The following is a 112,703-nucleotide window of genomic DNA, read 5'->3' as shown; positions in this document are numbered from 1 at the left end:
TCACCTAGATCAGCCGCCTGCGGACAACCTCGCGAATGCACGGAAAGCGCTTCTTGTCAAGTCCCGTCGCGGCTCTGACCTGGGGAAACGCCACGGGAGCGGTTGAGAGACCGTGATAAAGTTGAGGCAAGGAAGGGGTACCGTACATATGACTTTCAAGGTCGGCGAGACAGTGGTGTACCCCCATCATGGGGCTGCCGTCATCGATGACATCGAGATCCGAAAAATCAAGGGCGTAGATCGAACGTATCTCGTCCTGAAAATCGTCGCCCAGAGCGATCTCATTGTTCGGGTACCCGCGGACAACGTCGATCTCGTGGGGGTTCGCGACGTCGTAGGCCAGGAGGGCTTGGAAAAGGTCTTCGAGGTGCTACGTGCGCCACACACCGAAGAGCCCACCAACTGGTCGCGCCGCTACAAGGCCAACCTCGAGAAGCTCGCCTCCGGCGACGTGATCAAGGTGGCCGAAGTGGTCCGTGACCTCTGGCGCCGCGAGCGTGACCGAGGCCTGTCCGCTGGAGAGAAGCGGATGTTGGCCAAGGCGCGTCAGATCCTCGTGAGTGAGCTCGCGCTCGCTGAGAACACCAACGAGGACAAGGCGGAGGCCCTGCTCGACGAGGTCCTCGCTTCCTGATCCACCAACTCAATCAGCCCCCGACGTGATCGTCGGGGGCTCATTGGCTCTCTAGGGCGAAGAAGAATGACCACCGCAGCGATCGTCCCTGCCGCAGGCCGCGGCGAACGGATGGGACCCGGCACCCCCAAGGCCCTCCGGCTCCTGGGCGGCGCCCCGGTGCTCGTCCATGCCGTACGAGCCCTTGCCCGCGCCCGCTCCGTCGAGCTGGTCGTCGTCGCCGCGCCGCCGGACGACGTGGCCAGCGTCGAACGGCTGCTGGACGACTTCGAGCTCACCGGCGCCGAGGTCGAGGTGGTGGGAGGCGGAGATCATCGCCAGCGTTCGGTCAGCAGAGCCCTCGCCGCGCTCCCCGACGAGGTCGACATCGTGCTCGTCCACGACGCCGCCCGGCCGCTCGTCCCGCCTGAGCTCGTCGACGCGGTAGCGACCGCCGTCCGGACCGGTGCCGACGCCTGCATCCCGGTGATCCCGGTCGCCGACACGATCAAGGAGGTCGACGGCCAGGTCGTCGCGCGTACGCTCGACCGCTCCCGCCTGCGCGCCGTCCAGACCCCGCAGGGGTTCCGAAGGGAGCTGCTCGCCAAGGCGCACGCCTGGGCCGATGCCGCCACCGCGGAGGAGCTCGCGAGCGTCACCGACGACGCCGGCCTGGTCGAACGTCTCGGCGTCCCCGTCACCTGCGTGCCCGGCTCGGAGGAGGCGTTCAAGGTGACGCGGCCGTTCGACCTCGTGCTCGCCGAGGCGATCCTCGCCCGCCGCCGGGCGGACGGCTTCCGGTGAACGTTCCCCGCGTCGGCATCGGCGTCGACGTGCACCCGTTCGAAGCCGGCCGGGAGCTCTGGCTCGCCGGCCTGCTCTGGGAGGGCGAGCCCGCCGGCCTGAAGGGCCACTCCGACGGCGACGCCGCCGCGCACGCCGCCTGCGACGCGCTACTTTCCGCCGCCGGGCTTGGCGATCTCGGCTCGAACTTCGGCACCTCTCGCCCGGAGTGGCAGGGTGCCAACGGCGTCGCGTTCCTCCGCGAGACTGCCCGCCTGCTCCGCGAGAACGGCTGGCAGCTCGGCAACGTCGCGATCCAGATCGTCGGCGAACGTCCCCGCCTCGGTCCGCGGCGAGCCGAAGCCGAGAAGGTCCTCAGTGAGGCGATCGACGCACCCGTCACGATCGCCGCCACGACCACCGACGGCCTCGGCCTCACCGGCCGCGGCGAAGGCGTCGCCGCCCTAGCAACCGCTCTCATCTTCTCGACCGGCTGAAGGAGGATCGCCGATCATCCGATCGGTTGATGCCACGCCAAGATCGACCACCTAGCGTGATGAGCAAACGTCCTTTCCAGCAAGGGAAATCACATGACTGAGGTGTCTCGTCGCGGCCTGCTCGTCGGTGCGGCAGCGGTAGGTAGCGCGGCCGTCGCGGGCAGTGCCACCCCAGCCGCCGCCAGCCCTGCCTCCTACCGCCCCGAGGCGGAGAAGGTCCTGCCGGGAACCGGGCGCTACGAGGACCTGCTCCTGCGCGGACTCGAGCGGCGCTTCCACGGCAGCCCCGACTACATCCGCGTCCCGTTCACCACCGAGCAGGTCGTCGACGCGGTCCAGGACGCCGTCGACCAGAAGAAGCAGCTCGCCGTGCGCGGTGGCGGGCACTGCTACGAGGACTTCGTCGCGAGCGACGACGTCCGCGTCCTCATCGACATGTCCCACCTCACCGACGTCGAGTACGATCCGCGGCTGCGGGCGTTCAGCATCGGCGCGGGCGCCACGCTGGACAAAGTCTTCAAGGATCTCTACTACGGCTGGGGCGTCACGATCCCCGGCGGCGGCTGCCTGACGGTCGGCGTCGGCGGGCACTTCGCCGGCGGCGGGTACGGTCCGCTGTCGCGGCTGTTCGGCTCGGTCGTCGACCACCTGTACGGCGTCGAGGTCGTCGTGGTCGACAAGCGTGGTCGCGCCCGCGCGGTCCTCGCCACCAGGGAGAACCAACACCGCGACCTGTGGTGGGCGCACACCGGCGGCGGTGGCGGCAACTTCGGCGTGGTCACGCGCTACCTGCTCCGCAGCCACGGCGTCTCCGGCGCCGACCCGACCCGCGCGCTTCCCCGCCCGCCCGAGACGCTGATGTCGGCGGTCGTCGCGTTCGACTGGAACGCGCTGACGAAGGAGTCCTTCACCAGAACGGTGTCGAACTTCTTCGCCTGGTACGAGAAGTACAGCGCGCCGGGCAACCCGTACGCCTCGCTCTACAGCCCGTTCCTCCTTGGTGCCAAGGCGACCGGCGGCCTGCTGCTGTCCAGTCAGCTCGACGGGACGCTGCCGAACGCGGAGAAGATGCTGCGCGACTTCCACGCCGCGGTGCTCGAGGGCGTGGAGCCCAAGCCGTATGTCGAGGACCCGCACCCCGGCCCGTTCCTCGCGACGACGCGGCAGCGCTCGATCGCCGAGGACATGTCCGGCGGTACGCGCGGCAAGCTGAAGGCCGCGTACTTCCGCAAGGGCTGGAACGCCCGGCAGATCGGCGTGCTGTTCGACGCTCTGCAGAAGCCGGAGGCCAACGCGAACACCGTCGCGCTGCTCGTCCCGTACGGCGGCCAGATCAACGCGATCGCCCCGACGGCGACCGCGACCGCTCAGCGCGACTCGATCATGAAGCTCGCGCTCGGCACGAGCTGGACGGACGCCGCGGAGGACGAGAAGCACCTCACCTGGTCCCGCGACGTCTACCAGGAGCTCTACCGCGACACGGGCGGCGTGCCGGTGTCGAACGAGTTCAACGACGGTTCGTACATCAACTACTGCGACGTCGACCTGATGGACCCGAAGCTCAACACGTCGGGCGTTCCCTGGACCACGCTGTACTACAAGCAGAACTACAGGCGACTGCGGCAGCTCAAGGCGAAGTGGGACCCGCGCGACACGTTCCACCACGCGATGTCGATTGAGCTTCCATAACGGATTTGTCGTATTACCCTTCCGGGCCGGGCCCGAACCATTACGATCCCGGACCTGGGAGGGGATATGAAGACTGGTTTGCGCGCGTCGACCGCGATCGCGATGTTGGTCGGCTTCTACGTGTTCGCGCTGGCGGTGGTCGCCGGGCTGGTGGGCCTGTGCTGGCTGATCTTCCTGAAGCTGCCCAGCAACCTCCTTGTGGGCAAGCTCATCTGGGTGATCGGCGGCGCCGGCGTGCTGGTGCTGTGGGGGCTGGTCAAGTCGCTGCGGCTGCCGCCGTTCGAGCCGTTCGGCGTGCGGGTCACGCCGGAGGAGCAGCCGGAACTGTGGGCGTTGGTCCGCGAGCTCGCCGCGCAGGTGCAGACCAAGGCGCCGGACGAGATCTGGCTGGACAGTGACGTCAACGCGGGCGTGACCGAGCAGACCCGGTTGCTCGGGCTGATCGGCGGCCGGCGCTACCTGACGATCGGTACGCCGCTGCTGACAGCGCTCACCGTCGACCAGCTGCGCGCCGTTCTGGCGCACGAGCTCGGGCACTACTCCGAGTCGCACACCAAGCTCCTCGCGCTCAGCTACCGCGGCCGCAGCACGGTGATCAGGACCATCGGCCAGCTGCGGAGCGGCAACATCGTGCGCTGGCTCCTGGTCCAGTACGCGAAGCTCTACTTCCTCGTCGAGAGCGCCGTCAGCCGGCAGCAGGAGCTGGAGGCCGACCAGGCCTCGGCCCGGATCGCCGGGCGTACGGCGGCCCAGACGGCGCTGCGCGAGGTGTCGGTCATCAACGCCGCTTGGAACTTCTACCTCGAGAACTACGTGGGATGGGCCCTCGACTACGGCGTTGCCCCGCGCGGGGTCGTGCGCGGCTTCGTGCCGTTCCTGCAGGGGCGGGCCGACCAGCTCTCCGAGCTCCGGTCCAAGGAGGTCGAGGACCAGGCCTCGCGCTGGGACAGCCACCCGTCTCACGCCGTACGGATCGCCGCCCTGGCGGACGCTCCCGAGCTCGGAGGCGCGTCCGACTCCCGCCCGGCGACGGCGGTCCTGGGCGCTCCGGACGAGCTGTTCGACCGGGTGGAGCAGGTCGCGTTCGACTTCGGCTCCCGGGAGCGGCTGGACTGGGACGGCTACGTCACCCGCGGCGCGCTGGCCAGCGCGCAGACGTTCGCCGACGCCCTCTACCGGGGGCTGACTCGGTTGGGCGGGGAGGCCTCGTTCGACACCGTTCTGTCCTACGCGGCCGAGGGGCGGCTGCCCGAGCTGCGTGAGCAGCTGGCTTCGGTGAACGCGCCGCATGACTTCGGCGCTGTCGTGACCGCCGCCGCGCTGCGGGGAGGGGTCGTGACCGCTAAGCAGCGTTGGGATCAGAGCCTGGAGCTCGTGTACGTGAGCGATGGCTCGGCGTACTCGGCGGACGAGTTCGAGGAACTGCTGGAGGACTGTCAAGCCGGAGTTGACACGTTCGTACGTCGCCTTGCCGAGCGCGGGATCGAGCTGGATGCCGGCGCTGTCGTCAAGGCGAGCGCGGACGCGCAGACGGCGAATGTCCTTGCTGCGTTGGCGAACTTCAAGGTCGACAGGAAGAACATGGACCTGCTCGTCACCGACGAGGGGCTGGTGTTCGTTCCCGCGCCGCGCTCGACGGACAACGGCGACGTACGGTTGCAGAAGCTGCTGGACAGTGCGCCGGTCGCGGAGATCGCCGCCCGGTCGAACAGCCTGTGGATCCCGTACGAGGAGGTCCGCGGGGGCGAGGTCCTGCGCAAGCTGCCGATGAAGGTCCGGCTCGACCGGCACGGCAAGGACCCGGTGGAGCTGCGGCAGGTCCTGACTGGCGACGCGCTCGGGAACTCGCAGGAGACGTTCGTCGGCGTGATGGGCGAGCTCGTCCAGCGCGGGGTCGCTGTCCCCACCACCTGAGCGTGGCGCGTGGCCGGTAGCCGGGTCGGTACCCTGGGTGGGTGAATCTGCGCCTGTACGACACGCACGCGCGTGCTCTTCGTGAATTCGAGCCGTTGGTACCCGGCAAGGTCACGATGTACGTGTGTGGTGCCACCGTGCAGGGGCCGCCGCACGTCGGGCACGTCCGGTTCGCGGTCAACTTCGACCTGCTCTGGCGCTGGTTCGAGCACCTCGGCAACGAGGTGACGCTGGCCCGGAACGTCACCGACATCGACGACAAGATCCTGGTGAAGGCTGCCGCCGCGGGCGAGCCGTGGTGGCAGCTGGCGTACCGGAACGAGCTGGCGTTCTCCGCGGCGTACGACGTTCTGGGCTGCCTCCCGCCGACTGTCGAGCCGCGCGCGACCGGGCACGTGCCGGAGATGATCGCGCTGATCGAGCGGCTGATCGCTGCCGGGCACGCCTACGCGAGCGGTGGCGACGTGCTGTTCGACGTCAGGTCGCACCCGACGTACGGCGAGCTGTCGGGGCAGAAGGTCGACGACCTCGTGACCGCCGGCGACACCGAGAACGCCTCCGCCAAGCGCGACCAGCGTGACTTCGCGCTGTGGAAGGGCGCGAAGCCGGGGGAGCCGTCCTGGTCCACGCCCTGGGGTCCCGGGCGGCCAGGGTGGCACGTGGAGTGCTCGGCGATGGCGACGAAGTACCTCGGCTCGACGTTCGACATCCACGGCGGCGGCATCGACCTGGTGTTCCCGCACCACGAGAACGAGCTCGCGCAGTCGCGCGCCGCCGGTGACGGGTTCGCTCGCTACTGGCTGCACAACGCGTGGGTGACGATGGCGGGCGAGAAGATGAGCAAGTCGCTGGGGAACGACCTGCTGGTCTCCGAGGTGGTGAAACACGTTCGACCGGTGGAGCTGCGCTACTTCCTCGCGGCGCCGCACTACCGGTCGACGGTGGAGTACTCGGCCGAGGCGTTGGCCGACGCTGCGACCGCCTACGGGCGGCTGGAAGGCTTCGTGGACCGGGCTTCGGAGTTCGTCGGGGCTGTGGACGAACTGCCCGCGGTGCCGTCGGCGTTCGCGGCGGCGATGAACGACGACCTGGGCGTGCCACAGGCGCTGGCGGTCGTGCACGCGGCCGTACGCGAGGGCAACACCGCGCTGGCCTCGGACGACAAGGAGACTGTGCGCGCACGGTTGGGCGAGGTACGTTCGATGCTGGCGGTCCTGGGGCTCGACCCGCACGACGCGCGCTGGCATTCGTCCGACGGGTCGTCGGCGGCGCTGCACTCGGCGGTGGACGTACTGGTGCAGACGTTGCTACGGCAGCGGGCGGCGGCGCGGGAGGCGAAGGACTGGGCAGCGGCGGACGCGATCCGCGACCAGCTGCATGAGGCGGGGATCGAGATCACCGATACGGCGCACGGCGCCAAGTGGGGTTTGGCCAATGGCAGGTAACAGCAACCGCAAGGGCGCGGTCCGGCGCCGGACGTCCGGCAACCCGACCGCGGGCTCGGGCGGGCGGGTCCGTCGCGGGCTCGCCGGCAAGGGGCCTAAGCCGCCGGCGGTGGAGCGGCCGAACCACAAGGCGTACAAGCGGGCGCAAGCGGAGAAGCGCGCCGTCGAGCGCGCTCCTTCGCGCGCGCCGTCGCGCGGGCGTGGGGCACCGGACCGGCCGGAGTGGATCGTCGGGCGCAACCCGGTCGTCGAGGCACTGCGTGCTGGCGTACCCGCGTCGGCCCTGCATGTGGCGGACCGGCTGGAGCGCGACGACCGGGTGCGGGAGGCGTTCCGGCTGGCGGCGGAGCTGGGCGTGCCGTTGATGGAGGTGACGCGGAACGAGCTGGACCGGGTCACGTCGGGTGCGGTGCATCAGGGGTTGGCGATCCAGATCCCTGCTTATGAGTACGCCGAGGCTGACGACCTGGTCGCGCGCGCTGCGGAGCTGGGCGAGCCGCCGTTGCTGGTGGTGCTGGACGGGGTGACCGACCCACGCAACCTCGGGGCGGTCGTCCGTTCGGCGGCGGCATTCGGCGCGCACGGCGTGGTGGTGCCCGAGCGACGCTCGGCCTCGATGACCGCCTCGGCCTGGAAGGCGTCGGCTGGGGCGGCGTTGCGGGTGCCGGTGGCGCGCGTGACGAACCTGACCCGAACGCTGAAGTCATACCAGGCCGAGGGCCTCCTGGTCGTCGGCCTGGCCGCGGACGCGTCCGCCGAGGCCGCCAAGCTGGACAGCTTCGCCGAACCCGTGGTGCTGGTCATCGGCTCCGAGGGCAAAGGCCTGTCCCGGCTGGTCAAGGAGACCTGCGACCACCTCGTGTCGATCCCGATGAGATCAGGCACGGAGTCGCTGAACGCCGGCGTCGCCGCCGGCATCGCCCTGTACGAGGTCGCCCGCCACCGCGCATGACCACCGTCACTGGTCAGATCTTCGCCGAGTACAACTCGTTCACCGTCCAGAGCGATCCCGACGTCTTTGGCTCGGACCTCGATGCCATGTTTGCCGGACAGTCCAACGGCATCTGCGCCGCCGTTGTTCCCGGCTATCTGTACTTCTCGATGGGCACGCACTATGGACCGATCGGGGTGACAGTCGAAGTTCACGAGGGCCGACCGGAGATCGACGACTCCTGGGAGGAAATCGTCGAGGTCGCGTTCGCCCCCGCGACCGTCGACGTCCGAGTCTGCTCTCAGATGTACGGGTCGTCGTTTCCTCCGTTTCGACTCGAGCTGACCGACTACCGCCTGCGGGTCGCCATCAGCGGGATGGGCGAGGCTGCCTCCGCGGACTTCGATCCGGATCGAGCCGTCGAGCGATGCCTGCTCCAGTTCTGGCCGGCACCGCTGGGCCCTGACGTCGTAGTCAAGGCGACCTCGGTGGTCGCCGTCAGGAACCACGAGCGCGCCCGGGCGATCCCGCCTCCGCCACCGCCTCCGACCCCGGAGGAGCTCGCGGAGCGCCGACGCCAGAAGGAGCTGGAGGAAGCCGAACAGCACCGCCGCTATCTCATGAGGGAGTGGGGCGGACGGCTGCCGAGCGATCGGCTGCTCGCGGTCGGCGACGTCGCGCGGGGGTTGGTGCACACCGACGCCGAAGTCGTTCATGCTCTGGACGCCGCCGGCCCCGCACTCCAGCGGACGGTCGCGCGGTGGGCGGCGCGCCGGGTCTACGACCGGGCAGGGCTGGCCGAGGTCGAGTGGATCGCGCCCGCGCTCGCCGCGCTGGAGCGAGGGGAACCGCTTCCGCCGCCGTTCGACCAACCCGACAAGGCCTGGGAGCGACTCATCGCGGACCCCGACGCGCCTGACACGACCATGCTCGGGATGGACGGCCGCTCAGGACCCTGCCACCAGCAGGCGTTTGCCCTTCCATCATTGAGACATGCCGCGGACTCGGACCCACTACGAGCAGCCCTGACTGCGACTCTCGACGCCTGCGCCGGCTACGGCATCGACTATCCGGAGTTGCTCGCCGACCTTCGACGGACGTTTCCGCAGCTGTTCACCTAGAGGGCGCGGGCCTTTTGGAGGAGGCCGGCGGCTACTTGGTTGAGGGCTTCGGCGCGGGTGGAGCGGGTGGCGCCGGTGACTTGGATCTCGGCCCAGGTGGTCTCGTCGAGCACCAGGCAGCCGTGGGCGGCGTCTTCTGTCGTCGCTGTCAAGAACGTGTTGCCCTCCACCGCGCTCGTCCGCACCGCGGCGGGGTTGGCCGAGCCTGGCCCAAGCGGGTTGGTCAAGGCCGCGGAGATGAGGCTGCGGCCCACGTGCGGGCGGACCTCGACCAGGGTGCCCAAGGGACCGGTGAATCGGCACGCCTCGCCCGCGGGCATGCCGCCGGAGACCAGGGCGCAAGGCGGGGTTGACGACGTCACCCGTACGTCGCCTCGCCAGCTCACGCCGAGCAGCGACCGCCCGGACGAAGCAGGCGCGAACGGGCGCACCAAAGTGCCCGACGCGACCCGGCCCGCCACCGCTCCGCTCAAGGACAACGCCAGCTGCTCGGAGTAGGACGTCAACGACCCGCGATACCCCACCACGGCCACGCGTACGGTCCGCTGCGGCCCCACGCTCACCAAAGCCTCAGCACCAGGCTGGCTCGCGGGCCGCACCACCGTTCCCACCAGCCGAGGCATCCCGTGCACCTCGTCCACCCGACCGTACAAAGGCTGCTCCAACCCCCGCGACAACCGCCGCGCAGTCTCCCGCACGCCGAACGGGAAGCTCGACACCACGACCCGCATCAGGTTCGGGTACCAAACCCCGGACGACGCGGCAGAAGGCGTGCCCAACCACACCTCGCACACCGAGTCCGCGCCGAACATCGACGACGAATGGCTCGAAGCCACCGGCACACCGAACGGCGACGTGAAGTCCGAAGCCGAGACCACCTGGCACGCGTCGCGCGGCACCATCCCGCGGTCCTTCATCGCCTCCGGCAGCTCCGCAGCTGGCACCCCCACCTGAGGGAACGCCTTCAACGGCACGACCCGCACCGACGACAGGAACGACGACGACGCGGCAGACGGGTACGACGACTTCAACGAAGCGAAGTCCAGCAACACCAGATCGCGCGACGATGACACCCCGCCGAGCACCTCATGTCGCAACACCGACGAGGGATCCGCCTTCGCCACCGGAGCAACCCCAGAAGGGGCGGAAGCAGCAGCGACCACGGGCCGCATCCCCGGCGTCACACAAGGCGACTCGACTGCCTGCGACAACGAGAACGCCCCGAACGCCGGCACCGAGCCGGGTACGTAGCAACCCGACCGCGCGGACCCACCGAGAATCGGCGTCGCCGACTCGGGCCGCAGCGTGCCACGAAGGCGCGACACCGCCACACTGATCCGCGAGCCGGACGCGTCGGCGTACGTCACCTCACCCGGACTCGTCCGCGACACCGAGAATCCGACCGGCAGCGTGAACGAAACCGCGGTGGAGTCGTTCGCCACGACCGCCTCGAGCGGTTGCGGCGCAGATGTCGCAATCGTCAACGGATATGAAGGTTGTGGGCCTTCGTTTTCGCCCGATTGCTCCAGCTCTGGAGCTTCTGGCGAGCATGCGCACAACAGCACCGCTGTCGCGACGAGCGCGGCCCCGGCCCAGCCTCCACTCGATGCCATGGCCGCACAGTAGTCCAACCGTCAGCGATTTGGACGCACATACCTCTTTGTTCAACCTGGCAAGGCGAAATCATCAACGCGCGAGCGGAAGCCGAGACGTCCGACTGCGGTGCAGCGAGGCGACTCCGTTGCGGGCAACTCGAGTACCGATCCGCTCCGGCGCCGGCCGCTTCAGTCGCGACGTGATGGAAGTGACCTTCTCGTCGTCCTCGGCGGTACGAATGAGGCCGGTGCCGATCACCCACACCATGGACAACGCCGCGAACATCGTCCGGTTGTCGTTGAGGTCGCCCGACACCATCGCGTTGATGACGAAGAAGATCGCGAGCCCGGACCAGACCGCGCCGTCAGCGGTGTGCGCGGTACGGCGGATCTGCGCGAGCCCGGCGATGATGAGCACGACGAGCGCGACACCGGCGAGCCAGCCCGCGTCGGTCAGCGCCTCGATCAGGATGTTGTGCGGGTACTGCCGCCAGCCGCTGCTGTCGAGCGCGATGCCGAGCGGCAGGTTGTCGTACAAAGCGCCGAAGCCGATGCCCAACGGGTGTTCACTGATCAGCTGCAACGACGCGAGGATGAGCCGGAGGCGCGCGCCGATCGAGGCGTCCGGACCGCCTTGCAGGGTTGCCGTGATCCGTTCCGCGCCGAAGCCGGCGAACGTCGACGCCATCCACCAGCCCGCCGCCCCGACCACGGCGATCACGAGCATGCGGCGGAGCCTGCTCCGGCGGTCGACGGCACCGAGGATCGCGAGGACGCCCACCGCGGCGGTCGCCGCGACCAGCGGCCCGCGCGAGCCCGACTGCACCATCGCCGCCGCGGCCAAGGCGGCGCCGGCGAACGCGAACCAACGCCGTCGCCCGTGCGCGAACATTCCCCACGCCACCAGCACGAGCGCGGCAGCGCCGGCGATCCGGCCCATCGAGATCGTGTTCGACCCTAGCGCGGACAGCCTGCCGTACTGGGACTCGTCCGGTACGAGGAACGCCAACGCCGCGGACGCCGCACCCATGCCGACCACGGCCCCAGCCGCGATCTGGCGGCGCAGCTTGGTCTGCAGCAGGAACAACGGAGCGACCGCGGCGAGCAAGGTGATGGTCCAGAACTTCGCGACCTTTTCGGAGCCGTATTCGTTACTGGCGACGAAAATGGTCGCGGGGGCGAACATCACCCACGTGGTCACGACAAGCAAAGCTCCGCGCGGAATCCAACCAGGTTTCCGCAGTGCGACCGCGACAATGCCGAGAGTAGTGACCACCCCGGCGGCAAGCGTGAGGTCGATGGGCATCCACGCGAGCGCGGACGTGCCTTTCACATAGCCGGCGAAAAGCAACAACACAAGGGCAATGGGTACGCAGACATCACGCCACGACCATTCCCTGGGACTTCCCCGCTTCACCACCCCTCCCCCCGCCAGAACAGAAGCTAGCCAAGGGGAGGGGTGTTCGCGACGTACTTCAGAAGAAACTCACAACGGACGGTGCCGGTGCATGCGTGCAGCGTGAGAGCGTCGCATATGCGAAACCATCCGTACGCGAACAGTTAATTCAGGGCTGCCCAATCGGGCAATGTCAACGCGAAAGCGAGCGACCGATCACCACACGCTGGATCTGGTTGGTGCCTTCGAAGATCTGCAGCACCTTTGCCTCGCGCATGTACCGCTCCACCGGGTAGTCCCGCGTGTAGCCGTACCCGCCGAGCACCTGCACCGCATCCGTCGTCACCTTCATCGCCGCGTCCGTCGCCACGAGCTTCGCGATCGCCGCCTGGGTGCCGAACGGCAGGCCGGCATCACGCCGGCGGGCGGCGTCGAGGTACGTCGCGCGCGCCGACTGCACCAAAGCCGCCATGTCCGCCAGCAGGAACGACAAGCCCTGGAACTCCACGAGCGCCTTGCCGAACTGCGTCCGCGTCGAAGCGTACGAGACCGCGGTGTCAAGCGCCGCTTGCGCCAGCCCGACCGCACACGCCGAGATGCCGAGACGCCCAGAGTCCAACGCGGCAAGGGCGATCTTCATCCCGACACCCTCGTCGCCGATCAGCCGCGAAGCAGGAACGCGCACGTCGTCGAGATGCACCTGCGTCGTCGACGAGGCTGTCATACCCATCTTGTGCTCCGGCGCCCCGAACGACAGCCCCTCCAATGGCGCGTCCAGCAGGAAACAAGAGATCCCGCTCGACCGGTCCGAAGACGTCCGCGCGAACAGCGTGTAGAAGTCCGCCTCACCGCCATGGGTGATCCACGCCTTGGTGCCATTGAGCACGTACGAGGAGCCGGACAACGCAGCCCGCGTCGTCATCGCGGCTACGTCCGACCCGGCCTGCGGCTCGGACAGGCAGTACGCGCCGAGCAGGTCGCCGGCGAGCAGCCGCGACAGATGCTCCGCCTTCTGCGAGTCAGACCCGTACGTGTGCAGGGGGTAGCAGGACAGCGACTGCACCGACGTACCGACGCCGACGCTGAGCCAGCCGTACGCGATCTCCTCCAACACCTGCAGGTAGACCTCGAACGGCTGCCCGCCCCCGCCGTACTCCTCGGGGTACGGCAGCGACAGCAGCCCGGTCTTGCCGAGCAGGCTGAACACCTCTCGGGGAAAGCGTGACTCGGCTTCGGCCTCGGCGGCTCGCGGGGCGAGCTCAGCCGCGACGATCTCGCGAGTCAGGCCGATCAGCTCGTGTGCTTCGGGGGTGGGAAGCAACCGGTCGACGGGCATCGGTCCTCCGGCGTATGGGGTGGGCGCCTTCGTCAGTACTCTCCCACGCCGCGTGCGGATCCGAGCGGGGAGGATAATGCCCGGGACAGCAGCGTCAGAGGCCAGAGCTGGAGGTTCGTGCGTGTCGGTGGTGACGAACGCGATCTATGCCGATGGGGAGCGCGTCGAGCCCGACTCGCTGGACCAGACGTTCGAGCTCATCCGGGATCGCCGCGGCCTGGGCTGGATCGGGCTGTACCGGCCCGACACCGAGGAGCTGATGCAGGTCGCGAACGAGTTCGGCCTGCACGAGCTGGCGGTCGAGGACGCCGTCCACGCCCACCAGCGGCCGAAGCTCGAACGGTACGGCGACACGCTGTTCGTCGTTCTGCGGCCCGCTCGCTACGTCGACTCCACCGAGATGGTCGAGGTCGGTGAGATCCACGTCTTCCTCGGCAAGGACTTCGTCGTCACGATCCGGCACAGCGAGACACCCGGCCTGGGCCCCGTACGCGAGCGCCTCGAGGCCAACCCCAAGCTGCTCGCCCTCGGCCCCGAAGCCGTCCTGTACGCCGTCCTCGACCAGGTCGTGGACGACTACTTTCCCGTGGTCGAGGGGCTGCGGACCGACCTCGACGAGATCGAGGCGCAGGTCTTCGGGGGCGAACCGGGCGCGGAGAAGCGGATCTACTCGCTGTCCCGCGAGGTGATCGAGTTCTCCCGCGCCTGCCAACCGCTGCGGGACGTCCTCGACGCGCTGGTCGCCGGCTTCGAGAAGTACGGCGTGGAGCTGGAGCTCCAGCGGCTGCTCCGCGACGTCCAGGACCACGCGACGCGGATCGCCGACCAGGTCGCCGGCTTCCGCGAGCTGATCTCCAACGTTCTCACGCTGAACGCCGCGCTCGTCTCACAGCGCCAGAACGAGGAGATCACCGCGCTCACCCAGGCGACGTACCAGCAGACCGAGGCGACGTACGCCCAGAGCGAGGAGGTCAAGAAGATCTCCGCCTGGGCCGCGATCCTGTTCGCGCCCACGCTGATCGGCACGATCTACGGCATGAACTTCACCCACATGCCCGAGCTCAGCTGGCCGATCGGCTATCCGCTGGCGGTCGTGCTCATGCTGGTCGTCGCGGTCATCCTGCACCGGGTGTTCAAGCACCAGAAGTGGATCTGACCCGGTGCGTCGCCCGCGGCAGTAGCGGCCCCTTCGACATCGTGAGCGGGTCGGTCAACGCCTTGGTCGTGGCGACGAGCGCGAAGCTCAGGCAGACGAGCAGCGACCAAGCGCCGAACTTCGCCGGGTGCACCAGCTGCCACACGTTCACCTGGTCGGGGTAGTTCCAGGCGTCCAGGAACGTCGCGCCGTTCTCGGCGAGCCAGAGGAAGAAGCCGATCAGCACGAACGACACCGCGAGCGGCATCTTGTAGCGCCGCGGGCCGACTGTGAAGTGCACCCACGTACGCCGCGTCACGAACAACAGCAGCAGGGCGATCGGGATCCGGAAGTCCGGAAGCCAGTGGTGGGTGAAGAAGTTCGCGTAGATCAGCAGCGCGCACGCCGAGGTGAGGAGCGGACGGTAGCCGGTCACGCCGAGGTCGAACCGCCGCCAGGCTTGACAGATGTAGCTGCCGACCGCCGCGTACATGAAGCCGGCGAACAGCGGGACGCCAGCGAACTTCGTGTACGCGTCGCCCGGGTACGACCACGAGCCCACCTTGACCTTGAACAGTTCCAGGCCGAGCCCGAGCAGGTGGAAGCCCGCGATCACCAGCACCTCGCGCCAGGTTTCCAGCCCGATCAGCCAGAAGAAGAGCGTGAGAACGACGCAGAAGATCAGCAACAGGTCGTACCGCGGCAACGGCAGCGGCACGACCCGCGAGAGGGCGAGCCCGGCGAACAGGGCGGCCGGGAACAGGCAGGACAACGCCTCCATCCACCCGAACCGCAGGAGCTGAACGACACCGAACCGGAGTCCCCCCACGCCGCCACTCCCTTCGTCCACTCGCCGGGCTCTCCAGAGATTAGGACGCAGTCTGCACCCGGTCGGTGGTGAAGAGGTGGATCACTCGAGAACGACGATGGGCGCGTTCTCCCGACTGACGACCTCGATCACCAGGCTCACCGGGGGCGGGACGCGGTCGATCGCGTCTCGCAACGGGCCCGGCGAGGTGGCGGCCGCGCGGAGCCGAAGCCGCGCTTCTTCCATCGTCAGTCCGTCTGCGGGTCCCGCTGTCACCCGGATCTCGCCTCGGTCGGCACCCGGATCGCCCGACAGGCCACGGACCAGCTCATCCGGTATCGCGTAGAACACGCGCTGCATGGCCTCGACGATGTCGGGTTCGCTCCACCCCATCCGGTCCCGGATGTGCACGGGGACGGGCAATCTGGCCGCGGCCATCCTCGTCGCGACGTCCGCTGGAGCGTCGCCCTTGAACGAGATGCGGGCGAGCCCGTCCTGCGATGCCGCTTCGGAATAGGAGCCGGGGTACGCGTAGCTCAGATCGCTGGCGACCTGGCCGAACGCACCGCGCCAGCCCCACTTGGCGACTGCCTCGTCGAGCGACATCCCCCTCGACTCCGCGAGGGTGCCGAGGTCCTGGAGCTCGTCGGCTGAGGGGGTCTGCGGGCTGTCGGTCGTGGCCGGGACGATCGTGGTACGCGGCTCGTACGACTCCGTTGCCCGCTTGACGAAAGCCACCGTCGAAGGCGGAGACGCCGACGCCGCGGTGGCGAGCACCAGCACGCCCGCCACGACTCCCACCGCGGTCCGGATAGTTCGTCGCATCGTCTTCCCCCGAGTCCAGCTCAGCCCTTGCGGCTGCCGGTGAGCTGCCAGCTCACCTTCTGGTTCGCGCCCGCTCCGGCGATCGTGAACGTGCCGTTCGCGAGCTCGTTCTGTACATGCAGGTTCGGTGCCGCGACGCTGAGAGGTGTCAGCTGGTACCGGAAGTTCTCGTTGAGCGCCGGGAACCACTCCGGCACCTCGACGGTCGCCACTCCGGCTGGTGTCGCGGTCGCCACGCCGTCGACCACGCTACGCCGTTCGGTGCCTTCGAGCGAGTGCAGGATGAGGAAACGATTGGGGTCCGTCGGGTCGGTCGTCCGGGTCGTGATGCTCCAGCAGGTGACGTCGCCCTCGAAGATCGCGTGCCCGGTCGCGTCGATCGCGTAGCCGTTGTAGAACGTCGGCTCCTCGGGGTCCTGCACGACCGCGGTCGCGCTCAGCCGCAGCGCGGTCGGGACCTCGGCCGCGTCGAGCGTGAATGCGTTGATCTCGGCGCCGACCGTACGGTCACGCACGTCGATCGACAGCGCAGTCCCCGCACCGCGGGCGCGGATGGTGACCTTGCCGTTCGCGTTCAACGCGGTGGCGAGGCCGTTCTCGGCGTCGACGCGGACGGCCTCGGTGAACGGGCCCAGCTCGCCGGGCCGGGACGAGCGGACGAGCAGCGCGGGCTTGGTGGCGTCGGTGTTGTAGACGTACGCGCCGGTGTTCTTGCGTCCGTTCGCGATCAACGCGGCGCCGGTCCCGACCGCGCCGTTGTGGGTGGCGATCACGCCGGACTTGGCGGGCGCGGAGGTGGCGCCGGAGACGGCGTGGTTGCCGGCCGAGGTCGCGGCCAGGCCGTACCCGTTCCGCGCCGCTATGACCAGCCCGTGCGCGGCGCCGGACGTGGCGTGGGTGCTGCTGACCTGCAGCGATGGCACCGGCGCGGAGTTGGCGAGTGCCGTGGTGTTGGACGCCGCGTTCGCCCGGCCCGCGAGTACCGGGTCGCCGTTCGCCGCCTGCGCCGGGGTGGCGCCGAGCAGTACTGCACCCGTCGCCGAGCCGACCACCGCCGCCCCGCCTGCCAGCAGCTTTCGTCGCGATCTGACCGGTTCAGCACTCATGTGCCCACCCACCCTCGAGCGGTCCGTCCGGCTCAGCTCGCCGGGACGCCTGAGCACAGCGTGCCCGAAACTCCCTCCCAGCGCGGCGAAACCGCCTTGTCACTCGCGGAGCCGGGTGGTAGGCAGCCAGGAGTACGTCGATCGCGCACCTCGCATGACTCCCCTGACGTCCCGAGGAAGGCGAACCACCTCATGAGCCACCCGCAGCACGAAGGTCTGAGTCGGCGTCGCGTCGTCGGCGTGGCGGCTGCCGCCGTCGTCACGGCTGGTCTTCCAACGGGCACAGCCGTCGCCCACACCTCGCCCGACCTGACCCGCTGGCGTGCGCAGGCCAAGCGCGTACGGATCACCCGCGACGACTGGGGAATCGCGCACGTGGTCGGCCGGGCCGACGCCGACGCGGTCTTCGGGATGATCTACGCCCAGGCCGAGGACGACTTCAACCGGATCGAGCGGAACTACCTGATCAGTCTCGGCCGCCTCGCCGAGGCCGAGGGTGAGGCCGAGCTCTGGCGGGACCTGCGGCAGCGGTTGTACGTCGATCCCGAGGTGCTGAGGCGGAACCTCTATCGGCGCAGCCCGGCCTGGCTGCGCAAGCTGATGCAGGCTTGGGCGGACGGGCTGAACTACTTCCTCGCGACGCATCGTGACGTACGTCCGCGCGTCCTCACCCGGTTCGAACCGTGGATGGCGCTCAGCTTCACCGAAGGCAGCATCGGCGGAGACATCGAACGGGTGTCGCTCACCCAGCTCAGGGCGTTCTACGACGACGCCGCCCCGGCTGTGGCGGCCGCTGCCGACGAGCCGGACGAAGAGCCGAGGGGCTCCAACGGTATCGCGATCGCGCCGCACTACACGCGGGACGGCAAGGCGCTGTTGCTGATCAACCCGCACACCAGCTTCTTCTTCCGCTCCGAGCTGCACATGACCAGCGACGAGGGACTCGACGTCTACGGCGCGGCGACCTGGGGACAGTTCTTCATCTACCAGGGCTTCAACGAGAACGCGGGCTGGATGCACACCTCCGCTGGCGTCGACAACGTGGACGAGTTCGCGGAGACGATCGTCATCGGGTCGAACGGCAAGCTGTTCTACCGGTACGGCGACGGGCGGCGGCCGGTGTCGACGAAGACGATCACCCTGTCGTACCGGACGGCCGACGGCGGGCAGGCCAAGCGCAGCTTCACCACGTACGCCACGCACCACGGCCCGATCGTGCGCGAGCTGGACGGCAGGTGGATCGCGTTCGCCCTGATGAACAAGCCGATCGAAGCCCTGCAGCAGAGCTTCCTGCGGACCAAGGCGAAGGACTACCGCTCGTACCTCAAGGTGGCAGGGCTCAAGGCGAACAGCTCCAACAACACGTTGTACGCGGACTCCAGCGGCAACATCGCGTTCCTGATGCCGCAGTTCATGCCGATCCGCGACAACCGCTTCGACTATCTGCAGCCCGTCGACGGCAGCGATCCGGCGACCGACTGGCACGGGCTGCACAGCCTCGCGAGCATGCCGCAGGCCGTGAACCCGGACAGCGGCTGGGCGTTCAACTCCAACAACTGGCCGTGGACCTGCGCCGGCCCGGACAGCCCGGACGCCGCCGACTATCCGCGCTACTTCGACCGCGCCGGTGAGAACGAGCGGGGGCCGCACGTCGTGCAGGTGCTGTCCGCGCGGGACGACTTCACCCCAAAGGCGTTGCGCGACACGGCGTTCGACTCGTTCCTGCCCGCCTTCGCCCGGATGGTGCCGGAGCTCGCCGCCGCGTGGGACCGGCTGCCCGACGGAGACCCGCAGAAGCTGCGGCTTGCCGGGCCGATCGGCCTGCTCCGCGGCTGGGACTTCCGCTGGAGCGCGTCCTCGACGGAGACGTCGCTCGCGATCTTCTGGGGCGCGGGGCCGCATTCCACCGATGCCGAACGGCTCGCCTCTCTCGACGCGGCCGTGCAGCGGCTGACCGACGACTTCGGCAGCTGGCAGGTGCCGTGGGGCGAGATCAACCGCTTCCAGCGCAACGACGGCGCGATCGACCAGGTCTTCGACGACGCGAAGCCGAGCAGCCCGGTGCCGTTCACGTCCGCGTCCTGGGGCTCGATCGCCTCGTTCGGAGCGTCGCGGAAACCGGGAACGAAGCGCTTCTACGGCACCAGCGGCAACACGTTCGTCGCGGTCGTCGAGTTCGGCCGAAGACTGCGCGCCTGGGCCGTCCGCGAAGGCGGCGAGAGCGGGCATCCCGACTCGCCGCACTTCAAGGACCAGGTCGAACGCCACGCCAGCGGCAACCTCCGGCGCGTGTACTTCTACCCCGACGACCTCAGGGGACATGTCGAACGGAGCTACCGGCCGGGCTGGTGACCGCCCAGCGGGGTGGTGTCGAGGTACTTGACCTCGTCGACCCGTTCGCGGAACTTCCAGCCTTCGTCGGTGCGCTGGTAGCGGTCGTAGTAGACGGAGTAGTTCAGGTGCGAGCCGGCTTCGCGTAGCTCGCCGAACGTCAGGACGTACGACCGACCGGTCGCGGTATCGCCGTCGAGCTCGATCACGCCGGGATGCGGGGCTTGCAGGAGGTACGTCCAGACGTTCTCCTTGAGCTGCTCGATCCCGGCGCGGATCTCGTCGCGCCCGGTGAACGCGGCGTCGACCGCGGGCACCCGCCACACGGCGTCGGTCGTGAACAGCGAGGCCATCCGGTCGTAGTCGCCCATCATCCCGGCGTCGGTGAACTCGCTGCGGAGCGCTTCGATCTCGACGCGGTCGGCAAGGTCTTGAAAGGCTTGCATGAACTGTCTCCTCGTCACATCGGACGGAGTTGAGGTGTCATCCGTACGACACGCCACGACGGAGGGATGTGACCGATGACCGAGCCCGACCTGCTGACCGAGGGGTTCGAGGAGAACCGCCAGCGCCTGCGCGCGGTCGCGTACCGGATGCTCGGCTCGTTCGCCGAGGCCGACGACGCCGTGCAGGAGACCTGGATCCGCGCGAGCCGCGCCGGAGCGGACGGCGTCGACTCTCTCGGCGCCTGGCTCACGACGATCGTCGGCCGGGTGTGCCTGAACATGCTGAGGTCCCGCAAGGCGCGGCGCGAGAGCCTGATGGGCGTGCACCTGCCCGACCCGGTGGTCAGCCGCGACGAGGGGACGACGCCGGAGGAGGAGACGCTACTCGCCGACTCGGTCGGACTCGCGTTGCAGGTGGTGCTGGAGACGCTGACGCCGGCGGAGAGGTTGGCGTTCGTTCTGCATGACCTGTTCGACCTGCCGTTCGACGAGATCGCGCCGATGGTGGGGCGGACGCCGGCGACGGCGCGGCAGCTCGCCAGCCGGGCGCGGCGGCGCGTACGGGGCGGGGACGTCCACGTTCCCGAGCCCGATATCGCCCGCCAGCGCGAGGTTGTGACCGCGTTCTTCGACGCGGCGCATCGCGGTGACTTCGAGGGCCTCGTCGCGGCGCTGCACCCGGACGCGGTGCTGCGGGCCGACGGCGGTACGGCGCGACCGGAGGCGACGATGGTCGTCCAGGGCGCGGAGAACGTCGCGGGTCAGGCGCTGCTGTTCCACCGACCGGGTACGGAACTTCAACCGGCGTTGGTGAACGGGGCCGCCGGGGTTGTCGTGACCCAGGAGGAACGGGTGGTCGCGATCATCGGGCTCACCGTCTCCGCCGGTCGGATCGTGGAGCTCAACGTGATGGGCGACCCGGAGCGGCTCGCTCGGATCGACCTGTCCGACCTGGGCTGACGATGTCCGCGCGGAGGCGGTTGAGGGCGTCTCCGCGCGCGCCGTTCAGGGCGGGCTCGTCGGTGACGCTCGCCGCTTGGAGCGGGACGCGGCGCCGGTGGGCGTCGAACGCCTTGCCGATCGCGGGCAGGAGCGCCGGGCCCCAGTCGCCTCCGACGACGACCTTCGCCGGGTCGGCGAGGGCGACGATCGCGGCGAGGACGCCGCTGACGGCCTCGCCGATCGCTCGGTGCCACACCGTCATCCCGATCAGGCGGGCGGGGTCGATGGCCGTGGAGCCCGGCCGGCGGAGACCGAGCTGGCCGAACACCTCGATGAACGGGGTCGCGCTCCCGTCCTCGCCCACGGTGATGACGTGCGCGAGCTCGCCGGCCAGGCCGTTGCCACCCCGGCGTACCTCGCCGTCGTGGACGATCGCGCAGCCGAGTCCCTCGCCGAGGAACAGGTAGGCGAAGTCGTCGCCGGCCTCCTCCGCGCGCGCCGCCCAGTTGACGTCGTTGTCCACGACGACCGGGCCGTCGACGTATGGCGCGAGGACGTCGGCGGGGTCGAGCTCGCCGAGCAGGAACGGGGCGTCGGGCAGCTGGATCAGCCGTCCGGTGGCGCGGTCCACCGGGTCGGCGGCGCTGACGACGGCCAGGCGGGGTTCGGTGGCGACCTCCTCCACGGCAGCCCGCACGGCCGCGGCGATGTCCTCCGGCCTTGCGGGCCTGTCGAGTGCTCGGGTTGCCCGCGCGCGGGTGTCGCCGTACGCGTCCACGCACTCCGCGACCACCCCTTCGGGCGCGATGCTGACGGTCAACGCGGTGCCGGCGTTCTCGGTCAGCGCGTAGTACGAGCCGACCCTGCCGCGGCCGCGCCCGCCCTGCGTCCGTTCGCCGGTGTCGACCACCAGCCCGCGCTCGGCCAGCCGCCGGACGCTCTCGCCTGCCGTCGGCTTGGAGATGCCGATCCGCGCGGCGAGCTCGGCCCTGGTCAGGCGCCGGTGCTCCATCAGCGCGCGCAGGACGTGCTCGTCGGTGAGCGAGCTCACCAGCTCCAGCGACGGCTTCGCATGATCCACGAGATCGATTCTAGACAGGGCTCTTGACTAGGAACGGAGGCGCGCCTACCTTCCTAGTAAGGGAGCCTAACTAGAAGTGGTGATCGCGATGACGTCCGTACTGCCGACCGCCCTCCCGCACTGGGAGCAGACGCCCGACGATCTGCCCGGCGCGATCCGCGAAGTCAAGGCCGCGCTGCGGGCGCGGATCGCCGCGTCCGGCCGCAGTGTCGAGGAGGTGTTCGCGGTCGTCGAGCGCGGCATCCAGGCCGAGGTCGACGAGATCGTCGCGGCTCGTTCGCGCGGCGAGGCGATCTGGCCGGTGCTGGAGTACGCGGACCTCGAGGCGGGCACCGTCCCGGCCTCGACGCTGGCGTTGCTGCGGCGTCGCGGCTGCCTCGTAGTGCGCGGGCACTTCGAGAGCTCGCAGGCGCTGAGGTGGGACCAGGACATCGTCGAGTACGTCGAGAGCAACCAGTTCTTCGAGAACTACCGCGGCCCGGGCGACGACTTCTTCGGCTCGGTCGGGTCGAAGCCGGAGATCTATCCGCTCTACTGGTCGTCGGCGCAGATGGAGGCGCGGCAGAGCGACCGGATGGCTCGGGTGCAGTCTTTCCTCAACGGGCTATGGAAGTCCTCGTCTTCCGACGGGCAGCGGTGGTTCGATCCGGACCGCGACTCGCTGTACCCGGACCGGATCCGCCGCCGGCCTCCGGGCACGAACTCTCAGGGACTGGGGACGCATCTCGACCCGGGCACGCTCGATCTGTGGATGACCTCGGCATACCAGCAGGCGTTCCGGCATCTGTTCGACGGGACGGTCGAGGAGTACGACCCGTGGGACGCGGCGCATCGCACGAGCGGGCCGCAGTACCCGGGCAGCACGATGTGCTCGGTGTTCCGTACATTCCAGGGCTGGACGGCGCTGTCGGACATGGACCACGACCAGGGCGTGCTGCACACCGTCCCGATCGCGGGCGCGATGGCGTACCTGCTGCTGCGGCCGCTGCTGCCCGACGTGCCGGACGACGACATGTGCGGCGTGACGGTGAACCAGGTCTTCCCGGCTTCGTCTCGGTGGCACGGACCTTTGCTCGAGGCCCTGTCCGGCATTCCTTCCGTGCGGGCTGGGGATTCGGTGTGGTGGCACTGCGACATGATCCACAGCGTCGCGCCGGTGACGGACCAGCAGGGCTGGGGCAACGTGATGTACATCCCGGCCGCGCCCTGGTGCCCGCGGAACGAGCGGTACGCGCCGCTGGTGCGGTCGGCGTTCGAGAGCGGGTCGAGCCCTTCGGACTTCCCCGCGGAGCACTACGAACGTTCCTGGGCGAACCGCTTCCAGCCCGCTCGGCTCAACTCCACCGGGCGTCGCGGGCTCGGGCTCGACTAGGTCAGCTTGCTGAGCGCTCGGCTGAGGAACGCGTCGCGCCGGATCGTCAGCTCAGGTTCGTCCAGCTGGGTGCGGGTGTTCAGTGCGGCGGTCGCGTCCCAGTAGGCGACGTCCTCCGCCGGGCGACCGGCCTCGCTTTCCCAGCCCGCTTGAACGTGCGCTGGCGCGTCCGGTCCGTACGTGAGCGCGACCTGCTTGCGAAGCTCGCTGACGTCGACGCCGGGTTGGCCGACGCCGGCGGTCTTCCAGTCGATCAGCGCGACGCAGCGTTCGCCGTCGATCATGACGTTGCCGGGCCAGACGTCGCCGTGCAGGAAGACGGTCTCTCCTGAGGGCGCGGCGATGCCTTGGATGATCTCGTCTGCCTTTTGTAGTAAGGGCGTTGTCGGCATCAGACCTTGTCGCCGGTCTCGGGCGAAGTCGTCGACGGCGATGGGTCGAGGTCTGTACGGAAGCTGCTGCTGCGGCGCTCTCGTATGCGCATGGATGCGGGCCAGCGCGGCGCCCGCGTCGCGGAGCAAGGCAGGCGACGCGTTCTGTGGCCATCGCGTCGAGCCTTCGGCGATGGTCTCGAGCGTCACGTGGAGCTCGTTCAGCTCGCTGGCCAACAGCCTCGGGGCCGGCAACCCGTACTCCTCCGCCGCCAGCAGTGCGGCGGCGCCGGTGGCGACCATCGACACGCCGATGCGGTCGGTCACGGATCGGAGGACGGCGTTCCCTTTGCTCGTCCGGACGAGCCATGGAGCGGCATCGTCATGGAGAGCTTGCACAGATAGCACGTCGCCGAAATCCTCGGCGACCCAGCGCATCATCGGCGCCGTCGGTTTACCCTGCCCGCACTGGAAGAGGATCGCAGCCAACGGGCAGGGAGTCAACCGTTCTGCCGGCGGGTGAGCAGGCCGAGGATCGTGGTCTCGGTCTGGCGGCGCAGGCTCGGTGCGAAGTCGACGACGGCGTGGGCCAGGTGCGGATCGGTGCGGTAGAGCTCGGCCACGGCGGCCGTGGGGTGGCTGATCTGCCACAGGGTTGAGGCGAACGCGTTCGCCGCCGAGATCAGTGCTCTTGCGTCGGCCTTGGTGAGTTTCGGAAGTGCCGTGGTGACGGCGCGTTCGAACCGGTCGATCTGGCGGAACGCGGACGCCTTGAACTCGCGTACGGCCTCGACGGAGACGCCACGCTCGAGGTTCATCGGGGCGTGGGCGAGGAGGTCGCAGAACAGCGGGCGCTTGGCGAGCGTGCCCGCGATCGCCTTTGCCACCTTGGCCGGGTTGCCGTTGGCCTGGTAAATCGCGGGGACGCAGGCGTCCATCCACTCCGTCCAGCCCTCGGTGAGGAGCTCGAGGAAGACGGCCTCGCGGGTCTCGAAGTAGCGGAGGACGCCGGACTTGTGGACGCCGACCTCGTTCGCGATGTCGGTCATCGTGACCGCGCGTACACCGTGCGCCGCCGCGAGGTCGCGCGCGGCAGCAAGCATCTCGTCGCGGCGTTGTTGCTTGTGCTCGACGCTCCGCGCGCGCTGGAAGGCCGGTGTCTGCATGGTCACACTTTACGCAACGCCGTTGCCTTGTGTTGCGCAACTCTGTTGCGTTAACTTGGTTGGCATGTCTATCTGGTTTGTCACTGGAGCATCCCGCGGCCTCGGCCGCGCCCTCACAGCCGCAGCTCTCGAGGCCGGCCACGACGTCGTGGCGACGGCCCGCACGCCGGCGCAGCTGGACTCGCTCGCCGTTCTGTACCCGAACTCCCTGCGCACGTTGGCATTGGACGTCACCGACCCGGCGGCAGTCTCGGCGGCGATCGCCACAACGCTGTCGTGGCACGGGCGCGTGGACGTGGTGGTCAATAACGCGGGCTACGCCAACATCGCGCCGGTCGAGACCATGGACCCGGCCGACTTCCGGGCGCAGCTCGAGGCGAACTTCTTCGGCACAGTGTCGGTAACCCGCGCCGTGCTGCCGACCATGCGAGCCCAGCGCTCGGGCCACGTCCTGCAGATCTCCTCCATCGGCGGCCGCGCCGGTGCGCCGGGAGTTTCGGCTTACCAGGCAGCGAAGTGGGCCGTGGAGGGCTTCTCCGAAGCCCTGGCCGCCGAGGTGGCGCCGTTCGGCGTGAAGCTGACCATCGTCGAGCCGGGCGCGATGCGTACGGACTGGGCCGGCTCCTCGATGCGGATCGACCCGCTGCCGGCGGAGTACGAGGCGACAGTCGGCCAACTCGCCGCCCACCTCCGCCGAGTCAACGGCCGAGAGCCAATCGACCCTCAGCTCGCCGCCCGCGCGATCGTGCACCTGACCACAGCAGACAACCCACCCCTGCGGTTGCTGATCGGCACCGACGCAGCCGACATAGCCGCCGTCGTGGCCACCCGCCGCGCCACCGAAGACGCCGCCTGGGATTCGGTAGCCCGCTCCGTCGACTTCCCCGACGCGTCGCACTCCGACTGGCAACAAGTCGACTCCCTGGCGGAGAACTACCGCCGCTAGGGCTCAGCTCCTACCGCTCCAGGACGTCCATGCCATTGGAGTCCGACGCGCTCGGTACGAGCAGCTGGTGCCGTCTGTTGCGGCGGATGGTCAGCGCCCCGGTGAAGGCGAGGCAGGTGATGACGATTCCGCCACCGGCACCTGCGGCAACGTGGACCGGATCCCATCCGGGCGGTGTCTCGGCAGCGAGGTCGTCGGGCGGGCAGAGCGGCAGATACTCCTGTAGATGGGCGTTGAGGGGCTCGTCGCCGATGCACTTGGTGGAATGGGTGAATCGCGACTCCGGATCGTACGGCCTCGCGGCCGCTGGCGCGGCGAGGGCGATGGTGGTCACGCCGAAGACAGCGAGGCCGCTCGCGATGTTGATGCTGGTAACACGATTCATGACCTTCTCCTGATGTGAGTGGGCCTACACCAGGAGGGTGCGAGCTAAGGGGAAGGCGACGAATCGGGATCTGCCCCTCAGATCTGAGGGTGTTACGCGGGCTCGATAGGGATCTTGATCCGCTGTGCGACGGCGGCGAGTTCGCGGCTGGACGTGGCTCCGGTCTTGCGGAGCAGGTTCGAGACGTGCACGCTGACGGTCTTCTCGCTGATGAACAGCGCACGGGCGATCTCGGCATAGGTCCGATTGACGACCAGGTGGGAAAGAACCTCCCGTTCGCGGTGAGTAAGGGAACGGAATGCTGCCGGGAGATCGATCGCTGCGACGTCAGGCTCGGAGAGGGAGATCCGGGCGAGCGCGGCGAGTTCCTCGACCAGGTGCCTGTGTGGGCCGGCGCCCAGTTCGTCTGTGAGTTTGTAGGCCGTTCGGAGGGGCACGGCAACGGCGGCCTTCCCGGCTCGTTCGTGGAGCAAGGCCTGTGCCCAGCGGTAGCGGGCGATCGCCTCGTCCCATCGCAGTCCGGCGGAGGCGCAGCGGTGAGTGGCTTCCTCCCACAGCTCCGACGTGTTCGGTTGTGCCCAGCACCTTGCTGTCTCGGCGACGTACAGCGTTTTGAACGCTGGTTGGATCAGATTCTCGGCCGTGAGGGTAGCGAACGGAGGAGGCAGCAGCTTCCGTCGCAGTTCGTCGACGCTGTCCAGGAGCTGCCGAGCATGCGACACACGGTGAAGGTCGCGTAGGTCCCGCGCATGCTCGGCCAGGTCGGCAGCCGAACGTGCGCTGAGTACCAGCATTTCGTCGGCAATGCGCGGGTCAACGATCTGGACCTCCATCGTCCGCGCGAGCAGGTCAAGCGCATCGGCCGGGCGACCTTCGGCGATCAGGATCTCTGCCAGCGTGGGCGGTGCCATCTGCGACGGGCGGGTCTCGAGGTCCGGGATCAGCTCGTACGCCCTGCGCCGATGCAGCCGAGCCGCGGCGAGGTCGCCCTGCCGGGTCGCGAGCAGAGCCGCGGCCAGACGGACGTTTGCCGCGGAATACGGAACTCGCGCCAGGGCCAGTCCCTGCCGGATCTCCTGCTCGGCTTCGGCATGCTGGCCGATGACGAGCCGTATCCGGGCGAGATCGCCAAAGTAGAGGGCGGCGACGTTCGTCGCACCTGCGTCGAGCGCTTCGCTCAGCGCCGCCACGTCGTCGGGAATCGCCTCCGAGAGTCGACCGTGCCAGTTGAGCCATACCTTTCGGGCCCACCCAGCGCCCCACACACCTCTCGGATCGCCAAAGAGCCGGGCATGACGCATAGCTTCGACGGAGTCGTGGCCGGCACGATCTTCGAACTGGTACGCGTAGGCCGCAACGGTGTACCCGCGCATCAAGGCCCGATGTGACCCGGCCCGATGGGCGGCTTCGATGGCTTCATCGGCGTACTGTCGCGCGGCTTCCATCTCATCGACCCAGAAGTAGGTCCCGCTGAGGTCGGCGAGGGCTTGCGCATATTGGGGGCTGTCAGGGTATGGCGTGGCGAGCTCGAGGGCACGCCGGACTGCCTCGACGTCTTCGCCTTCGGCACGACGTCCGGTGGTGTACTCAGATTCCGCCACACATCTCAGGATCCAACTCGCGCGTAGCGGATCCCTGTGTTCGTCGACCAGCTCGAGCGATCGGGTCATCGCCGCCAGGGCCTCGTCGCCATCATCGGCCAGCCAATTCACGGTGGCGAGCCGGTCGAGCAGGTCCAGCTCGCCGTCAGTCTCCTCGGCCGGCCACAGGCGGAGGGCGCGACGGAGGTGGACGGCCTCCTCAGACAGCGCCTTGAGTCCCTTGGCCAGGTCGACGGCTCGCAGCGACACCTCCAGACTCGCGGCCGGGTCGTGGGCGCCCTCGTAGTGGCGCGCAAGATCGCCGACGCGACGCAATTCCTCAACCCCCGTGCCCATCCGGTGCTCCAAAGTCGCGGCCCAAGCCGCGTGGACCGGGACTGCCTCGCCGGGCACGAAGGATGCCTCCAGCACCTCCGCCAGCAGCGGATGCCGGAACCAGCACGTCTCGGCGTCGGAAGCCACGCAGATCCCGTTCTGTGTCGACTCGACCAACGCCGCGGTCACGACGTCGAACGCGATGCCTCGTGTCGCGGCGACCTCGACCAGGACGTCTGCTGTCGCGGGACGCCCGCCGATCGCCAGCAGCCGCATCACCTCCCGTGACGGCACCGACAACCGATGCCACGCGGCCAGTAGCGCGTCGGTCAACTCGTCCGGCAGATCGGTGGGAAGCTCTTCGTCGGCCGCCGTCAGGCCATGGACGAGCAGCTCGCTGAGATACGGGTTGCCGTCGGCGAGCCGCGTGACCTCGGCAAGCAGGTGCGGCTCAGATCGACCGCCGAGCAGAAGCGTCACCTGCCCCTCGGTCTCGTTCGGACTCATCCGATCCAGCCGGAGCGTGGAGACAGAGGGTAGACGCACGAGGTCGGCCAGCCAGACGTGCAGCGGATCTCCGGGCGCGAGTTCCTCGTCGCGGTAGGTCGCCAAGATCGCGAGGCGCTGACTGCGGAACCCCGCGACCAGGTAGGTGAGAGCATCGCGCGTGGCCGAGTCCGCCCACTGCACGTCATCGACAACGAGCACCACAGGCCGGAGTGAGGCGATCGCCTGGATCAACCCATCGACCACCGGCATCAGCCGAACCATGCTCCGCTCGGGGTGCCCGCCCAACGATGGCAGGAGCTCGGAGGTGGCCGGAACAGCGGCGAGGACGTCCGCGCGTTCGGAAGGCTCGGCCGCTTCCAGCCAACCCTCGAGGCCGCCGATCAATGCGACGTAAGGGGCGTCCGCCGCGCCGAACCGCATGCACCGCGCCCACAGAATCTCCGCGCCGTTCGACGTCGCTTTGTCGCAAACCACCCGTACCAGGCAGGTCTTGCCGACACCGGCCTCGCCGCGCACAAACACCCCGCCCGGCCGCCCCGCCTCAGCGGCATTGATCACCGCCGCGAGAACCCTGCGTTCCGCCTCGCGCCCGGCGAACTCCGTCTGCCGCGCAGCCACACCAGCAGTCTGCGCCGAAGTTGCCTAACCCGTCGGGCGATCCGCGCTATTCGCAGCGAACGTGCAGATGGCCGTCGAGGGGGTAGGCGGGTGGCATGGCAGGGAGGGTCTTGTCGAACGTGTAGCCGGTCTTCTCGGCGACCCGGCAGGAGGCGACGTTGTCGACCTGGTGCAGGAGTTCCAGCCGTTCCAACCTGAACGTGTCGAACGCCCAGCTGGTGAGTGTCTCCAGAGCGCGGGAGGCGATACCGCGTCCTCGTGCGTGGGGGAGCGTCCAGTATCCGACCGCGGCGGCCGGGGTGTCGGCCGCGAGGTCCTTGACGACGACGTTGCCCACCACCTGTAGGGAGCTCTCGAGCACGGCGAAGGCGAACCGGTGTCCAGCCGCCCAAGCCTGCTGCTGCACGTCGAGCCATCGCATCCAGGCGGCGGGACTGTCCGGCCAGGAACTGGTCCAGCGAACCAGAGCAGGGTCCCGGGGCAGCCCGACCAGCGCCGCAAGGTCATCCGGCCCCCACGGGCGAAGCACGAGCGCGGAACCGCCCCGCGCCGCTGTTGCCTCGAGGATCACGGAGTTCACGGCTCCCATGGTGGACCAGCAAGCACACGGACCGACTGACGCGTCGAACTGACTCCTGAAGCAGCGCCGGAACGTCACCGCGCTGCGGACGATCGGCCGGGAACATCCGCGGTGTGGACCGACTCGAAGGGGTGAGACGACTTCGAGGAGCCGCGCGATGACGCCGATCAGACCCAGCGACCTGATCGAGCAGCTTGCCGATGAGTGTGCCGAGATCGACTTGGTGCCGCTCAGGGATGGCCGGTTGTTCGTGCATTCGGACCAGGCTGTCGCGGGCGAGTTGCGCCGTGTCGCCGGCGAGCTGGCCGAGGTGGTCACCCAGGCGGCGCATCGTTGGGGGATCACGGTGGAGGAGTTCCCGGTAGTGACCTTGCGGTCGCAACCGGCGTGGTTCGACGGCCGACGCGGGCTGGTGCTCCAGATCGCCTCCGCCCTTTATGCGCAAAGCCCATGGGATGCGACGGCGCTGCTCGATTTGCCAGCGGCGATCCGAGTACTGGTTGTGGACCTTCGGATCATCGAGTCGCTTGACGATGGCCAGGGGGACGTCGCGGCGCCGGGTGAGTTCGTGCTCACCGGTCAGCAGGTGTGCACGATGATCGACGTCGTCGGTCGGTTCGCCGCAGCCGCGGCTGTAAACCCGGCCGCGGCCCCGACAGCCGGGGGGCGTTGATGGGCTGGACACTGTCGATCGACTTCGGCACCACGAACACGGCCGCGGCTTACGCCCTGGATGGGCAGCCGCCGCGCCCGGTTCGGCTGTCGAGCGCCGCGGACACGATCCCGTCCGCCGTTCTGGCGGGTCCCACCGGCCTGCTGGTCGGCGTCGAGGCCATCCGGTCGCGCCGGCTGCGACCGGAGTGCTTCGTCGAGTCCCCCAAGTTGGCGGTCGGGCAAGACGCGATGATGCTCGGGGACAACGAGATCCCGGTGACCACGCTGGTCGCGAGAGTGCTCGGCCATGTCGTACGGACGGCCGCCCGCTATGCCGGCAGCGACGTGCCGCAACGGGTCGTGCTCACGCATCCGCAGGACTGGGCGACGCCTCGACGCGAAGCGTTGCTGGCAGCCTGGGCGGCCACCGGAGTCGCGGTCGACGACGTTCGCCTGGTCTCCGAACCGATAGCCGCCGCCAGTTGGCTGGCAACCGAGACCAACCTGGCCGACGGGGCGACGATCGGCGTGCTCGACTACGGCGGCGGAACGTGCGACGTCGCCGTACTTCGCCGTGCCGAGTCGAACGACCAGCCCTGGGCCGTACTCGCGCACGGTGGACGCGGTGATGTCGGTGGTGCGGCCATCGATCTGATCCTGCTGCGTTGGGTCCGCGAGACTTTGGAACGACTGGGCAACAGCGAGGTCGCCGAGGCCCTGGACGCGGATCTCGCTGCCCTGCGCACGGTGCAGGACGAGGTACGGCTGGCCAAAGAGGCCCTCAGCGAGTGGTCGGACGCGGCGATCCCCATCGCGGTCGGACCACACTCCTGCTCACTCTCGATCACTGCCGAGGAGTTCGACCGGCTGATCGAGGACGAGGTGAGCAAGGCGCATCACCTGACCGAACGTGTCCTGCGCGACGCCGGAGTCGCTGCGAACGATTTGGAGGCTCTGTACCTCACGGGCGGGTCCTCACACCTGCGCGCCGTTCATGCCTCGTTGGCCGAGCTCCTAGGGGGACGTCCCGCGACGCTCGGCGATCCGAAACTCGTCGTCGCACTGGGCGCCCACGAAGCCGCGACGGCCGGACTGGTCAGGGCGTTGCCTCCCGGCATCTCCGCTGGCGCCGCCCGGCTCCTGACCGCACAGCCTTCCTTGCTCGCGGCGGTCGAGAGCCTGCCCAACGGCCCTCACCTGCTCGATGATCGCGCCGTGCTCACGGCCGTGCTCGGCGTACCCGGGCTCCTCGAGGAGATCGTCGAACGCCCGGCGAGACTCGCCGAGCTAGGCAGCGGCGCGAACGGTGAGTTGTTCGTCGTACCCGAGGCCGAGGACACCGCCCTGCTGCCCGTCCGAATCTTCTTCGCCGACTCGCTCGCCTGGAGTCAAGCCTTGAACGTCGCCACCTGGCGAAAGTCTTTCGTCGAGTGGGAGACCGGTGGGCTCTTCTGGGCGGCTAACGTCACGGTGGCTTGGGACAAGCTCGCCCAGGACGGCCGTCGTACCGCACTTGCCGACCCGACGTGGACCGCCGGCAACTCCGAGGAATGGCCGGACTGGCTGAACACTGACGTGGACGAGGGCTCGGTCTGGATCGCATCGAGGGAACGCGAAGCACCTGCACAGCCGGCGTCCGTTGAAGCGAACGACCCCCCAGTGGGATTCCCGCGGCCCTTCCACTCGACGCCGCAGCAGGAGGCGGTGCTGTCCTGGCTCGAACAGCTGGACGCCTTCGAGGACGACAGGCGATTCCGGCGCAAGCTCAGCGAGGCAAGAACCTACTTGGCCTCACACGGCACCGTGCTGGTGCGAGTCGTGAACGGAAAGGTCGGCGGCACTTCTGCGGATCTCTTCGGAGAGATCTTCCTGTCAGTCGGCCCGATCGCTCAGTTCGCTCTTGTCCTCGTTGCCTCCAAGAGATTGCTGGTGCTCACTCCGGACGTCGTGACCGCTGTCAGGTCCAAGTTCCGGGTCTACTGGAAGGACCCGGTCGCCTCGTTCCCGCGCCGCGCGATCGTCCAAACCACGCAGAGACCTGGCGCCACGGATCCGCCATCGGCGGCGGAGGTGCACCTGATCATGAGCTCAGAACCCGACCTGGCTGGACTGCTGCGACGCCGCCTCGGTCGTTGACCGGAACAGAGAGGACATCTCATGCGGTTGAACCGCCCGACGCTCGGCGCCTCCGCACCTCCCGAGTGGTTGTTCAAGGAGACCATCACGTTGTCCGCGCCGGAAAATCAGGCCAACGTGATCGTCTCGAGCGAGGCAGTCTCGCCGACCTTCACCACGTCGAGCTACGCCGACGCGCAGGGACGGCTCCTGAGTACCGAGTTCCCTCACTACACAGAGCATCGGTACGAGGGGGTGCTCCTCTTTGGCGAGCACGTCGGGATGCTCCGAGAGTTCTCCTGGACCCCGCCGGACGGGGTCCGCGTGCGGCAGGTCCAGTGGTACTGCGTGATCGAAGGCCGTGGCTACACAGCGACGGCGACGTCCGTGGAGACGGAGTTCGAGCGACGCAGGACGACTCTCGTCGAGGTCCTGCTGAGCGCCGAGGCCCGTCGATGAGCGACGAGGTGCCGCGTCGCCCGAGGCTGACCGCAGCCGACGCGGTTCCCGTGCTCCAGGCGCGGCGGATGCTCAACCAGTACGGGCAGAGCGACGACGTCCAGTTGATCGACCGGAGACTACGGGGTACCTCGGGAGCACCGGCTGTCGTCGTGGTGGGCGAGGTGAAGCGCGGCAAGAGCACGCTCGTCAACGCGCTCACCGGCGCCGACGTGAGCCCGACCGGTGCGGAGGTCGTGACGGCGAGCGTGGTGGCCATCGTTCCCCCCTCGCCTTCCCTGCCTGAAGGTCGTGCCGAGGTCCTCTACGCCGATCACCGCGACGGCGTACCGGTCGAGCAGGCGACCTCGATGCTTGTCCCGGGAGGAGAGCACAGCACACCGCTCGGCGTCCGGTTCGCGGTGACAAGCCTCTGGGTGCCTGGCGTCGCGCTCGTCGACACCCCTGGCGTCGGCGGGCTCTCCTCAGCCCACGGTCGGCAGGCCCGCCGGGCCGCGGCCGACGCGACCGCGCTGCTGTTCGTCATCGACGGTGGACAGACGCTGACCGCACCCGAGCTCGAGTTCCTGCGCGAGGTCACCGACCACACAGAGAACGTCGTCATCGCGATGACCAAGATCGACCGCAACCCCGGTGGCTGGGAGCAGGTACGCGACGAGAACCGCGCCCTGCTGCGAAAGCACGCCCCCCGCTTCGGCGCTGTGCTGATGCATCCGGTCAGCGCGGCGTACGCCGCGCACGCCCGTTCGCAGCCGGCCGACGTGGCGAAGGCACTCAACGAGGCGTCCGGTATTCCCTTGCTCGCCGACACCCTTCGCCGGCTCGTGGGCGACCAACGACACGTCGCAGTCGTCAACGCGCTGCGCGCCGGACACTCCGGGCTCGAACGTCTCGAAGAGCGCGTCTCGTTGGAGATCCGTGCGCTCTCCAGTGGTGAGGTGCGCGCGGGACTGGAGTCCGAGCAGCAGCGGCTCGCAGCCCTCCAACTGCAGCAGCGCCGCGGCAGGCTCGACCTGGAACGAGACCTCGGTCGCGTCCGCCAGTCGGCTCTGGAGTACCTCAACGAGCGGGCCGACGAGCTCACCGCGCGGATGTCGCGACGCATCCAGCAGGAGAAGCGAGGCATGGGCAACGCGGCCAAAGCCCAGTTCGCCGCCGACCTGGCCGCGGAGCTCGCCATCCTGGCCAACGAGGTCCGGGCCGACACCGCTGGGCGGGTCACCGACCTGGTCGGATCGGCGTTCGGCGCGTTGTTCGACGCCGACGCCGACATCCCCGGCGCCGACATCTCCGTAGGGCTGGCGGACATCCGCATGCGGATCCGCCAACGCGAGACCGTCACCATGAATCCCCTGCTGGACCCGTCGGTGGCGGGCACGGCGTTCATGGGCTCGCACCTCGTCGGGCTCCTCGGCGTCGCGGGGCCTGTCGGCCTGCTGCTGGGCGGTGCCGCCATGGTCGCGATCAACCTCGGCTTCCGGAGCATCCGGCAGGGTCAGCAGGAACTCGCCGGCACGCTGTACGACTCGATCGCCGGCGCGCGTCAGGATCTCACCGCCGCGGTCGACTCGTGGCTGCGCGAGCTGCGACCGGAGCTGCACATCGCGCTCGAGGACCACTTGAAGCGTTCTCTTGCCGCCGTACGCGCAGTCCTGGCCGAGGCGGACCGGGCTGCGCGCGAGGACGAGGCCACGCGGGAGTCGACCGGACAGCGTCTCGAACTCCGCATGGAGGCAGTGCAGGCGAGACGTCGCGCGCTCGAGCAGCGACTGGCAAGGCTCGCGCCCGCGGAACATTCGGCCATCGCCGCGCCTCCAACGAGTACCAGACAGAGGAGCAGATCATGACCGAGACCACCGGCTTCGACACAGAGTTGGACCCTGCGGCGCAGGCTCCGGAGTCCGCGACCATAGCCGGCGAGCCCCTGACCGACGGTGGCGTCACCGAGACCTTCGACAACTCCGGCAACGGCGTTCCCGACCTGGTTCTCGAGCGCCTCACCGACGGGTCACTCGTCGCGGTGAGCGACGAGAACGGCGACCGGCTCGCCGACACCATGGGTGTCGACCTCGACGGCAACGGCGTCTTCGAGCTGATGGTCACCCGGACCGCCGACGGTTACCACGTGAGCGTGGACCAGGGCGCCGACGGCGTCTTCGAGTCCGAGCTGGACCTAAACCGCGAGGAGATGCAGCAGATCGACCCGGGAGTAGTCGAGGCCCTCGACCTGCAGTTCGGGGACTCGGCACAGACGGCGACCGATCCCGTGCCCGAGAGCCCCTTCGTCGTCGACGGCCAGCTTGTCGGCGACCCGGTGGGCGACTCCGAGCACTGGTTTGAGCAAGCGGCCAACGGTTTTTGCGTACCGGCGAGCATCGCGCAGATCGTGTCGGAGTACACCGGGGAGCACAATGGCGACGAGCAGCAGTTCGTGGAGCGAGCGAACGAGCTGAAGGTCTTCGAGGTCGGCCCGAACGGCGTGCCCGGCATCGGCGTCGATGGCGCGCTCGCGCTGCTCGAGGACGCCGGCGTTCCCGCATCCATCGAGTTCGGCACCGGCGTCGAGACCCTCGTGGAGTACCTGGACGAAGGTCGCAGCGTGATGCTCGCCGTGGACAGCGGCGAGATCTGGACGGGCGAGACGACCGAGGACAACGCGCCTGACCACGCCATCGTGGTCACCGGAGTCGACGTCGAGCGCGGGGTCGTGGTCGTCAGTGACCCGGGCGACCCCGAGGGCGACGGCAAGGAGTACCCGATCGACGTTCTCGTCGGTGCCTGGGCCGACTCCGGCTACGCCGCTGTGGTGTGCGACGTGACGCCGGAGGAGTTCGCGGCCACCGCGGCCGGCGTCTCCGCGGACATGGAGCCGGTGGTCGAGACCGCGGCTACGTTGAACGGTGCCGTGCCCGGGTTCGAGTCCAGCGGCGAAACCAACCCGTTCGAGTCGGCGGTCGACTGGGCACTCGACAACCCGTGGGTGATCCTCCCGATCCTCCTCGGCGCCCGGCTGGTCGTCGGCGCTCGGAAGAAGTGATCGGGCCATGTGGACCGGGGAGCTCACCGTCGCGTGGTGGCAGGCCGTACTCGCGCTGATAGCCGCTGCCGGCATCACCGCCCTCGCCATGGTGAGCACCCGGCGTTCCCGGCCCGACGAGTCCGGGGCGGCTCCCGCCCAACTGCGGGATCCTGAGGTGCCGGCACCTCAGGCGGCGCCGGACGCGGACGCCACCCTGCTCACCGAGGGCCTGATCGGAGCGTATGACCTGGCGACCTCCTCGCCTGCGGTCCGTGCCCACGTCGAGCAGGTCCTTCGCCGCGCGGGCGTCGTTCCGCTCGACGCCTCGCCGGGTATGCCGTTCGACCCCGCCGAGCATCTCGCTGTGGGCACCGAGCCGGCCGCTCCGGGACACTTGGGGCAGGTGGCGCACCAGGTTCGCACCGGCTGGAGCAGCCACGGGACCGTGGTACGCCCAGCGGAGGTGGTCGTGTGGACGGCGAGCTGAGGCCACTCCTAGGCCCCCCGGTCGAACCGCCCGAGGACGTCTGGGCGGCTGCCCTCGCGGGTGCGCTGGACGATCCGCGTGAGGCGGGGGAGCTCGCCGCGCTCGTACCCGATTCGGAGGCCGCGACCCCCGAGGTGCTGCCAGCCGAGGCCCTCGACGAGGAGCCCGGCGACCTGGTTGCCGATGAGCCGGAGTGGGCCGCCGAAGAGGGTCCTGACCTCGAGCAGCACGTGGATGGTCCGGGAGACGACGACGCCGGCTGGCTGGCATGACGCCTTCCCTTCGGTCCGCCGTGCTGGCACGGTTGCACCGCCTGTACGACGACGTTGTCCCGCTGCTGTCCGGCGACGACCCGAGTGCCACGGAGGATGCCCGGGCATCCTTGGCCGAACCCTTGCGCCTCGCGGTGGTGGGCAGAGTCAGTTCGGGCAAGTCGACGCTCGTCAACGCACTCGTCGGTCGCCGCATCGCGCCCACCAGCGCGGGGGAATGCACCCGCGTGGTCACCTGGTACCGCTTCGGCGCGCCGGATCGCGCCGACCTGGAGCTCGTCGATGGCAGCATGCGTCCCGTCCGCCTCGCCGGCCAGGGCCTCCCCAACGAGCTCGATGTTCCGGCAGAGAAGGTGTCCCGGCTCGTCGTTCACCTCGCCTCGGGTCCGCTGCGCGACCTCACGCTCATCGACACTCCCGGCCTGGACACGCTGACCGCTGCGAACGATGCTGCGACCCGGCGCGCGATCCTCGGTGCGGGGAAGGCGTCCCAACGTGCGGCCGGTGCGGCCGATGCTCTGCTCTTCCTCATCGGCGATGCGGCACGACGCAGCGACGTCGACTTCTTGGCCGACTTCCGGGCCTCCGCGGGACGGCAGTCCGCGACCGCCCTGAACGCTGTCGGCTTGCTGGCTCAGGCCGACCGCTTCGGAAGCGGCCCGTTCGACCCGCGCGACCCCTTCGACGTCGCCCGCGAGGTGGCGCAGGGGCTCGCGACCACCCACCGAGCCGAGCTGGCCGACGTCCTGCCGGTGTCGGGTCTTCTCGCCGAGACGGCACGCACTGGGCGGATCTCGGAGTCACTGGCCCGTCGCGTCGCCGATCTCGCCGGCGAGGAGGTCCTGGCACTGTCGCTCCGCCGGCAGGACCCCGCGTTGCAGGATCTCTACCGGTTCTTCGGCCCGTACGGCGTCGGCGCCGGACGCGACCAGGCTGCCAACGGGGCCGCACGGTTGAAGTCCTGGTGCCAGGAGGTCTCCGGCATCGCGGACCTCGAGAACGTCGTACGTAGTCGGCTGGTACCGCGCGCCGACCTGCTCAAGGCGAACCGTGCCCTCGGGGTGCTCGCGACTGCTGCCGGACGCGCGGACGACGCCGAGAAGGCGCTCGCTCTGGTGGAGACCGCGACGTTCGATCCCGACCTGCATCCGTTGCAGGAGCTGCGTGCCCTGCACGCGTTGACCAGCGAGGTGCCCGGCTCCCCTCTCGTAGCGCAGTTGAGCCGCTTCGTCGACGACCCGGATCCCGTTGCACTGTTGGGCATTGAGGCCGGCGGACCCGACGAGCTCGCGCTCGCGGCGCGGCGCCGATCAGCGGAAGCGACTCGTACGGCCGCACTCGCAGTTTTCCCGGCAGAGGCCGACGCTGGGCGCGTTCTCGCGCGTTCGTACCAACTGCTCGCCCGCCGGCTCCGTTCCGACGCGGGTGGATGACTCTGGACGTCATCCACTTCTATCGACCGACCGACCCGTGGGGCGAGCTGTCGAACTTCGCGCCCTACCCGCTGCTGATCGACGCCGTCGAGTGGCCGACAAGCGAGCACCTCTTCCAGGCAAGCAAGTTCGCCGATACGCCTTATGCCGAGGAGATCCGTCGGGCACCGAACCCGATGGAGGCGGCGCGCCTGGGGCGTGACCACACCCGAGGGATGCGTAGGGACTGGTACGGAGTGCGCGACGCGGTCATGAAGAAGGCGCTGCTCGCGAAGTTCACCCAGCACGGCGACCTTCGTGCTCTGCTGCTGTCTACCGGCGACGCGCTCCTCGTCGAGCACACCAAGAACGACCGCTACTGGGGCGACGGCGGCGATGGATCCGGCCGCAACCGGCTTGGCCTTCTGCTCATGGAGGTTCGCGAGCAACTGCGCGTCGCGGCGAGCTGACTCAGGGCGTTGTCGTCCTTGTCCAACCTCAGGACGCGGTGTTCCTCTGCGTGCTTCACTTCAGGAACCGGCAGTGGGCCGGACGAAAAGGCCAGGAACCCCATGACTTCCACACTGGTCGAGGCCGAGCTCATCGGTCGGGCACAGGCCGGTGACGAGCACGCGTACGCCGAGCTCGTCGGCCGGCATCGCACTCGCCTGTGGTCGGTCTGCCTCCGCATCACCGGCAATGAATACGATGCCGAGGACGCGCTCCAGGAGGCACTGACTGCCGCCTGGCTGCACCTGGGGAAGTTCCGCAGCGATGCCCGTTTCGGCACGTGGGCTTACAGAATCGCCGCCAACGCGGCATTGGCCGTACTGCGCCGCCGCCGTGACGTCCCCACTGATCTGCTCGACGAGCTCGACCAGCCGGACAGGCAGGACTTCACCGACAGAATGGCCGATCGTGATCGCATCGCCACCGCGCTGGCCGGTCTCGGCGAGCAGTTCCGAGAGGCAATCGTCCTGCGCGAGTACGGCGACCTGACCTACGAGGAGATCGCCGCGCACCAGGGCGTTCCGGTCCAGACCGTGAAGAGCCGTCTGAACCGTGCGCGGACCGCTATCCTCGCCGCGCTGACAGAGAAGGAACGCTCGTGACTCGCCTTGCCTAGGGGAACAAAGTCGGGTCCAGGTAGCTCCAACTCACAGGTGCCGCAAGGTGCGGCCGTTCCACCGAGGAGCCATCGTGACCGAGACATTCGACTACAACAACGACGGCATCGTCGACCACCTGCGCGTTGACACCAACAACGACGGCTTCAACGAAGCGCTGGCGTACGACGCCGATCAAGACGGCCGAATCGAGATCATGGACTACGACACCGACCTGTCCGGCGACGCCGAGATTCGCGTGTTCGACTACCACGAGAACGGCCAGATCGACCAGATCAACGTCGACCAGGACAACGACGGCGTACTCGAGACCCTGACAGTCGACACCAACAACGACGGCGTGGTCGACTCCATGAAGATCGACGCCAACGGCAACAGCATGGACGACCGCGAAGAAGCGGCCGCCGACATGCTCATCGGTCCAGTCACCAACCGCGACCCGATCTCCCAGCTCATCCTCGACCTCGCCGAGGAGACCGGCCAGGTCGTGTACGGGACCCCGGACAGCGACCACGACGGCTGGGACGACAACGAAGACCACCGCCCCGGCGACCCGTTCTACCGTTGACCAGGCCTGCCGGGTCGGAGGGGAGCCGGTGGCGGGATTCGAACCCGCGACCTACCGCTTACAAGGCGGTTGCGCTGCCAATTGCGCCACACCGGCTGGGAGGTGCGGGTCCAGGATATCGGTCACGGTCGGCCGAGCCGGCAGGACGGGCAGAGGGATGGTTTGCGGCCGCGGACCACCAGGCGGTCGAACGGGGTCGTGCACTGGGTGCAGGTCAGGGTCTCGAGGGGACGCGAAACGCCGCCGGTGGGGTCGGCCGGCGGTGCGGAGCCGTCGACGGACGGTACGGCGACCAGCGGGGGCCGCGTCGCTGGGCGCTGAGCGGCGGCTGCGGCATCGAGCTTCGCCAGCCCCTGGTGGCGCCGCTTCAGCAAATCCTCGACGGAGTCCGAACGGGCCGCCGCCGCTCCGTACAGCTCCAGGCCGCGGGTCGTCCACCAGACCACGGCCGGCCAGTCCCGCCGCTTCTGCTGCCGGATCGCCATCTGCCGGTACGTCTCGAGCAGCGGCACCTTGCCCCACTTCTCCAGGAACGCGGCGCAGATCGACTCCATCTCCGCGTCGTGCTGCCCACACGTCACGTCGTACGCGTGCAGCGCGCTCGGGTCCCGCTCTCGCCGCCGATACAGCCGCGACCCCAGCTCCGCGAACTGGAAGTGCCGATCGATCGGGTCCGGATCGGAAGCGAGCAGATCGCGCAGCAGAGCGATCGCATCGACATCGTTCTCCGGCAGCGCGTCGTACCAGGACAGGTCGTACGAGTCGTCGTCCACATCGGTCAGCCACGCCTCGCTGAAGCCCGTCCGCAGAGCAGCAGGATCAAACGCACGCCGCCGCACGCCGAAGTCCGAAGGGTTGTGGTCGAGCCAGACGCCGAGCAGACCGAGGCCGTCGGTACGCAGGCCACCGCCGACGATGACGCCGCCGAGCGCGACGTGGTGCCGGGTCGCGCTGACCAGCGCCCGAAGCCCGCCAATGTACGAAGCGGCCGTCGCACGGTCGAGGTAGCCCACGCGGTGCGACTCGATGCGGACCGAGATCGCGTTCTCGTCGTACGGGTTCTCCGGCTCCGGAACGAGCACCGCCACCACCGCGTGCCGCACCCGCTCACCGCCGGGCACACCACCACAGAGCGACCACAACGCATCCTGGTAGTTGCTCTCCCCGACGACCTCGAGCGACTCCTCGCCCCAGTAGAACTTCGCCATGCTCGGCGGAGAGGACTGCTGAGTACGCCAACGCCGCAACCGCTCCAGCAACGCCATACCTGCCCCTCCCCAGGAACCGCGGCCATGCCTCACAGTGACGAAGCAGTGCCTCAAAGCAACGGTAGGCGCTCAACACCCACCCCGGAGGCAGAACCGGGGAGAAAGGTCAGCGCGAAGCAGACCCGGTAGAGCCACGCACGATCAGCTCCGGCCGGAAGACGTACTCGGCGTGCGGCGCGCCCTGCCCGTTGATCTCGTCGATCAACGCCCGCACAGCCGCCATCCCCATCGCGTGCACCGGCTGCCGCACCGTCGTCAACGGGGGATCGGTGAACGCGATCAAAGGCGAGTCGTCGTACCCCACCACCGACACGTCGCCAGGCACCGACAACCCGCGCTGCCGCACAGCCAACACAGCCCCGAGAGCCATCAGGTCCGACCCGCACACGATTCCCGTCACGCCCTTGGACAGCAGTCGAACGGCCGCCGCCTGCCCACCCTCCACGGAGAACAGCGACATCTCCACGAAGTCGTCGGCCCCAGCACCCACAGCGGACCGGAACGCCGCGAGCTTCCGCCGCACCGGCGTGTACCGATCCGGCCCACAGGCGAAGCCGATCCGCCGATGCCCCAACGACGACAGATGTCCGACCGCCAGCTCGATCGCCACCGTGTCGTCGTTCGACACGAACGGCGCCGACACGGCCTCCACGTACCCGTTCACGAAAACGATCGGCAGCCGCCGCCCCGTCAGCTTCTGGTAGCGCGCGACATCGGTGTGAACGTCGGAGTGCAGCCCTGACACGAACACGATCCCCGACACGCCCCGGTCGAGCAGCATCTCGACGTACTCGTCCTCCGACACCCCGCCCGGCGTCTGAGTGCACAGCACCGGCGTGTAGCCGTGCTGCGCGCACGCGGTCTCGATGACCTGCGCGAACGCCGGAAAGATCGGGTTGTCGAGCTCCGGTACGACCAGCCCCACGAGCCCCGCCGAGCGCTGGCGCAACCTCAGCGGACGCTCGTACCCGAGCACGTCCAAAGCCGTCAGCACCGCCTGGCCGGTCGCCGCACTGACGCCGGAACGTCCGTTCAGCACCCGCGAGACCGTGGCCTCCGAGACTCCGGCCTGAGCCGCGATGTCGGCAAGACGCGCCCGCTTCACAACCGCAATCCTGCCGCAAAGTCAGCAAGGTTCGGGCAAAGCACGTCAGAAACACGTCACGACTGAGTCAAAACGTAGCGACCGGGTTCGGCCCCAGCCGTGACATGGGAGCGATCTCACGACACAATGCGTTAACACTGTGGACCCACACGGGTCACGCGGAAACAGAGCCCTTTGCTCGGACCGTCCGGCACGTTCCTGCCGGTGAAGGGATGGCTACAGCATGGCAACAGTCACGTTCGACAAGGCGTCGAGGACCTATCCAGGTTCCGACAAGCCGGCCGTCGACAAGCTCGATCTCGAGATCAACGACGGCGAGTTCATGGTCCTGGTAGGCCCCTCCGGATGTGGCAAGTCCACGTCCCTGCGCATGCTCGCGGGCCTGGAGGAGATCAACGACGGCGCGGTACGGATCGGCGAGCGCGACGTCACGCACCTGCCGCCGAAGGACCGGGACATCGCGATGGTGTTCCAGAACTACGCGCTCTACCCGCACATGAGCGTCGCGGAGAACATGGGCTTCGCGCTCAAGATGCAGGGTGTCGCCAAGGACCAGCGCCTCAAGAAGGTACGTGAGGCCGCCCAGCTGCTCGGCCTGGAAGAGTTCCTCGACCGCAAGCCGAAGGCGCTCTCCGGTGGTCAGCGCCAGCGGGTCGCGATGGGCCGCGCGATCGTCCGGGAGCCGAAGGTCTTCCTCATGGACGAGCCGCTGTCCAACCTGGACGCGAAGCTGCGTGTCTCCACCCGTACGCAGATCGCCGCGCTCCAGCGCCGTCTCGGCATCACCACGGTCTACGTCACGCACGACCAGACCGAGGCCATGACGATGGGCGACCGCGTCGCGGTGCTCAAGGACGGCCTGCTGCAGCAGACCGACACCCCGCTCAACCTGTACGACAAGCCCAACAACGTCTTCGTCGCCGGCTTCATCGGCTCCCCCGCGATGAACCTGCTCGAGGGCAAGGTCACCGACACCGGTGCCGACGTGGGCGGCTACACGATCCCGATCGAGTCCTCGGTCCGCGGCAAGATCGGCGGCGACTCGACCGTGACCGTCGGGATCCGTCCCGAGGCGTTCCGGATCGTCGGCTCCGGCGACAACGGTCTGAAGGTCGAGGTCGCGGTGGTCGAGGAGCTCGGCGCGGACGCGTACCTCTACGGCCTGCTGGACGGCTCCGGCACCGCCGAGGACCAGAAGGAGATCATCGCCCGGATCGACGCGCGTCGTCCTCCGGAGAAGGGCGTCTCGGTCAAGTTGGCCGCCGACGCCGAGCGGATCCACCTGTTCTCCACGTCGACTGGTGAGCGCCTCACGGTGTAAGCCGGTGTAAGCACTGGCACGAACGACAGGGCCCGGAGGCAGCTTGCCTCCGGGCCCTTCGTCTTGGCACACTGCGGAGTGTCGCCGATGGGGCGCAACGGCCAGTTCGGGCCGGAGGGGCCATGCCCACCCACCGTCCGATGTCCGAACGAGAGCGCGCCCCATGATCGAGAACCTCAAGAAGCAGGCCAAGCAGCTGCTGCGCTGGCACCGGCAGGGCTATCACCCGGTGGCGCAGCGCCTCCGGATCGCGCTGCCGCGGTACGCGTCGGTGAGCGACGGGGAGATCCTCGCCGCCCCGTTCACGCTCGCCCAGGCGCAGGAGCTGCTCGCCCGCGAGCACGGGTTCGACAGCTGGGCGGCGCTCGTGGCCGAAGGGAACGCCATGTCCGAGTCCACCACCTCCCAGGCGACGCCAGCACTCGTCGCCGCCTACCCGCAGCTGTTCGTGCGGAACGTCACCGCGTCCTGCGCGTTCTTCGCCGAACGCCTCGGCTTCGAGGTCGCGTACAAGTACGGCGACCCGCCGTTCTACGCCCTCGTCCGCCGCGGCGGCGCCGCGCTCAACCTCCGCTTCACCGATCGACCGGTCTTCGACCGCGAGACGCTCGTGCACGACAGCCTGCTCGCGGCCAACATCCCGGTGACCGGGGTGAAGGAGCTGTTCCTCGAGTACCAGGCGGCCGGCGTCGAGCTGGTTCAACCGCTGCGACCGCAGCCTTGGGGCACGAGCGACTTCATCGTCGCCGATCCCGACGGCAACCTGCTCTGCTTCGCCGAGGTGGCCTAGTCCGAAGGTTGATACGGGATGCGACCTGCGGCGGATTCGGGTCGCGGGCGCATCCTCGTATCGTGCGGACAGTGTTCTACGGGGATGCGATCGCACTGGCGGTGGGCCTGGCGGCGTTCTGGTGGTTCGCCCGCCGGTTTCGGCAACGACAGCGGGAGATCGTGGGGCGGGAACGGGCCCGCATCGCGCAGGACCTGCACGACCAGCTCGGCCACGACCTCAACCTGATCGCGTTGTCCGCTGGCACGTTGAAGCTCACCGTGCCCGACGAGCACCGGTCGGCCGCGCACGAGGTCCGCGCCCGAGCCGCCGCCGCGGTCGAACGGCTCGGCGAGGTGGTCGGCGTTCTGCGTACGGACGACACGGCTGCCCTCGTCGACGGCGCGCGAAGGGCCGGGCTCGACGTCAGCCTCGACGCCGAGCCCGGGGCGGACGGCCCGGTCGCGCGCCGGGTCGTGCAGGAGGCGCTGACGAACGCGGTCAAGCACGCGCCGGGCGCGCCGGTCATCGTACGAGTCCGCCGGAGCGAAGTCAGGGTGACGAACGGCCTTCCAGGGTTGACCGAACGCGTCGAAGCCGCGGGCGGCGAGCTCGCGTACGGAGCCGGCGGCGGCGGCTTCCACCTCACCGCGCGCGTTCCCGCCACCCCGCCGCCGGAGCCGAACGGGCCGCGACTCGGGCGGCTCGCGTGCGCCGCCGTCGCCGTACCCCTCGCCGTCACCGCGCTGATCGGTGTCGGCACCCGAGCCTGGGAAGCCCACCAGCTCAGCGCGACCGTGCTCGATGCCGCCGCGTACGAGGCCCTCACAGTCGGCCAGGCCAGCGCTCACCCAGACGGCTGCGTGCGTCACGCGATCACGGCCAACCCGTTCGCTGACCGCTACGGCGACACCTACCAGCTCTGCTTCGCGGCAGGCCGACTCGTCTCCAAGCAGGTGAGCGCCGCGTGATCCGCGTCCTTGTCGCCGACGACGAGCCGATGGTCCGCCGCGGCGTGCACTCCGTTCTCGCGACGGCGCCCGACCTCGAGGTGGTCGCCGAGGCCGCCGACGGCCGGCAGGCGGTCGACCTCGCCCACCGGCACCGCCCCGACGTCGCCGTCCTCGACATCCGCATGCCCCGCGTCGACGGCCTCCGCGCCGCCGCCGAGATCCGCCGGACCGTCCCGGCGACGGGCGTGGTGATGCTGACGACGTTCGGCGAGGACGACAACATCCTGCGCGCGTTGGGCGACGGCGCCGCGGGCTTCCTGGTCAAGTCGGGCGAGCCGGAGGAGCTCATCGCCGGTGTCCGCGCGGTGGCTGGCGGCGCCGCGTACCTCTCACCGACGGTCGCCGCCCGCGTCGTCCACCACCTCACCGCCGGGGGAGCGGGCGGCGCGACCGCCCGCCGGCGCGTCGCCGCGCTCACGCCGCGGGAGCGCGGGGTGCTCGCGTTCCTCGCCGCCGGCTCGACCAACGGGCAAATCGCCCGCCGCCTCGGGGTGGTCGAGGGAACGGTGAAAGCGCACGTCAGCGCCGTCCTGACCCGGCTCGGCGTCGGCAACCGGGCCGCCGCGGCCGTCGTCGCGTACGAGGCCGGGCTGCTTCCCGAGGAGCAGCAAGCCCGCGGCGACCACGGCGGCGCCGAGGGCCGCGCCCGCGACCACGTCGTGCGGATAGTGGACGCCGGCGACGACGCGGGCGAGCGCCACCAGCAGGCCCAGCGGTAGCGCGACGGCGGCGAGCCGAGGCCGGAGCATGGCCAACCCGACGGCGATCCCCGCTGCCAGCGTGGCGTGGTTGCTCGGAAACGACCAGTCGCCCACGGGTGGGCAGCCGGCGAGCTCGAGGACGGCGCGACACGGCCGTTCCTCGTCGACGACGAGCTTGAGCCCCTCGCTGAGGCCGTACGCGACCGCGGTTCCCGCGCCGACCCACGCGACGCGAACGATCGCGGGCACGTTCCGCCGGACGGACCACCCGGTCCAGGTCAGCAGCAGGCCGAGGAAGACCAGCAGGGCGTCCGCGGCGTGGTCCCAGGCCGTTCCGAGGAGGAGCGCCCGATACAGGTCCACGCTCAGGCCCTCCCTGGCCGGTCCCTGGGCCAGCAGCGCGATGGCCGTCCCGCCACCGGCCAGGACGGCGATGGCGCCAAGCAGTCGTTTCGTCATGGGGTGGGACGCTAGGAACGCCAGCCGCCCCGAACCCGAGCCGAACGACCAAGTTGGCACCTGGACGTTCGTCAGGGTTGACAGGTGTTTGCCATGATGAATCGTGCGCTTCGTTTCCGTACCCGCCGATCCCGGCATCATCCGCCTGCCGTGGAGCACGCCGCTCATGGACTGGCCGGACGAGCATCTGGTCTCGCTGCCCCGGGGCATCTCGCGACACGTCGTCCGGTTCATCCGGCTCGGCGGCCACGTCTACGCGCTCAAGGAGGCGGAGGAGCGGTACGTCCTCCGCGAGCACCGCCTGCTGCGGGACCTCAACCGGCTCGACGTGCCCTCGGTCGAGGCGGTCGGCGTCGTCCTCGACCGGACGACGCCGGACGGCGAGGATCTGCAGCCGATGTTGTTGACGCGTCACCTATCCTTCTCGCTGCCGTACCGCGCCGTCTTCTCCCAACGCCTCCGCGCCGACACCGTCGAACGGCTCATCGACGCGCTCGCCGCCCTGCTCGTCCGGCTCCACCTCGCCGGCTTCTTCTGGGGCGACTGCTCGCTGTCCAACACGCTCTTCCGCCGCGATGCGGGCGCGTTCGCCGCGTACCTCGTCGACGCCGAGACCGGCGAGCTGCACAACGATCTCTCGCCCGGCCAGCGCAGCCACGATCTCGACACCGCGCACACCAACATCTTCGGTGAGCTGCTCGATCTTCAAGCAGGTGGGCTGGTTCCGGAGGATGTCGACCTGCTCGCCCCAGCCGACTCCGTCGTCGAACGGTACGAACGGCTCTGGGCCGAGCTCACCGAGGCGGAGGAGTTCGACACCGGCGAGCTGCATCGCCTGGACTCGCGGATCCGGCGGCTGAACGACCTCGGCTTCGACGTCGCCGAGCTCGACATCAGCACCGACTTCGACGGCCGGCACATCCGCATCCAGCCCAAGGTGGTCGACGCCGGACACCACGCGCGACGGCTGCTTCGCCTTACTGGCTTGGAGGTTGAGGAGAACCAGGCTCGCCGGCTCCTCAACGACCTCGACGCCTACCGCGCCGGGACCGATCAGCAGGGCGAGGACGAGGAGATCGTCGCGCACGAGTGGTTGACCGGCGTCTTCGAGAAGGTCGTCCAGGCCGTTCCGCATGAGCTGCGCGGCAAGCTGGAGCCGGCCGAGCTGTTCCACGAGGTGCTCGAGCACCGCTGGTACCTCTCCGAGGCCGCCGGCACCGAGATCCCGCTGACGCGCGCGACCCAGTCGTACATCCAGACCGTGCTGCGCAACCGCCCGGACGAGAAGACGCGGCTGCCGTCCGAGGACGACCTGCCGTCGCTCGCGGAGATCGACCCCTAGGGCAATCCGAGGTCCGCGTTGCCGGTGTAGCGGGCGACGGCGTCGGGGTCGAGGCGCAGCCCGAGCCCCGGTTCGGCCGGAATCGCCAGCATGCCTTCGCTGTCGAGCTGCCACGGGTCGCTGACCAGGTCGTCGACGTACGCGGAACCGCCGATGTACTCGACCAGGTCCGTCTCGGGGAGCGCGGCCGCGAGGTGTAGGTCGGCGGCGAGCCCGACCGCGGTGTTCCAGCCGTGCGGGATCAGCCGCACGCCGTGGTCCTGCGCGGCCCAGCCGATCCGGCGCGACTCGCTGAGGCCGCCGACCTTTGTCACGTCCGGCTGCACGATGTCGAACGAACCCGCTTGCAGGAAGGGCAGGAACGACTGCCTTCTCGTCAGCACCTCGCCGCCGGAGATCGGCACGGGCGAGGTCGCCCGCAGTGACGCGAAGTCCTCGGCGGCGTCCGGTTCGAGTGCTTCCTCGAACCAGGCGACGTCGTAGCCGGCGAGCATGGTGGCTGTCCGTCTGGCCCAGGCGAGATCGCCTCGCCAGAACGCGTCGCTGCCGCCGGCGTCGACCGCGAGCAGAGCGTCGTCGCCGATCGCTTCTCTGGCGGCCCGTACGACGGACTCGTCGGTCCTGGCGTCGCGGCGGCCGAACGGCCCCCAGCCAATCTTGAACGCGCGAAAGCCCTGCTCCCGTAGGGATATCAGCTGATCGACCATCTCGGCCGGAGGATCGGTCATGAGCAGCGACGCGTACGGGCGGACCCGCTCGCGATGCCTGCCACCCAGCAGCCGGCCGACGGGTTGCCGCGTGGCTTGGCCGAGGAGGTCCCACAGGGCGATGTCGATGCCGCTGATCGTGTGCGTGATCGCGCCGCCGCGTCCCTGCCAGAACGTGTGCTGATGCAGCTTCTCGGACACGCGCTCCGGCTCGAGCGCGGACTCGCCGATCGCCAACGGGGCAAGGACATCCAGCGACGCTCGGACCAGCGCCTCGCTGGTGAACACACTTCCGACGCCGTACAGGTCCTCGGTGGTGTGCACGACGACGAGCGTGTGGACGTTGTCCTCGGGCGTGAGCTCGGTGGCCCAGCCGCCGGCCGGTGTCGCGCCGCGCAGGCCGGCGCAGCGGATCTCGCGAATCCTCACTGGTGGAAGTCTCTCCGCTCGGCGATCGGCCAGGCGCGCCACTCGTCGACGAACTCGACCAGCGCCGCGACCGTGGTCTCGAAGATGCGTTTGCCCTTCTCCGCGGTGGCTTTCGTCGGATCGCCGTGCACGCCGGTGCTCGTCCAGCGGGACCAGTAGTCGGAGAAGCGGACGGGGAAGTCGTACGTACTGTCGGACGTGACGTACTTGCCGCGCACGTCGTCGTCGGCGACGGCCTGGTCCATGCGGACGCGTTCGGGTGCGACGTGGAGATAGAGCGACGTCTCGAACTCGTCGGCATGTGCGACCACCTCGGTCTCCTTGAACTGCTCGAACTCCTTGCGGGCAAGGGCGAAGTAGTTCACCGCCGCGCAGAGCGCGCTCGTCGTCAAGGTGGTCTTGCGGGCGACGAGGTCGACGAGCGGCGTGTTCGACCCGTGTCCGTTGACGATCAGGATCTTGCTGAAGCCGTGGTGGGCGACGCTCCTGGTGATGTCGGTGCAGAACGCGATGAACGTCTCGGGCTCGATGTGGATCGTGCCGGGGAAGTCGATGTGGTGCTGGTTGAGCCCGTACGGGACCGGCGGCAGGACGAGCACCTTGTCGGGCGCCCGCCTGCCGACCTCGAGGCAGACGGTGTGGGCGAGGAACGCGTCGACGTCGAGCGGCAGGTGCGGACCGTGTTGCTCGGTGGCGCCGGTGGGGAGGAGGACGACTCGTTCCTCGGCGACCGCGGCCTTGACGTCCGGCCAGGTGAGGCGGTCGTACCGGTACTCGGTCATGGCTTTCACGGTAGGCGGGTGGCTTCACGATGGTCAATGGTTGACCATATTCCTTGTACGATTCCGGTCATGACGCTCGACTTCCTGCCCCGGATCACGGCCGACTCGCGGCGGCACGTGATCGTCCGGGCGCTGCGGCACGCGATCGAGGTGGGCTCGCTGGCTCCGGGAGATCGGCTGGTCGAGCGGGATCTCGCGGAGCGGATGGGGATCAGCCGCGGGCCGGTGCGGGAGGCGCTGCGGCAGCTGGAGCAGGAGGGGCTGGTCGTGTCGTACCCGTACCGCGGCACGGTGGTGGCGGAGATCTCGGCCGAGGAAGTCGAGCACCTGCTGGTGCCTCTCCGGCTGGTCCTCGCGCGCTTCGCCGTCCGGCACGCGCTGGCCCGGCTGACCCCCGCGGACCTGTCGACGCTGGCCTCGTTGGCGTCGTCGATGCGCGCGGCGGCTCGTGTGGGGGATCGGGCTGTGGTGGTGGAGACGGACGTGGCGTTCCACGAGCTGTTGTTGGAACGGGCTGAGCAGCCGCACGCGCTGCAGGTCTGGCGCACGATCGCTCCTCGGGTCCGGGCGTACTTCCACCGCGACACGGGGCGGTACGAGACGTTGGAGGAGATCGCCGACGGCCACGACGAACTCCTCGCCGCGCTCCGCGGCGGAGACCTGGGAGAGGTGGAAGCGGTACTGGCTCGCCATATCGAGGAGACCCTCGACCTGGGCGGCAGTGGTGCCTCACACGGCCAGTGACCCCTCTACCTGGCGTCTACCCGGCGTAAAGGGGCCAATGATCATGTAAACATGATCATTGGCCGGGGGTGAGGTGGGTGACGACCTTGCGGCTGATCCGTTCCAGTGTCGCCAGCTCTTGCTTGGTCAGCAGGTCGATCAGGTTCGTCCGTACCGACTCCACATGTCCCGGTGCCGCGGCTTCGAGGGCTCGGCGGCCGGCGCGGGTGAGGGTGACGGTCGAGCCGCGGCCGTCGCTCTCGCTGCCCGAACGTTCCACCAGCCCGCGCTGCTCCATCCGCGTCACCTGGTGCGACACCCGGCTCCGCGACCAGAGCAGCCGCTCCGCCAGCCGGTTCACCCGATAGAGCTGCCCGGGCGTCTCCGACAGGGTCGACAGCACGTCGTAATCCGGCTCGGACAGCCCCGAGCCGTCCGCCAGGTCCCGATACACCTGCAGGTTGAGCAGGCCGATCATGCGGCGGAATCCACGCCACGCGCGGTCTTCCGCCTCGTCCAGCCACCGCGGCTCTGTCATGCGACCGAACGATACCAACTTTAGTTGACGTGTCACCTAACCCGAGACAATATAGGTGACGTGTCACCTAAATCGCGTCTCGCGCCCCGGATCGTCGCCCTCGGCGGCGGTCTCCTCCTGTTCGGCGTCTCCATCGGCCTGATGGTGCGCGCCAACCTCGGCCTTGGCCCGTGGGACGTCCTCCACCAGGGCCTCGCCGAGCGCACTGGCGTCTCGATGGGGTGGATCGTGAACGGCACCGCCGTCCTCGTCCTCCTCGCCTGGATTCCCCTCCGCGAACGCCCCGGCATCGGCACGCTCTGCAACGTGCTGCTGATCGGCCCGTTCGTCGACCTCACCCTCGCGGTCCTCCCCGAACAGACCAACCTCCCGCTCCGCATCGCCCTCCTCGTCGCGGGCATCGTCGGCCTCGCCGCGGCCACCGGGCTGTACGTTGGCGCCGGCTTCGGGCCCGGCCCACGCGACGGCTTGATGACCGGCCTCGCCAAGCGCGGCCACTCGATCCGCGTCGTCCGCACAGCTATCGAGATCGCCGTCCTCATCATCGGCTGGCTGCTCGGGGGCACGGTCGGCATCGGCACGCTGCTGTTCGCGCTCACGATCGGTCCACTCGTCCACCACCTCGCGCCGAGACTCGCGATCGTTCCGATCGATTCTCCCAACCCAGTAAGGAAGAAGGCATGATCACGTTCGGCCTTGCCATCCCGCCAGGCGCTGAGCAAGACAGCGATCCCATCGGCCTCGCGCAGCAGGCCGAGGAGCTCGGGTTCGACTTCGTCGGGATGTCCGACCACCCGTGCGGGACCGATCCGACGTACGAGAGCTGGACCGTCCTGTCCTGGATCGCCGCCGCGACGAGCCGGATCCGCGTCGGCCCACGCGTGCTCGGCGTCCCGTACCGGTCGCCCGCGCTGGTCGCGAAGATGGCGGAGACGTTCGACCGACTCTCCGGCGGCCGGCTGATCCTGGGACTCGGCGGCGGCTCGGCAGACTACGAGTTCCGCGCGTTCGGGCTCGGCGTGCCGACGCCGCGCGAGAAGGTCGACGGCATGGAGGACGCGATCCGGATCGCGCACGGCCTCTGGAGCGAGAGCGCGTTCACCTACGAAGGCAACCGCTACCGCACCGAGTTGGCCGACGTCGAGCCCAAGCCTGAACGGAGCATCCCGATCTGGCTCGGTACGTACGGACCTCGCGCGCTCGCGATCACGGGCAAGCTGGCCGACGGCTGGATCCCGTCGTACGGGTCCGCGCCGCCCGACCAGATCCCCGTGCTCCGCGACCGACTCTTCAAGGCCGCGACCGATGCCGGCCGCGACTCCGACGAGCTCACCTGTGCGTACCACGTCCCCGTCGCCGTCAACCCGGCCACGCCACCCGGCGATGGCGTGGTCAGCGGCACGCCGGAGGAGGTCGCCGCCCAGCTCAACGCGTTCACCAAGCTCGGCTTCACCGCCTTCAGCCTGTCCCCGGTCGGCGACGTCGCCGCTCAGGCGGACGTCCTCGCCCGCGAGGTCGTCCCGCTCGTCCAGGGCTCCGGCAGGTTGGTGCCGTAGGCCTGGTGTGACGCCCGCGGCGCCGGGACAATGTGGACACATGGTGACCAGACGGCAAGTTCTCGCGACGGCCGCCGGCGTCGCGGCGGTCTCGGCGTTGCAGCTCCGGCCCGCGTACGCCGACTACACGATGAACGTGAACCCGCAGTCCAACTGGGGCACCTGGGAGGGCTGGGGCACGTCGCTATGCTGGTGGGCCAACGTGTATGGCACGCAGGACCTGCTCGCCGACATCCTGTTCACCCGCGACACCGTGCCGTACGACGGCCAGCAACTGCCCGGGCTCGGCATGAACATCGCGCGTTACAACGCTGGTGGCTGCACGACGGTCCCGATCAACGGCGAGTCGATGGTCGCGTCGCCTAGAATTCCGTCCTGGAAGCAGATTCAGGGCTTCTGGCTCAACTGGTCCAGCGCCGACCCAGCGAGCTCCAGCTGGAACTGGACCGTCGACGCGCCGCAGCGGGCGATGCTCGCGAAGGCGCGCGACCGGGGCGCCAACCTGCTCGAGCTGTTCTCGAACTCGCCGCTGTGGTGGATGTGCATCAACCACAACCCGTCCGGCGCGGCCAACGGTGGCGACAACCTGCAGTCGTGGAACTACCAGCAGCACGCTGTGTATATGGCGACCGTGGCGAAATATGCCCACGACCATTGGGGAATCGCCTTCGACAGCGTCGACGCGTTCAACGAGCCGGCGGCCGACTGGTGGCGAGCGGACGGTACGCAGGAGGGGTGTCACGTCAGCCCGTCGATCCAGGCACAGGTGATCGGACACCTCCGTTCGGAGCTGGACAACCGCGGGTTGACAGGTGTCGCCGTGGCGGCGTCGGACGAGAGCCTGTACGACCAGGCGCGGTCGACCTGGGCGAGTTTCTCCAGTGCCACAAGGGCAAAGGTCGGTCGGGTCAACGTTCACGGCTATCAGTACGAGGGCGGCCGGCGGGACCTGCTGTTCAACGAGGTGTCCGCCGCGGGCAAGCCGTTGTGGCAGTCGGAGTACGGCGACGGCGACGGCATCGGGATGAAGCTGGCGCGCAACCTCACGTACGACCTGCGCTGGCTGCATCCGACCGCGTGGGTGTACTGGCAGGCGCTCGACGGGCTCGAGTGGGGCCTGATCTTCTGCGACGAGAACGCGGGGACGTTGGGGCAGGTCAACCCGAAGTACTTCGTGTTCGCGCAGTACTCCCGGCACATCCGCCCGGGCATGCGGATCCTCGACCCGGGCGACGGCAACACAGTCGCCGCCTACGACGCCACCGCACGCCGGCTGGTGCTGGTGACGGCGAACTTCGACACCGGCCAGTGGATCAACTACGACCTCTCCCGCTTCTCCTCCGTCGGCGGGGGCGTGCGGCGGTGGATGACGACGACGGACGCGGGTGGGGAGCGTTACGTCGCGCATCCGACGGACACGGTGCTGGACGGAAAGCGGTTCTGGTCCTGGTTCCCGGCCCACACGGTGCAGACGTTCGAGATCGACAACGTGTCGTTGTAGCGCTGCCGCAAGATCGGAGATGAACGGGGGACGGCGGCGGCCTAGCATCGGGGCATGAGAGTCAAGCTGGCCGGGATCTTCGTGGACGATCAGGAGCGTGCCCGGGCGTTCTATACAGAGAAGCTGGGCTTCCAGGTGAAGACGGACGCGCCGTACAGCGAGACCGCGCGGTGGCTGACCGTGGTCTCGGCCGACGACCCGGACGGGACCGAGCTCCAGCTGGCGCCGTTGAACGATGCCGCTCGGACGTTCCAACAGGCGCTGTACTCCGCCGGCCAACCGGCGACCGCGCTGGCATCGGAAGACTGCAAGGCGGACTACGACCGCCTCCTGGCAGCCGGCGTGACCTTCACCCTCGAACCCACCACCATGCCCTACGGCGGCACGGATGCCGTCTTCGACGACACCTGTGGCAACCTGATCTGCATCCACCAAGAGTGACCCGTCCCCAGGCCGTCGTCTTCGACCTCTACGAGACCCTCGTCACTGAGTTCGACCCGTCATGGCAGGCCAAACCGACGACGGCAGACCGGCTCGGAGTCGATGCCGACGTCTTCGAGCGGGGTTGGCGCGCCCGGCGAGACGAGCGCATGACCCGCCCGATCGACTTCCGCGAGATCCTGCGCGACCTTTCCCCGGAAGCAGACGACCAGGTGATCGAGGCGCTCTACCAGGAGCGCCTCGCAGCCAAGGCGGCGCCACTGTTGAACGTCGAGCAACTCATCCTTGACACGCTCGGTCGCCTGAAGGCGGACGGACTGGGCATCGGTCTGATCAGCAACTGCTCGACGGAGGAGGTCGCTGCCTGGCATCGGAGTGCACTCGCCCCACTGGTCGACGAGGCGGTGTTCTCCTACCAGGTGGGGTGCGCGAAGCCCGATCCCGCGATCTACGCCCTCGCCTGCCGGCGGCTCGGTGTGGCACCGCGTGACGCGGTGTTCGTGGGTGATGGCGGGAGTGACGAACTCAGCGGGGCCGCGGCCTGCGGGATGCGCGCGTACTGTGCCGGGTGGTTCCTCGACCGTTGGCCGACCAGGCGACCCGTCGACGGCTTCCGGAGGCTGGGGAGTCCGGCGGAGGTGCTCGACGTCCTGCTCTGACGCACTACGATGCCGGCTGACGCGGCGTAGGCGGACGGAGTGGCGGAGATGGCCGAAGGTGCGCGGCGGTGGCGGATGCCGATGGTGGCGCGGGATCGGGACGAGGAGCATCGGGCGGCGACTCCTCTGGAGCTGCTGTTCGACCTCTGCTTCGTGGTCGCGGTCGCCCAGGCCGCGGTCAGTCTCCATCACGCGCTGGCCGAGAACCATGCCGCGGAAGGCGTTCTCGCCTATGCCATGGTGTTCTTCGCCATCTTCTGGGCGTGGATGAACTTCACCTGGTTCGCCTCCGCGTACGACACCGACGACGTCCCCTACCGCATCCTCACCCTCGTGCAGATCGCCGGCGTCCTCGTCCTCGCGGCCGGCGTGCCCGCCACCTTCGAGCACCACAACTACTTGCTCGTCACCATCGGGTACGCGATCATGCGCACCGCCATGATCGCCCAGTGGGTGCGCGCCGCGATCGAGCATCCGGAGGGCCGGCAGACCGCGCTCCGGTACGCCATCGGCATCGGGATCGTCCAAGTGGGCTGGCTGGTTCGGCTCGCGTTGCCCGAATCCATCGGCATAGCTGGTTTCGCCATTCTTGTCGTCCTCGAGCTGCTGGTACCCGTCTGGGCCGAACGAACAGGCGGAAGAACCACGTCCTGGCACCCGGCGCACATCGCCGAACGCTATGGACTGTTCACGATCATCGTGCTGGGTGAGGTCGTTCTCGCCAGCACCATCGCCATCCAGACGGCCGGCACCGACCACGGCGTCTCGTCGTCGTTGCTGATCCTCGCGGGCGGCGGCCTGCTCCTGATCTTCAGCATGTGGTGGGCGTACTTCAAACGCCCGGCCATCGGTGGCCTGCGGCTGTCGGATGGCTCGGCGTTCATCTGGGGGTACGGGCACTACGCGATCTTCGCCGCCGGTGCGGCCCTCGGTGCTGGCATCGAGGTCGCCGCGGAGACCATCGAGCACGCCGTACCGGTGACCGACACCGCGGCGGCGTTCGCTGTCGCCGTTCCGGTCGCGGTGTTCCTCGTCGTGACCGGTTTGCTGCAGACGCGAATGTCGTCGGATCGCCCTGTCCTGTTGAGGTTCTGCGTCACGGCAGTGCTCGTCCTCGCTGCCGCCGCCGTGCCCATGTCGCTGGCGGTCGCCGTTCTGGTCATGGGCATCTTGACGACGGTGTTGATCAGCATCGACGTCATCCAGGCGCACCAGACGCTGCGGCGCGCTAACGCATCGTCGGCCTAGCCTGGGCGAACGTCCACCGGTACCCCTCGCGGTCCTCGGCGACGTACGTACGCGAACCGTGCGAACGGATCTTCGACACGACCCGAGCCCCGCGCGAGACGGCGTGCGCGTAGTGCGCCTCGAGGTCGTCGACGTACACCCACGGCATCGCGACGATCGGCATGTCAACCGGACGTTGCCCCTTGATCGGCAGCAACACCACGCTGCTGTCGCCGATGTGGAACTCGGTCCAGCCGAACGTGTCGTCCTCCGCCGGCGGCTGGTCGACGTCCCACGAACCGAGCTGGAACACGTCCATCAACCAGCGCGCGGTGGCCTTCGGATCCTCGTAGTACAAGACGATCGCGAGCCGTCCGACCTCGCGCGGTCGCCGCGGCGCCTCGTCGCGGCGACGGGTCCACGCCCCGTACGCCTGGGCCTTCCCGACCCAGCCGAAGCCGCCCTTGCGCGGATCAGCGCCGGGCAGCAGGAACTGCGTGACCTGGACGCGGGTGCCGGTCGCGGTCTTCTCGAACCGGACGTCGGTCTCGGTCTCCTGCATCGTGCCGCGCAGAACGAGCCGGCGGCCGGGCTCCCAGATCGTGATCTCGGCCGTGACGAGCACGTCGCCGGCAGCCTCGTCGTAGACCTCGACCACACGGCCGCCGACGCCGGGTTCGATGCGGAGCTCGGTGAGCCGCGAGGCGTCGTGGAAGTTGATCGGACCGCGTACCCACCACAGGTCGATCTCGCCGGTGAAGACGTCGAACGCGGTCTGCGGATCGACACCGACCTCGACGATGGCGGTCGCGGAGTTCTCGGTCACTTCTTGGCTCGGCGTTCGACGTGGCGCTTGAACGAGCCGAGCTGCTCGTTCCAGTGCGCCTGGACTTGGTCGAGCCAGGCCTGGACGGCTTCGACGGGCTGCGGGTTGAGATGGAACACCCGGTGGCGCGCGTCCGCCTCGACGCGCTCGTCGGTGACCAGGCCGGCATTGAGCAGGACCCGGAGGTGCCTGCTCATCGCTGGCGCGGTGGTGCCGGTCGCCTCGGCCAGCTGGCCAGCGCGGTACGGGCGCTCGCCCAGCAGCTGCACGACCCGCCGCCGGGTGGGGTCGGCGAGAGCGGCGAACGCCGTGTCGACCTGCTCCTCGGTCATGCAGGGGATAGTTGCACGCCGCGTTAATAGTTCGCAACCCAGCCCACGCCCCCCGACCCCGCGCCGTGATCATGTACGTGATCATGAAGCCAAACTGGCGCATAGAGCGGCTCAGCCTTCATGATCACGTACATGATCACCGGGTCTAGGCGGCGGCGGAGAGGCGGCGCACCACGTCTTCGTCCAGTTCGACGCCCAGGCCGGGGGCGTCCAGCGCGCGCATGCGGCCCTCAGAGACGAGCACCGGCTCCTTCCAGATCGGGTACTCGTCGCGCAGCGGGTGCGGCTCGATGTTGTACTCCTGCGGATACACGCAGCCCGGCGTAGAGATCCACAGGTGCAGGTGGGCGAGCGTCCCGATCGTGGGCTGGGTGTTGTGCACCGTGATCGGCTTGTTGAACGTCGATGCCAGTGCGGCGATGCGGCGGAACTCGGTGATGCCGCCGCACTTGATCACGTCCGGCTGCAGGATGTCCACCTGCCCCCGCAAGATGAGATCGCGGAACTGCCAGCGCGTGTACTCTTGCTCCCCAGCCGCGATCGGAATGTCCACCGCGGCCGCCAGAGCCGCATACCCGTCGTAGTCGTGCGCCGCCAGCGGCTCCTCGAAGTGGAACACCCCATACGACTCCAGCTGCCGCGCGATCTTCACCGCCGTGTGCGGGAAGTACGCGTTGTTCACATCGACGAGGATGTCGAAGGAATCCCCCACAGCAGCACGCATCTCGCGCACGGTGTCCAACGTCTGGTCGAAGCCAGAGTCGTACATCCACGGCGTCGCCGAGTGGATCTTGTACGCCCGATACCCCTGCTCAGCAAAGGAAACCGCCCGCTTCGCCTCCTCCACCGGTGTCATCCCACGCTGCATCGAGCTTGCGTACACCTCCGGCGCCTCCCGGAAGACCCCACCCAGCAGCGCATACAGCGGCAGTCCCGCGACCTTGCCGGCCAGGTCCCACAGCGCGATGTCCACACCTGCGATCGCTTCGAGCTGCGCGCCCATCGGCCCCAACTTGTAAGGTCCGTGGTACATCCGATGCCACAACCGCTCGATGTCCGCCGGGTTCTCTCCCACCAGCAAAGGAGAAAGCGCCTTCGTCACCAGCGCGTCCGTCACCGCGACGTTCATCGGGCTCACTTCGCCCACACCGGTGACACCCTCGTCGGTGTGGATACGTACGAGTTGGTACTTGCCCAGCAAGACGATCGACTCGACCTGCGTAATCTGCATCCTCAGTCCTCTCAGGAACCGCTCGCCAAAGCGGCCTCGACACGTTCCTTCACCTCGCCGAGCGCGTCCGCCGCGGACTTCTGCCCGGTATAGATGAGATCCAGCTGCGGCCGGTAGATCGCCCGCGCCTGTTGAATGTTCCGGCTGAAGTTCTCGTTCACGCCGTTCTCCGTCGCCGCGACCACCAACCCCTGATGTGCCGGCGACTCGCCCGACGGCTTCTCGAAGACCTCGGCGGCCGAACGGTTCGCCGGGATCAGGTCGCCCTTCGCCAACGTGGCGGCGCCCTCCGCCGACGTGAAGTACTTGAGCAGCTCCCACCCGCGATCGGGATTCTTCGCCTTGGCCGGGATCGCCCACACCGTCAGCGTGCTGATCGTCTTGTGCGTCAGCCGCCCCGGCACCGGCGCGATGTCCCAGGTGAACTTGGCGTTCTGCCGGATGTACGCCGCCGACCCGAAGTTCCGCGTCATCATCGCGAGCTTGCCCGTCGTGAACAGGTTCAGCGCGAAGTTCGGGTTGCCCTCGCCGCCCTGGATCGTCGACCACGGCGGCTGCACCTTGTGCTTCAGCGACAGGTCGGCGATCCACTGGATGCCCTCGACGCTGCCAGGATCGGCCAACGTGAAGCGCTTCCCGTCCTTGGAGTAGATCCCGTCGGTCCCGTTGTTCACCGTGAAGACCGTCTCCGACGAGGTGTCGTCGAACGTGAGAACGCCGAACCGCTCATCGGGAATCGTCAGCTTCTGCGCCGCGGCGAGGAAGTCCTCCCACTTCCAGCCCTCGTCCGTCCACGTCGTCGGCGGCAGCGGGACGCCCGCCTCCTTGAACGCGTCGACGTTGTAGAACACCATGTTGGGTTGGGTTCCCGCCGCCCACGCGGTGTGCTTGCCGTCCTGCTGCACCGGGAAGTTGAACGGGTGGTCGAAGAACGACTCCGGCTTCAGCCCGTCCTTCTCGATGTACGGGTTGAGATCGAGCAACGTGTTCTGTTGGGAGTAGCCGAGCACGAAGTCGTCGTTGATCCGGATCACGTCCGGCACCGAGCCCGACGACATGATCGTGAGCAGCTTGGTGTCGTAGTCCGAAGCCGGCGCGGGCTGCACCTTCAGCGTGGTGTCGCCCGACTTCTGGAAGTCGTCGAGAACGGTCGCCAACGGCGAGCCCTGCTCGATCGGATCCCAGTTGAGGAACGTCAGTTCGTTGCTCGCCGTCTTCCCACCGCTGCCACCGGAGGAGCAGGACGCGAGGCCAAGCCCGGCAGCCGCCGCCACCGAGGCGCGGAGGAGGTCTCGTCGGTTCAGCATAAGAAGCTCCTAGCCTCTGATGCCGGTCATCGTCACACCCTGGACGAAGTACTTCTGTGCCACGACGAACAGCACCAGGGGAGGGATGACCGAGATGGTGGCCGAGGCCATCATCAGGTTGGTCTGGGTGAAGTACTCGCCTTGGAACAAGGCCAGCGCGAGCGGCAACGTCTGCAGCTCTTGGGAGTTGACGAAGATCAACGGGCCGAACAGGTCGTTCCAGGAGTCCATGAACGTCATCACCCCGACCGCTGCCAAGGCGGGCTTGACGTTCGGGAGCATGATCCGCCAGTAGATCGTGAACGCGTTCGCGCCGTCGATCTTGGCGGCCTCCTCGAGCTCGCGCGGGATCGACATGAACGCCTGCCGCAGCAGGAACGTGCCGAACACCGGCGTGAGAACGCGCGGGATCCACAACGGATAGTGGGTGTCGATCCAGCCGATCTCTCGGTAGAGGATGTACTGCGGGATCAGGTAGATGATGCCGGGGATCATCGCGGTCGCGAGCAAGGAGGCGAACGCGATGTTCTTGCCGCGGAACGGCAGCCGCGCGAAGCCGTAGCCCGCGAGCGACGCGAACAGCAACAGGAAGACCACGTTGAGGAACGCGAGCTTCGAGCTGTTCCAGAAGAACGGCAGCACCGTGTGGAACGCCTCGACGTAGTTCGACCACAGCGGAGTCGAGGGGATGAACGTCGGCGGCAGCGACATCACTTCGTTCTCGGGCTTCAACGAAGCGCTGACCATCCAGATCAGCGGAACGGCGAACGCGATCGCCAGCACTGCGAGAACGACGTACAGCAAGGCCGCACGACCCACGCGACGGAGCCGACGCGACCGCCGGGAACGCACGTCGATGCGATTCGACGCGTGGGACCTGGCGCCGCGGGCCAGTGTGCTCGTCGACATGGCCGTCTACTCGCCGTAGAAGACCCAGCGCTTCTCCAACCGCCATTGGAGAAACGTCACGAGTCCGACGATGACGAACAGGATCCAGCCCATGGCGGCCGCGTAGCCGAGTCGTCCGAACGAGAACGCGCTTTGGTAGACCTGGTAGATGTACACGTTCGTCGCGTTCGCCGGCCCGCCGTGGGTCATCACGAAGATGATCCCGAAGATCTGGAACGACGTGATGAATTGCATGATGGTCAGGAAGAACAGGCTGGGTGTGAGCAACGGCAGCGTCACGCGCCAGAACCGCGACCACGCCGAGGCGCCGTCGATGCGCGCCGCCTCGTGCAGCGAGTCCGGGATCGACTGCAGGCCGGCCAGCAGGATCAGCATCGGGTAGCCGACGCCCTGCCACACCGCGACGATGATCACCGCGATCATCGCCCAGCTGTTGCTGGTCAGCCAGGTCGGGCCCTCGATGTTGGCCTGCGCGAGGAAGCCGTTGATCAGCCCGTTCTCCGGCTGATAGAGCCAGAACCAGACGAACCCGACTGCCACCGAGTTCGTCACGACCGGCGCGAAGAACGCCGCCTTGAAGATGCCGATGCCGGGCAGTTTCTCGTTACCCAGCAGGGCGAGGACGAGTCCGAAGCCAACACTCAGCACCACGCTGCCGAGCGTGAAGACCGCCGTGTTCCGCAACGTGAGGTAGAACAGCGGATCCTTGGTGAACAACTCGAGGTAGTTGGCGATGCCGGCGAACCGCGGAGCGCTCAGGCCGCTCCAGTCGGTGAGGGACGCGTACACAGACACGACCACGGGGACGAACTGGAACGCGACGACGCCGGCGATCACCGGCCCGATGAAGAGCCAACCGACGACCGTTCGTCGACTGGCAACCTGAGCTGCCATACCACCATCCGCCCCGTGAGCGCGCCGCAGCGTTCACATATGTGAGTGGCTTTCGTGGAGGTGAGTGATTCTCAATCTAGGTACGTCACCAGGGGCGGTCAAGCAAACCTCGGATACGTGACCGGTTTCGCCCACCGAGAGGCGCGCTCCGCACAGCGAGAGCGACCGGAGCGCTCAGTCCAGGTCCTGCAGGAAGCCCTGCGGTGTGACTGGCCATGGCAGCGAGAGTCGCTCGGACAGCATCGTCTGGCCGCGGCGCAACATGATCGCGAGTTCGGCCACCCGGGCCGGCTTGAGCCGGGCGGTCGGGACGGCGAACGAGATCGCGTCCCGCGGCGGTGAACGGTCGGGTACGTGCACCGCGACGCAGCCGAGGCCCTCGTCGCTCTCCTCGGTCTCGGTCGCGTACCCGAGCTTGCGCGCCTTGGCCAGGTCGGTGAGCAGCGCGCCGACCGACGTCTTGGTCCGCGCGGTCAGCGCGGACAGCTCGGTGCCGAGCACCGAGCGGACGGCGTCGTCGGTGTAGCCGGCGAGGATCGCCTTACCCAGAGCCGCAGCGTGGGCAGGGATCCGCTTGCCGATCGCGGAGTAGATCCGCAACGAGTGCCGCGACTCACGTTTGGCCAGGTAGACGACGTGCGCGCCCTCGAGCCGGCCGTAGTGCACGGTCTCGCCGGTCTCGTCGCTCAGCCAGTCGAGCACGGGCTCGGCACGCGACACGATGTCGTCCGCCCGCGCGTACGCCGACCCGACCCGCAGCGCCTCGACGCCGATGCCGAACCGCGTCCCGGTCTCGTCGACCTCCAGCCAGCCGCGCCGCTGCATCGTGCGCAGGATCGCGTGCAGGCTGCTCACCGGGATCCCGAGCTCGCGCCCGAGGTCGGACAGGCCGCGCCGGGCCGGACTCGCCGCCAGCACCTCGAGGATCGTGAGGACGCGGTCGGCGGACTTCACCGGTCGGTAGCCGTCGTCGGTGAGCTCCTGAACCATCGCGCCCTCCCCTCGGTGTCTGCTGGGCGGTGTCCGCTTCCAGCCCTTGTCGGTCCACTCCGGCACGCCTACGCTGACAAGCGGTTCGCGTATGCGCAAGTCAATCACATATGTGAAGGACTGAGGATGAGCAACGCACAGCTGCAGGGCCTGATCGTGCCGATCGTCCTCCCGATGCGTACCGACGGCCAGCCGGCGCTCGACGAGCTCGCCGCTCTTTGTGACCGGTTCTTCGCCGCGGGCGTGGCCGGGATCTGGGTGAACGGGTCCACCGGCGAGCTGCACGACCTGTCCCCGCCGGAGCGCGCCGCCGTGGTCGAGGCGGTGGCCCTCGCCGCGGACGGTCGCGGTGTCGTCATCGCGCATGTGGGTGACACGTCAACCAAACTCGCGTGTGCACAGGCCGAAGCTGCTGCTGTCGCGGGGGCGACGCATGTCGCCGCGGTCGCGCCCTACTACGCGTCGTTCGCCCCGGCGGAGATCGCCTCCTACTACGAAGCCATCGCCGCGGCGACCGATCGCCCGCTGCTGTTGTACAACCTCCCACAGCTTGTCAAGGTCACGTTGACGCACGAGACCGTGCTGCGGTTGGCAAGCAGGGGAGCGGCAGTTGGGCTCAAGGACACAGCCGGCGACTTCTCCTGGTACCGCGGCCTGCTGCACCGGCTGCGGATGGAGGACCTCCCGTTCCGCTGCCTCATGGGTGTCGAGTCGCTAATCGACGTGAGCATCGTGGCGGGCGGCGACGGTGCCGTGTGTACGTTGGCGAACCTGGCGCCGCGTACGTTCGTCGACCTGGTTGAAGCGGCCAAGGCGGGCGATCTCGCGCTGAGCCGGCAGCACCAGGCGGACGTCGTGTCGCTCGTCCAGTCCCTCGCGCTGCCAGGACGCGCCGAGTGGATCGGCTCGATCGCCGCGCTCAAGTGGGTGATGCACGAGCTCGGCCTGCTTGCCGCACCGACCGCCGCCGCACCCGTCGCGCCACTCACGATCGCGGAGCAGCAGCAGCTCGCCGCAGTCGCCCTACCGCTCGCCGCCCGACTGATCCGGGAGCCCGTCCATGAGCGCTGACGTCCTGCCCTGGTACCGCCGCACGCTGCGCTGGGGCCAGACGAACCTCACCGAGGTCGACCCGACGCGCTACGACTCCGCGTTCTGGCGCGCGCACTGGCGAAAGACTCGCGTCCAAGGCGTGATCGTCAACGCTGGCGGGATCGTCGCCTACTACCCGAGCGCGAACCCACTCCACCACCGTGCCACCGGGCTCGGCGATCGCGACCTGTACGGCGACGTCGTCCGCGACGCGCGCGAGGAAGGGCTCACGGTCGTCGCCCGGATGGACTCCAACCGCGCGACCGAGGACTTCTACCGCGCGCACCCCGACTGGTTCGCGCACGACGCCGACGGACATCCCTACCGCGCCGGCGAACGGTACGTCGCCTGCGTCAACAGCCCGTACTACGACGAGTACCTGCTGGAGATCCTCCGCGAGATCGTCGAACGCAGCCACCCCGACGGGTTCGCCGACAACAGCTGGACCGGCCTCGGCGCGGCGCAGATCTGCTACTGCGCGAACTGCGCCAGCTCGTTCGGTGACCTGCCGCGCGCCGTCGACTACGACGACCCCACATACCGCGCCTGGCTGCGCTGGAACGAGCAGCGCCGTACCGAGGTCTGGCGGCAGAACAATGTCGTCACCACCGAGGCCGGCGGACCACACTGCCTGTGGGTCGGCATGATCAGCGGCGACCAGGCCGCGATGGCTGGTCGCTTCGTCAATGTACGCGAGATCGCCAAGCAGGCAAGGATCTTCTTCGTCGACCACCAGCGGCGCAACGACCGTGACGGGTTCGCGCACAACGCCGACGTCGGCGCGCGGCTGCACGGTCTGGTCGGCTGGGACGTGCTGCTGCCGGAGAGCATGGCGATGTACAGCGGCGGCCACGGCTACTTCCGCGCGACCAGCATGCCCGTCGCGGAGGTGGTCACGTGGGCCGCGTCCGGGTTCGCTGGCGGCATCCAGCCCTGGTGGCATCACATCAGCGCGTTCCACGAGGACCGCCGGCAGTACGCGACTGCCGAGCCGATCTTCCGCTGGCATGAGAAGAACGAGCGCTACCTCGTCGACCGGACTCCGTTGGCGCAGGTCGGCGTCGTATGGTCGGAGCAGAACGTGCGCTTCCACGGTCGTGCGGACGCCGACAACCTCGGGGTCGCGCCCTATCGCGGCGTCGTGGCCGCCCTCCAGCGAGCACGAATCCCTTACCTGCCGGTACATGTCGACGATCTACGGACGGCCGACGTACGGACGATCGTGCTGCCCGACCTCGCCATGCTGAGCGACGAGCAGTGCGCCACGATCGGCGCGCTCGTCGACCGTGGGGTCTCGGTCGTGGCGACCGGCTCGACGAGCTTGAAGGACGAGGACGGCCAGCCGCGCGAGGACTTCGGGCTCGACGACGTCCTGGGCGTCTCGCTCGCCGGCGAGGCGACGGGAAGTGCCGCTCCGTTGGTGTTCCGCATCGACGACTACAGCCGGCACGACTATCTGCGGTTCCAGCCGGGCACGACCTTGGGATTCGATGACACCGCCATCCTGCCGTTGGGTGGGCGGCTCGAGCGGGTCGCCGTACGCGACGCCGAGATCGTCGCGACGTACGTCGAACCGTTCCCCGCGTACCCGCCGGAGCTGGCGTGGTTGCGTCCCGAGCCGACCTCGATCCCGGTGCTGACGACCCGGACCGCGAGCAGCGGCGCGCGGATCGCGTACTCGGCGGCGGACCTCGACCGTACGGCCGGGCGAGACGCGCGAGCCGATCACCTGCGGCTGCTGGGGGAGCTGGTCCGGTGGACGGTCGACGCGCCCGCCCTGCTCGAGGTGGACGGCGAGGGTCGGCTCGACTGTCGGTTGTATGCCCAGGCAGAGGGGCTCGTCCTGAACCTGGTGAGCGTCGGCAGCTACGACCCGATCCCGGGTACGCACGACGAGCTGGTGCCGGTCGGCCCGTTCGATGTACGGATCCGCCACGAGCAGCTGACCGCGGGATCGACCGTCCGTGCACTGGTCAGCGAGCAGGACCTCCCGGCCGAGATCGTGAACGGAGCGCTGACCGTCACGGTGCCGAAGATCATCGGGCACGAGGTGCTGGCGGTCGCGACGGCCTGATGTGGACACGGTTCCAGGTCCGTGGCTCGCGAGCGGCAGAATGACAGTCGTTCAACAGAAGCGACGAGAGGGAGCATCGTGTCCGAGCTGTGGAGCAACCTGAGCTGCGGGGCGCTCGGCCTGAAGGTGGAGTTCGACGAAGCGGTCGAGCTGGCGGCGGAGTTCGGGTTCGCCGCCGTCGAGGCCGACCTCGGGTACCTCGCTGGCCTGCCGCAGGACCAGCTCGCCACCGCCGGCAAGCGGCTGGGGGAGCGCGGCCTGCGCTGGGGCCCGGCCGGCCTTCCCGTCGACCTGACCGCGGACGCCGCGAGGTTCGCCAGCCAGCTGGCCGAGCTGCCCGGCAAGGTCGCGATCCTGCAGGCGGCGGGCGTCGACCGGACGGGCACGTGGATCCGGCCGATGCACAACGAGCTCACGTACCGGCGCAACTTCGCCCGCTACACCGAGCGGATCGCGCTCGTCGACGAGATCCTGCGCGGCGGCAACCTGCGGTTCGGGCTGGAGTACGTCGGGCCGAAGACGTTCTGGTCGACCGAGCTCTACCCGTTCGTGCACACGCTGCGCGAGACCCGCGAGCTGATCGCCGCCACCGGTAGCAAGAACGTCGGCATCGTGCTCGACACGTACCACTGGTACACCTCCGCCGAGACGCCCGACGACCTGCGCTCGCTGCGCGCCGACGAGGTCGTGGCGGTCGACGTGAACGACGCGCATGCCGATCGCGAGCGCGACGAGCAGATGGACCTCGACCGCTGCCTGCCTGGCACGACCGGCACGATCGACGTCGCCGGTTTCCTCGGCGCGTTGCGCGATATCGGCTACGACGGCCCGGTGAAGGTCGAGCCGTTCAGCAAGGAGCTCAAGGGACTTCCGGCTCGGGAGGTCGTCGAGAAGACTGCCGCTTCGCTGAAGGCCGTCCTCTAGGGGACTGTCCATGGTCGTGGGCTCGGATCGACGGGCTGGAACGCGACCCCGTACGCGAGGCGCTGTGGGTGACGCGCGCCACGCTGCAGGTCGTGTCGGCACGGGAGTTGGGCTTGTGGTGTGCCAGCACGCGACTGGATCGGAACGTGCTCAACCACTTCGGCTTAGCGGACGAAACCGAGCTCCGCGCTCTTGTAGGGCTGATCGGAACGGCTCTCGACGGTGCCCAGCTCACCCGCACAGAGCTGGCGTCGTTCACCGGGCACCTCTGCTTCGCGCCGAGCGATGGCCAGCTCGTGCGGTTCACCAACCCTGCGAGCGTCGCCAGGTCGGCGCCGAGGCCGAAGGCCTGGCCGCGTTCCTCGGCGGCGCCCTCGAGCTGCGGTGCGCCTAGGACCTGGTGCGTCACTCGTCGATGCCGGCTGGCGGCGAGCCGTTGGGCACCGGATCGCTTTGCCTGGCGAGTGGGTGCTTTACGCGGGGTGTATTCCACGTAGAGCGGCAAATGATCATGTAAACATGATCATTTGCGGCCACCCGGGACGAGTCGGAGCCGAGGGAGAGCCATCGAGGAGTACCTCGGTGCAGCCGGCCGGTCGGCCATGCCGAGATGCCACTCCGTCGCATCAGCTCTTTCGTACCAGGCGCTAGACAGGTTCGAACGTCGCGGTGAAGTGGCGCAGTCGCTTGGGCTGCGTCACCATTCGCAGGCCGCCGATCTCCTCGGCGTGCTTGGCCACGTGGGTGACGACCTCGATCGTGTAGTCGATGTGGCTCTGCGTGTACGTACGACGCGGAATCGCCAACCGCACAAGGTCCATCGGCGCGGGACGTTCGACCCCGTCCGTGCCCATGCCGAACATCACGGTGCCGATCTCGCAGGACCGCACGCCGCCCTCGACGTAGAGCGCGCAGGCCAGCGCGTGCCCCGGGTACTGCAGCGGCGGCAGGTGCGGCAGTAGCTCGCGGGCGTCGATGAAGATCGCGTGGCCGCCGAACGGCACGACGACGGGGACGCCGGCCTTCTCCAGCGCTTCGCCGAGGTACGACGTCGACCGGATCCGGTAGCGCAGGTAGTCCTCGTCGACAGCCTCGCGCAACCCGACCGCGATCGCGTCGAGGTCGCGGCCGGCGAGCCCGCCGTACGTCGGGAAACCCTCGGTGAGGATCCCCATCGTCCGGCACTCCTCGGCCAGCGCGTCGTCGTTCATCGCCAGCCAGCCGCCGATGTTGCCCAGCGGGTCCTTCTTCGCCGACATCGTCATCCCGTCGGCCAGCGCCGCCAGCTCCCGGACGATGTCGGCGACCGGTTTGTCGGCATAGCCCTCTTCGCGCGTCTTGATGAACCACGCGTTCTCCGCGAATCGGCAGGCATCGAGGAACAACGGCTTGCCGTACTTGTCGCACACCTCGCGTGTGGCGCGCAGGTTGGCGAGGGAGACCGGCTGGCCGCCCCCGGAGTTGTTCGTGATCGTCACCATCACCAACGGGACGTCAGGCGCTCGCGAGGCGAGCAGCTGGTCGAGCGCCGCCACGTCGAGATTCCCCTTGAACGGATGGCGATTCCGCGGCTCGTGCCCCTCCGGGATCACCAGATCGACGGCCTCGGCGCCGCTGAACTCCACGTTCGCCCGCGTCGTGTCGAAGTGGGTGTTGTTCGGCACGACCTTGCCCGGCCCGCCGACCACGCCGAACAGGATCTTCTCCGCCGCCCGACCCTGGTGGGTCGGCAGCAGGTGTTCGAACGGGAACAGCTCCCGCACCGAGTCGCGGAAGCGGTACCAGGACGGCGCCCCCGCGTACCCCTCGTTGCCGCGCTGGATCGCGGCCCACTGCTCGTTCGACATCGCGCCGGTGCCGGAGTCGGTGAGCAGGTCGATGAGCACGTCGTCGACGTGCAGGCCGAACAGGTTCCGCCCGGCCTCGGCGAGCCGCTCCGCCCGTTCGGAGCGGCTCGTCATCCGCATCGGCTCGACGCTGTGGATCCGGAAGGGCTCGATAATTGTCGAGTACGTGATGTCCCGCATGCCGGGACCCTACGCGGCCGTCTCGACCTTCCGCAACGGGGCGAAGCGGGCACTGAAGTGCCGCAGTCGCTCGGGTTGCTCGACGATCTCGAGCCCCGCGATCTGGTCGCTGTTCCGCGCGACGTACGTGACCACCTCGATGACGTAGTCCAGGTGGTTGTGCGTGTACGTACGCCGCGGAATCGCCAACCGGACAAGGTCCATCGGCGCCGGTCGCTCGACTCCGTCGGCGCCCATGCCGAACATCACGGTGCCGATCTCGCAGGAACGGATGCCGCCCTCGACGTACAGCGCGCAGGCCAGCGCGTGCCCCGGGTACTGCAACGCCGGCAGGTGTGGCAACAGCTCGCGGGCGTCGATGAAGATCGCGTGTCCGCCGAACGGCACGACGACCGGGACACCCGCGCGCTCCAGTCCCTCGCCAAGGTAGGCGGTCGAGGCGATCCGGTAGCGCAGGTAGTCCTCGTCGACGGACTCGCGCAGCCCGACCGCGATCGCGTCGAGGTCGCGACCTGCGAGCCCGCCGTACGTCGGGAACCCCTCGGTCAGGATCGCCAGGTTGCGGCACTCCGAGGCGAGCGCGTCGTCGTTCATCGCGAGCCAGCCGCCGATGTTCGCGAGCGGGTCCTTCTTCGCCGACATCGTCATGCCGTCGGCCAGCGCCGCCATTTCCCGCACGATGTCGGCGACTGCGACGTTCACGTAGCCGGGCTCGCGTGTCTTGATGAACCAGGCGTTCTCGGCGAACCGGCAGGCGTCGAGGAACAACGGCTTGTCGTATTCGTCGCACAGCTCGCGGACCGCGCGCAGGTTGGCGAGCGACACCGGCTGGCCGCCACCGGAGTTGTTCGTGATCGTCACCATCACCAGCGGTACGTCTTCGGCACGTGAAGCTAGCAGCCGCGAGAGGGCCGGGATGTCGACGTTCCCCTTGAACGGATGGCGATTGCGCGGATCGAGGCCTTCCGGGACGACGAGGTCGACCCCTTCGGCACCACTGAACTCGACGTGTGCGCGAGTGGTGTCGAAGTGGGTGTTGTTCGGGATCACCTTGCCCGACCCGCCGACCACGCCGAAGAGGATCTTCTCCGCGGCACGACCCTGGTGGGTCGGGATCACGTGCTTGAACGGGAACAGCTCATGTACCGCGTCGCGGAACCGAAACCACGAAGGCGATCCCGCGTACCCCTCGTTGCCGCGCTGGATCGCGGCCCACTGCTCGTTCGACAGAGCGCCGGTACCGGAGTCGGTCAGCAGGTCGATGAGAACGTCGTCGCCATGCAGCGCGAAGAGGTTCCAACCCGCCTCGTCAAGGCGTGCTTGACGTTCGCTCCGGCTGATCAGTCGTACTGGTTCGATGCTGTGAATCCTGAACGGCTCGATGACCGTATGAAATCTGCTGTCACGCACGTGGATGACCTTCCATCTTGTGCGACCCCCCGACGAAGACCCTAGCCGCCGGGGACCTGCCCACGTATCGGTAGAACCCCTCGCCAACTGCCTATCTTTCGGTGCTGGGCTAGCCTCGACGGATGTCCGCGGATCACGTCCTGCCTGCTGGGGTGCTGGAAGAGGTAGCGGGGCTGTTGAGCACGCACTTCGATCGCGCGGTGATCGTCGTCGCGCAGGAGTACGTGAAGAGCGGGCGCACATCAGTGTTCCGGCTGACTCTCGGCGGGGCGCCGGTGGAGACCGCGATCTGCCGGTACGGCGGGCGCGAGGAGACGTTGTGGAACGAGCTGGCGGGCATGCGCTTCCTCGCCCAGCTCCCTCGTCCGCCGGCGACTGTGCCCACGTTCTACGCCGGCGGTCCCGTCGGCACGGACAAGGCGGTGGTGCTGTCGCGGGACATCGGCACCTCGCCGGACCTCGCCGAGATCCTGCTGCGCGGCACGGCCGAGCAGGCCCGGGCGGGGTTGGAGGGGTGGGTCGACGCGCTGCTCGAGGTGCACCTCGCGACGTTCGGTCACCGGGCCGCGCACGATGCGGTCCGGGCCGAGTACGACCCGCCGCGAAGCTTCACCGAACTGCTCTCCGACGGCGGCTTCGCGCGCCTCGCCGAGGCGTTCGCGAAGCTGGGCATCGGCCCGCTTCCCGCTGGCTTCGCGGAGGCCGTCGCGTGGGTGGATGCGCAGCTGGCGCCGGACGACAGGTGGTGGGCGTTCACGGTCGCGGACTGCTGCCCGGACAACAACCAGGTCGGGCCGGACGGTCGCGTGACGCTGTTCGACCTGGAGTTCGCCGGTTGCCGGCACGCGTTGCTGGACCTGTCGTACGTGCGCACGTTCATGCCCACCTGCTGGTGCCTACGACGGTTGCCTGACGAGCTGTCGTCTCAGCTGGTCGCGCGATACCGCGACCGGCTGCTCGCGGCCCGGCCGGAGCTGGACGAGGATGAGTTCGAAGCCGGATTCGCCGCCAGCCAAGCGTTCTGGGCGATCACGACGGCCGGCTTCCAACTCGAGCGGACGCTCACGGACCCGAAGGCAGGGGAGCGCCTCTACTTCGAGGGGGTCGACTTCGCCGTCGCCGCGCCGGCGGAGGTCGTCCGGCTGCGGATCGCCCATCTCACCAGGCTGGCCGCCGAACGCAAGGAACTCGCCCCGCTCGGCGAGCTGGCAGACCTGATCGCCGGCCAGCTCGAGAAGCGCTGGCCGGCGATCGACCTGTTGCCGCTGTATCCCGCGTTCGACGCCCCTCAGGTCTAGCCGTTGGTCGCCAGTGCCTCGGTGGCCAGCCGGACGAGCTCAGCGCGGACCTCGGCGGGGCCTTCGAGCTCGACGAGCTTGCCCCAGCCGACGAGGAGCTGGGCGATCATCACCGGCGCGGTGGCGGACAGACGGACTCGTACGCGGCCGTCTTCGAGCGTTTCGGCCAGCTCATACTGGCGGCCGAACTGGTCCGCGAGGATCCGCGCGCACCAAGCCTGCGTACGGACGGTCGCCGTGGTCTGCGACCGCTGCCGCTCCACCCAGTCGACGACCCCCTCCCACGCTTCGGCGACGTCGAAGTCCGCGGGCCGTTCGAACGACTCGTCGGTGACCTCGGCCTCGCTGATCCGGTCGACGCGGAACGTGCGCTGGCCGTCGTCGGTGCCGGCGATGAGGTACCAGTGCTCGTCCTTGTCGACGAGTCCCCACGGCTCGACCAGGCGTTCCTGCTCGCTACGTCCATATGCGAGCCGGACCTTGCGGCGGCGGACCACCGCGGTCTGCAGGCGCTGGACGAGCTCGGGGCGCTCGCGGGTGTGCTCGCCCCAGCGGGCGGGGTCGATGACGACCGCGCTGGCGGCCGCCTCGGCGTCGGCGCGGAACGTGTCGGGCAGCGCTCTGACCAGCTTGCGCAGGGCCGACTTGACCTCGGGTGTGATCGCCGCGGCGGGGCCGGCGAGGAGGAACAGCGCCTGCGCCTCGTTCGCGGTGAGCCCGGACAGGTCCGTACGCGCGCCGCCAACCAGCTCCCAGCCGCCGTTGCGTCCGGGCTGCGGGTAGACGGGGATGCCGGCGGTGGACAGCGCCTCGAGGTCGCGCCGGGCGGTCGCGACCGAGACCTCGAGCTCCGTGGCGATCTCGGCCGCGGTGACGCGACCCCGCGACTGCATGAGCAGGAGGGTGGCGACGAGGCGGTCGGCGCGCATGGCGTCCAGTCTGGCAAACAAACCGCTCACGGGCTGCGCACTTTGCGCGCGCGACTACGGTGGACGGGTGCGGATCGCGACCTGGAACGTGAACTCGGTGAAGCAACGCGTGCCACGGCTGCTGCCCTGGCTGGATCAGCGCAAGCCGGACGTCGTGTGCCTGCAGGAGACGAAGCTGACTGACGAGGCGTTCCTCGACCTGCTCGGCTCGGAGCTGTCGTCGCGCGGGTACGAGATCGCGGTGGCGGGGGAGGCGCAGTGGAACGGCGTCGCCCTGCTGTCTCGGGTCGGGCTCTCGGATCCCGCCGTGTCACTCGCCGGTGCGCCGGGCTTTCCGCACGTCGAGGCGCGGGCGGTGTCGGGGACGTGTGGTGGCGTACGGGTGACGTCGGTGTACGTACCGAACGGGCGGGTGCCGGACTCCGATCACTACCACTACAAGCTCGCCTGGCTCGCCGCTCTGCAGGCCGTCGTCTCGTCCGGGCCTTCGGACGCGATGGTGTGTGGGGACATGAACATCGCACCGACCGACGCCGACGTGTTCGACCCTGAGGCGTACGCCACCCAGACCCACGTGACGCCGCCGGAGCGTGCTGCGCTGGCAGCGTTGCAGTCGTCGTTCTCCCTGCATGACGTGGTGCGCGATCGGTGGCCGTCGGAGCGGGTGTTCACGTACTGGGACTACCGGGCGGGCATGTTCCACAAGGACCTGGGCATGCGCATCGACCTCATGCTCGCCACGGCGCCGGTGGCCGCGCGCGTCGCGGCGGCCTGGGTGGACCGGCACGCGCGCAAGGGCACCGGGCCGAGCGACCACGCGCCGGTGATCGTCGACCTGGACGAGGCGCCGGACGGCGACATCGGCCCGATGGTCCCGCCCCCGTCAGCACGCGCCCCGAAGCGCGGCGCGCACAAGCTCCCGCAGGCCTAGCGGGCGACGTACTTCAGGGCGCTGTCCGGGTAGCAGAAGACCATCGGCGCGGTCATATCGTCCTGCGGGTCGTCGAGCATCCAGTCGCTCTGACGCGGGAGACCGAGGACGTTCCAGCGCAGCGGGATGCGGTCGAGCCATTGCGTGCTGCCGTTGCACTCGTACTTCCGGATCTCGACCCACACCGTGATCTGCTCGCCGGACCGCAAGGTCTTGGGGAACGGCAGCCGGTCCCGGCCCGGGTCGACGGGTTGCCCGTCGGCGTTGATGTACGGGCTCCACGTCGCGCCGCGAAGGGGACGGGTGCCGTGCTCGAGGCCTTCGACGACCGGTCCGTCGATGCGGATCGGCACCGGGCCCGCGTTCTCCAGCGCGAACCCCATGACACCGATCGTGCCCTCCTTGCCGGTCACGATCACGTTGGTCTGGTGGAGCCCATCGGTGAGCCAGGCGACGTTCTCGCCTGGTGCGCTCATGTTGCCGGAACGGATCGGCGAGTACAGCAAGGAGAACGTCACCCACGGGACCCCGACCAGCAGGGCCAGCGAGAGGGCGACCCAGACCGCGGTGCGCGCATCCAGTGACTTCTTCGCCGGCGCGGCCGGCGGTGTCATGACAGCGACCATCCCATCCCCCTTTGGGTGAGGTGCACCGCCCTCTCAGACGGAGAGCACGGCCCGATCGGTTCCTACTGGACCTGGTTCACCTCGTCGGCCATCGGGCAGACCTTGATCGGCCGCATCCCGGTGTCCGGCTTCTCCGCGTCGAGCGTGTGCGTGCGTTCCCGGCCGAGCACCGACCAGCGCAGCGGGACTTGCACGATGACGGCTCCGCCCGCTCCGCCATCGGAGTAGACGCATCCCTCCTTGGTTACCTTGATCACCAGGGTGATCTGCTCGCCCGGTGCGAGCGTGACCGGGAACGGGCGCACCTCGTCCGGGTAGCCGCCCATGAGGTTGTCGCGCGGACTCATGTCCGGAGCCCAGCTCAGTTCCCGCCGCGGCGGGAGGTCGTCCTCGAAGTCGTCGCCCAGCAGGCGAATGGTCAGTGGACCGTCGTTGTCGAGCCCGATCAGCACCTCGCTGGTCCCGTTCACCGGTCCGGTCAGAGCGAACCCCTCGCCATTCCAAGGTTGGCCGACGAGCTGCGCTCCGCCGCGACCGCCACCGAAGCCGTTGGGCTGGATCGGCGAATACAGCGACGTGAACGCCACCCAGGTCAGGCCGGCCAGCAGCACCAGGGCCACCGGGATCATCCACCAGCGACCCTGGGTGGGCACCTCTTGGACCGGCGGTGAATCCAGAACTGTCATACCTACCACCCCCCTTGCTCGGGAGTGTAAGGCCGTTGGCCGCATTCGGCCTAGGCCTCAATCGTGGCACGGCGTTCCATATCGACTACATTCCGAGCCATGCGCACCGGGTGGAAGCGCTGGGCTGTCAGCGCGAGCGGAATGGTCAGCATGTTGGTTGTCGGCATTCTGGTCGGCACGTCGATCACGAATTCCCAACCACGACAGGCGAAAGCCGAACCACCGCCGCTCGCGGACGGTGCGGCCGGCGATGCGTCGACCCTGTCCGGCGGGGCCATGTGGTACCCGTGGGCACCAGGGCCGGGCGAGCTCGGCGCCGCTCCGATGGCGTTCTCGATCGACCAGGTCATTCAGGGCAGAACGGTCAAGAAGGTCGTCGCCAGCTGGGGACGCAACGAGGACAGCCCGACCGCGCCGCTCCGCAACACCAGGGCGGTCGCCGAGGAGAACGGCCAGGTCTTCGTCCCGTACGACGCGCTGCCCAGCACGTTCACGATGGTCGCCACCACGCGGCTGCACAACGGCGACGTGCTCGGCGCCAGCTTCGTCCCCACCACCGCGCCGGCGCCGAACCGGATCGGCATCCCGATGGCGAAGTCCACCGATGTCGCGAAGTCCTGGACGACCTGGACCGCGCCGCTCATCGAGAACAAGTGGCGGCTGAACTGGTACCGCGTGCACCGCGACCTGATCGAGCTCGAGGACGGCACGATCCTGCTCGGTGGCTACGGCAACGGCACGATCAACGGCGTCGCCAAGGAGTACAGCCTCGTCTTCGAGTCGACCGACGGCGGCCAGACGTTCCGGCAACGTTCAGCCGTCAACGCTGGTTCGTCATTCAGTACGAACGAGCTCGGCCTGGGCCGCACCTCCGACGGCCGGCTGGTCGCGATGATGCGCGGCTCCGAGCCGGTGGCGCGCCCGCCGGCGATGCCCATGACCCAGTCGTTCTCCGACGACAACGGGCTCACCTGGGAGGCGCCGAAGCCGTACGTCCCGCCCGCCGGCATGCCGAACAACGGCATCATGCCGAAGTTCGTCCTGCAGCCGAACGGCCAACTCCTCATGAGTTATGGCCGTCCCGACAACAACGTCGTGGTCGCCCTCGACGGGACCGGCCGCACCTGGGACAAGGGCGAGAATCTCTACTCCCGGCACCCCGGTGAGGAGCCGACGCGGCGCTGGATGGGCAGCAGCGGCAACATGGATCTCGTTTCGCTGCACAACGGTTCGTCCCTCGCGTTCGGCGACACCTGCCACAACATCTGGATGTGTCGTGAGTACGGGCACGACAACAAGATCTGGACCAGGAAGGTCGAAGCGCTCGGCGCCGGCGTCGGCAAGCTGGACTTGACGACGAAGGTGAAGGCCGGAACGGTCAAGCTCACCGGTGGCGTCGTCGCGGCCGACCCGCGCTTCGCCGAGCAGCGGATCCAGGGTGCGGTCGACGGCAGCTCGGAGTATCGCTCGGCGGCCAGACTCGTCAGCGGGCAAGGGCTGACGGTCGAGCTGGACCACACGTACACGCTCGACAAGATCGGCCTGATGATGGCCAGGGGCGAGAAGAACGGCGCCCGCGTCCAGGTGTCGGAGAACGGCCGTACGTGGAGCCGCGTGCTCGTCAACACCGGTCCGCGCGTCGACTACGCCATGCGGTACCACGAGCTCGAGCCGGTCAAGGCGCGCTACGTACGGATCCTCCCCGGCAACGCCCCGTTGACAGCGGTCACGGAGTTGGAGATCTACGTCAAGGACCTGTTGACGTTCGAGAACGACGCGATCAACGGTGTGCCGCGGACGCTGAAGGACACCCGCTATGCGTTCGTCGCCGACACGATCCTGCCGGGCGTCGACAACTCCGCCACGCACATGGTGCTCGTGGACGCCGACGAGACGGCGAAGGCGCAGGCGACGTTCCCGTCGAACGCCCCGGCGGACACGCAGCGGATCGCGTTCGGTTTCGAGGGCTACGGGTACGGCGCCGGCGCGATCTGGGACATCCTCGGCACGAACGCCGAGGGCCAGGAGGTGCCCGCGTACCGGCTGCACTTCGGCGCGGACTGGGCGAACAACCGCATGATGGTGCGCGTCTGGAACGGCACGACCTGGACCCAGTTCGGCGCGGTCGGCCCGGCCATCGCCAACAAGCTCTGGATGAACGTCGAGATCCAGAGTACGAAGGGCGAGACCACGGTCTCGCTGAACGGGACGCCGATGGGCACGACGACCACCAGGCTCGCCGACGTGCAGAAGTTCACCGGGTTCAAGGCGGAGACCGGTCTGGTGCCGGCCGATGTCGGCAACATGGAGCACGCGTACGACGACGTCTCGATCACGCCGCTCGACTAGGACCTGTGGCGTACGTCGGTGGTGCTGGCGGATGGGCACCGATGCCGCCTTACCTGGCGAGTGGGTGCTCTACGCGGAGTGTATCCCACGTAAAGTGGCCAATGATCATGTAAACATGATCATTGGCCGTCACTGGGGAGTCGCTCGAGAGCCGTCCAAGGAGCACTAGGGCGGCCTGCTCTAGGCTGACCCGCGTCTTTCGGAGCGGGAGGGGACAGGCCGATGGGTGATCTCGAGCGGGCGGTCGCGAACGCCGCGGCGTTGTGGACCGCGCTCGCCGAGTCGCGCGAGCAGGAGCACGTGCGTACGGACAGCTACCTCGTCGTCGAAGGCGGTCGGCGCGGGCGGCGGGTGATGGTGCTGTCGCCCTCGCCTTCTGCCGCCGACGTCGACGAGCTGAAGGCGCAGGCGACCAGGCCGTCGGCTGGCGGGGTGACGTTCGAGGACGCGTACGGCGCGGTCGATCTCAGCGGCCTCGGCCTCGTCAAGCGCCAGTTGGCAGTGATGATCAGGCAGCCGAGTCCATTGCCGGAGCTTCCCACGCCGGTCGTCAAGATCGCCTTGACGGATGACCCAAAGGACCTCCCGACGATCGAGCGGATCGCCGTCGACGCGTTCCCATTGGAGACGTTCCAGCCTTACGGGCAAGGCGAAGCCTTCCCGCGCGCCCTGTTCGAACGGGACGAGATCAACTACTTCGTCGCCACCCGCGAAGACGTACCCGTCGGCATCACCATGACCGTCGAAGCGGGCGGTTCGGCCGGGATCTACTGGGTCACGACGCTGCCCGAGCACCGTTCGCTCGGCATCGGCCGCGCCCTCATGCATGTCGTCCTCGAGCATCACGACGACCGGCCGGCGACGCTGACCGCCGCGACCGCGGCAAGACCGCTGTACGAGTCGCTCGGGTTCGAGACGCTCACGATGTCGTCCTGGTGGTCCGGCGCGCCGTCCTGACCGCCGTGGTGTACGGCGGTCGACGAGCCGGGTAACTATGCTCTCTTGGAATACCCACTTTCGCTGGGCAGCCGAGGGGAGCCATGATGCGCAAAGCCGTGCAGTACGCCGCGTGCGGGCATCGTGGCTGCCTGCGTCCGTCCCACCGCCAGCTGCTGACCGGCGCGACCGTCGTCACGATGGTCCGGACGGTCGGCTCGGTCGGCTTCGGGCTGTACGGCGCTGTCACGTCGTCGTTGACGTTCCTGCTCATCGGGCTCGGCATCTACTGGGTCGGCGACATGGCGGATGGGGCGCTGGCGCGGCTGACGGACACGGAGACGCGCGCGGGTGCGACGTTCGACATCGTGTGCGACCGTTTCTGCGCGGCGACGTTCTATCTCGGCTTCGCCTGGCTGGATCCGTCGATGGTGTTGCCGGTAGGGGTGTTCCTGTTCGAGTTCATGGTCATCGACATGTTCCTGTCGCTGGCGTTCCTGTCCTGGCCGATCGTGAGCCCGGACTACTTCGGCCTGGTGGACCGAACGATCTGGCGGTGGAACTGGTCGAAGCTCGGCAAGGCGCTGAACTCCTCGGCGGTCGCGCTGCTGATGGTGTTCACCCGTTCGGCCTTGCTGTGCACGATTGTGGCGCTGGGCATCCTCGGGCTGAAGCTGTGGTCCCTGTGGCGGTTGAGCAAACTCGGCATCCCGATGCCCAACGGGTGCGCGTCGTCGGCGCGGGCCGCGGTGGCGTAGATGCTGTTCCTGTCGACGTTCCTCTACTGCATCGCCTCGGCGTTGATCCCCGTGGTCAACGCCGAGGCGTACGTGGCGGGCGTCGGCGCGCTGGTGCACGGCGGCCAATGGCAGCTGATCTTCGTCGCCCTCACCGCGGCCGCCGGCCAGATGGTCGGCAAGATCGCGTACTTCCTGCTCGGACGCAGCTCGTTGAACTGGCCGTTCATCAAGAAGAAGCTCGAGTCGCCGCGCTGGAAGGCTTCGTTCGAGAAGTGGCAGGGCCGGCTAGGTGGAAATCGCGTACTGGCGAGCTTCGTGCTGCTCGCGTCGGCGCTGTTCGGCTTTCCCCCGTTCGCGATCCTGTCCGTGTTGGCCGGCCAGATGCGCGTGCCGCTCCCGCTGTTCCTCGTCACCGGGTTCATCGGCCGCTTCGGCCGGTTCGCCGCCATCCTCGGCATCGCCGGCTTCGTCAGCCTCCAGTTCGGAAAGTAGTCCTACGCCGGAGTGAGCGCGAGCACCGCGCGTTCGATGTCCTCCTCCAGCAGATCGGTGTTGATCGCCACCGCCGCGGCGAAGCCGTCGCCGGCCGAGGTGACGACGGCCGCGCGTTGGTCGGCGACGTTGCCGGCCGCCCAGACGCCCCAGGCGGTCGTGCGACCCGAGGGATCCGTACGGACGAAGCCGGTCTCGTCGAACTCGCACCCCAGCGCGCGCAGGAGTGGATCCGCGGGCGACGCGAACGGCGGCCGCAGGAACACGGCGGACCGCGCCACGACCTCGCCCGACTCGAGGCGCACCCCGGTCACCCGGTCGTTCTCGACCTGCACGCCGGCCACGGTCCCGGCGACGAGACGCACGCCGACCGCCGCCAGCTGCGTGGCCTCCGTCTCCGATGGCTCGAACGACTGCGGGAAGTAGAGCACGTCGTCCGACCACCCACGGATCAGCAGCGCATGGTGGACCGACAGCGCCGACGTCCCGATCACGCCGATCGGCTGGTCCCGCACCTCCCAGCCATGGCAGTACGGGCACACGTGGACGTCGCGTCCCCATCGCTCCCTGACGCCCGGCAGCTCGGGCAGCTCGTCCCGCAGGCCGGTCGCGAACAGCACCCGCCGCGCCTTCAGCGTCGCCCCGCCGGCGAGGCGAACGTAGAACCCGAAGTCCACGCCCACCACCCGGTCCTCGAACAGCTCGACGCCGTACCCAGCGACCTCGGCGCGGCCCACCGACAGCAGCTCCAACGGCGACATCCCGTCCCGCGACAGGAATCCGTGCAGCTGGTCCGCCGGCGCGTTCCGCGGCGAACCCGCGTCCACCACCGCGACCGAGCGCCGCGCCCGCCCCAGAACGAGCGCCGCACTCAGCCCGGCAGCGCCACCTCCGACTATCACCACGTCGTACACCACGACGATCACCTCCTGCCCCGAAGCTTCCGGCATCCGCGGCCAAAGTGACAACTGAAGTTGCCATTTCTGGGATGAGCGCGTGGAATTGGTGGCATGAACGCGATCGCGAACGCACTGGCCCAGGTCGGACCGAGACTGAAGCGGATCCGTACCCAGCGGAACGTCACGCTGGCCGCGCTCGCCGAGCGCACCGGGATCTCCAAGAGCACGCTGTCCAGGCTCGAGGCCGGCCAGCGCAAGCCGAGCCTCGAGCTGCTGCTCCCGATCGCGCAGGCCCACAAGGTCCCGCTCGACGAGCTCGTCGAGGCTCCGGCGACCGGCGATCCGCGGATCCGGGTCAAGCCGTTCAAGGCGCACGGCCGGACGTACGCCCCGCTCACCCAACAGCCCGGCGGCCTGCAGGCCTACAAGGCGCTGATCCCCGCGGACCAGACCGAGCCGGAGCTCCGCGTTCACGAGGGGTATGAGTGGGTCTACGTGCTCTCCGGCAAGCTGCGGCTCGTCCTCGCCGAGCACGACATCGTCATGGGACCAGGCGAGGCAGCCGAGTTCGATACTCGACTGCCTCATTGGTTGGGCTCGGCGGGCAACGAACCCGTCGAGGTCCTCAGCCTGTTCGGGAGGCAGGGCGAGCGCATCCACGTTCGCGCCACGCCCCGCTCCCGTCAGCGGGAGAGCTAGTCCCGCTGGAACTCGCGCTTCATCGCCCACGAGGCGATCTGGTGCCCGAGCTTGTTGCCGTCGTCCATCGCCCAGCGGAAGTGGATGCCGAGCCAGACACGCGCGTTCATCGTCTCCTTGTCCAGTGCCCGCGCGCTGTCGTAGTGCCGGGTGATGGTCGTGCCGGGCCCGGTCGAGGAGATGTTCAGGTCGAGCGACCGCTTGCCGAACAGCCGCGCGAACACCTCGCTCGCCGAGCCGCTCACGCACGCGTGCCCGCTGGCGTACTCCGGGTACGGCGGCGTCGCGATCAACGGCTCCCAGTCCAGGTCGCGCTTGGCGGGATCGACCGCCTCGCGGATGGCGGTGACCGGCCGCCAGAACGGGTCGTCGTACTTGGTCCGCCAACACGCGATCAGCGCGTCCGCATTGGCCGAGCTCAGCATCGCGAACGCCCGAGCGCTGCGGGCGATGTCGAACGGGTGCCGCTTCAGCCGGTCGCGCAGCGCGGCCTGGTACTGCTGCACCGGGCTCACGCTCCAGAACAGCGCGGTCTCCGTCTGGTGCGCAGAACGTACGGACTCGTCCTTCTCGCCCCACGCGCGGACCTCTTCGACATCCTTCGCGTACGCCCTGCTCTTGATGGAGTACACGCCGCGGACCTTGATCTGCTTCGGCGACCTCAGCGTCAGCGGATCGACGAATCCCAACCAGGGCGTGGACATCGGCGCGAGCGCGGGCGGCGTCGGCCGCCACACGCCGGGCTTCGGCGTGACGTTCAGCGTGATCGGCGCGTCGCGTCCGTCGTGGGCGCGCTCGTCGATCAGTGCCTGCGCGGCACGTTCGCCGACCTTGACGCCTTCGGTCTTGCCGACGCCGTTCGGGACCGTCGCGAGCGACGAGTCGTACGCCAGGTCGAGGTCGGCGGCGGAGGCGGGGAAGTAGTGGCGCAACGTCTTGTACGCGGCCGTCGCGGCCGCGATCTGCGACGAAGCCTTGCGGTGCGCGCGTGGTTGGCGGAGGTACGGCTCGTAGCCGCCCTCGATCGTCACCACCGCGTCGTATGTCGCGAGCGAGACAAAGCCGAAGTACAGAGCGGAGGCCTGAACGGGCACCCCTGCCTTGGCGATCGTGTCTGCCGCGACCTGGTTCCACGTCGTCACTACCGCCGGATCGGCGGGCCGTTCGGCCGACGCCACGGGGGCGACGAGTCCGACCGACAGGACGGCGGCCGCGCTGGCGGCCAGGATCGTGCTTCTCATGCCCCGGATGGTGGCGGCCGGCTCTAGGGGGATTCTGGGAAGGCTCTGGGAACGGCTGGTCCGACGTCCGGATTGTCGACCTACGTCCGGCGCTGGCTGAGCTCGTGCATCGCGGACTCGACGTCGACCTTGCCGCTCGCGACAGCGTCGAGGAGCTTGCGGCGATCGGTGCGCGGCTCCGTACGTTCGACCGGACGTACGGGAATCCCCAACACCGCAAGGAGATCGTCAAGGCGTGCTCGTGCGGTCGGATAGCTGACGCCGAGGTGGCGCTCGAGCTCCTTGGTGTTGCCGCGAGCGGTGAGGAACACGCGAAGCAGGTCGCGCTGCGCGTCGTCGAGCGCGCAGAAGTCGCAATGCCGGAAGTGTCCGCGTACCTCGGTTCCGCAGTCGTCGCAGTGCAAACCCGAGACAGCAAGCTGGCCTTGACAGGTGGGGCACGTGCTGGGCGGATTGTGCCGCTTGGGCATCAGGCGACCGAGATGGAGATCGAACCCGTGTGGCCGGTGATCTCGAGTGTGGACGAGCCGTTGCCGAACTCCCACTCGCCGCGCCCGACCTTCCGCAGCCGGGGCGAGACGTCGAGCTGGGCGATCGACCGGACGGTGATGTGGACGTCGGACGTCGGGTCGAGAACGAGGTCCAGCTCACCGACGTTCGCCTTGATCGTGGACGCGCCGTGGGTCAGTGCCGCCTCGCATCGGAACGAACCGGCGTTGACCTCGGCCTGGAGGGTGCCGCGGAGGTTGCGGATCGCCGCCTCGCCTCCGTGGAGGTCCGTCGTGAGCTCGACGTCCGACGGGATCATCAGGACCGCCTCGTCGCCGAGCTGGCAGTTGACCTCGATCACGTCCCCCGCGTTGCGCGTGGTGAGCTCGCTCGGCCCGTAGGCGTGGATCTCCTCGATGTCGTCCACGCCGACGATCTCGAGCATGCTCGAGCCGTGAACGTGCGCGCGCACCTTGCGCAGGCCGCTTGACTCGCGCAGGACCACGGTCGGCTCGTCGTGCTCCTCCTCTTCCTCCTCGACCTGATGCCCGTCGAGGGCGCGGAGGCGTTCCTCGGCCTCGGCCGCGGTGAGCTCGCCCTGGGCGAGCTGCTCCAGAATGCTACGCGTCTGGGTGTCGTTCATGTCAGTTAGTAAAGCAGCGGTTTCCAGATTGTCAATCCCGTCGTTCGCGTGGACCGGGTTTGATGAGGTTTCCGTGCGATCCACGTCGTACCTGGAAAGGACGCCAACCCGAGGAGAGCTCATGCGCACGCTCGCGATCACCCAGAACATCACGCTGGACGGCTCGATCGAGATGCTCGGCGACTGGTTCGACCCGGCCGACCAGGACGCTGAGCTCACGGCGGAGGTGCACAGCCAGGACGTCAACGCCGACGCGCTGGTGCTCGGCCGGCAGACGTTCGAGGACATGCGCGGCTACTGGCCGCAGCAGACCGACGACCAGACCGGCGTCACCGACTACCTCAACCGGGTGCGGAAGTACGTCGTCTCGTCGACGATGGACGACCCGGAGTGGGCCGGCACGGAGGTTCTCCGCGGCGACCCGCTCGAGCGGATCCGGGCGCTGAAGGAGGCCGAGGGCAAGGACATCGTGGTCACCGGCAGCATCACGTTGTGCCATGGGCTGATCGAGGCGGGGCTGGTCGACGAGTACCGGCTGTTCGTCTACCCGGTCGTGCAGGGACGCGGGCGCCGGCTGTTCCCGGACGGGTACGAGGTGCCGAGACTGCGCCGGCTGGCCGCGAAGTCGTTCGCCAACGGGCTCACCTACGCCGCGTACGCACCGAGCTAGACCCCTTACCTGCCGGGCGCCCGAGCTGGACAAGATCGTCGTCGCGTAGATCTGCTTCAGTGGCGTGTCGATTTCGCCTTGGACCCGTTCGTCGGGACGGTAAGAAGGTCGATCACCACACACCAAGGAGCACGACATGCCTCAGTACGGAATCTTCGTCTACCAGGCTGCGCCGGCCGACCCGATGACGATCTCGGACGAGTACGCGGCTGGCCTGGAGCAGTACGGCACCGTGATGGAGGAGCTGGGCGGCACCCCGACGGTGGGGTTCGCGTTCCAGCCGAGCACGGAGGCCAAGGCCGTTCGCGGCACGACCATCACCGACGGCCCGTTCCTCGAGGCCAAGGAGGTCGTCGCGGGCTACTACGTCATCGAGGCGGCCGACCTGGAGACCGCCGTCCGCGTCGCGGCGGCCAACCCGGTGACCAAGGAGCCCGGCGGCGGCGTCGAGGTCCGCCAGCTCTTCGAGCCCCCGGCGGAGTGACTACTGGAGTCGGGGCTGTCGCTGGCGTCTGCCGCGACAGCCCCGGCGCTGTCGGTGGGACGTCGGCTAGAAGGGGAGCGGCTCGTAGCTGGCGCCGTACGGGGCGTCCGGCCGCTCGAAGGCACCCATCAGTGCGTGGCGCATCGGCGTGGTGTTGTCGAGGAACTCGTCGTTGTTGTCGAAGCGGTCGGCCGCCCGTACCCACGGCGGGCTGTAGACGTAGTGCGCGGTGTAGCGGTCCTGGTCGCCGTCGTGGCGGTACGTCCGGTGCCAGACGCCGTTGTGGAACAGCAGGACCGAGCCGATCGGCGCGCAGATCACGTGACCTATGGGAACGTCACCACGTTCGGACCGGATCTCGGCCGGCAGCGGGACCTGGCTGCGGTGGCTGCCGGGGATCAGCTCCATGTTTCCCGTGCCCGGGTTGGTCTGGTCGGTCAGTAGGAACGAGGCGCGCAGCTGGATGAGCGGGACGGGGTAGCTGAGCTGCTTGAAGTCGTACGCGCTCGACCCGTCCTGGTGCCAGCCGCCGACGCCGCCGTGGGCGGGCTGCATGGTGTTCCAGCTGGCCTGCAGGATGAAGCGGTCGCCGAACAGGCCGCGCACCTTGGGCAGGACGGCCGGGTGGTCGATGAGTTTCTCCAGGCACGGCTCGGTCTCGTACCCGCGGCCGATCTGGCCGAACGCGCGGTCCCGGTCGGCGTGCAGCCGGCGGGAGGCCTCGTAGCACTCCGCCGCCTCGTCCGCGGTCAGGACGCTCGGGATCAGCAGATAACCCCACGACTCGAAGACGAACTTGTCCAGGTCGGTGAACGGACCCGGCGCAACCTCAGGATTCAACATGATGCGGACGCCCCACCTTCTCGCTGGTGCCTACTCCTTTCACGATCACCCCGGGTGGGCGGGCGCGCCAGCGAGCTTCCGCCAACGGCCACGACCGGCAGCGGACGTTCGGCGGATTCTCAACGGGGACGGGAGACTTGCTGCTCCTGACGGGTGTGGAGGTCCCAGGGCAGCACCTTGCCGGTCGGCTCCTCGAGGTGGGGGATCTGGCCGAGCTTGTCGACCTCCTCGGTGAGGGCGTCGAGGACGGAGCGGAGCTGGACCTGGGCGACGCGGGCGAACGTTCGGACGTACTCGATCTCGTGCGTGGCGGCGGCGGGGTTCTGGTCGTCGCCGGTGGCGTTCGACGCGGCTTGGTGGGCACGTTCGAGGATCTCCCGCTGCTGGGCGCGGGCGTTGGCCATCAGGTCGCGGGCGTGTTGGACGGCCTCGGCGACCAGGCGGTCCGCGACCTGCTGGGCCTGACTGAACAGGGCCACGGCGTGGGCGTTGATCTCGGGCGGTGGGCTGCCTTTGGCTTGCTTGGCGGGGGTGGCGGTGCGCTTGAGCCGTTCGATCTCGGCGCGCAGCTTGGCCCGTTCGTCGTTCGCGGCCTCGATCTGCCCGGCGACGGTCTCGAGGAACGCGCGGACCTCGTTCTCGTCGAGTCCCCGCAGACGACGCGGGAAGTCGGCGTCCCTGACCGCGCGCGGCGAATGCCGTTGGGCGGGATGCGGCTTGCGGGCGAGCTCTGTCACTGGTCGTCTCCTGCCCCGAATCCTTGGTGGACCAATTCGTTGCCGTCCGTACGGAGGCGCTCGCCGGCGTCGAACCGTTCGAACCTGATGTCGTCGTGCGGCGCGCCGGCGTCGGTGAGCTCGGACACCGTGTGGCTCACCATCGCGGGCGAGCCGCAGACCAGCACCACGCGACCGCGCCACACGCCGCTCTCGGCGGCCGTCGTGCCGACCAGGCCGCGGACGCCGGGGTAGGACTTGTCGTCGGAGACGACCTCGGTGTAGTCGAACCAGGGCTGCTGCCTGGCGAGCTGGGTGAGGAGCGGGCGCTCGTAGAGGTTCCACGGCATGCGGGCGCCGTGAAACAGGTGGATGCGTGGTGCTTGGCGTTCGGTATGCCAGCGGCGGTCGACCTGCTCGAGGACGGCGCGCATCGGGGCGAGGCCCGTACCGCCTGCGACCATGACGAGGTCGCGGCTGCCGTCGGGCATGACGAGCTGGTCGCCGACGGGGGCGCCGATGCGTACCTGGTCGCCTGGCTTGGCCTGTCGTACGACCGAGCTGCTGACCTGGCCGCCGTCGATCAGCTGGACCTGCAGATCGAACGACCCGTCGGCGCGGGGAGCGTTCGCGGGGCTGAAGTAGCGCCACAGCCTCGGGCGTTGGGAGAACTCCATGGCCATCGACTGGCCGGGTTGGTAGTCGATCTTCTGGTCAGGCTTGATCCTCAGGACGGTGACGTCCATCGTGCGGCGGTCGACCGAGGTGACGTGTGCCGTCCACCAGGCAGGATCCTTGTCGGCGGACTCCTCGGCGGCCTGGACCATGACCTTGGCCACCAGCCCGTACGCCTCGGCCCAGGTCGCGGCGAGCTCCGCGGTCCAGTCGCTGCCGAGGAAGTGCTGGAGGGTGGCGAGCAGGGATCCGCCGACGGCCGAGTAGTGGTCGGCAACGACCTCGAACCTTCGATGGTCCTTGCCGAGCTGCTGGATGAACGGGACGACGTCGGCGAGCTGATCGACGTTGCTGACGATCCTCCCGAGCGCACCGACGAGTTTGTCGCGCTGGGCGGACATCGAGATGGGGAACATCTCGCGGAGGTCGGGCTGGCTGAGGAACAGGTGCGAGTAGAAGAACAACGGCACCTCGTCGCCATTCGCGGCGACCACATCCCAGCTCTTCTTGAGTGCTTGAGTGTCCATGCTGTTTGGCTAGCTCGCGTTGGCGTCGACGACGTCCTTCTCGGTGGCCGCCAGCGCCTCGCCCACCCTGCCAATGATCTCCTCCTCGACGTGGTTGTGTCTGAGGGTGTCGACGAGGTGGTGGACGACGCGCTTGAAGTCCTCGTTCGTGATCTTGAGTCCTTCGTGGGCATGCCCGAGCTCTCGGCCGGAGTACTCGGCCGGGCCGCCGAGGACCTGCGAGATCAGCAGGACCTGGTGGCGCTTGAGTCGTGGGAGGTCGGTGTGGGTGAAGAAGCCGGTGAGAGTGGGATCGTCCAACAGGCGTTGGTAAAACTGATCGACCACCGCACTCACGGCCGGGGCGCCACCAATGCGCTCATAATCGGTCGGCAGGCTGATCTGATCGGTCGAGGCGTGCTTCGCCATCGAAGTGTTCCCTCCGCGTTGTCCGTCATGATCACTTCTGCCCCTGGCCCAACGACAACGCAGTGCTACCAGCGCGTGACAACCCGCCGCAACCCCTCCCGCCCGCAATGCCCTGTGTTGCCTGCCCTTTGCGCTTATCGCCTGCTACTGCCCGTTGGATGACGACTCTGCCCGGGATGGCTGGCTGGTCATGCTCTGCGAGGGATGCGCTCGGAAACGCCCAGGTGAGAAGCCCACGCCACTCCGGAATCTGCCAGCATTGAAAGCGATCTGCCCCCATCGGACACCTGGCCATCGCCGGACACCTGCCTAGAGTTCTGGAGGTGCACAACGCCGACCTCGCCCCGTTGCTCTCACTGCGGTGGACGGAGCTCAGTCCTCGCATCGCGCGTGACCGGGTCGAGGGTTTGGGCTGGAAGATGTGTGGCCAAGGCGATTGGGCCTATGCGTACCGGTCGCCGAGCGGCCAGTTGGTAGCGCGGGTGAGCCCGTTCGAGCCCGTGTACGGGTACTTCGTCGAACTCTGCCGACGGTGCGCTGGCAATCGCCACGTTCCCTCGCTGGAGCTTGCTACCCGGCTCGAGGGTGGCGGGCATCTGGCCGTGCTCGAGCACCTGGCCGTGCCCGCTAGGAACTCGGTGGAGACGTTCCTCGGGGATTGGGAGCGCCCGGCGCGGTCCGACCCCGATTTGCGCGCACTCCGTCGCGAGGTCGACGCCATCGACGAACGTGGACGGCGGACCGTGCCCTGGTGGACCGGCATCGACCTCGGCGAGCGTCACGTGCTGCTGTCGACGGACGGCAACCTGAAGGTCATCGACCTGTTCAGCGTGGGCTGGAGCCTCCTCGACGACCTCCTCCGCGATCCGCAAGCCTTCGCGTCCCGAGTACCCCCAGATCGATGCCGATACCTCCTCGACATCCCCGACCTCCAGCTCAACGACCACCCCGCGGACTACCTCCCCCGCCTCCGCGCCGCTCTCGCAGTGATGACCTCGTAACCACCCGCGTGTGAGGAGCGTGACCGCATGGCCCGTGGAACGGTGGCGCGCAACCTACTCGACGTTGTCCGCGTCAGGTACGGGCTCCGGTCCATCGACGGCTACTCCGAGTTGGAGGAGTCTTTCAACCTCAGCCTGCCCGGCGCCAAAGGCGAGCAAGGGCCACTTGGCATCCCCGAGAACCTGGCCAAGACGGTCGAGGCGGCGCCCCGGGATCGACCGGACCGGCCGCGCTTACTGGGCCACCCGGCCCAAGACAAGGTTTCGCCGGCTCTGGGCGCTTGGATATTGTAAGCACCAACGGATCGGGCGTCGTGGTGCGTCGGGCCGTGCCGGCGCATACGTGCTCAATGCGGCCGTTGTGGTAGCGGGCTTTTGGGAGTGACAGCAACGAGGTGCCCACCGTGTCGTGCGATCTCAAGGCAAACGAGACGATGATCAACACGGCCGCGGAGGTTCTCGGGAACTGGTGTGACACCGGCGTGTTCTCTGGTCCTTCCTCGTTGGCACTCACCGGAGCAGTCCAGTCCGCGTCGCCGTTGACCGTCCTCGTTGACTGCCGCCAAACGGGCACTGATTCCATGGCCTTCACCGCCTCGTTGACTCTGATCAAGGTCGGCAGCCTCGGCTGACTGCTTCGGCTGACCGCCGGGCGGGCGGCCAGGCTGGTACAAGTGTCCTGCCCGACCGTAGCTTCGAACGAGGGTGGCCACGGGTCGACGTAGGTAACAGGGTCGACCGAACACCCGCTACTTAGCGCTCATGGATCCTGTGGCTCGAGCTCTGACCAAGCCGGTGGCCGCCCACGCATTGCCATGTACTCCTCGAACGTGGTGAAGCCTGGCACGGTTGGCTCGACGTCAGCATCCCATACAGCCTCGCACTCATCGCACACCCTGATGACCTCGCCCGTCGCCCTCACGAGGTATAAGGAAACCGCCCCCTGGCCACATCGTGGGCACTCGACGAAAATGCTCATGGCGAGGGGTAGGCCGTGATAATCCGGGGTGTGCCGGGTTGCACAATGATCGTCACGCTGGTTTCGCCGGCCGTGCCGACTTCCCTACCCGTGGGTACCACATATTTTCCGGGATCGCTTAGATCCGGCGCACCGCGCACCATCCACGCCTCATCTACTGTCTTGAGTGCTCCGCTGCCAGTTGAGAATACACTGTGCTTCTTCTTAGTTGTGTCCGGAAAGCCATGCTGAAGAACATGTGTTAGTCGATGTCCATGCTTGGAGCCCGGGCCATGGATCAATCCTGTCGGGGTCTCATAGAGAGAGTTGCCTAATGAGGTCAGCCTAAATGCTGAGCCTGCGGCCTTTGCGGCAGCTCGAGCGCCTGCTTGGGCGCCCTTGGCGCCGAGCCGTACTCCTACTCCGACGGCGCCGGCTCTTGGAAGGGGTATGCCGAGTAGTTCGGCGATTTGGAACTCTGCTGCTTGTTGGTTGACGTCGGTGTACTGGTGAGGGTGTCTTTGACCGGCATCGCCGGGTCCCAGCCGAACCGGGCCTCGGCCAGGGCATCCTGCAGAATGGCCACGCCGAGATCTGGGTGCCTCAGGGATGGGAAAGACCCAATTCACCATGGCCCTGCTGGCCCAGCTCGCCCGCCAGAGCGGAGCCAGCTCGGCGTCGCCGACTTCAAGAAAGACTACAGCGACGACACACGGTTCCCGGACTTCGCCGGCGCCGACTTCCTCGACCTGTGGAACGCGGGAGCCCCGTACGATCCTCATCGTCGACGGACCTCCCGTCCGAACGGCCCTTCATTCCGAGTGACCCGCAGGTCAAATGGTTCTGTTAGTGGCTCTGCCCCGCATGGAGGGCAATTCTGACGTCGCAGCCAGCGCCGAACCTCGGATTGAGAGCCGGCTCGCTGTCGAGCGAGTTGCGTGAGGCTGAGGAACGTCTCCGAATGGAGTTTCCGGAGTCCGGCGTGATCTGAGTCGAACCGAAGGGACGCGAGGGGCTGTAGGCGAAGCTGTTTCTGACCTGCTTGTTTGTGGGTGGGCCGCCAGGGGATCGAACCCTGAACCCGCGGGTTAAAAGCCCGCTGCTCTGCCAGTTGAGCTAACGGCCCGGCCTCTCTATCCGTTGTTGCGTCGGTCCAACGCCTCCAGCGCTTCCTTGAACGGGCGTTCCAGCCACGAGAGGTGGTTCGCTTCGCCGTGGTGGTGGGTGGTCAGGGCGTCGTTGCGGTGCACCGCGGTGTGGCGGACGTAGTCGCGCCCTCCCTCCACCAGGGTGCGGATGTAGCGCAGGCCTTCCGGGTCGGCCATCCCCCACGGCCCGGCGCAGGCGACGTACACCGGCGAGGTGTGGGCGAAGACTGGCCGCGCCCACTCGTCCAGGTGGGCGTCGACGCCGAACGCACGGACCGCCAACCAGGCATGGCCGTCGATCCGCACTTCCTCCTCCAACGACAGCTCCCGCACGCCGTCACCCGTCGCCGCGGCGATGACCTCGCCGTTGCGGACGAGCTCCAGCGAACGGAGCGGGAAGACGCTGTCGGCCTTCGCGGACACGGGAACCGTCCCCGGTCCCGACAGCTCGAGAGTGTCGCCCGCCTGCCGACCGTAGACGGAGAACGACAGCAAAGGCCCGCCCGACAGGAACGTGCGCCCCTGCCGCACCGCGCGACACCAGCCCTCGTACGTCAGCTCCTCGTCCTGATCGAGCCGCGCGTACGTCCGATACAACCCCACGGGCACGCCGTTCGACATCTTGTCCGTACCCCCAACCAGCGGCAATCGGTAACCACTGTTGAGATATCGGTAGTACTCCGCGATCGAGTCCCCAGACTGCGCCAGCATCTCGACGGCGTCAGCACGACCGGTCGCGATCAATGTGGCCGGCTCGCCGTTCGGCGCGGGGAAGTGCGCGGCGACGACCGTTCCGCCCTCCGCGTGCACGCGATCCGCCCAGTCCGACAAGGTCGTGTCCAGCGCGCCACCGAGGTCCGCCTCGTCCGGCCCGTCACTCGACCACGGCATCACCGGCCGCTTCATCCCCCACATCACGAGGTGGCCGAGAACGTGCTGCCGGTTCTCCTGCCCGACGTACGTGAAGTAGCCCGGCGCGTCGTCGATCACAGCCGGACGCCCGCGGAAGTCCTCGGTGTTGGTGAACAGCGCGCCCCACTGCGCCTGCAGCAGGTTCACAACGCGCAGATCCTCGCCGAGCTGCTCGAGTTGCGCACCGGCTGTGGACAAGAAGTGCACATGGCTATCCCCAGAAAACCACCCTGTGGAAGCAAGATCCACGTGACGTCGAAGCCTTACCGTAAGCTCGCGTTGACCGGGTTCGACACGGACCGTTTGCCGCACCGGCTCGTACTCGAACCCGCGAGCGATATCCAGCTGGACGTCACCGCGAGGGAGCCAGCCCTGGCAGGTGCCGTCGATGTAGGCGTACGTCGTCTCGCCCAGACGCACGTCACCGCCGACGTCGTAGTGCCAGCTGCCGAGGTTCTGGTTGACGTGCTGGTGATGACCGTGGGGCTGGTAGGGGATCCCCTCGGGTGAGCGGAAGTGCACGCGACACGGCACGGGCTTGCCCGTGGCGTCGTCGACGACGGTGACATGCACCCAGTTGCGCCCTGGGTCGACGAGCTCGACGCGCACCTTGTCGTTGCTGGCTTGGCCATCGCGCTCGACGTCGCCCCAGCGGACTTCGCCGAGCGAGGTGTCGTCGTGGCTGACCTTGAGCGTGGCCGAGGGCAGTGCGGAGACGCTGGCGTACGAGGGACTCGCCGCGGTCGGGTTCGGCGTGCCCCAGCCTGGGCGCACGTCGCCTGAGGAGATCGGCTGCGGGTACGTCGCGACGCCGCGGTCGACGCTGAGGTCGAGCACGCCCTCGTTCTCGGCGGCGCCGTCGTCCGTGACGGTCAGCCGAACGGGACGCGCCGGCGTGCGGACGAACGGGTACTCCTCGCCGTACCCGAGCGTGATGCCGCCGACGAGGATCCGATGCTCGGTCGGGACGATCTCGATGCGCTCGATCGCCACGTCCGGAGTCGGGTTCTCCCAACACCACAAGAAGAAAGCCTGCGGCCAACCGATGGAGTGCTCGGCGAGCCGGCCGCCGGACTCCTCCCAGCGGCCCTCGAACCTGTCCGCCTTGCGGTCGAACGCGTCGCTGACGGCGCGGAACGGGAGACGCCCCCACTCCGGCTGGACGATCTGGATCTCGAACCGCTCACGGATCGGCGCCGAGTGCTGGCTGCCGTCGGCGAGGTGGAAGACGTACTCGCCGACCTGCGTACCCACGCCGTGGGCGTGCGGCTGGGTCGGGGCGAGCAGGCGGTGCGCGACGATCACGTGCCTCGCCTGCTTGCCGACGTCGATCGAGACGGATTGCTCCGGAACGAGGAAACAGCGCTCGCTGTCCTGGTCCTCGGAGCCGATGAGGAACGGGAGGCCGCGGAGTGTCGCGCGCCCGAGCGGCGGATCGTTCTCGTCGCCGGGCAGGTCTTTCACGCCGGCATTGCAGTGGGGGAGGAGGTTGACGGCTTCATAACCTTCGTCTGGGCCAGTCACCCTCGCGATCTTACGACCGGCTAGGCGGACGAACCCAGTGGATTTGCGTCGGGTCGCCAGTTCGGGTCGCGGCCGAGCATGCGCAGGACGGCGTGCCACTTGTTGCCGTCGCCGGCGTCTTCGAGCGCGGGGCGGAACGGGGAGTTGGGCTGGAGGCGTTCGGGTCCGTCGGGGATGGCCGCGGTGATCTCGTACGCGGGCTCGACGATGTCGTCCGCCGGGTCGTACGAGTGGCCGAGCGAGCGCGCGAGGTCCCAGCTGTGGATGGCGTAGTCGATGAAGTGGAAGCCGATGGCCTGGGCGCCGGGGAAGCCGCGCGAGGTCGTGAACTCGGGAAGATGGAACGAGCGCTCTGTGACTCCGTCGGCGGCGAACGCCTGGAGGACGCGCTCGGCGGATCGGACGTACGCCTCGGGGGTGGCTGGCGCGACCTGCCAGTGCTGGAGTTCGAGGCCGATGCCGTTCGCGGCGGCGGCGAACCCGTTGTGCTGGGCGGTCATGTGGGCGAGGAGGTCGCCAACGGTCCAGCCCGCGCACGTACTCGGGCGGTCGAGATCGGCGCTGGTGAGGTGCTTAGCGATGTCGATCGAGACTCGGACCACGCGTTCGTCTAGCTGCACGATAGTAAGCATAAGCACATCGTATGCGTGCGCTTAGGATCTGTCCACGCGTATCGTTCTTTGGCGATGGCACCACGCCCCGATCTCGCCGCGATGCTCTACCCGCTGGGCCGTGCTCTGGTCCAGGAGGTGGAGCTGCCGATCCTGCGCGCCCATGGGCTGTCGATGTGGGGGTACGGGGTGCTGCTGGGGCTGGAGGTGTCGCCGGTACGTACGCAGGCCGCCCTGGCCACGGCGATCGGGGCGGACAAGACGCGGATCATCCCGGTGCTGGACGAACTGCAGGAGCGGGGCCTGATCGAACGCACCACCGACCCAGCCGACCGCCGCGCCCGCTACCTGTCCCTGACGCCCGCCGGCCGCGAGGTGCGCGATGCTGCGCAGGCGGCGATCCAGGCGAAAGAGGACCTTCTCCTCGCCGTCCTCCCCCCCGCCGACCGCCGCGTCTTCCTCCGCGCGCTCGAGGCCCTCCACAACCTTCCGGTGGCGGAGCTCACGGAGCCAGACTGAGGACCGCTCAGCCTCCAGACCGCCGGCCGGGTACCCTCATACCGCTACGGGCCGTTAGCTCAACTGGCAGAGCAGCGGACTTTTAATCCGCGGGTTCAGGGTTCGATCCCCTGGCGGCCCACCAAACCCCCAGGTCAGCGCTTCGCAGACCTTCGAGTCGACCGGGCCATCCCCCGTTTACCCCCCGGATTGGCCTTCTCCGTCCGACTCATCAGCGAGCTGACCGAGCACCTTGGCGGCCCCGGTACGGGCGATCTTTCGCGCGAAGTAGTGGTCCTGCGTCATCGATACCTTCGCGTGTCCGAGCTGGTCAGCGACGGCCCGAGCTGACAAGCCTGCCTCATCCATCAGCGTCGCGACCGTGCGTCGGAACACGTGTGAGGTGAGCCACTCGTACCCGAGGTCGTCGAAGACCTGCCGGAGGTCCGCGCTTGTGTTGGACGGGTCACGCAGGCCACCCAATTGCGCGGGAAACACCAGAGCATCCGGTGACGCGTCCTCCGGCATGCGACGCCTGATCATGTCAACGGTCCAGCCCGCGAGCTCCACGATGCGCTCACCAGCGTCGCTCTTGGGCTTCTTGACGATCAGTCCGACTCCCTTGACCCGGATCACTGTCCCACGCACCGCGACAACACCTTCGTTGAAGTCGATCGCGTCGAGGTGGATGGCGGCGGTTTCGCCGATCCGACAACCTGTACCGAGCATCATGTCGGCGAAGTCGGCCAGGTCCCATCTGACAGCCTTCTCGTGCGTCCGGATCTTCTGACGCAGGGTTCGCGCCTCATCCACCACCAACGATCGGCCGCCGTTCCGGGAACCTTCGATGCGCGCTATCTCACGAAGCGGGTTGGTCGCCAGTGCCCCGTGACGAACTGCGAGGCCGGGTATGCCGGTGAGGACCGTTCGCAAGGTCTTAGCCGCGCTGGCTCCGCGACTCGCCTCACAACCCCGCCGAAGCTTCGCACCCGATCCCTTACCCGCCTTGGCGCGCACAGCCGCACGAACAGCCTTGATCAGCCGATCGGCTCGTCCGGTGGTGAACTCCCTTTACCTCCAACTCGCCAACCGCGGGGAGGACGTGCCGATCCAACTGGTACCGGGTACTAAAGGCGTCGAGACGCTCACGGTACGAGTTGAAAACCGCCGGCAAGTCTTCGTGGAGGCGGAAATTGATCAAGCCTGCTACCAAGAACTATTCCGATTGATCAAGCCGAAGGTTTCGCGGCAGGACCTAATCCTAGAGTTCATCCCAACAGCCAAAGGCCGCGGCGGAAATGCCGCAGTACTCGAACTTGTCAACTGCCTTCGCCAGAGTGGTCCTTATAAGGTACAAGGCCTCATTGACCGAGATAACAACGACGCAGCTCCTCCTGCCGGCGTAACGCGGCTCCCCGAGAGGTACGCTGTGGAGAACATTGTCTACGATCCGCTGGCCGTTGGACTCCTTCTTCTCAGAGAGGGGATCGCATCGACAAGTGAAATCGACCTATCCGATCAAACCACCTACCGAAACAACGAGCCAGAGCAAATGCCCTTGGTAGTCGCATACGTAAGTCAAAGGCTCAACTTCAGCGATGACACGTCCTGCCAGATGCTCTATTCAGGTGGCATAAGCATCGCCTGCCATCCGGAGTACTTCAAATGCAAGGACACGAAATTGCTGACCGAATCGTCACGGCCTTTCCGGCGCTTAACCGATGGTGGGGACAAGGCGACAAGGTCTTGGCTGCAGCGATAGTCGAGACAGTCTATGCGGACCTCCCGGAAAATCATCCCCCGTTGCGTACTCGACGCATTTGAATTGCTGCTTCTTCAGGGCTAGGGCATGGACGCGCGACTCCTGGATGGGCTCCGTAAGTTGACACGTAACTGTCAGGCGACTTCCAGCCATCCCCTCCGACGAAACCATGAATTGTCACGAGCCTGCACCGGCGCGATTTGCTCGGAACCATTCCACCGCTGGCCCACCAAAGGTGGGCGGGCCAAGGGGAATGCTTCTCTTGCTCCAAATATGGTCGAAAAGTGCACCTCGCTCGACGTCAACCTCTGCACCGGCAATTCCAATCGATTGAAACAACGCGTCGAACTCGTCGCCAACGGCGTTGGAGACCTGTCTTGATGTGGCGAGAACCTCCTGGCAAGCAAGTTTCGTTACTACGTCGAGACAATGTCCCCTTGCGGTAAAGAACGACTCTTCGCTATCACCGTCCCTCTGGAATGTGGCGAGCAACTCTCTAGCACCATGCCAGCTTGACGTGATTCTGCTATGAGCTAGTTCTCCAAGGGCTCGGTTGAGTGGCTCCAATCTTCGCCAGCTAGCCGCGCCAAGCCAATCGCGAGGCGTCGTTCGCGTTGATTCCTCCAATTGTGCCGCCTTCTCTGGCTTGGTACGCCACGCCCTCATCCGAGCACATTGTTCCAAGACGCATCGGAGGACTGCCATCGCCCTGTCGTCATCTTCAAGCCAAAGCCAATAGGCTGACCGTAAGCCGCTCGCGATTAGCGCACCAGCATCAGCTTCTGGACCGGACAACCACCCCGCAGCTACACCAGCCGCTTCACTGACAAGTACGTACCACATCTCCCTTCCGCCCAGAGAGTCTAGATTGAAGTCGTCTCCCAAATGTTCACGCTCTTGATCAAACGCCAGCAGCGCAGAGCGGGCAGATGCACGACGGTGCCAAGCAAAAGCGAATCTAAGAAGCTCGTCGTCTCTAAAATAGCGACCGAAGGGCTTCTGTCCATCTAACACCTGGTCGAACAACTCCGCCGCGCGCTCAGTAGCCCCCAACGGATTGGTGCGAAGTCCATGCATTGGATGCAACGGCAGCAATGACGCTAGGTCGGGAGTTGAAAGTTGGACAGGGAACGGGATCGGGGGTGACTTCGCCTGCTTGGGTATCGGCGCACGTCCGGCCACTTCAGTACCACTATCGCTGTCAGCCTTCGAGAAATGGTCCGGAAACTGTCGCAATATCATGACAGCTTTCATATCCTGTCGTTCGATCGCGAGAAGGCTGAGAGCCTCTCGAATCTGCCGAAGGCTCAATGTTACAGCACTTGCGATCGCGCCTATTGCCACGTATGCATTCGCCGGAACCTTACCAGGGTCGCACCTTTCTCGTGAGTCCCATTCCACAGCATCCACGCCGTCGAACCCATGTAACAGATCATCAAGCAGACCCAGCGTCAGTGCCGCGCAGATCTCTTCGCCGTCACTCAACCGAACGTGGCGATGAGGATCGTCGGGTTCCCCCACGGATCGGGTCAACGCATCAGTTATGGCATGCCCTCCAAAGATGTCTCCAGAAGGATCAGCCTCAAGATCAGTGGTGTGAGACGTCTGCGCCTGAGTGTCAAGACTCCAGACCCTTGCGAAGTAGTCAAAGCTAGATTCCCCGGACCTATGGGCGATCTTCGCATTGAATGCGCGATGATTCGTCCAGCGCTCCAACTGAAGCCGTGCAACCATTGTTGCGCCTGCCAGTTGACCCGCTAATGCAAGGCGAATCGCCGCCACCGCGCTATCCACGCCCCAAGCTAGGTGATCGATCCATGGACCGGCATATGATGCTGGCGGCCTGTCCTTGCTTGCGCCGTGATTGACAAGAAGTCGATCCAGGAACGGCACCGGCGCAAGAGATTGCAACCCAACGGAGCGCAGGTCATCAGGCATGTCCTGGATGTTCAGCATCCGCCGGTTGTGCCGGGCTATGAGGGCTTCCTTTAGGTACTCGGGACCAAGGCTGGCCAGCCTCTCGTAGTCTGACAGATCATTGCCATAATTTCGGCCCCGCCGCTCTGCCCGCTGAGCCGCACGCAGCGCCTCCTTGGCCGTCGGTGGCCGCAGACCGTTGCGGCGTTCGGCCTTGCTTCTGCTCTGCCGTCCCAAGGAATCCTTCCTCCACTACACCAAAGGAGTTCGGCGCACTTGCAGAGACTCCAGTTGCAAGTATCCCGCGAACAGCTCAAGAGGCGGCACGGATTTTCTGAATCGCTAGCCGGACGAGGCCGGTGATGAGTTTCCCTACGTCTTCAAGGGCGGCCCTACGGGGCCGCCGCGCCCGCCCAAAGGGCGCCGGCCTTCCCTCCGCGCCTAAGGGCGCCCGGTCGGCCGACGCGGCTAGGCGCGCCACGAGGGCCGCCAGAATCTGACGACCCTCACAGCGTCGATCCCGTCTTGACGCGTAGCTGTCAACGGCTGAGGCCGCTCCCGCGGCTTTACCCACCTCGCTGGGTCCGGGGCCCGAAGAGCGGAGGCCACGGCGGGTGGTACGGGCAGGCGGCACGCCGCCCGCCGAGCCCGGACAAGCTACGGCCCCCACTCTCCCGACCCCAGCCAGGACACCGACCAAAGCCGCGGTACCTCGTGATCATCACTCGACTGCTTGAACGATGTTGCCGATCGTGCCCAGCGCGACCCCGAGAACGATGAAGAGCCATCCGTAGATCTGCTCAACCAAGCCGCCTACAGCAATGGATTCCGACTTTCCCGCCACCTCGGCGATCCGCTCCGTCATACGACGATCCAACTCTGACACCGATTCAGTACGGGCCGTTCGCTCCGCAACGACCGCCTCACGAACATCCTGCGCTATATCGTGAACGCGCTGAAGCCGATTTCGGACTTCTGCGGCAAACTTGTACGGATCCATCGCAATCGATGGTAGAGGGCCGAATTTCACCCTACCGGTAGCATGCATGGCCCAGCTCGTCTCGAGTGAAGCGGCGACTTGTCCAACGATGGGCCTTGGCTTCATGCGCAACATGCGCCGTCCCCATCGGTTGACGACCCCAGCAAGCCGCCCAACTGCCGACCAGGACGACCGGACAAAGGCTGCGCTCAGTGGCTCGCCCTCAACAAACTCCGCCCATGTTCGCTTGAAACCGTGTAGGGCCAGCACGAGACCCACAAACTCAAACAGCCCGGCAAGAACGTAAAGGACCATCATGGATCCAGCGTGCCGCAGTCGTGGGGCCTTCGCTCGTGGAAGACGCAGGCGAGCCGGGGGAATCCAGCAGCAAGGTACAGCCCCAGCGAAGCCGTTCGTCTTCTCCTCCTGCGTCGACCATGATCAACTCCCCGACTTAGCCCAGGAGACGGTTGCGGACGGCACTGAAAGAACCAGAGAGGATCGAGGCGACCAAGCATGTTTCTCTCAACTGGGCTTGAGGAAGCCCGATCCATCGCCAAACGACCATGACGACCGTCCTGGACTCCGCGGGTTCAGGGTTCGATCCCCTGGCGGCCCACCCAATCCCCGGGTTGGCGACTTGCATGCTGTCCAGGGTGCGAACGGGAGCGGGTACGTCGCGACCGAGCGGCGGCCGACTTCGACCTGGAATTGATCGAGGGCCGCGCCCTGTACACCTGACTCAGGCCGCTGGTGCTGCCGCGGACCGAGTGAGCACCTGATCCAGTGCTGTCTCGAGGTCTTCGACATCGTTGCCGCGCCAGGCGATGAAGGCGTCCGGCCTGACGAGCAGCGCTTCGTTGTCGGGTACGAGGCCTGGTACCTGGTGGGCGTTCAGGCCGAGGTCGTCGGCGGCGCGGAGCCAGGCGTCTCCGTTCGGGCCAGCCAGGACGGTGAAGCGCGACTGGATCAGGTCGAGGGTGGACACCCCGTCCGCGACCCAGAGGTGCGGTAGGCGGGAGCCGGGGGAGCCGTCGAGGTTTGCTCTGATGTCGTGGTCGGACGGGCGTTCCTTCGAGTCGACGATCGCGGCCGAGTCGTAGCGGTAGCCCACGTGGACGACCACGCCGTGCGCCATGCCCACCGCAGCCCGCGCGCGGTCGCCTTCGGGGCCGGACATCCAATGCAGTTTGGGATGTACGCCTCGCAGGAGCGCTTGGTCGAGCGTCCATGCGGCGACGGGGCGGCGTTCGGATTCGTACGTGTCGAGCAGCTGCGGACCGGCGGCGCCGCGGAGGACCAACGCGATCTTCCAAGCCAGGTTGTGCGCGTCGGCGATGCCGGTGTTGAGCCCGAACCCGCCGAGCGGCGGGACCGCGCGGGCCGCGTCGCCGGCCAGGAACGCGCGCCCGACGGCGAACCTGTCCGCGAGCTGGCCGCACGGCCGCCACGGCAGGATGCTGCGCACCTCCAGCTCGAGAGCGTCGTCGCCGACGGCGGCGCGGATCTGCGCGGCGGCCTGCTCCGGAGTGAGGTCGACATCCCGCGTGTGGAAGATCCAGTCCCGTGAACCGTCGACCATGACCAGCATCCCGTTGTCGAGGTTGATGGTCGCGAACCAGGCGCCCTTCGTGTACGGGGTGAGGTCGGCGCGGAACAGCGTGCTGGTCATCGGCGCGCCAAGCGGGCCAGGCCCAGTGATCCCGATGCCGAGCTGCTCGCGGACGAAGCTGCGGACACCGTCGGCGGCGATCAGGTAGCGCGCGCGGACGGTCTCGCCGGAGTCCAGCGTCGCCGTGACCCCCTCGGCGTCCTGCGCGACGCCAGTCACCGTGCTCCCGTACGAGACGCGAGCTCCGCGCCGAGTCGCCTCGGCGAGCAGCACGGCGTCGAGGCGGTTCTGCGCGAGCGTTCCCGGCAGCTTGCACGGCGAGATGTCGTCGAACTTCGCGGTGATCGGCGGCGTCGCGGCGTGGCTCGTCGCGGTCAGGTCCGTCTCCATGAGAGTCGTCCCGTACACCTTGCCGAGGTTGCGGCCTCCCATGTCGACGGCCTGGGCGGCGAGCGCGTCGAAGCTGCCGACCTCGCGGAAGAACTCCAGCGTGCGCGGGCCGATGCCAGTCGCGCGCGGATGGACCGAGACGCTGTCGCGCCGCTCGACCACGAGCGTCGAGACGCCGTGGTGGGCGAGGAACAGAGCGGCGCTCAGGCCGACCGAGCCGCCGCCGACAACGAGCACCTCTGGATACGTCGTGTCCGTCATGGCTACACCGTAGCCATATGGGTACGCTGTTCGCAACGAGGAAGGTGGGCGGATGTCCGAGGTGTGGATGCGGGAACGGCCGAGCCCGCGGCGGAGCGCGCCGAGCGTGGACCAGATCGTCGCGCGCGCGGTGGCGATCGCGGACGCCGAGGGCGGTGCCGCGGTCACCATGCGGCGGGTCGCGGCGGAGCTGCAGTCGGGGACGGCCTCGCTCTACCGGTACGTGACGAACCGCGACGAGCTGGTGGACCTGATGATCGACGCGGTCCAGGGCGAGTCACCGCCGCCCACACGTACCGGTGACTGGCGGGTGGACCTGACGGCGATCGCGCATAGGCTCCGCGACCTCTGGCTGCGCCACCCCTGGCTGTCCAGCGAGCTCACCGGCCGCCCTCCGTTGGGACCCGAGTCCTTGCGCCACGCAGACGCCGCGCTGGAGGTGGCGCTTACGTTGACCTCCGACGTGACGCGAGCCTCGAACGCGATCGCGACCGTTCGGTCCTACGTCTTCGGCTCTGTCGCCGCCGAACTCGCCGAGCTGCAGGCGCGCCGGCGTACCGGCCTGACCGAGGAACAGTGGCAGGCAAGCGTCGCGCCGTACGTCAACCAGCTCATCGAGTCCGGCGCGTACCCGTCACTTGCGCGCCGGATCCAGGACGGCGACGAGACTCCGCCGGCGCGACAGTTCGAGCTCGGATTGACGTGGGTGCTCGATGGAATCGGCCTCCACCACGCCTGAAACGACAAAGACAAGGAGCTGTTGCACTCCTTGCCGCTATTAACGTTATAGCCGACCTGGGGGCTTGCGGCAAGACCCCTGTCGTCCTGCACACTCTCCGATCGATGCCTTCTTGGGCGCCTTTCAATCGTGTGTAGATGGGTTGTTTGCATGATCGACGTGATCGTTGCCGGCGGCGGAGCGACGGGGCTGATGGTGGCCTGCGAGTTGCGGCTGCACGGCGTGAATGTGCTCGTACTGGAACGGGATACGGCACCGACCAAGGAGGTACGCGCGCTCGGGTTGCACGCGCGCAGCGTGGAGGTGATGGACCAGCGCGGGATGCTGGATCGGCTCCTCGCGCACGGCAGTCCGTACCCGGTCGGCAATCACTTCGCCGGCATCATGAAGCCGAACCCGGTGCGGCTGGACACCGAGCATGCGTACGTTCTCAGCGTTCCGCAGCCGATCGTCGTACGGCTGCTTGCCGACCGCGCAGAAGAGCTCGGGATCGAAACCCGGCGCGGCAGCGAAGTGGTGTCGTTGAGCCAGTCCACGGACTCGGTCGAGGTCGAACTTGCGGACGGAACGTCGCTGAGCGCGAAGTATCTCGTGGGCTGCGACGGCGGCCGCAGCACGGTCCGCAAGCTGCTCGGCGTGAACTTCCCCGGTGAGCCGCCCCGGACCCAGACGCTGCTGGGCGAGCTGGAGGCGACCATGCCGGTGGCGGAGATGGCCGCCATCGTGACCGAAATCCGCAAGACCGAACTGTTCTTCGGCATCGGGCCGTCCCCGTCCGGGGAGGCGGGCATCTTCCGCGTCGTCGTTCCCGCGGCGGAGGTGGCCGAGGACCGTACGGTGGCGCCGACGCTCGACGAGCTCAAGCAGCAGCTACGCGCGTACTCGGGCACCGACTTCGGCGTGCACTCGCCGCGCTGGCTGTCGCGGTTCGGCGACGCGACCCGGCTGGTCGACCAGTACCGCGTCGACCGAGTGCTGCTCGCCGGTGACGCGGCCCACGTCCACCCACCGCTGGGTGGTCAGGGCTTGAACCTCGGGATCCAGGACGCGTTCAACCTGGGTTGGAAGCTCGCCGCCGCCGTCGCCGGCTGGGCGCCCGAGGGTCTGTTGGACACGTACCACGCCGAGCGGTACCCGATCGCCGAGGACGTGCTGAGCAACACCCGGGCGCAGAGCGTGCTGATGGCGAACGACCTGAACTCCCAAGCCGCGCGGCGGCTGGTGTCGGAGCTGATGGACTTCGAAGAGGTGCACACGTACCTGATCGAGAAGCTCATCGGCGTCAACCTCCGCTACGACCTCGGCTCGGACGAGGACCTCGTCGGCCGCCGTCTCCCGAACGTCGCGCTCAAGGGCGGCCGGCTCTTCGACCTGATGCACGCCGGCCGCGGTCTCCTGCTCGACCAATCCGGCGCCCTGTCGGTGGACGGCTGGGCCGACCGCGTCGACCACGCCGTGGATGTGAGCGAAGACCTCCCGCATCCCGCGGTCCTCCTCCGCCCCGACGGCCACGTCGCCTGGGCCGGCAACGCCCAGCAGGAGCTGGCCGACGCCCTCGCCAGGTGGTTCGGCAAAGCCACCTGACGCACGAGCCCGACGTCGGACAGGTGCTCACTCGGTGCGGAGCACCTGTCCGATGCGGGCGTATCGAGGCGGTGCGGCTTGTATCAGCCCCTACGTGTACGCGAGCAGGTCCGGCTCCGGGAGCCATTGGTGGGATGGGTCGAACGGGCGGAACGTCCTGGTCACGTGGTCGATCAGCTGCGTCAGCGCCGGGTGGTAGTTCTGCCGGTGGTAGAGCAGCGAGCACGGGTAGACCGGGGTCGGGCGGACGATCGGGACCTGGACCGTACGGGGATGCGCGGGCAGCCGGGTCCCGTCGCCCACCAGGCTGATCCGCCGCCGAGAGCTGACCTGCTCGACGTAGTGCTCCCAGCCGAAGTCCGGCCCGGACGTGTCGATCTCGAGGTCGAACTCGACTCCGAGCAGCCGGTAGAACTCCTCCCACTCGCTGCCCGCCACGTTCCCGGGCATCCAGATCGTCGACGCGGCCAGCCGCGACATCGGCACCTCGCGCAGCCGCGCCAACGGATGCGACCGGTCGACCAGGACGTAGATCGGCTCGAGGTACGCCGGGAGGTGCCGGAGCTCCTCGTCCAGCGTTCCCATCACGCGGGCGAACGCGGCGTCGATCGAGCCGCGGGCGAGCGCGCCGCGCGCGGAGCGCAGGCCGTTCGACGTGGTGATCTCGATGTCGACGTCCTCGGCGCCGTCGTGGAACGCGCGGACCAGCTCGGTCGCCACCACCCTGGTGTCGAGCACGTCGATCCGCAACGACCGGCGCCGCCCGCGCAGCAGCGCGAGCGCCTGGTCGGCGATGCCGACCAACGACCGCGCGTGGTGCAGGAACGTCCGGCCGTCCTCGGTCAGCTCCGCGCCGGACCGCGTACGGAAGAACAGCCGCACGCCGAGGTCGGACTCGAGCTTCGCGATCCGCTTGGAGATCGCCTGCTGGCTGATGCCGAGCCGTGCGGCGGCCTCGCTGAACGTGCGTTCCTCGGTGATCGTCACGAACGCACGCACCGCGGCGAAGTCCAGATCCACAACGTCAGGTTGTGCCGAGCCCGCGTGTCGATTGTTGGACATCCCCGCCCGCTCTCGGATCGAATGCGTCAGTCGATCGGCGAGCTTACAACCAGAGGATGTGCATGCCGGAGCGTTCGTTCGTGCATCTCCACGTGCACACCGAGTACAGCATGCTCGACGGCGCCGCGAAGGTCGGGCGCCTCGTTGACGAGGTGTCGCGGCTGGAGATGCCTGCAATCGCGATGAGCGACCACGGCAACGTGCACGGGGCGTACGAGTTCTACCAGTCGGCGCGCAAGGCCGAGGTCAAGCCGATCATCGGCATCGAGGCGTACGTCGCCCCGCGTTCGCGGTACGACAAGCAGCCCGTCTACTACAGCGAGAACGTCGCGCTGCGTCGTTCCAACGACGCGACCGGCGAGGGCGGCGACGTCTCCGGGCGCGGTCTCTACACGCACCTGACGATGTGGGCGGTCGACGCCACGGGGCTGCGCAACCTGTTCCGGCTGCAGTCGCGGGCCTGGTTGGAGGGGCACGTCCAGAAGTACCCGCGGATGGATGACGAGCTGCTTTCCCAGTACAGCAAGGGAATCGTCGCCACGACGGGTTGCCCGTCGGGTGAGGTACAGACGAGACTGCGGCTCGGCCAGTACGCGCAGGCGCGCGAGGCTGCCGCGCGCTACCGCGACCTGTTCGGTCGCGAGAACTACTTCCTCGAGCTGATGGACCACGGACTGCCGATCGAGCGCCGCGTCCGCGCCGACCTGCTGAGGCTCGGCGATGAGCTCGGGCTGCCGCCGTTGGCGACGAACGACTCGCACTACGTGACCGAGGACCAGGCTGCCGCGCACGATGCGCTGCTGTGCATCGGTACGGGCAAGCGGCTCGCCGACGCGGACCGGTTCCGCTTCAGCGGCAGCGGGTACTACCTCAAGCCCGCCGCGGAGATGCGCGCGCTGTGGGACGGCGAGGTCGCCGGTGCCTGCGACAACACGCTGCTGATCGCGGAACGCGTGGGAGACTACGGCGAGGTCTTCGCCCATCGCGATCTGACGCCTCGATTCCCCGTACCAGAAGGCGAAACGGAGTCCAGCTGGCTACGCAAGGAAGCCCTGAACGGCGCCCGTGAGCGCTACGGCGAGCCGCCGTCGCAGGAGGTGCTCGACCGGATCGACTACGAGCTGTCCGTGATCGACACGATGGGCTTCCCGGGCTACTTCCTCGTGGTGGCGGACATCTGCGCGTACGCCCGCTCGCGCGGTATCGGGCTCGGGCCGGGTCGCGGCTCGGCGACGGGGTCGATCGTCGCGTACTGCACCGGCATCACCCAGCTCGACCCGATCGAGCACAAGCTGATCTTCGAGAGATTCCTCAATCCTGAGCGGATCTCCATGCCGGACGTCGATCTGGACTTCGACGACCGGCGGCGCGACGAGATGATCGAGTACGTCACGCGCAAGTACGGCGACGGCCGGGTCTGCCAGATCGTCACGTTCAGTACGATCAAGGCGAAGGCGGCGGTGAAGGACGCGTGCCGGGTGCTGGGACTGCCGTACGCGTTGGGAGATCGCATCACCAAGGCGTTCCCGGCTGCCGTGGGTGGCAAGGAGATTCCGCTCGCCGCGATCCACGAGTCTTCGCACGAACGGCACGGTGAGGCGACGGAGCTGCGGCAGCTCTACGCGCAGGACACCGAGGTCAAGCAGGTGCTCGACACCGCGGCGGGTCTCGAGGGCCTCACCCGCGGGACCGGCATCCACGCCGCCGGTGTGATCCTGTCCAGCGAGCCGTTGCTCGACGTGATCCCGTTGGTGAAGCCGAAGGCCGACGGGCCGATCGTCACCGGCTTCCCGTTCACCCAGGCCGAGGACATGGGCCTGCTGAAGATGGACTTCCTCGGCCTCCGCAACCTCACCGTGATCGGCGATGCGATCGCGAACATCCAAGCCAACAAGGGCATCGAGATCGACATCCTCTCTGTGCCGCTGGACGATCCCACGACGTACGACCTGCTCGCGCGCGGCGACACGCTCGGCGTGTTCCAGCTCGACGGCGGCGGCATGCGGGTGCTGCTCAAGCTGATGCAGCCGACGACGTTCACCGACATCGCGGCGGTGAACGCGCTCTATCGCCCCGGCCCGATGGAGATGAACGCGCACACGAACTACGCGCTGCGCAAGACCGGCAAGCAGGCCGTGACGCCGATCCATCCCGAGCTCGAGTCGGCGCTCGAGCCGATCCTCGGGGACACCTATCACCTGGTGGTGTTCCAGGAACAGGTGATGGCGATCGCGCAGCAGCTCGCGGGCTACTCGCTCGGTGCCGCGGACATGCTGCGGCGGGCGATGGGCAAGAAGAAGAAGGACGTGCTGGACGCGGAGTGGGACCGTTTCTCCACCGGGATGCGCGACCGCGGGTTCTCCGAGCCGGCGATCAAGGCGGTCTGGGACGTGCTCGTCCCGTTCAGCGGGTACGGGTTCAACAAGTCGCACACCGCGGGTTACGGGCTCGTGTCGTACTGGACCGCGTACCTCAAGGCGAACCATCCGAGTGAGTATCTGGCTGCCCTGTTGACTTCTGTGGGGGACGACAAGGACAAGATGGCCGTCTATCTGGCCGACTGCCGGCGGCTCGGGATCAAGGTGCTGCCGCCGGATGTCAATGCCAGCTTGCTCGACTTCGCCGCGGTGGGTGCGGACATCCGGTTCGGGCTGGGCGCGGTCCGCAACGTCGGCGCCGGGGTGGTGGACGCGATCGTCGCCGCGCGCTCGTCCGCTGCGTTCGTCTCGTTCGACGACTTCCTGGGGAAGGTGCCGGTCGTGGTGTGCAACAAGCGGGTGATCGAGTCGCTGGCGAAGGCGGGCGCGTTCGACAGCTTGGGCCATGCCCGCAAGGGGATCGTCGCCGTGCACGAGCAGGCGGTCGATGCCGTGATCGGCGTCAAGCGGCACGAGGCGTACGGGCAGGACTCGCTGTTCGGCGCGGTCGGTGCTGACGAGGAGGGCTTCGCGATCGCCGTTCCCGATGCTGAGTGGGACGGCGCGACGTTGCTCGCGTTCGAACGGGAGATGCTCGGGCTGTACGTGTCGAGTCATCCTCTGGACGGCGCCGAGGCGGTGTTGAGCGCTCACCGGGACACGTCGATCGTCGACCTGCTGGCGTCGGGCCGGCAGGACGGGGTGGTGCGGATCAGCGGGATCGTGTCTTCGCTCGAACGCAGGGTCACGAAGCGCGGCGATCCGTGGGCGATCGTGACGGTGGAGGACCTGGACGCGTCGGTGGAGTGCCTGGTCTTCCCGAGTACGTACGCGCTGTTCAACGAGGTGCTGGCGCAGGACCGGGTGGTGTCGGTGCGCGGGCGGGTGAACGTACGCGACGAGACGCTGAGCCTGTACGGCGAGGACATCGCTGTGCTCGACGTCGCGGGTGCCGCGGTGGTGGCGCCGGTGGTGATCTCGGTGCAGTCGACGCAGGTGACCGAGCGGTTCGTCGTGGAGTTCAAGCAGATCCTGGCGAGCTATCCCGGTGCGGCACCCGTTCATCTGCGGCTGCTCCGGGCCGGGTCGGGATCGGTGCTGCTGAACCTGCGCCCGTACCAGGTCGCGCCGGACCCGGCGTTCTACAGCGACGTCAAGGCGCTGCTCGGCGCCAACGCGATCGGGCCGTCATGACCGGGTGCTCGTGGTGCCGGTCCGGGGTTCTCCTCGGCTTCTTGCGGCTGCCGGGGGTGTGGACGAACGCGGTTGGCGCGGAGCTCCGGGTGGTCGACGAGGTGCCGCTGTGCGCGGACTGCGTGTGGCACTGGGGTGACCAACCCCGTCGACCCGATGCCGTCGCCCTGGCCGGCGAGCTCGAGGCCTGGCGCCGCGGCGAGCTGTGACCTGCGCAAAGTTGTGGGCACGCCGGTCGGAAGACCCTCTGCGGCCGACGTGCCCCTTGATATGCCTTCCACGATAACCAGCGAGGCATGATCAGGTAGCGATTTCGCGAGGGTCAACGTTGGAGATGGGATGACCCGTTGACATTCGTTTACGGTCATAGTTCGATGTCTCGAAGATAAGTTTCAGCGTGGGTCTGCTCGTGATCGTCTCATCTGTCTGTCCGGCGGAGGGTGAGTGCTATGAGCAAGGTCAGTCGCAGGTACTTCGTGCTCGGCGGCATCGCGGTCGCCGCGGGGGTTGTCGCGCAGACGCCGAGTACGGCGGCGGTGGTCCCGTACCCGTTCAAGTTAGGCATCGCCTCGGGCGAGCCCGCGGCCGACTCCGTGGTCCTGTGGACGAGACTCGCCACGGCTCCGCTCAACGCGGACGGCCAAGGGGGCATGCCGAACAGCGATGTCACCGTGGAGTGGCAGGTCTCGACCAGCGACACGTTCGCGACCATCGTCGCCCAGGGTTCTGTCGCCGCGAAGTACGCCGACGCGCACTCGGTGCACGTCGTCGCGGGCGGGCTGAACGCTGACGCCAACTACTACTACCGGTTCCGCGCGAACGGCCACATCTCGCCGGTCGGCAGGACGCGGACGACGCCCGCCACCGGAACGTTCGGCCGCGACATCGTCATGGCCTTCGCCTCCTGCTCACACTACGAGGAGGGATACTTCACCGCGTACCGCCGGATGGCCGAGGACAACCCCGATGTGATCCTCCACCTCGGCGACTACATCTACGAGTACGGAACGGTCACCGGCCGCACCCGCGCCCACGCCGGTGCTGAGATCGTCTCGATCCAGGACTACCGGCGCAGGTACGCGCAGTACCGCACCGACCCCGATCTCCAAGCAGCACACGCGATCGCGCCCTGGCTCGTCGTCAACGACGACCACGAGGTCGAGAACAACCACGCCGGCAACATTCGCGAGAACAACAACCCCGCGCTCACCGCCGCGCAGTGGACGGCACGTCGTACGGCGGCCTACCGCGCGTACTACGAGAACATGCCGCTCCGCCCGGCCCAAGCTCCCGGCGGCGCCGCGATCCCGCTTTTCCGGCGGGTCCAGTGGGGCAAGCTCGCGACGTTCCACATGCTCGACACCCGCCAGTACCGCAACGACCAGGCCTGCGGCGACGGCTGGAAGGTCTGCTCCGACGCCGACCTCGCGAACCGGAGCCTCCCCGGCAACGCGCAGGAGACCTGGCTGCTCGACGGCCTCAACCAGCACGCGTCGACCTGGGACGTGATGGGCCAGCAGGTGTTCTTCGCCCGCAGGTTCAACGCCACCGGCGCGAGCATGGACTCCTGGGACGGCTACCGCGCGTCGCGGTCGCGGATCCAGAACGGCTGGGTGCAACGCGGTACGCGCAACCCCGTCGTGCTCACCGGCGATGTGCACCGGTCCTGGGCGAACAACCTCAAGGCCGACTACGCGAACTCGAACTCGGCGACGATCGGCACCGAGCTGGTCACGACGTCGATCACGTCCGGGGCCAACGGATCGGGCTCGACGACCGTCCCGGACCAGGGCACCAACCCGCACCTGAGGTTCTACGTGGACCGCCGCGGCTACGTGCGGACGACGATCACGCAGAGCCAAATGCGCGCCGACTTCCGTACCCTCACGTCGGTCACCGAGCACGGCGCTCCGGCGAGCACGTTGCGTTCGTTCGCCATCCAGGATGGCGTTCCCGGTCTGCAAGACATCTAGAGGGGGCCGAAGATGAGAGCTGACGGTGGAGTGCACGAGAAATCACCACGCACGGCGGCGCCGGCTTCCGGGGTCCGAGGACGATCCTTTCGGCCGAAGGCCGCCGTCTGGTCGCCGCAGGGCCACCAGGGGCCGCCGAGCACCGCGGCCCGATGCCGTGGAGGCCGCCTGCGGCCGACACGTGCGAGCGGTCGCCATGGGCGCAGGGTTGTGGTGACGTTGGCACTCACCGCGTTGGCGGTGGGCGGGCTGATGGCGGCGCCGGCGCTGGCCGCGCCGACGTGGGTGACCGCCAACTCCAACTCGACCGGCGACCAGGACGTCGCCGCCGTCGCGACGAACCGGAACGGCGACGTCGCGGTCGTGTGGGAGGACGACCGCGACGCGACCGACGCGGAGAACAACAACCACAGCGAGATCTACCTTCGCCTGTTCAGGAACGGGACGGCGGCGTACGAGCTCAAGCTGTCCGCGGGCGGCACGTCCGGCGTGCAGTGGAAGCACCTCGCGCCCGACGTCGGCCTCGACGACCAGGGCAACGCGGTCGTCGTCTGGGCGGATGACCCGGACGGCAACGGCTTCTACAACATCCCCTACCGCGTGGTGTCGCCCGCGGGTGCCATCAGGGCGTCGGGCAGGGCGAACGCGAGCGCCGATGGCCAACAGCTGTGGCCGAAAGTCGCGGTCGACCCCGACGGTACGCCGGCGACGCCGGCCGCCGTCGCGTTCACCGTGGCCTGGGAGGACACCCAGGGAACGGCGCCGTCGACGGTCAAGGCCGCCGGTTACACCAACCTCACCACCAAGGCGTACGAGGTCACCGCGAGCCAGACCACCGGCAGCCATCGCCGCCCGGATATCGCGGTGTCGGCGTCGGGTGACGCGCGCGTCGTGTGGGAAGAGGACTCAGACGCCAACGCTGCTTACAACATCGGCCTCGTCGGGCTCGCGAAGTCCAACGGCGCGGTCAACCTCACGAGGCGGATCGCCAACACCACCAGTGGTGGACAGCACGCGCGGCCGTCGATCGCCGCGAACTTCAACGGTGCCTTCGCGGTCGCGTGGGAGTCCGGTGGGGCGGCCTGGACGCGTTCGTTCACTCCGGCGGCCGCACCGCGGCACGGCGACGTGTCCGTCGCTACCGGCGCGAAGGTCCCGGGGATCGGGATCGACGACCAGGCGAACACCGTGGTGGCGTGGACCGTTCAGGCCACCGACCTGGACACGTGGGCCCGTGGCTTCAACCCCGACGGCACGACCACCGGGCGGCTGGCCTCGCACGCGCTGATGTCGGTGCCCGCCGGCAAGCAGGACGGCATGGCGATCGCGGTCTCGGCATGGGGCGAGGTGAACGTGACGTACGCCGACGACAACGACGGCAACACCTGGGACCAGGTCTACCTGGGCATGGGATTCGTCAACTCGAGCTGGTGAGTCCCCGCATGTACTCGACGTACTGCGGGAACGCGACCTCCGGCTCGGCGAGCTCGGCGTGCCAGCGCTTCTCCCACTCGAACGTGTGATAGCCGGCGTACCCGGACTCCTGCAGGAGGCTCGCGATCTTCGGCAGCGGGAGGTCGCCTTCGCCCATCGCGACGTAGTTGAACCCTTCCTTGGTGCCGGACGAGTCCTTCCAGTGCGAGTTCTCGATCCACTTGCCGAGCGTCGCGAGCGTGTCCTCGGGCTGCTCGTCGAGGGTGCGCCACGGGTGGTGGACGTCCCACAGGACGCCGGCCGCGACGTCGCCGGCGGCCTCCAGCACCGAGGCGACGTGCGCGCAGGCCGTCCAGTCGTCGTGCGTCTCGATCAGCAGCCTTACGCCGTGCCGGTCCGCGATCGCCGCGAGTTCAGCGAGGTGGGCAGCCGTACGTTCGATCGCGACCTGCCGGTCCTCGTCGCCGATCTTGCCGCCGAACACGCGGATGTGTTTGGTGCCGAACGTCTCGCACACCTGCCCGTACGCGGCGACCTCGTCGCGGTTGGCCTGGGCGCGGTCGGGGTTCGCGACCTGCACCGAGCTGGAGAAGCACGACACCGCGAGGCCGGCGTCGGTGACGCGCTGCACGGTGGTGGCGGCGTCGGTGGAGAACGCCGGCAGCCGCCAGACCTCCATCTCCTCGCCGAGCCCGCGGAAGTCGACGGCGTCGAAGCCGTACTCCGCCGCGCGGGTGATCACCGTGTCGAGATCCCAACCTGGACAACCGAGTGTGGTGAACGAGAGCAGCATGCGCCTCAGTATGGTCGGATCTGTGACGGCTCGTAGCCGCGCGCAGCGACGCGTGGACACCGAATCTCGGCTGAATGCGGACACCACGCTGTGGCTCGCGACCGGCAGCCAGCACGGCGGTACGC

At 68.2% G+C, this 112,703-nt stretch carries 104 protein-coding genes, 3 tRNA genes and 1 pseudogene (1 of these 108 only partly in view); 59 read left to right on the top strand and 49 right to left on the bottom strand.

Going from position 1 to position 112,703, the window contains the following annotated elements; genetic code table 11:
* Window positions 1-148: 148 nt before the first annotated feature.
* The 8 genes from JOD67_RS02260 to JOD67_RS02225 all read left to right on the top strand — a co-directional run bounded on the left by JOD67_RS02260 (window position 149) and on the right by JOD67_RS02225 (window position 8,993).
* Window positions 149-634 (top strand): CarD family transcriptional regulator, encoded by a 486-nt coding sequence (locus JOD67_RS02260; RefSeq protein WP_205114447.1) that lies wholly within the window; start codon window positions 149-151, stop codon window positions 632-634.
* A gap of 66 nt (window positions 635-700) precedes the next feature.
* Window positions 701-1,417, top strand: a complete 717-nt coding sequence (ispD, locus tag JOD67_RS02255) for a 2-C-methyl-D-erythritol 4-phosphate cytidylyltransferase (RefSeq protein ID WP_205114445.1) — start codon at window positions 701-703, stop codon at window positions 1,415-1,417.
* Window positions 1,414-1,893 (top strand): 2-C-methyl-D-erythritol 2,4-cyclodiphosphate synthase, encoded by a 480-nt coding sequence (gene ispF / locus JOD67_RS02250; RefSeq protein WP_205114443.1) that lies wholly within the window; start codon window positions 1,414-1,416, stop codon window positions 1,891-1,893. The genes ispD and ispF overlap by 4 nt, the downstream gene beginning before the upstream one ends.
* Window positions 1,894-1,986: 93 nt before the next feature.
* A complete protein-coding gene (locus JOD67_RS02245) occupies window positions 1,987-3,582 on the top strand; it encodes an FAD-binding oxidoreductase (protein ID WP_205114441.1) in 1,596 nt (531 codons plus the stop codon).
* 66 nt (window positions 3,583-3,648) lie between these two features.
* Complete coding sequence (locus JOD67_RS02240) at window positions 3,649-5,496, top strand: M48 family metallopeptidase (RefSeq protein ID WP_205114439.1); 1,848 nt, start codon at window positions 3,649-3,651, stop codon at window positions 5,494-5,496.
* A 41-nt stretch (window positions 5,497-5,537) separates the two neighbouring features.
* Window positions 5,538-6,941, top strand: coding sequence for a cysteine--tRNA ligase (gene cysS / locus JOD67_RS02235; protein WP_205114437.1), 1,404 nt, complete (start codon window positions 5,538-5,540; stop codon window positions 6,939-6,941).
* Window positions 6,931-7,893 carry a 23S rRNA (guanosine(2251)-2'-O)-methyltransferase RlmB gene (gene rlmB / locus JOD67_RS02230; protein ID WP_205114435.1) on the top strand — a complete coding sequence of 321 codons (963 nt, stop codon included), beginning with the start codon at window positions 6,931-6,933 and terminating at the stop codon, window positions 7,891-7,893. The genes cysS and rlmB overlap by 11 nt, the downstream gene beginning before the upstream one ends.
* Window positions 7,890-8,993 (top strand): hypothetical protein, encoded by a 1,104-nt coding sequence (locus tag JOD67_RS02225; RefSeq protein WP_205114433.1) that lies wholly within the window; start codon window positions 7,890-7,892, stop codon window positions 8,991-8,993. The genes rlmB and JOD67_RS02225 overlap by 4 nt, the downstream gene beginning before the upstream one ends.
* On the opposite strand, the gene JOD67_RS02220 is transcribed toward JOD67_RS02225, so the two are convergent.
* The 3 genes from JOD67_RS02220 to JOD67_RS02210 form a co-directional block, all read right to left on the bottom strand.
* Complete coding sequence (locus tag JOD67_RS02220) at window positions 8,990-10,477, bottom strand: hypothetical protein (RefSeq protein WP_205114431.1); 1,488 nt, start codon at window positions 10,475-10,477, stop codon at window positions 8,990-8,992. The two genes, JOD67_RS02225 and JOD67_RS02220, sit on opposite strands and share 4 nt — an antisense overlap.
* 202 nt (window positions 10,478-10,679) lie before the next feature.
* The gene (locus tag JOD67_RS02215) at window positions 10,680-11,789 is read right to left on the bottom strand and encodes an O-antigen ligase family protein (protein ID WP_205114429.1); all 1,110 of its coding nucleotides are present in this window, start codon (window positions 11,787-11,789) and stop codon (window positions 10,680-10,682) included.
* A gap of 388 nt (window positions 11,790-12,177) precedes the next feature.
* Window positions 12,178-13,320 (bottom strand): acyl-CoA dehydrogenase family protein, encoded by a 1,143-nt coding sequence (locus JOD67_RS02210; protein ID WP_205114426.1) that lies wholly within the window; start codon window positions 13,318-13,320, stop codon window positions 12,178-12,180.
* Between the two features lie 121 nt (window positions 13,321-13,441).
* Between JOD67_RS02210 and JOD67_RS02205 the strand changes: the two genes are divergently transcribed.
* On the top strand, window positions 13,442-14,476 hold the full coding sequence (locus tag JOD67_RS02205) for a magnesium and cobalt transport protein CorA (protein ID WP_205114424.1): 1,035 nt from the start codon (window positions 13,442-13,444) through the stop codon (window positions 14,474-14,476).
* Here JOD67_RS02205 and JOD67_RS02200 read toward each other — a convergent pair.
* The 3 genes from JOD67_RS02200 to JOD67_RS02190 all read right to left on the bottom strand — a co-directional run bounded on the left by JOD67_RS02200 (window position 14,454) and on the right by JOD67_RS02190 (window position 17,194).
* On the bottom strand, window positions 14,454-15,284 hold the full coding sequence (locus tag JOD67_RS02200; protein ID WP_307782243.1) for a DUF817 domain-containing protein: 831 nt from the start codon (window positions 15,282-15,284) through the stop codon (window positions 14,454-14,456). The genes JOD67_RS02205 and JOD67_RS02200 overlap by 23 nt on opposite strands.
* A gap of 81 nt (window positions 15,285-15,365) precedes the next feature.
* Window positions 15,366-16,088, bottom strand: a complete 723-nt coding sequence (locus tag JOD67_RS02195; protein WP_205114421.1) for a hypothetical protein — start codon at window positions 16,086-16,088, stop codon at window positions 15,366-15,368.
* Window positions 16,089-16,108: 20 nt separating this feature from the next.
* Window positions 16,109-17,194, bottom strand: coding sequence for a hypothetical protein (locus JOD67_RS02190; protein ID WP_205114419.1), 1,086 nt, complete (start codon window positions 17,192-17,194; stop codon window positions 16,109-16,111).
* Window positions 17,195-17,386: 192 nt separating this feature from the next.
* Between JOD67_RS02190 and JOD67_RS02185 the strand changes: the two genes are divergently transcribed.
* Window positions 17,387-19,546 (top strand): penicillin acylase family protein, encoded by a 2,160-nt coding sequence (locus JOD67_RS02185; RefSeq protein WP_205114417.1) that lies wholly within the window; start codon window positions 17,387-17,389, stop codon window positions 19,544-19,546.
* Here the strand turns inward: JOD67_RS02185 and JOD67_RS02180 are convergent.
* Window positions 19,528-19,971 (bottom strand): nuclear transport factor 2 family protein, encoded by a 444-nt coding sequence (locus tag JOD67_RS02180; RefSeq protein WP_205114415.1) that lies wholly within the window; start codon window positions 19,969-19,971, stop codon window positions 19,528-19,530. The two genes, JOD67_RS02185 and JOD67_RS02180, sit on opposite strands and share 19 nt — an antisense overlap.
* Window positions 19,972-20,046: 75 nt before the next feature.
* Here JOD67_RS02180 and sigJ point away from each other — a divergent pair, with 75 nt between their 5' ends.
* Window positions 20,047-20,931: an RNA polymerase sigma factor SigJ gene (gene sigJ / locus JOD67_RS02175; protein WP_205114414.1), complete on the top strand. Its 885-nt coding sequence runs from the start codon at window positions 20,047-20,049 to the stop codon at window positions 20,929-20,931.
* On the opposite strand, the gene JOD67_RS02170 is transcribed toward sigJ, so the two are convergent.
* A complete protein-coding gene (locus JOD67_RS02170) occupies window positions 20,873-21,994 on the bottom strand; it encodes an ROK family transcriptional regulator (RefSeq protein WP_205114412.1) in 1,122 nt (373 codons plus the stop codon). The two genes, sigJ and JOD67_RS02170, sit on opposite strands and share 59 nt — an antisense overlap.
* Window positions 21,995-22,082: 88 nt before the next feature.
* Between JOD67_RS02170 and JOD67_RS02165 the strand changes: the two genes are divergently transcribed.
* The gene (locus JOD67_RS02165) at window positions 22,083-23,366 is read left to right on the top strand and encodes a DUF1479 domain-containing protein (protein ID WP_205114410.1); all 1,284 of its coding nucleotides are present in this window, start codon (window positions 22,083-22,085) and stop codon (window positions 23,364-23,366) included.
* On the opposite strand, the gene JOD67_RS02160 is transcribed toward JOD67_RS02165, so the two are convergent.
* Both JOD67_RS02160 and JOD67_RS02155 read right to left on the bottom strand, forming a co-directional pair.
* A complete protein-coding gene (locus JOD67_RS02160; protein ID WP_239553693.1) occupies window positions 23,363-24,175 on the bottom strand; it encodes a phosphotransferase in 813 nt (270 codons plus the stop codon). The two genes, JOD67_RS02165 and JOD67_RS02160, sit on opposite strands and share 4 nt — an antisense overlap.
* A 62-nt stretch (window positions 24,176-24,237) precedes the next feature.
* The gene (locus JOD67_RS02155; RefSeq protein ID WP_205114408.1) at window positions 24,238-24,903 is read right to left on the bottom strand and encodes a TetR/AcrR family transcriptional regulator; all 666 of its coding nucleotides are present in this window, start codon (window positions 24,901-24,903) and stop codon (window positions 24,238-24,240) included.
* A gap of 64 nt (window positions 24,904-24,967) precedes the next feature.
* Here JOD67_RS02155 and JOD67_RS02150 point away from each other — a divergent pair, with 64 nt between their 5' ends.
* Window positions 24,968-25,849: an SDR family NAD(P)-dependent oxidoreductase gene (locus JOD67_RS02150; RefSeq protein ID WP_205114406.1), complete on the top strand. Its 882-nt coding sequence runs from the start codon at window positions 24,968-24,970 to the stop codon at window positions 25,847-25,849.
* A 10-nt stretch (window positions 25,850-25,859) separates the two neighbouring features.
* Here the strand turns inward: JOD67_RS02150 and JOD67_RS02145 are convergent, their stop codons facing one another.
* From JOD67_RS02145 to JOD67_RS02135, 3 genes are all read right to left on the bottom strand, one after another.
* Window positions 25,860-26,234 (bottom strand): hypothetical protein, encoded by a 375-nt coding sequence (locus JOD67_RS02145; protein WP_205114404.1) that lies wholly within the window; start codon window positions 26,232-26,234, stop codon window positions 25,860-25,862.
* 92 nt (window positions 26,235-26,326) lie between these two features.
* Window positions 26,327-29,278 (bottom strand): helix-turn-helix transcriptional regulator, encoded by a 2,952-nt coding sequence (locus tag JOD67_RS41640; protein WP_205114402.1) that lies wholly within the window; start codon window positions 29,276-29,278, stop codon window positions 26,327-26,329.
* 46 nt (window positions 29,279-29,324) lie between these two features.
* Window positions 29,325-29,867 carry a GNAT family N-acetyltransferase gene (locus JOD67_RS02135; protein ID WP_205114400.1) on the bottom strand — a complete coding sequence of 181 codons (543 nt, stop codon included), beginning with the start codon at window positions 29,865-29,867 and terminating at the stop codon, window positions 29,325-29,327.
* Window positions 29,868-30,015: 148 nt separating this feature from the next.
* Between JOD67_RS02135 and JOD67_RS02130 the strand changes: the two genes are divergently transcribed.
* The 11 genes from JOD67_RS02130 to JOD67_RS02080 all read left to right on the top strand — a co-directional run bounded on the left by JOD67_RS02130 (window position 30,016) and on the right by JOD67_RS02080 (window position 39,971).
* A complete protein-coding gene (locus JOD67_RS02130) occupies window positions 30,016-30,531 on the top strand; it encodes a hypothetical protein (RefSeq protein ID WP_205114398.1) in 516 nt (171 codons plus the stop codon).
* Complete coding sequence (locus tag JOD67_RS02125) at window positions 30,531-32,648, top strand: Hsp70 family protein (RefSeq protein WP_205114396.1); 2,118 nt, start codon at window positions 30,531-30,533, stop codon at window positions 32,646-32,648. The genes JOD67_RS02130 and JOD67_RS02125 overlap by 1 nt, the downstream gene beginning before the upstream one ends.
* Before the next feature lie 21 nt (window positions 32,649-32,669).
* Entirely contained in the window at window positions 32,670-33,086 is a 417-nt protein-coding gene (locus tag JOD67_RS02120) for a DcrB/PsbP domain-containing protein (RefSeq protein WP_205114394.1), read from the top strand.
* The gene (locus tag JOD67_RS02115; protein WP_205114393.1) at window positions 33,083-34,933 is read left to right on the top strand and encodes a dynamin family protein; all 1,851 of its coding nucleotides are present in this window, start codon (window positions 33,083-33,085) and stop codon (window positions 34,931-34,933) included. Before JOD67_RS02120 ends, JOD67_RS02115 begins: the two co-directional genes overlap by 4 nt.
* Window positions 34,930-36,123 (top strand): C39 family peptidase, encoded by a 1,194-nt coding sequence (locus JOD67_RS02110; RefSeq protein WP_205114392.1) that lies wholly within the window; start codon window positions 34,930-34,932, stop codon window positions 36,121-36,123. Before JOD67_RS02115 ends, JOD67_RS02110 begins: the two co-directional genes overlap by 4 nt.
* Before the next feature lie 7 nt (window positions 36,124-36,130).
* The gene (locus JOD67_RS02105) at window positions 36,131-36,592 is read left to right on the top strand and encodes a nucleotide exchange factor GrpE (protein WP_205114391.1); all 462 of its coding nucleotides are present in this window, start codon (window positions 36,131-36,133) and stop codon (window positions 36,590-36,592) included.
* Window positions 36,577-36,864 carry a hypothetical protein gene (locus tag JOD67_RS02100; protein WP_205114390.1) on the top strand — a complete coding sequence of 96 codons (288 nt, stop codon included), beginning with the start codon at window positions 36,577-36,579 and terminating at the stop codon, window positions 36,862-36,864. The genes JOD67_RS02105 and JOD67_RS02100 overlap by 16 nt, the downstream gene beginning before the upstream one ends.
* Complete coding sequence (locus JOD67_RS02095) at window positions 36,861-38,297, top strand: dynamin family protein (protein WP_205114389.1); 1,437 nt, start codon at window positions 36,861-36,863, stop codon at window positions 38,295-38,297. Before JOD67_RS02100 ends, JOD67_RS02095 begins: the two co-directional genes overlap by 4 nt.
* The gene (ybiA, locus tag JOD67_RS02090) at window positions 38,294-38,746 is read left to right on the top strand and encodes a riboflavin biosynthesis intermediates N-glycosidase (protein ID WP_205114388.1); all 453 of its coding nucleotides are present in this window, start codon (window positions 38,294-38,296) and stop codon (window positions 38,744-38,746) included. The genes JOD67_RS02095 and ybiA overlap by 4 nt, the downstream gene beginning before the upstream one ends.
* A 102-nt stretch (window positions 38,747-38,848) precedes the next feature.
* Window positions 38,849-39,388, top strand: a complete 540-nt coding sequence (locus JOD67_RS02085) for an RNA polymerase sigma factor (protein ID WP_205114387.1) — start codon at window positions 38,849-38,851, stop codon at window positions 39,386-39,388.
* An 88-nt stretch (window positions 39,389-39,476) separates the two neighbouring features.
* Window positions 39,477-39,971 carry a hypothetical protein gene (locus JOD67_RS02080; protein WP_205114386.1) on the top strand — a complete coding sequence of 165 codons (495 nt, stop codon included), beginning with the start codon at window positions 39,477-39,479 and terminating at the stop codon, window positions 39,969-39,971.
* 23 nt (window positions 39,972-39,994) lie between these two features.
* Here the strand turns inward: JOD67_RS02080 and JOD67_RS02075 are convergent.
* From JOD67_RS02075 to JOD67_RS02065, 3 genes are all read right to left on the bottom strand, one after another.
* Window positions 39,995-40,067, bottom strand: a tRNA-Thr gene (locus JOD67_RS02075).
* 26 nt (window positions 40,068-40,093) lie between these two features.
* Window positions 40,094-41,236 carry an HIRAN domain-containing protein gene (locus JOD67_RS02070; RefSeq protein ID WP_205114385.1) on the bottom strand — a complete coding sequence of 381 codons (1,143 nt, stop codon included), beginning with the start codon at window positions 41,234-41,236 and terminating at the stop codon, window positions 40,094-40,096.
* 109 nt (window positions 41,237-41,345) lie between these two features.
* Window positions 41,346-42,344 carry a LacI family DNA-binding transcriptional regulator gene (locus tag JOD67_RS02065; protein WP_307782241.1) on the bottom strand — a complete coding sequence of 333 codons (999 nt, stop codon included), beginning with the start codon at window positions 42,342-42,344 and terminating at the stop codon, window positions 41,346-41,348.
* Window positions 42,345-42,567: 223 nt separating this feature from the next.
* On the opposite strand from JOD67_RS02065, the gene JOD67_RS02060 reads away from it, so the two are divergent.
* The 4 genes from JOD67_RS02060 (at window position 42,568) to JOD67_RS02045 (ending at window position 46,166) form a co-directional block, all read left to right on the top strand.
* Complete coding sequence (locus JOD67_RS02060; protein ID WP_205114384.1) at window positions 42,568-43,665, top strand: ABC transporter ATP-binding protein; 1,098 nt, start codon at window positions 42,568-42,570, stop codon at window positions 43,663-43,665.
* A 163-nt stretch (window positions 43,666-43,828) separates the two neighbouring features.
* Complete coding sequence (locus JOD67_RS02055; RefSeq protein WP_205114383.1) at window positions 43,829-44,455, top strand: bleomycin resistance protein; 627 nt, start codon at window positions 43,829-43,831, stop codon at window positions 44,453-44,455.
* A gap of 62 nt (window positions 44,456-44,517) precedes the next feature.
* Complete coding sequence (locus JOD67_RS02050) at window positions 44,518-45,405, top strand: sensor histidine kinase (protein ID WP_205114382.1); 888 nt, start codon at window positions 44,518-44,520, stop codon at window positions 45,403-45,405.
* On the top strand, window positions 45,402-46,166 hold the full coding sequence (locus JOD67_RS02045; RefSeq protein WP_205114381.1) for a response regulator: 765 nt from the start codon (window positions 45,402-45,404) through the stop codon (window positions 46,164-46,166). Before JOD67_RS02050 ends, JOD67_RS02045 begins: the two co-directional genes overlap by 4 nt.
* Here JOD67_RS02045 and JOD67_RS42335 read toward each other — a convergent pair.
* Window positions 46,113-46,607 (bottom strand): annotated as a pseudogene (locus JOD67_RS42335) (phosphatase PAP2 family protein); the annotation flags it as partial. The gene JOD67_RS02045 and the pseudogene JOD67_RS42335 sit on opposite strands and share 54 nt — an antisense overlap.
* A gap of 103 nt (window positions 46,608-46,710) precedes the next feature.
* On the opposite strand from JOD67_RS42335, the gene JOD67_RS02035 reads away from it, so the two are divergent.
* Window positions 46,711-47,949, top strand: a complete 1,239-nt coding sequence (locus JOD67_RS02035; protein WP_307782240.1) for a DUF4032 domain-containing protein — start codon at window positions 46,711-46,713, stop codon at window positions 47,947-47,949.
* Here JOD67_RS02035 and JOD67_RS02030 read toward each other — a convergent pair.
* Both JOD67_RS02030 and JOD67_RS02025 read right to left on the bottom strand, forming a co-directional pair.
* Window positions 47,946-49,085, bottom strand: coding sequence for a mandelate racemase/muconate lactonizing enzyme family protein (locus JOD67_RS02030; RefSeq protein ID WP_205114380.1), 1,140 nt, complete (start codon window positions 49,083-49,085; stop codon window positions 47,946-47,948). The genes JOD67_RS02035 and JOD67_RS02030 overlap by 4 nt on opposite strands.
* Window positions 49,082-49,867, bottom strand: coding sequence for a creatininase family protein (locus tag JOD67_RS02025; protein ID WP_205114379.1), 786 nt, complete (start codon window positions 49,865-49,867; stop codon window positions 49,082-49,084). Before JOD67_RS02025 ends, JOD67_RS02030 begins: the two co-directional genes overlap by 4 nt.
* A 69-nt stretch (window positions 49,868-49,936) precedes the next feature.
* Between JOD67_RS02025 and JOD67_RS02020 the strand changes: the two genes are divergently transcribed.
* Complete coding sequence (locus JOD67_RS02020; protein WP_205114378.1) at window positions 49,937-50,611, top strand: GntR family transcriptional regulator; 675 nt, start codon at window positions 49,937-49,939, stop codon at window positions 50,609-50,611.
* Window positions 50,612-50,666: 55 nt separating this feature from the next.
* Here the strand turns inward: JOD67_RS02020 and JOD67_RS02015 are convergent, their stop codons facing one another.
* Window positions 50,667-51,128 carry a MarR family winged helix-turn-helix transcriptional regulator gene (locus JOD67_RS02015; RefSeq protein ID WP_205114377.1) on the bottom strand — a complete coding sequence of 154 codons (462 nt, stop codon included), beginning with the start codon at window positions 51,126-51,128 and terminating at the stop codon, window positions 50,667-50,669.
* A gap of 60 nt (window positions 51,129-51,188) precedes the next feature.
* Between JOD67_RS02015 and yczE the strand changes: the two genes are divergently transcribed.
* The 6 genes from yczE to JOD67_RS01985 are packed head-to-tail and all read left to right on the top strand — an operon-like array spanning window position 51,189 to window position 56,533.
* Window positions 51,189-51,812, top strand: a complete 624-nt coding sequence (gene yczE / locus JOD67_RS02010) for a membrane protein YczE (protein WP_307782239.1) — start codon at window positions 51,189-51,191, stop codon at window positions 51,810-51,812.
* Entirely contained in the window at window positions 51,809-52,684 is an 876-nt protein-coding gene (locus JOD67_RS02005; RefSeq protein WP_205114375.1) for an LLM class flavin-dependent oxidoreductase, read from the top strand. The genes yczE and JOD67_RS02005 overlap by 4 nt, the downstream gene beginning before the upstream one ends.
* 43 nt (window positions 52,685-52,727) lie before the next feature.
* A complete protein-coding gene (locus tag JOD67_RS02000) occupies window positions 52,728-54,185 on the top strand; it encodes a glycoside hydrolase (protein ID WP_205114374.1) in 1,458 nt (485 codons plus the stop codon).
* Between the two features lie 54 nt (window positions 54,186-54,239).
* Window positions 54,240-54,626, top strand: coding sequence for a VOC family protein (locus tag JOD67_RS01995; protein ID WP_205114373.1), 387 nt, complete (start codon window positions 54,240-54,242; stop codon window positions 54,624-54,626).
* Window positions 54,623-55,285, top strand: a complete 663-nt coding sequence (locus tag JOD67_RS01990; protein WP_205114371.1) for an HAD family hydrolase — start codon at window positions 54,623-54,625, stop codon at window positions 55,283-55,285. The genes JOD67_RS01995 and JOD67_RS01990 overlap by 4 nt, the downstream gene beginning before the upstream one ends.
* Before the next feature lie 48 nt (window positions 55,286-55,333).
* Window positions 55,334-56,533 carry a low temperature requirement protein A gene (locus JOD67_RS01985; protein ID WP_239553691.1) on the top strand — a complete coding sequence of 400 codons (1,200 nt, stop codon included), beginning with the start codon at window positions 55,334-55,336 and terminating at the stop codon, window positions 56,531-56,533.
* On the opposite strand, the gene JOD67_RS01980 is transcribed toward JOD67_RS01985, so the two are convergent.
* The 7 genes from JOD67_RS01980 to JOD67_RS01950 all read right to left on the bottom strand — a co-directional run bounded on the left by JOD67_RS01980 (window position 56,514) and on the right by JOD67_RS01950 (window position 63,001).
* A complete protein-coding gene (locus tag JOD67_RS01980) occupies window positions 56,514-57,338 on the bottom strand; it encodes a VOC family protein (RefSeq protein ID WP_205114369.1) in 825 nt (274 codons plus the stop codon). The two genes, JOD67_RS01985 and JOD67_RS01980, sit on opposite strands and share 20 nt — an antisense overlap.
* Window positions 57,335-57,670: an ArsR/SmtB family transcription factor gene (locus tag JOD67_RS01975; protein ID WP_205114367.1), complete on the bottom strand. Its 336-nt coding sequence runs from the start codon at window positions 57,668-57,670 to the stop codon at window positions 57,335-57,337. The genes JOD67_RS01980 and JOD67_RS01975 overlap by 4 nt, the downstream gene beginning before the upstream one ends.
* A gap of 145 nt (window positions 57,671-57,815) precedes the next feature.
* Entirely contained in the window at window positions 57,816-58,901 is a 1,086-nt protein-coding gene (locus JOD67_RS01970) for a mandelate racemase/muconate lactonizing enzyme family protein (protein WP_205114365.1), read from the bottom strand.
* Window positions 58,902-58,912: 11 nt separating this feature from the next.
* On the bottom strand, window positions 58,913-60,208 hold the full coding sequence (locus JOD67_RS01965; RefSeq protein ID WP_205114363.1) for an ABC transporter substrate-binding protein: 1,296 nt from the start codon (window positions 60,206-60,208) through the stop codon (window positions 58,913-58,915).
* Between the two features lie 9 nt (window positions 60,209-60,217).
* Window positions 60,218-61,027 (bottom strand): carbohydrate ABC transporter permease, encoded by an 810-nt coding sequence (locus JOD67_RS01960; RefSeq protein ID WP_307782238.1) that lies wholly within the window; start codon window positions 61,025-61,027, stop codon window positions 60,218-60,220.
* A 96-nt stretch (window positions 61,028-61,123) separates the two neighbouring features.
* Entirely contained in the window at window positions 61,124-62,011 is an 888-nt protein-coding gene (locus JOD67_RS01955) for a carbohydrate ABC transporter permease (protein WP_205114358.1), read from the bottom strand.
* 174 nt (window positions 62,012-62,185) lie between these two features.
* The gene (locus tag JOD67_RS01950; protein ID WP_205114356.1) at window positions 62,186-63,001 is read right to left on the bottom strand and encodes an IclR family transcriptional regulator; all 816 of its coding nucleotides are present in this window, start codon (window positions 62,999-63,001) and stop codon (window positions 62,186-62,188) included.
* A gap of 126 nt (window positions 63,002-63,127) precedes the next feature.
* On the opposite strand from JOD67_RS01950, the gene JOD67_RS01945 reads away from it, so the two are divergent.
* The 3 genes from JOD67_RS01945 (at window position 63,128) to JOD67_RS01935 (ending at window position 67,091) form a co-directional block, all read left to right on the top strand.
* Window positions 63,128-64,072 carry a dihydrodipicolinate synthase family protein gene (locus JOD67_RS01945; protein ID WP_205114354.1) on the top strand — a complete coding sequence of 315 codons (945 nt, stop codon included), beginning with the start codon at window positions 63,128-63,130 and terminating at the stop codon, window positions 64,070-64,072.
* Entirely contained in the window at window positions 64,062-66,167 is a 2,106-nt protein-coding gene (locus JOD67_RS01940; RefSeq protein ID WP_205114352.1) for an alpha-amylase family protein, read from the top strand. Before JOD67_RS01945 ends, JOD67_RS01940 begins: the two co-directional genes overlap by 11 nt.
* A 78-nt stretch (window positions 66,168-66,245) precedes the next feature.
* Entirely contained in the window at window positions 66,246-67,091 is an 846-nt protein-coding gene (locus JOD67_RS01935; protein ID WP_307782237.1) for a sugar phosphate isomerase/epimerase family protein, read from the top strand.
* 647 nt (window positions 67,092-67,738) lie between these two features.
* On the opposite strand, the gene JOD67_RS01930 is transcribed toward JOD67_RS01935, so the two are convergent.
* Together JOD67_RS01930 and JOD67_RS01925 are read right to left on the bottom strand one after the other, a co-directional pair.
* A complete protein-coding gene (locus JOD67_RS01930) occupies window positions 67,739-69,118 on the bottom strand; it encodes a tryptophanase (RefSeq protein WP_205114348.1) in 1,380 nt (459 codons plus the stop codon).
* Window positions 69,119-69,127: 9 nt separating this feature from the next.
* Window positions 69,128-70,528 carry a tryptophanase gene (locus JOD67_RS01925; protein ID WP_307782236.1) on the bottom strand — a complete coding sequence of 467 codons (1,401 nt, stop codon included), beginning with the start codon at window positions 70,526-70,528 and terminating at the stop codon, window positions 69,128-69,130.
* A gap of 122 nt (window positions 70,529-70,650) precedes the next feature.
* On the opposite strand from JOD67_RS01925, the gene JOD67_RS01920 reads away from it, so the two are divergent.
* The gene (locus tag JOD67_RS01920; protein ID WP_239553690.1) at window positions 70,651-71,826 is read left to right on the top strand and encodes a hypothetical protein; all 1,176 of its coding nucleotides are present in this window, start codon (window positions 70,651-70,653) and stop codon (window positions 71,824-71,826) included.
* Here the strand turns inward: JOD67_RS01920 and JOD67_RS01915 are convergent.
* Window positions 71,823-72,755 carry a helix-turn-helix transcriptional regulator gene (locus JOD67_RS01915; protein WP_205114342.1) on the bottom strand — a complete coding sequence of 311 codons (933 nt, stop codon included), beginning with the start codon at window positions 72,753-72,755 and terminating at the stop codon, window positions 71,823-71,825. The two genes, JOD67_RS01920 and JOD67_RS01915, sit on opposite strands and share 4 nt — an antisense overlap.
* A gap of 67 nt (window positions 72,756-72,822) precedes the next feature.
* Between JOD67_RS01915 and JOD67_RS01910 the strand changes: the two genes are divergently transcribed.
* Complete coding sequence (locus JOD67_RS01910) at window positions 72,823-73,686, top strand: exodeoxyribonuclease III (protein ID WP_307782235.1); 864 nt, start codon at window positions 72,823-72,825, stop codon at window positions 73,684-73,686.
* Here the strand turns inward: JOD67_RS01910 and JOD67_RS01905 are convergent.
* Together JOD67_RS01905 and JOD67_RS01900 are read right to left on the bottom strand one after the other, a co-directional pair.
* Window positions 73,683-74,312: a hypothetical protein gene (locus JOD67_RS01905; protein ID WP_205114338.1), complete on the bottom strand. Its 630-nt coding sequence runs from the start codon at window positions 74,310-74,312 to the stop codon at window positions 73,683-73,685. The genes JOD67_RS01910 and JOD67_RS01905 overlap by 4 nt on opposite strands.
* Window positions 74,313-74,374: 62 nt before the next feature.
* Window positions 74,375-74,998, bottom strand: coding sequence for a hypothetical protein (locus JOD67_RS01900; protein WP_205114336.1), 624 nt, complete (start codon window positions 74,996-74,998; stop codon window positions 74,375-74,377).
* 99 nt (window positions 74,999-75,097) lie between these two features.
* Between JOD67_RS01900 and JOD67_RS01895 the strand changes: the two genes are divergently transcribed.
* The 4 genes from JOD67_RS01895 to JOD67_RS01880 all read left to right on the top strand — a co-directional run bounded on the left by JOD67_RS01895 (window position 75,098) and on the right by JOD67_RS01880 (window position 79,515).
* Window positions 75,098-77,347 carry an exo-alpha-sialidase gene (locus tag JOD67_RS01895; protein ID WP_205114334.1) on the top strand — a complete coding sequence of 750 codons (2,250 nt, stop codon included), beginning with the start codon at window positions 75,098-75,100 and terminating at the stop codon, window positions 77,345-77,347.
* A gap of 222 nt (window positions 77,348-77,569) precedes the next feature.
* Complete coding sequence (locus JOD67_RS01890) at window positions 77,570-78,304, top strand: GNAT family N-acetyltransferase (protein WP_205114332.1); 735 nt, start codon at window positions 77,570-77,572, stop codon at window positions 78,302-78,304.
* Between the two features lie 86 nt (window positions 78,305-78,390).
* Complete coding sequence (locus JOD67_RS01885; RefSeq protein WP_205114330.1) at window positions 78,391-79,041, top strand: CDP-alcohol phosphatidyltransferase family protein; 651 nt, start codon at window positions 78,391-78,393, stop codon at window positions 79,039-79,041.
* The gene (locus JOD67_RS01880; RefSeq protein WP_205114328.1) at window positions 79,042-79,515 is read left to right on the top strand and encodes a VTT domain-containing protein; all 474 of its coding nucleotides are present in this window, start codon (window positions 79,042-79,044) and stop codon (window positions 79,513-79,515) included.
* A 2-nt stretch (window positions 79,516-79,517) separates the two neighbouring features.
* Here the strand turns inward: JOD67_RS01880 and JOD67_RS01875 are convergent, their stop codons facing one another.
* The gene (locus tag JOD67_RS01875) at window positions 79,518-80,465 is read right to left on the bottom strand and encodes an NAD(P)/FAD-dependent oxidoreductase (protein ID WP_239553689.1); all 948 of its coding nucleotides are present in this window, start codon (window positions 80,463-80,465) and stop codon (window positions 79,518-79,520) included.
* A gap of 60 nt (window positions 80,466-80,525) precedes the next feature.
* Here JOD67_RS01875 and JOD67_RS01870 point away from each other — a divergent pair, with 60 nt between their 5' ends.
* Window positions 80,526-81,113: a helix-turn-helix domain-containing protein gene (locus JOD67_RS01870; RefSeq protein ID WP_205114326.1), complete on the top strand. Its 588-nt coding sequence runs from the start codon at window positions 80,526-80,528 to the stop codon at window positions 81,111-81,113.
* Here JOD67_RS01870 and JOD67_RS01865 read toward each other — a convergent pair.
* From JOD67_RS01865 to JOD67_RS01855, 3 genes are all read right to left on the bottom strand, one after another.
* Complete coding sequence (locus JOD67_RS01865; RefSeq protein WP_205114324.1) at window positions 81,110-82,354, bottom strand: vanadium-dependent haloperoxidase; 1,245 nt, start codon at window positions 82,352-82,354, stop codon at window positions 81,110-81,112. The two genes, JOD67_RS01870 and JOD67_RS01865, sit on opposite strands and share 4 nt — an antisense overlap.
* 80 nt (window positions 82,355-82,434) lie before the next feature.
* A complete protein-coding gene (locus JOD67_RS01860) occupies window positions 82,435-82,824 on the bottom strand; it encodes a DUF2089 domain-containing protein (RefSeq protein ID WP_205114322.1) in 390 nt (129 codons plus the stop codon).
* Complete coding sequence (locus JOD67_RS01855; RefSeq protein ID WP_205114320.1) at window positions 82,824-83,486, bottom strand: hypothetical protein; 663 nt, start codon at window positions 83,484-83,486, stop codon at window positions 82,824-82,826. Before JOD67_RS01855 ends, JOD67_RS01860 begins: the two co-directional genes overlap by 1 nt.
* A 121-nt stretch (window positions 83,487-83,607) precedes the next feature.
* Between JOD67_RS01855 and JOD67_RS01850 the strand changes: the two genes are divergently transcribed.
* A complete protein-coding gene (locus tag JOD67_RS01850) occupies window positions 83,608-84,156 on the top strand; it encodes a dihydrofolate reductase family protein (protein WP_205114318.1) in 549 nt (182 codons plus the stop codon).
* 136 nt (window positions 84,157-84,292) lie between these two features.
* A complete protein-coding gene (locus JOD67_RS01845; protein WP_205114316.1) occupies window positions 84,293-84,640 on the top strand; it encodes a YciI family protein in 348 nt (115 codons plus the stop codon).
* Window positions 84,641-84,706: 66 nt separating this feature from the next.
* Here the strand turns inward: JOD67_RS01845 and JOD67_RS01840 are convergent, their stop codons facing one another.
* The 4 genes from JOD67_RS01840 to JOD67_RS01825 all read right to left on the bottom strand — a co-directional run bounded on the left by JOD67_RS01840 (window position 84,707) and on the right by JOD67_RS01825 (window position 87,809).
* Entirely contained in the window at window positions 84,707-85,483 is a 777-nt protein-coding gene (locus tag JOD67_RS01840) for a phytanoyl-CoA dioxygenase family protein (RefSeq protein ID WP_205114314.1), read from the bottom strand.
* Window positions 85,484-85,602: 119 nt separating this feature from the next.
* The gene (locus JOD67_RS01835; protein WP_205114311.1) at window positions 85,603-86,220 is read right to left on the bottom strand and encodes a DivIVA domain-containing protein; all 618 of its coding nucleotides are present in this window, start codon (window positions 86,218-86,220) and stop codon (window positions 85,603-85,605) included.
* A complete protein-coding gene (locus tag JOD67_RS01830) occupies window positions 86,217-87,401 on the bottom strand; it encodes a globin domain-containing protein (RefSeq protein WP_205114309.1) in 1,185 nt (394 codons plus the stop codon). The genes JOD67_RS01835 and JOD67_RS01830 overlap by 4 nt, the downstream gene beginning before the upstream one ends.
* A 9-nt stretch (window positions 87,402-87,410) precedes the next feature.
* A complete protein-coding gene (locus JOD67_RS01825) occupies window positions 87,411-87,809 on the bottom strand; it encodes a group I truncated hemoglobin (protein ID WP_239553688.1) in 399 nt (132 codons plus the stop codon).
* Window positions 87,810-88,132: 323 nt separating this feature from the next.
* Between JOD67_RS01825 and JOD67_RS01820 the strand changes: the two genes are divergently transcribed.
* Entirely contained in the window at window positions 88,133-88,810 is a 678-nt protein-coding gene (locus tag JOD67_RS01820; RefSeq protein ID WP_205114305.1) for a hypothetical protein, read from the top strand.
* Between the two features lie 2,011 nt (window positions 88,811-90,821).
* Here JOD67_RS01820 and JOD67_RS01815 read toward each other — a convergent pair.
* From JOD67_RS01815 to JOD67_RS01805, 3 genes are all read right to left on the bottom strand, one after another.
* Window positions 90,822-90,894: transfer RNA gene (locus JOD67_RS01815), tRNA-Lys, on the bottom strand.
* Between the two features lie 7 nt (window positions 90,895-90,901).
* Window positions 90,902-93,292, bottom strand: a complete 2,391-nt coding sequence (locus tag JOD67_RS01810; protein WP_205114303.1) for a CehA/McbA family metallohydrolase — start codon at window positions 93,290-93,292, stop codon at window positions 90,902-90,904.
* 80 nt (window positions 93,293-93,372) lie between these two features.
* Window positions 93,373-93,972 (bottom strand): TIGR03086 family metal-binding protein, encoded by a 600-nt coding sequence (locus tag JOD67_RS01805; protein WP_205114301.1) that lies wholly within the window; start codon window positions 93,970-93,972, stop codon window positions 93,373-93,375.
* A gap of 66 nt (window positions 93,973-94,038) precedes the next feature.
* On the opposite strand from JOD67_RS01805, the gene JOD67_RS01800 reads away from it, so the two are divergent.
* Together JOD67_RS01800 and JOD67_RS01795 are read left to right on the top strand one after the other, a co-directional pair.
* Window positions 94,039-94,482 carry a MarR family winged helix-turn-helix transcriptional regulator gene (locus JOD67_RS01800; RefSeq protein ID WP_205114299.1) on the top strand — a complete coding sequence of 148 codons (444 nt, stop codon included), beginning with the start codon at window positions 94,039-94,041 and terminating at the stop codon, window positions 94,480-94,482.
* Between the two features lie 48 nt (window positions 94,483-94,530).
* Window positions 94,531-94,606 (top strand) — tRNA-Lys (locus JOD67_RS01795).
* Between the two features lie 53 nt (window positions 94,607-94,659).
* Here JOD67_RS01795 and JOD67_RS01790 read toward each other — a convergent pair.
* Window positions 94,660-95,394 carry a site-specific integrase gene (locus tag JOD67_RS01790; RefSeq protein WP_205114297.1) on the bottom strand — a complete coding sequence of 245 codons (735 nt, stop codon included), beginning with the start codon at window positions 95,392-95,394 and terminating at the stop codon, window positions 94,660-94,662.
* Between the two features lie 124 nt (window positions 95,395-95,518).
* Here JOD67_RS01790 and JOD67_RS01785 point away from each other — a divergent pair, with 124 nt between their 5' ends.
* On the top strand, window positions 95,519-96,223 hold the full coding sequence (locus JOD67_RS01785) for a hypothetical protein (RefSeq protein WP_205114295.1): 705 nt from the start codon (window positions 95,519-95,521) through the stop codon (window positions 96,221-96,223).
* A 177-nt stretch (window positions 96,224-96,400) separates the two neighbouring features.
* Here JOD67_RS01785 and JOD67_RS01780 read toward each other — a convergent pair whose 3' ends face one another.
* The 3 genes from JOD67_RS01780 to JOD67_RS01770 form a co-directional block, all read right to left on the bottom strand.
* Window positions 96,401-98,179 (bottom strand): hypothetical protein, encoded by a 1,779-nt coding sequence (locus tag JOD67_RS01780; protein WP_205114293.1) that lies wholly within the window; start codon window positions 98,177-98,179, stop codon window positions 96,401-96,403.
* 682 nt (window positions 98,180-98,861) lie between these two features.
* The gene (locus JOD67_RS01775) at window positions 98,862-99,140 is read right to left on the bottom strand and encodes a hypothetical protein (RefSeq protein ID WP_205114291.1); all 279 of its coding nucleotides are present in this window, start codon (window positions 99,138-99,140) and stop codon (window positions 98,862-98,864) included.
* 721 nt (window positions 99,141-99,861) lie between these two features.
* Entirely contained in the window at window positions 99,862-101,382 is a 1,521-nt protein-coding gene (locus tag JOD67_RS01770; RefSeq protein WP_205114289.1) for an FAD-dependent oxidoreductase, read from the bottom strand.
* Window positions 101,383-101,434: 52 nt separating this feature from the next.
* Here JOD67_RS01770 and JOD67_RS01765 point away from each other — a divergent pair, with 52 nt between their 5' ends.
* Together JOD67_RS01765 and rox are read left to right on the top strand one after the other, a co-directional pair.
* Entirely contained in the window at window positions 101,435-102,121 is a 687-nt protein-coding gene (locus tag JOD67_RS01765; protein ID WP_205114287.1) for a TetR/AcrR family transcriptional regulator, read from the top strand.
* Between the two features lie 150 nt (window positions 102,122-102,271).
* On the top strand, window positions 102,272-103,705 hold the full coding sequence (rox, locus tag JOD67_RS01760; protein WP_205114285.1) for a rifampin monooxygenase: 1,434 nt from the start codon (window positions 102,272-102,274) through the stop codon (window positions 103,703-103,705).
* A 90-nt stretch (window positions 103,706-103,795) separates the two neighbouring features.
* On the opposite strand, the gene JOD67_RS01755 is transcribed toward rox, so the two are convergent.
* Window positions 103,796-104,725: a LysR family transcriptional regulator gene (locus JOD67_RS01755; protein ID WP_307782234.1), complete on the bottom strand. Its 930-nt coding sequence runs from the start codon at window positions 104,723-104,725 to the stop codon at window positions 103,796-103,798.
* A gap of 104 nt (window positions 104,726-104,829) precedes the next feature.
* Here JOD67_RS01755 and dnaE point away from each other — a divergent pair, with 104 nt between their 5' ends.
* The 4 genes from dnaE to JOD67_RS01735 all read left to right on the top strand — a co-directional run bounded on the left by dnaE (window position 104,830) and on the right by JOD67_RS01735 (window position 111,785).
* Window positions 104,830-108,378, top strand: a complete 3,549-nt coding sequence (dnaE, locus tag JOD67_RS01750) for a DNA polymerase III subunit alpha (RefSeq protein WP_205114280.1) — start codon at window positions 104,830-104,832, stop codon at window positions 108,376-108,378.
* Window positions 108,375-108,587: a hypothetical protein gene (locus JOD67_RS01745; RefSeq protein ID WP_205114278.1), complete on the top strand. Its 213-nt coding sequence runs from the start codon at window positions 108,375-108,377 to the stop codon at window positions 108,585-108,587. Before dnaE ends, JOD67_RS01745 begins: the two co-directional genes overlap by 4 nt.
* Before the next feature lie 240 nt (window positions 108,588-108,827).
* Entirely contained in the window at window positions 108,828-110,351 is a 1,524-nt protein-coding gene (locus tag JOD67_RS01740; protein WP_205114276.1) for an alkaline phosphatase D family protein, read from the top strand.
* A gap of 213 nt (window positions 110,352-110,564) precedes the next feature.
* Window positions 110,565-111,785, top strand: coding sequence for a hypothetical protein (locus tag JOD67_RS01735; protein ID WP_205114274.1), 1,221 nt, complete (start codon window positions 110,565-110,567; stop codon window positions 111,783-111,785).
* Here the strand turns inward: JOD67_RS01735 and JOD67_RS01730 are convergent.
* A complete protein-coding gene (locus JOD67_RS01730) occupies window positions 111,769-112,578 on the bottom strand; it encodes a sugar phosphate isomerase/epimerase family protein (RefSeq protein WP_205114272.1) in 810 nt (269 codons plus the stop codon). The genes JOD67_RS01735 and JOD67_RS01730 overlap by 17 nt on opposite strands.
* A gap of 22 nt (window positions 112,579-112,600) precedes the next feature.
* Here JOD67_RS01730 and JOD67_RS01725 point away from each other — a divergent pair, with 22 nt between their 5' ends.
* Window positions 112,601-112,703, top strand: the 5' portion of a protein-coding gene (locus tag JOD67_RS01725; protein ID WP_205114270.1) for a pyridoxamine 5'-phosphate oxidase family protein. It continues 344 nt past the right edge of the window; 103 of the gene's 447 nt are visible here — the first part of the coding sequence; its start codon is at window positions 112,601-112,603; its stop codon lies off the right edge, out of view.

Source organism: Tenggerimyces flavus (genome assembly GCF_016907715.1).
Lineage (GTDB): Bacteria > Actinomycetota > Actinomycetes > Propionibacteriales > Actinopolymorphaceae > Tenggerimyces > Tenggerimyces flavus.
The sequence above is the reverse complement of the archived record's forward strand: the minus strand, read 5'-3'. Positions and strand labels throughout refer to the sequence as shown.

What these genes read in the sequence shown, in the direction of transcription:
- JOD67_RS02260 (WP_205114447.1), top strand. Translation starts at nt 149, where the DNA reads ATGACTTTCAAGGTCGGCGAGACAGTGGTGTACCCCCATCATGGGGCT.
- ispD (WP_205114445.1), top strand. Translation starts at nt 701, where the DNA reads ATGACCACCGCAGCGATCGTCCCTGCCGCAGGCCGCGGCGAACGGATG.
- JOD67_RS02245 (WP_205114441.1), top strand. Translation starts at nt 1,987, where the DNA reads ATGACTGAGGTGTCTCGTCGCGGCCTGCTCGTCGGTGCGGCAGCGGTA.
- JOD67_RS02240 (WP_205114439.1), top strand. Translation starts at nt 3,649, where the DNA reads ATGAAGACTGGTTTGCGCGCGTCGACCGCGATCGCGATGTTGGTCGGC.
- rlmB (WP_205114435.1), top strand. Translation starts at nt 6,931, where the DNA reads ATGGCAGGTAACAGCAACCGCAAGGGCGCGGTCCGGCGCCGGACGTCC.
- JOD67_RS02225 (WP_205114433.1), top strand. Translation starts at nt 7,890, where the DNA reads ATGACCACCGTCACTGGTCAGATCTTCGCCGAGTACAACTCGTTCACC.
- JOD67_RS02210 (WP_205114426.1), bottom strand. Translation starts at nt 13,320, where the DNA reads ATGCCCGTCGACCGGTTGCTTCCCACCCCCGAAGCACACGAGCTGATC.
- JOD67_RS02195 (WP_205114421.1), bottom strand. Translation starts at nt 16,088, where the DNA reads ATGCGACGAACTATCCGGACCGCGGTGGGAGTCGTGGCGGGCGTGCTG.
- JOD67_RS02190 (WP_205114419.1), bottom strand. Translation starts at nt 17,194, where the DNA reads ATGAGTGCTGAACCGGTCAGATCGCGACGAAAGCTGCTGGCAGGCGGG.
- JOD67_RS02185 (WP_205114417.1), top strand. Translation starts at nt 17,387, where the DNA reads ATGAGCCACCCGCAGCACGAAGGTCTGAGTCGGCGTCGCGTCGTCGGC.
- JOD67_RS02180 (WP_205114415.1), bottom strand. Translation starts at nt 19,971, where the DNA reads ATGCAAGCCTTTCAAGACCTTGCCGACCGCGTCGAGATCGAAGCGCTC.
- sigJ (WP_205114414.1), top strand. Translation starts at nt 20,047, where the DNA reads ATGACCGAGCCCGACCTGCTGACCGAGGGGTTCGAGGAGAACCGCCAG.
- JOD67_RS02165 (WP_205114410.1), top strand. Translation starts at nt 22,083, where the DNA reads ATGACGTCCGTACTGCCGACCGCCCTCCCGCACTGGGAGCAGACGCCC.
- JOD67_RS02160 (WP_239553693.1), bottom strand. Translation starts at nt 24,175, where the DNA reads ATGCGCTGGGTCGCCGAGGATTTCGGCGACGTGCTATCTGTGCAAGCT.
- JOD67_RS02155 (WP_205114408.1), bottom strand. Translation starts at nt 24,903, where the DNA reads ATGCAGACACCGGCCTTCCAGCGCGCGCGGAGCGTCGAGCACAAGCAA.
- JOD67_RS02150 (WP_205114406.1), top strand. Translation starts at nt 24,968, where the DNA reads ATGTCTATCTGGTTTGTCACTGGAGCATCCCGCGGCCTCGGCCGCGCC.
- JOD67_RS02145 (WP_205114404.1), bottom strand. Translation starts at nt 26,234, where the DNA reads ATGAATCGTGTTACCAGCATCAACATCGCGAGCGGCCTCGCTGTCTTC.
- JOD67_RS02135 (WP_205114400.1), bottom strand. Translation starts at nt 29,867, where the DNA reads ATGGGAGCCGTGAACTCCGTGATCCTCGAGGCAACAGCGGCGCGGGGC.
- JOD67_RS02130 (WP_205114398.1), top strand. Translation starts at nt 30,016, where the DNA reads ATGACGCCGATCAGACCCAGCGACCTGATCGAGCAGCTTGCCGATGAG.
- JOD67_RS02125 (WP_205114396.1), top strand. Translation starts at nt 30,531, where the DNA reads ATGGGCTGGACACTGTCGATCGACTTCGGCACCACGAACACGGCCGCG.
- JOD67_RS02120 (WP_205114394.1), top strand. Translation starts at nt 32,670, where the DNA reads ATGCGGTTGAACCGCCCGACGCTCGGCGCCTCCGCACCTCCCGAGTGG.
- JOD67_RS02115 (WP_205114393.1), top strand. Translation starts at nt 33,083, where the DNA reads ATGAGCGACGAGGTGCCGCGTCGCCCGAGGCTGACCGCAGCCGACGCG.
- JOD67_RS02110 (WP_205114392.1), top strand. Translation starts at nt 34,930, where the DNA reads ATGACCGAGACCACCGGCTTCGACACAGAGTTGGACCCTGCGGCGCAG.
- JOD67_RS02105 (WP_205114391.1), top strand. Translation starts at nt 36,131, where the DNA reads ATGTGGACCGGGGAGCTCACCGTCGCGTGGTGGCAGGCCGTACTCGCG.
- JOD67_RS02095 (WP_205114389.1), top strand. Translation starts at nt 36,861, where the DNA reads ATGACGCCTTCCCTTCGGTCCGCCGTGCTGGCACGGTTGCACCGCCTG.
- ybiA (WP_205114388.1), top strand. Translation starts at nt 38,294, where the DNA reads ATGACTCTGGACGTCATCCACTTCTATCGACCGACCGACCCGTGGGGC.
- JOD67_RS02085 (WP_205114387.1), top strand. Translation starts at nt 38,849, where the DNA reads ATGACTTCCACACTGGTCGAGGCCGAGCTCATCGGTCGGGCACAGGCC.
- JOD67_RS02070 (WP_205114385.1), bottom strand. Translation starts at nt 41,236, where the DNA reads ATGGCGTTGCTGGAGCGGTTGCGGCGTTGGCGTACTCAGCAGTCCTCT.
- JOD67_RS02060 (WP_205114384.1), top strand. Translation starts at nt 42,568, where the DNA reads ATGGCAACAGTCACGTTCGACAAGGCGTCGAGGACCTATCCAGGTTCC.
- JOD67_RS02055 (WP_205114383.1), top strand. Translation starts at nt 43,829, where the DNA reads ATGATCGAGAACCTCAAGAAGCAGGCCAAGCAGCTGCTGCGCTGGCAC.
- JOD67_RS02025 (WP_205114379.1), bottom strand. Translation starts at nt 49,867, where the DNA reads ATGACCGAGTACCGGTACGACCGCCTCACCTGGCCGGACGTCAAGGCC.
- JOD67_RS02020 (WP_205114378.1), top strand. Translation starts at nt 49,937, where the DNA reads ATGACGCTCGACTTCCTGCCCCGGATCACGGCCGACTCGCGGCGGCAC.
- JOD67_RS02015 (WP_205114377.1), bottom strand. Translation starts at nt 51,128, where the DNA reads ATGACAGAGCCGCGGTGGCTGGACGAGGCGGAAGACCGCGCGTGGCGT.
- JOD67_RS02005 (WP_205114375.1), top strand. Translation starts at nt 51,809, where the DNA reads ATGATCACGTTCGGCCTTGCCATCCCGCCAGGCGCTGAGCAAGACAGC.
- JOD67_RS01995 (WP_205114373.1), top strand. Translation starts at nt 54,240, where the DNA reads ATGAGAGTCAAGCTGGCCGGGATCTTCGTGGACGATCAGGAGCGTGCC.
- JOD67_RS01985 (WP_239553691.1), top strand. Translation starts at nt 55,334, where the DNA reads ATGGCCGAAGGTGCGCGGCGGTGGCGGATGCCGATGGTGGCGCGGGAT.
- JOD67_RS01975 (WP_205114367.1), bottom strand. Translation starts at nt 57,670, where the DNA reads ATGACCGAGGAGCAGGTCGACACGGCGTTCGCCGCTCTCGCCGACCCC.
- JOD67_RS01970 (WP_205114365.1), bottom strand. Translation starts at nt 58,901, where the DNA reads ATGCAGATTACGCAGGTCGAGTCGATCGTCTTGCTGGGCAAGTACCAA.
- JOD67_RS01965 (WP_205114363.1), bottom strand. Translation starts at nt 60,208, where the DNA reads ATGCTGAACCGACGAGACCTCCTCCGCGCCTCGGTGGCGGCGGCTGCC.
- JOD67_RS01955 (WP_205114358.1), bottom strand. Translation starts at nt 62,011, where the DNA reads ATGGCAGCTCAGGTTGCCAGTCGACGAACGGTCGTCGGTTGGCTCTTC.
- JOD67_RS01950 (WP_205114356.1), bottom strand. Translation starts at nt 63,001, where the DNA reads ATGGTTCAGGAGCTCACCGACGACGGCTACCGACCGGTGAAGTCCGCC.
- JOD67_RS01945 (WP_205114354.1), top strand. Translation starts at nt 63,128, where the DNA reads ATGAGCAACGCACAGCTGCAGGGCCTGATCGTGCCGATCGTCCTCCCG.
- JOD67_RS01940 (WP_205114352.1), top strand. Translation starts at nt 64,062, where the DNA reads ATGAGCGCTGACGTCCTGCCCTGGTACCGCCGCACGCTGCGCTGGGGC.
- JOD67_RS01930 (WP_205114348.1), bottom strand. Translation starts at nt 69,118, where the DNA reads ATGCGGGACATCACGTACTCGACAATTATCGAGCCCTTCCGGATCCAC.
- JOD67_RS01920 (WP_239553690.1), top strand. Translation starts at nt 70,651, where the DNA reads ATGTCCGCGGATCACGTCCTGCCTGCTGGGGTGCTGGAAGAGGTAGCG.
- JOD67_RS01915 (WP_205114342.1), bottom strand. Translation starts at nt 72,755, where the DNA reads ATGCGCGCCGACCGCCTCGTCGCCACCCTCCTGCTCATGCAGTCGCGG.
- JOD67_RS01905 (WP_205114338.1), bottom strand. Translation starts at nt 74,312, where the DNA reads ATGGTCGCTGTCATGACACCGCCGGCCGCGCCGGCGAAGAAGTCACTG.
- JOD67_RS01900 (WP_205114336.1), bottom strand. Translation starts at nt 74,998, where the DNA reads ATGACAGTTCTGGATTCACCGCCGGTCCAAGAGGTGCCCACCCAGGGT.
- JOD67_RS01895 (WP_205114334.1), top strand. Translation starts at nt 75,098, where the DNA reads ATGCGCACCGGGTGGAAGCGCTGGGCTGTCAGCGCGAGCGGAATGGTC.
- JOD67_RS01890 (WP_205114332.1), top strand. Translation starts at nt 77,570, where the DNA reads ATGGGTGATCTCGAGCGGGCGGTCGCGAACGCCGCGGCGTTGTGGACC.
- JOD67_RS01885 (WP_205114330.1), top strand. Translation starts at nt 78,391, where the DNA reads ATGCGCAAAGCCGTGCAGTACGCCGCGTGCGGGCATCGTGGCTGCCTG.
- JOD67_RS01880 (WP_205114328.1), top strand. Translation starts at nt 79,042, where the DNA reads ATGCTGTTCCTGTCGACGTTCCTCTACTGCATCGCCTCGGCGTTGATC.
- JOD67_RS01875 (WP_239553689.1), bottom strand. Translation starts at nt 80,465, where the DNA reads ATGCCGGAAGCTTCGGGGCAGGAGGTGATCGTCGTGGTGTACGACGTG.
- JOD67_RS01870 (WP_205114326.1), top strand. Translation starts at nt 80,526, where the DNA reads ATGAACGCGATCGCGAACGCACTGGCCCAGGTCGGACCGAGACTGAAG.
- JOD67_RS01865 (WP_205114324.1), bottom strand. Translation starts at nt 82,354, where the DNA reads ATGAGAAGCACGATCCTGGCCGCCAGCGCGGCCGCCGTCCTGTCGGTC.
- JOD67_RS01860 (WP_205114322.1), bottom strand. Translation starts at nt 82,824, where the DNA reads ATGCCCAAGCGGCACAATCCGCCCAGCACGTGCCCCACCTGTCAAGGC.
- JOD67_RS01855 (WP_205114320.1), bottom strand. Translation starts at nt 83,486, where the DNA reads ATGAACGACACCCAGACGCGTAGCATTCTGGAGCAGCTCGCCCAGGGC.
- JOD67_RS01850 (WP_205114318.1), top strand. Translation starts at nt 83,608, where the DNA reads ATGCGCACGCTCGCGATCACCCAGAACATCACGCTGGACGGCTCGATC.
- JOD67_RS01845 (WP_205114316.1), top strand. Translation starts at nt 84,293, where the DNA reads ATGCCTCAGTACGGAATCTTCGTCTACCAGGCTGCGCCGGCCGACCCG.
- JOD67_RS01840 (WP_205114314.1), bottom strand. Translation starts at nt 85,483, where the DNA reads ATGTTGAATCCTGAGGTTGCGCCGGGTCCGTTCACCGACCTGGACAAG.
- JOD67_RS01830 (WP_205114309.1), bottom strand. Translation starts at nt 87,401, where the DNA reads ATGGACACTCAAGCACTCAAGAAGAGCTGGGATGTGGTCGCCGCGAAT.
- JOD67_RS01825 (WP_239553688.1), bottom strand. Translation starts at nt 87,809, where the DNA reads ATGGCGAAGCACGCCTCGACCGATCAGATCAGCCTGCCGACCGATTAT.
- JOD67_RS01800 (WP_205114299.1), top strand. Translation starts at nt 94,039, where the DNA reads ATGGCACCACGCCCCGATCTCGCCGCGATGCTCTACCCGCTGGGCCGT.
- JOD67_RS01780 (WP_205114293.1), bottom strand. Translation starts at nt 98,179, where the DNA reads ATGCTGAACATCCAGGACATGCCTGATGACCTGCGCTCCGTTGGGTTG.
- JOD67_RS01775 (WP_205114291.1), bottom strand. Translation starts at nt 99,140, where the DNA reads ATGGATCCGTACAAGTTTGCCGCAGAAGTCCGAAATCGGCTTCAGCGC.
- JOD67_RS01770 (WP_205114289.1), bottom strand. Translation starts at nt 101,382, where the DNA reads ATGACGGACACGACGTATCCAGAGGTGCTCGTTGTCGGCGGCGGCTCG.
- JOD67_RS01765 (WP_205114287.1), top strand. Translation starts at nt 101,435, where the DNA reads ATGTCCGAGGTGTGGATGCGGGAACGGCCGAGCCCGCGGCGGAGCGCG.
- rox (WP_205114285.1), top strand. Translation starts at nt 102,272, where the DNA reads ATGATCGACGTGATCGTTGCCGGCGGCGGAGCGACGGGGCTGATGGTG.
- dnaE (WP_205114280.1), top strand. Translation starts at nt 104,830, where the DNA reads ATGCCGGAGCGTTCGTTCGTGCATCTCCACGTGCACACCGAGTACAGC.
- JOD67_RS01745 (WP_205114278.1), top strand. Translation starts at nt 108,375, where the DNA reads ATGACCGGGTGCTCGTGGTGCCGGTCCGGGGTTCTCCTCGGCTTCTTG.
- JOD67_RS01740 (WP_205114276.1), top strand. Translation starts at nt 108,828, where the DNA reads ATGAGCAAGGTCAGTCGCAGGTACTTCGTGCTCGGCGGCATCGCGGTC.
- JOD67_RS01730 (WP_205114272.1), bottom strand. Translation starts at nt 112,578, where the DNA reads ATGCTGCTCTCGTTCACCACACTCGGTTGTCCAGGTTGGGATCTCGAC.